Below are 115343 nucleotides of genomic sequence, written 5' to 3'. Positions count from 1 at the left end.
GTCTCTACTCGTACCAGAAGGTCATGAATTTACTGTAGAGGCAGGACGACCTGATTCTGTTAATCCTACAAAGCTACGTTCCATGCTTGCGCTAGGTGTGAATCGTATTAGCATTAACCCGCAAACAATGCAAGATGATATTTTGCGTCGTATTGGACGCGGCCATAGTGTACGGGATATTGATGAACTTTTACAATATGTAAAAAACAATACATCATTAGCCGTAAATATGGATTTTATTGCAGGCTTGCCTAATCAAACGATGTTAAACATGATAGAGAATATGGATTATGTATGTCAAAATCTGCCGGAAAATGTTACAATTCATACGTTAGCATTAAAACGTGGTAGCCCGTTGTACGATTTACATATGGAAGATGATATTCCTGAAGAACATCTTGTGGCGGAAATGGTACAATATGGTAAAGAGCGTCTTGAAGCGGCTGGTTATGTGCCATATTATTTATATCGCCAACAATATATGAGAGGGCAGTTAGAGAATATTGGCTATACCTTGCCTGGCAAAGCGTGTGAATATAATATCCAGATTATGGAAGAACGGCAGAGTATTCTATCTATGGGGCCTGGCAGTTCATCCAAGTGGATGCGCGCCCCTGAATATCGTCAACTTAAACAGCATATGCCAAAAGACGTAGATGTTTATCACGAAACGATAGATGCACTTTTAGAGAAACGACATAGAATTTGTGAAAGATTTTGGGAGGTTGTGTAATGGCTATAAGAAAACCAAGAGGTACACAAGACTTTTTGCCAGAACAGATGATACATTGGCATTATATTGAACAACGTATGCGCGAAATTTGTAAAGTATATGGGTTCAATGAAATTCGCACACCTGCCTTTGAAGAAACTAAATTATTCTTACGTGGTATCGGTGAGACTACAGATGTAGTACAAAAAGAGATGTACACCTTTACCACTGGTGATGACGGTGGTTCTAGCTTTACCTTACGCCCTGAAAATACGGCGTCTGCTGTGCGCGCATACTTAGAAAATAAAGTATATGGTAAAGAAGGTCTCACAAAATGGTATTACATGGGCCCTATGTTCCGTCATGATAAACCGCAAGCGGGTCGTTATCGTCAATTCCACCAGTTTGGTGCAGAGGTACTAGGTTCGCAATCTCCAGTGGTAGATAGTGAAGTTATCTGTATGGTTGTACAGTTATTAAAAGACTTTGGCCTTAAAGACCTCAATGTAGAAGTAAACTCCGTAGGTTGCCCAACATGTCGTCCTGTATACCGAGAAAAATTAATCGCTTTCTTTGAACCTAAAAAGGAACAATTATGTAGCGATTGCCAAGAGCGTTTGTACAAAAATCCTTTGCGTATCTTGGACTGCAAAAATGAAACATGCAAATCCTTGTCCGTAGGTGCTCCTGAAATTCACGAACATTTATGTGAAGAGTGTCATGATCATTTTGAAGAATTGAAAACCTATTTAACTGCAGCTAATGTGCAATATACTTTAAATCCTCGTCTCGTACGTGGCCTTGATTACTATACAAAGACAGCCTTTGAGGTACAATATACTCCTTTAGGTGCTCAAAGTGCTGTAGCTGGTGGTGGTCGTTACGATGGTCTCGTAGAAGAGCTCGATGGACCTCATACTCCAGCTATCGGTTTTGCTATGGGCATGGAGCGTTTACTATTAGCTCTTGAAAAACAAAACTTATTGCCTGAGCCAACTGTAGAACCATCTGTATTCGTAGTCGCTCTTGGTGATGCGGCTAAGGTAGAGACTTTCAAAATTTGCCAAGCCTTACATGATGAATATATTACCGTTGAAATGGACGGGCAGGGCAAGAGTATGAAGGCACAATTAAAATACGCTAACAAAATTAATGCGAAATATGTTATTATATTGGGTGATGATGAATTGGCTCGTAAAGAAGCCATAATTCGATTCATGGATACTAGTGAACAAGAGACTGTATCTCTTGATACAGTGGCTGAACGTATAACTTCTTTGGTGAAAGGATGACAATTAGAATGGAAACAATGCAAGGCTTACACCGTACGCACGGTTGTGGCACCATCTCTGAACAAGAGGTAGGTAAAGAGGTCGTATTATGTGGTTGGGTTGAACGCCGTCGTGACCATGGTGGTTTGATTTTCTTGGATTTACGTGATCGTTCTGGCGTAGTACAAGTGGTGGCATCCCCAGATCATAACGTAGAATCGTTCCACAAAGCAGAGGATGTTCGTAATGAATATGTGCTTTGTGTACGTGGTAAGATTACAAAGCGTGATGAGGCTGCTATTAATCCAAATCTTACTACAGGTGCATACGAAATGTTCTGTGAAGAGTTGCGCGTATTGAACTCTGCTAAAACTCCTCCTTTCTATATCCAAGATGATATCGATGTAGATGAAAATATTCGCTTGAAATATCGTTACCTTGACTTACGTCGTCCAGAAATGCAACGCAACTTGATTTTGCGTCACAAAGTAACGAAAGCAATGCGCGATTTCTTCGATAGCCGCGATTTTTTGGAAATTGAAACTCCAATGCTTACTAAATCTACACCAGAAGGCGCTCGTGACTATCTAGTGCCGTCCCGTGTAAATGCTGGTACATTCTATGCGTTGCCACAATCTCCACAAATTTTCAAACAAATCTTGATGGTTGCTGGTTACGAAAAATATTTCCAAATCGTTCGTTGCTTCCGCGATGAAGATTTGCGCGCAGACCGTCAACCTGAGTTCACTCAGCTCGACTTAGAAATGTCCTTCGTTGATGAAGAAGATATTTATGCATTGCTTGAAGAGATGATTGCTCATGTATTTAAAACTGCATTAGGTAAAGAAATTTCTTTGCCTATGCCTCGTATTACATGGGACGAAGCAATGGATAAATACGGCTCTGATAAGCCGGATCTTCGTTTTGATATGGCCTTTACTGATGTAACTGATCTTGTAAAAGATACAGAATTCAAAGTATTCCGTTCTGTTATCGACAATGGTGGTGTAGTTAAAGGTATCGTTGTACCTGGTGACGCTGGCATTCCTCGCCGTGAACTTGACGACCTTGTTGAATATGTAAATCGTTACGGCGCCAAAGGCCTTGCATGGGCTTGCTTCAACGAAGATGGTTCTATCAAGTCTCAAATCATGAAGTTCTTAGGTGAAGATACAATTCGCAATATCGGTGAAAAAATGGGTGCTAAAGGTGGCGACCTCGTATTGATGATTGCTGATAAACCTGCAACTGTGGCACGTGCATTAGGTGAACTACGCCTTGAAATGGCACGTCGTATGAACATGATTGACCAAGATAAATTGGCATTCACCTGGGTAACTGATTTCCCTATGTTCGAATATAACGAAGATGAAAAACGTTATGTTGCAATGCACCATCCGTTCACAATGCCACGCCATGCGGATCTTGATAAATTGGAATCTGATCCTGGCAGCGTAAAAGCGATTGCTTACGATATGGTATTGAATGGCGTAGAAATTGGTGGCGGTTCCTTGCGTATCTACCAAGCTGACGTACAAGAAAAAGTATTCAAAGCAATTGGTTTGTCCATTGAAGAAGCAAGATCCAAATTCGGCTTCATGCTTGATGCATTCCAATATGGTGCACCTCCTCATGCAGGTTGTGCATTTGGCTTAGATCGTCTTGTTATGTTGATGGCAAAACGTCAATCTATCCGCGACGTAATCGCATTCCCTAAAACTCAATCTGCTTCTGATATCATGAGCCAAGCTCCATCTGAAGTAGAACCAAAGCAATTAAAAGAGTTGCATATTAAACCAGATGTAGAAGAAGAACAAGAGCAATCTTTAGTGTAAAAACATAGGCAAGAATTGATTAAAATCGAAATGTCAAGACTTGTTAATTGCTAATCTTTCTGATACTATTTAAGTATAAGATATCCCTGCCATGTGCGTGTGATATCGCAGTTTTGAGCCAACACATTTACTTTGGGAGTCTGAACTCTCGTCTGAACGTTACGCCCTTACGGGACAACTGCAGGATGAGGAGGACACCCACCTGCCCTTGCAGGATCAAAACGCGGTACATTACGGCATGGTGGGGCTTTTTTGCGTGTAAAAATAGACTGAAATATCATATACTATAAATATATCTTTGGTAAGAATTTAAACTATTTAAAATCTTAAGAGTCCTAAATGTCATAAATGTTATAAATATCTTGCCAATATTATCAGTGTTACCGAGTTACTGATGTTATTAGGCTTTTATGACGGGACAGTAATTTTTTTGGATTGAATAGTTATAGATATGAAAATACGACAGTTAAACTGAGTGCGAATTGAGGTGATAGAATGGATAGTTTGTTTGATATGGCACCTACAAATACATACGAGCCGCTTCCTGTACGAATGCGTCCTACTAAACTAGATCATTTATATGGTCAAGAGAAGGCCGTAGGTAAGGGGACTTTCTTGAGAGCTATGGTAGAGAAGGATACAATACCATCTATGCTTTTTTATGGGCCTTGTGGAACGGGTAAGACTACATTAGCTGGCATTATAGCTAAGGTGAGTAATAGCCATTTTGTAAACCTGAATGCTACTAACGCCGGTATTGGTGAGTTGCGCACCATCATTGAAGACGCGCGCAAACGAGTTCGTTCTTTACAGCAACGCACAATTCTATTCCTCGATGAAATTCATCGTTTTAATAAAAGCCAACAAGATGTGTTGTTACCTTGTGTAGAGGATGGCACTATTATCCTTATTGGTGCTACAACAGAGAATCCATTCTTTGAGGTTAATAGACCGTTATTATCTCGTTTGCGTCTTATTACATTAGAAGCACTTACACCAAAGGCTATTGGTCAAATTTTACGTCGCGCCATTACCGATGAAGAAGTGGGATTAGGCAAACGCCATCTACAGGTAACGGATGAAGTTCTGGAAGATGTGGGAATTTTCGTCAATGGTGATGGCCGCATGGCCCTTAATATTCTTGAACAAGCTGTAGCTATGGTTCCCGATGAGGGGACGATTACTATTGAGGTTCTTGAAAAGGTCGTAGGTCGTCGTATATATACATATGATAAAAAAGGAGACAGTCATTACGATACAATCTCAGCCTTTATAAAAAGTATGCGTGGTTCTGACGTACAGGCAACGGTACATTATTTAGCACGCATGATTGAAGCTGGAGAGGATCCTAATTTCATTGCTCGTCGTATTGTTATTTGTGCAGCAGAGGATGTAGGACTTGCGGACCCACAAGCTCTTATACTTGCCAACGCAGCGGCTCAAGCGGCTCATATGGTAGGTTTTCCTGAGGCGCGCATTATATTATCTGAGGCTGCGTGCTATGTTGCTCTCGCACCTAAAAGTAATTCTGCTTATGTAGCTATTGATGCCGCGATATCTGATGTGCGACATAAGGATTGTGGACAAGTACCTGATCATTTGAAAGATAGTCACTATAGCGGGGCTAGTAAATTAGGCCATGGGAAAGCTTATAAGTATGCTCATAATTATCCTAATGGATATGTAAAACAGCAGTATTTACCAACGCCTCTAGTTGATGCAACCTACTATAAGGGCATAAAGAGAGGGACTGAGGAACAGTTACTTCACGACTGGGAGAAACGTTGTAAAAATTAACTTAATATTACGATATATGCTATAATATAATGATAAGTTAATTTACTGTAATGTTATATAAGTAAGGGGTTTGTATAGATTTATGGCAGAAGAAAATACTTCCACCAAAAGACGCAACACACGCCGTAAGCGAACAAGTACAAAACAGCAATCAAAGTCTCAAAGCTTTTCTTTGCGCAGCGAAGTGAAAGGCCTTATTGTCATTGCCTTTGCTGTGATTTCCTTTCTGGGCTTTTTCGGCTTTGAACTCGGCCTTGTAGGACAGATTTTAACAGGTATATTCCGTTATGGCTTTGGCTTAGGGGGTATTATTCCTTGTTTATGCGTTTTCTGGTTAGGTTGGAGATTATTATATAAGGATACATTTATTTCCATTACAAAACGAGGGATTGTAATGACCTTGTTTTTCCTATTTTTGTTAGCTCTTGTTCCCTTGTGGCGCGTTCCTGAGGGGCAGGAACTCATTACTACACAACTAGCTAATCAAGGTGGTTTCGTAGGTGGTGCAATTGCTACATTCCTTCGTACACTATTAGGCAATCTAGGGGCTATTATTCTTGATGTATTCTTACTCATAGCTTTTGGATTACTGGTGACACGTTTGTCTTTGCGCAGTGGATTACAAAAGGCTGCGGACAAAACACAGGTTGGCCTTGATGTTGCAAAAGAGGTAGCTGCTGAGAAGGTTGCTGTTGCAAAAGAAGTCTTTGAAGATTGGAATGAACAACGTAAAGAAGCGGCAGAACAGCGTAAAGCTTATAACAGGGAAAAAGATACACGCTTTGCTGATGCAGCAGATCAAGCATTAGATGCACTAGAAAAACAAGGCATTGCTACTGGAAGAGACCTCTTTGACTCTACCACAGCTATAGATGTTGATCCTATTGAAGATACAGTTACTACTATGGAGTCACAAAGAACTCCTACATCTTGGAAGGAATTGGCTGAGATAGAAGCACGTAATCGTGCGGCTGAGCAATTGGCTAATATATCTGAAGCATCTGGTGATGCTAAGTCTTATGAAGCTGATAATTTTGAACAATTCTCTGATACGCATAGATCTACGAGTGATGATTATGTATATGTTCCAGATGAGGACTTTTCATATACACCAGATGAAGAGTATTCAGATGAGGTTGGAACTGTAGAAAACTCTGATGATGAAGAACCAGAATTCTCTTATCAAAATACAACAATAGGACCATTGGAAACGAATCACGGTGCTATTGCCTCCGCTGTGCCAGGAACGGGTGCAGCGGCAAGTTCTGTAAGTGCTGGAGCTGGTATGGCAGGTATGGGGTTACAAGTACCGTCCATTATTAGTACTACAGAAGATACGGCGCAAGTAGCTGTATCTAAAGATGGACAGATTCATCGGTCCTATGATAGACCTTACCATTTCCCAAGCCTAGATATTTTGGCGAAAGGGAAGGGGAGTCAAAACAATGGTGAAGAAGTAGCACAAAATGCGATGATGCTTGAACATGTATTGAGTGACTTTGGTATTACGGCAAAGGTTGTTAATGCTACACAAGGCCCAACTGTTACACGTTATGAAATTGAACCTGCACCAGGCGTGAAAGTGAGTCGTATCGTTAATTTAACAGATGATATTGCCCTCAATTTGGCAGCACAACATATTCGTATGGAGGCTCCGATTCCAGGGAAATCTGCCATCGGTATTGAGGTCCCTAATAAAACGACAGAAGCCGTTCATTTACGCGATGTACTTGATTGCAGTGACTTTAAAGATGCTCGTGGAGGTATTCCTGTCGGCCTTGGTAAGGATATTGCAGGAAAGCCTGTTATTACAGACCTTGCGAAGATGCCTCACTTGCTCGTAGCTGGTACAACTGGCTCTGGTAAATCCGTATGTGTAAATACATTAATTTCTAGTATTCTCTTTAGCCGCAAACCGGAAGAGGTTAAGTTATTATTAATCGACCCTAAGATGGTTGAATTGTCTATTTACAATGGGATCCCGCACTTGATGGCTCCAGTTGTAACGGATATGAAAAAAGCAGCAGCTGTATTACGTTGGGCCGTTCGTGAAATGGAGGCTCGTTATAAGGCGTTTGCTGCATCTGGTAAACGTGATATCAAGAGCTATAATGAAGCGCATCCTAAGGCTGCTATGCCGCTAATCGTGTTGATTATCGACGAGTTAGCTGACCTTATGATGACGGCTCCTGATGATATTGAAGAATCTATTAGTCGTTTAGCACAAATGGCTCGTGCTGCAGGTATTCACATGGTTCTTGCTACGCAGCGGCCATCTGTTAACGTTATTACCGGTTCTATCAAGGCCAATGTACCAAGCCGTATTTCCTTTGCTGTAGGCTCTCAAATTGACTCTCGTACCATTCTTGATATGGCAGGAGCAGAGAAACTATTGGGTAAAGGGGATATGTTATTTGCTCCGATTGGTGCTAATAAACCTATTCGTGTACAAGGGGCCTTCATTTCTGATGATGAGGTAGAAAAACTTGTAGAGTTTGTGAAAGCTCAACGAGAACCAGAATATGATAATACGGTAACTCAAGAAGTGGAAAAGGAAGCTGAAAAAGAATCTTCTGATGCTAATGATGTTTACCGCGATGAATTATTAGAGCGAGCTGTCAATCTCGTTATGGAATCTGGTCAAGCTTCCGTATCGATGTTGCAACGTCGTTTCCGTATAGGTTATACCCGTGCGGCACGTCTTGTAGATACAATGGAAGACCTTAAAATCGTTGGTCCTAGCATGGGCAGTAAGGCGCGAGAAATTTTAATGAGCCCTGAACAAGCTAAGGCTAGATATTTCTCCGATTCCAATGATGAGCAATAATTAGCTAATTACTATATGAATATTACGTAGATTTAGAAAGGAACGAAAATGGCTGAATTAGGCGAAGAATTACGACGTGAACGGGTAAGACGTAATCTAACCTTTAAAGATGTGGAGCAAGTGCTGCACATTAAAACAACCTATTTAGAGGCTATCGAAGATGGCAACTATGATATCATTCCTGGTCAAGTCTACGTAAAAGGTTTTATTCGAAACTATGGTAACTACTTAGATCTTGATGGGGATCGCTTGGTAAAAGTATATCAGGGCCAAGTAGGGGACATAGATACCTTTTCTTTACGTTCTGTTACAAGACGGAAGGCTCAAGCAACTCCTAATTTGGTACAAAGTGAGTTTGTTGAATACCAAACATCTAAAAAGCGTATGTCCTTAGAAACGCGTCAACGAAAACGTCAACGCTCTATTGTACAAGAACGCATTATTTTAGGGATTATTTTAGTTTGTATGGCATTATTTTTACTATGGTTATTCCTGTTCTAGTATCTGATTAGGCATGATAGAAAGGCATTTACACAATCAATGGATAGATTTTTAGTAACAGAACCTTCGGATATGAAGGAACGTGGTTGGGCTGAATTAGATTTCGTTCTCATCAGTGGGGACGCTTATGTGGACCATCCATCCTTTGCGCCTGCAGTTATCGGTAGATACTTGGAATCCAAAGGTTATCGTGTAGGCATTATAGATCAACCAGATTGGAATGATGTAGAGGCTTTCAAAAAACTAGGTAAACCACGTCTAGCATCCCTTGTTACGGCAGGGAATTTAGATTCAATGCTTAATAAATTTACGGCAGCAAAGAAAGTTCGCCGTCAAGATGATTATTCTCCAGGTGGTGAGTCAGGTCATCGTCCAGATCGTGCTACCTTGGTATATGCTAACCGTATGAAGGAGGCTTACAGTGATGTACCTCTTATCATTGGTGGTATAGAAGCGTCTTTGCGTCGCTTTGGTCATTATGACTATTGGTCAGATACGGTGCGTCGATCCATCTTAGTAGATTCTAAGGCCGATGTACTCGTCTATGGCATGGGAGAACTTCAAATCGTTGAACTAGCTGATGCCTTAGATCAGGGTCGATTTAAAGAGTCTTTGCCATCTATACGTGGCATTTGCTACATGGCAAAGGAAATTCCAACCATTGACTATGTAGAGTGCCCATCGTATGAAGCTATTAAGGCGGATAAGATGGATTTTGCCGATGCATTCCGCATTCAATACGATGAACAAGATCCGTTCTATGGACGTATTGTAGTCCAAAAGCATGGTGATAGATATCTCATTCAGAACACGCCTGCCTTGCCATTGACACAGGAGGAAATGGACGGTGTCTATAACTTGCCATATACTCGAAAGTGGCATCCTAAATACGATGATAAGGGTGGTGTGCCAGCATTAAGCGAAGTTCAATTTAGCCTTGTGAGCCAACGAGGTTGCTTTGGCAGTTGTTCTTTCTGTGCTATTACTAATCACCAAGGGCGTATCATTCAGAATCGTAGTCATGAGTCTTTGATTGAAGAAGCTCACATGATGATCAAGATGGACAATTTTAAAGGGTATATTCATGATGTAGGGGGCCCTACGGCAAATTTCCGCCATCTAGCTTGCGATAAACAAGCTGTCTATGGTGCGTGTAAAGGTCGTACTTGTGCGGCTCCAGAACCTTGTGAAAACTTGAATACAAATCATGATGACTATATTGCTTTACTGCGTAAATTACGTAAACTAAAAGGTGTAAAAAAGGTATTTGTTCGTTCTGGTTTGCGTTATGACTATGTACTAGCCGATAACAATAAAGATTTTGTGCGGGAACTTTGCGAGTTTCACGTAAGTGGGCAGCTAAAGGTAGCTCCAGAACATGTATCTAAACGGGTTACCAATATGATGGGGAAAGCTGGTAAAGAAGAATTCCTAACCTTTAAGTCTTGGTTTGAAGAGGCAAATAAAAAGCTTGGTAAGAAACAATACTTAGTGCCGTACTTTATGAGCTCTCATCCCGGTTGTGCCCTAGAGGATGCTATTGAATTAGCGGAATTTTTACGAGATTACCATATGTACCCAGAGCAAGTACAGGATTTTATTCCTACGCCGGGTAGCCTTTCTACTTGTATGTATTATACGGGCATTAATCCACTAGATGGAAAACCTGTTTATGTTGCTAAAAAGGGTAGAGATAAAGCAAAACAGCGCGCATTGATGCAGTTTAAAAATATTGAAAACTATGACCTTGTTAAAGAGGCTCTCATAGAAGCCAATCGACGTGATTTAATTGGCTTTGGCCCAGAATGTTTAATTCCACCCCGACCAATTGGTGGAAATTCTAAGCGTATTAGCCAATCTAGTAAATCTCGTAATGGCAAACGAGGTTGCGAATCTAGGAATCGATGCCAGACTGGAAAAAGGCGTAGTAGAGATGTGACTAAAGTTCGTACATCTAATAAAAGTTTTGGTGGTCGTTACATGTAGGGAGTAGCTCTAGCTACTCTCATTTTAAGATACTTTATGTCTTATGGGAGGCATATATGAAACGATGGATTGCTCCGAGCATCTTAGCATTATTTGTGGTAGGAATGTTGATCTATGGCATAAACTTTTACCAACAAGAACAAATAGAACAGGCCAAAGAGCCTATTCGTGGTGAAATTATAGTCTATACGGACTTACCTAATACTTTGACAGCTATGCTTGCTGAGCGTTATGAAGAGGAACAAAAGGTAAAAGTCACTGTAATGCCTCTTACAGAGGAACAAATGTCACAACGGTCGGCTTCTACAGTGGCTGATACTTCTGGTGATTTGGTGCTAACTTCTGAAGATAATCTCGTAATTGGTGCCAATGCAGGTAAATATATGCCCATCGTCAATGAACGTATTGACGAGGTACGTGATAATCTAAAGGATCCAAATGGCTATTGGGTTGGTATTTGGTATGATCCCATCGTATTTGTTCAGAATGATACCTTCCATAATGGCATTGGTAAATATATTACTACATGGGATACATTGGGAAAACAAGGTGATTGGTCTATCGTTATGACCGATTTTGTAGCATCTCAGAATGCGGCCAATTTGCTATATAATATGGTAGAGTATAAAGGGGAACCAGAGGCTCTTGAATACTTATATAGTTTGAAGCCCCATGTGGTTCAACATGCTAAATTTTTGTCTACTCCAATACGCCTAACTGCGCTAGGGGAGACAAATATTGGTATTGGTAACTTGTCTGATGCGGCGCAATATAGTCATCATGGGTATCCAATTAAGATCATTTATCCTAAAGATGGTACGTCTTATTATGTGACTGGTGCTGCCGTTTTAAAAAATTCAAAACATAAAGCAGATAGTGTAGAGTTTATTAATTGGTTACTATCTTCTAAAACGGCAAAATATATGGTAGAAAAGAATTTTACTTATATATTTACTAATCCTGAGATGGATGAGCCAAAAGATTCTATGGGGCATGATTTAGTATTATGGCCTGTGAATGGTGGCTATACTCTAGAAGGTAAAAAGTTACTATTAAATCATTGGGTTAGTCAAGTACGATTCCGTAAGGACTAAGTCAGTTGTATAAATCCAAGAAATAAATAAATAAGAATCTAGTGACGAAAGGATATAGAATGGGGAAAAAATTAGGATATGTTAGCCTAGGTTGTGCTAAAAATTTAGTAGATACAGAGGTAATGTTAGGCTTATTGAGAGATAATGGCTATTCGATTACAGAAGACTTAAGCGAAGCAGATCTTATCGTTGTAAATACCTGTACTTTTATTGAAAAAGCTAAGGCTGAGTCTATAAATACTATCCTTGAGGTTGCCCAATATAAAGAGGATGGTACTTGTAAGGGCCTTATCGTAGCAGGTTGTCTTAGCCAACAATATCAGGATGAATTATTCCAAGAAATTCCTGAAATTGATGCATTAATCGGTACCGGTGCATGGGATCAAGTTATGGTAGCCGTTGATGCTATTGAGCACGGCAATCGCAGTTGTATCATGGAAAATATTACGAATATCTATGATGAGCGCATGCCTCGTATTCAAACAACACCTCGTTATAGTGCATATGTAAAAATTGCAGAAGGCTGTAATAACGGGTGTACATTCTGTATTATTCCTAAGGTACGCGGTGCATTCCGCAGTCGTACTATCGAGTCTATTAAGGCTGAAGTGGAACGATTGGCTGCGACCGGGGTTAAGGAAGTTGTCCTTATCGCTCAAGATACAACGAGCTATGGTATCGACCTTAATGCTGGTAAACCATTATTGACGACATTGTTAAAAGAATTAACAACTGTAGAAGGCATAGAATGGATTCGCATGCTATACCTATATCCGACATTTTTCTCTGATGAATTGTTAGATATTATTGTTAATGAGCCAAAGCTTTGTAAATATGTAGATATTCCATTGCAACATGTTAATAACGATATTTTGAAACAAATGAATCGCCGAGACGATCGCAATGATATTGAGCGCTTGCTTAAGAAGATTAGAAATGCACCGACTCATATTACATTGCGCACCTCTATCATCGTTGGATTTCCTGGTGAAACAGATGAACAATTTGAGGAACTTTGTGACTTTGTAAAAGAAATCAAATTCGATAATATGGGCGTATTTACGTATTCTCAAGAAGATGGTACACCAGCTGGTGCTCGTGAAGACCAAATACCAGAAGAGGTCAAAGAAGAGCGTTATCACGTTCTTATGTCCATCCAAGCTGCTATCTCTGAAGAGAATAATCGCAATTTAGAAGGTACCATTGATTATGCGATGGTAGAGGAAATCGAAGAAGGCGAGAATAACACCTTGCTTGCAAAAGGTCGATTGAAATCTCAAGCACCTGATGTAGATGGTAATATGTACATTGAAGACTGTGGTGAAGACATTCAACCTGGTGATATTCTTAAGGTACAAGTAGAGCAAGGCTTTGCTTATGATGTAGTAGCTACGGTTGTAGAATAATACACAGTTCGATACATTCGATTGTGGAGGTGATCTGATGATTGTAGAACTTATTTCTACAGGTTCAGAATTATTGCTAGGTGATACAGTAAATACGAATGTATCATGGCTAGCACAAGAGTTAAATAAATTAGGATATACCATTGCCCATCAATCGGTGGTAGGTGATAATCCGAAACGGATGGCTGAAGTTTTTCAGCTCGCTAGTACAAGGGCTGATATCGTTATTAGTACTGGTGGGCTAGGACCTACGCAGGGCGACATTACACGTAATGTACTTGCCGATTCAATTGGCAGACCTATTGTGTTTAATCAAGAGGCCATGAATGAGCTTGAAAGGTTTTTTAAAAGTGTAAACCGTACTATACCCGATGCGAGTCGGCGAGAAGCAAAATTACCAGAAGGGGCGAAAGTATTATATAACCCTGTTGGAGTTGCTCCAGGTGTCGTCGTTGAAGATGGCGACACTACGTACATACTTTTACCTGGACCTCCTGGAGAAATGAAGGGCATGTTCCAAGAGAGCGTAGTTCCTTATTTAAATGGCCGATTTGGTTCTCAAGGTGTTGTTACATCCTATCGTTATGGCGTATATGATATTCGTGAAATTGATTTAGAAAGCACCTTGATGGATCTAATTAAGAAGCAATCTAATCCGACCATAGCTTTGCTCATTAAAAAAGGCTACATTGAGGTTCGTATCACTGCTAAGGCTGAAACATTAGAAGCGGCACAAGACCTGCTTAATCCTTGGGATGCAATCATACGAGAACGCTTAGGCTCTCGCATAGGGCGCAACTTAACAATTTCTATGGAGGAAACATTAGGTCGAACCTTGTTAGAGGAACATAGTACTATTAGTACTGCTGAATCATGTACATCAGGATTGGTTGGTAAATTACTGACTAATGTCAGTGGCAGTAGTGAGTACTATATGGGTGGTGTCATTTCGTATAGTAATGATGTGAAACATCGTGTTTTAGGTGTACCACAAGATATGTTAGATGCGTATGGCGCTGTTAGTGAACAAGTGGCTAAGGCTATGGCAGAGGGGGCACGAACTGTTGGCCAAACAACATATGCTGTTTCTACGACAGGCATAGCTGGTCCTGGAGGTGGTACTCGAGAAAAGCCTGTTGGTCTTGTATGGTTTGGTGTTACTGGTCCATATGGCACAGTGGCCCATAAAGCTAATTTAATTGGCAATCGAGAAGATATTAGACAAAGTGCGGCAGAACTAGCACTATACTATGTTTATACTTATATAACAGAAAAGGGGAAATAAAATAATGGCTGTAGATGGCAGACAAGCAGCGTTGGATAACGCGTTAAAACAAATTGAAAAAGATTTTGGTAAAGGTGCTATTATGCGTCTTGGTGAAGCGGCAGATCGCATGAATGTAGAGGTGATTTCCTCTGGTTCTCTTGCTATCGATATTGCTGTTGGTGTAGGTGGATTCCCTCGTGGTCGTGTAATTGAAATCTACGGTCCAGAATCTTCTGGTAAAACAACAGTCGCTCTTCACGCTGTAGCAGAAGCTCAAAAACAAGGTGGTATTGCAGCATTTATTGATGCGGAACATGCGATGGATCCTGTATATGCTCGCAACTTGGGGGTAGACATCAATAATTTGTTGATTTCTCAACCAGATAATGGAGAACAAGCTCTAGAAATTACAGAAGCTCTTGTTCGCAGTGGTGCAGTAGATATTGTTGTAGTTGACTCCGTAGCGGCTTTGGTTCCTAAAGCGGAAATCGATGGCGAAATGGGTGATGCTCACGTAGGCTTACAAGCTCGTTTGATGAGTAAAGCTTTGCGCAAATTGACTGGTATCATCAGTAAATCCAAAACAGTTGTTATCTTCATCAACCAATTGCGTGAAAAAGTAGGTGTTATGTTCGGTAATCCTGAAACAACGACTGGTGGTCGTGCGTTGAAATTCTATTCTTCCGTACGACTTGATGTTCGTAAAGGGGAATTAATTAAAGCAAACAACGAAAATGTTGGCGCTCGAACAAAAGTCAAAGTTGTCAAAAATAAGGTGGCACCTCCATTTAAGACAGCTGAATTTGATTTGATGTATGGCGAAGGTATCTCTAAAACTGGCACACTTATTGATATTGGTACAAATATGGAAATTATTAATAAATCTGGTGCTTGGTACTCCTATAATGGGGAACGTATGGGGCAAGGTAAGGAAGCGGCTAAACAATACTTGTTAGAGAATCCACAAATAGCTGATGAAATCGATCGCATTATTCGTGATACATTGGCTGTTGGCACTGAAGAAATCGATGTAATCGGTGAAGAAGTAACTGAAGAAGTATAATCATGAGTGACGAAACGATGCAAGCTGCTATGGATCAAGCGTATCGCTTCCTAGCTCAGCGCTTCCTTAGTTCTTATGAGCTGACGCAAAAAATGAGACGTAAACAATTCGAGGACCCTATCATTGAGAGGGTCCTTGAGCGCCTTAGAGATTATGATTACATTAATGATGAACGTTTATCTGAGCAAGTATTAACCTATTTGATGAAAGAACAGAAATACGGTGCTTATATGATTAAGCAAAAAATGAAAATTCGAGGACTTGCGATTCCTCAAGAAATTTCTGCTTATGATGAGGTAAAAGCTGCTTATCGGGTGGTAGAGAAAAAATTTGGATCTATTCTCAATGAAGAGAAGACTCCTCGGGTAAAAGTTTTTAGTTTTCTCAAATACAGGGGGTTCTCAACAAGCACAATTCAAGTTGTATGCAATGATTTTTATGAATAAATTCTGCTTTTTGAGAGGCCTTGGTAGGCTTGTAAAATCTTGACAGAAAGGGCTTTGAAGTCTAAAATTAATAATAGCCTTATTTATTTATATGATGATATGGCTAATTGATAATTTAATGCATAAAGGGCATAAAAAGGAGCATGAAAGCTCAATTTTGAGAAATAAAAAGGAGGTGAAAGAAATTTTAGAGTATAGTCTAATTGCAGTGGTAATGGTACTGATTGGACTAGGGGTAGGCTATTTTTTAAGAAAAAATATTGCTGAAGGAAAACTGAATCAAGCTGAACAAGAGGCTGCTCGCATCATTGCAAATGGTGAACGCACAGCTGAGTCTAAAAAGAAAGAAGCTTTATTAGAAGCGAAAGAAGAAATTCATAAGCTCCGTTCTGATGTAGAACGAGAAAATAAAGATCGTCGTTCTGAACTTCAACGTATGGAACGTCGTATTCTTCAAAAAGAAGAATCTTTGGATAAAAAATTAGACAATATTGAGCACAAAGAGGAAGCTTTACATCGCAAAGAAGCTGACTTAGCCCAAAGCCGTGAAAAGGTAGAAGCTTTGTATGAAAAACAAATGGCAGAATTGGAACGTATTTCTGGCATGACGTTCGAAGAAGCAAAAAATATCTTGTTAACGAATGTGGAACAAGAAATCCGTCATGAAACGGCGATTATGGTTAAGGAAATGGAGCAGCAAGCTAAGGATGAAGCGGAGAAAAAAGCGAAAGAAATTATCTCCTCTGCTATCCAACGTTGTGCAGCTGACCATGTAGCGGAAACTACCGTATCCGTAGTGGCATTGCCTAATGATGAAATGAAGGGGCGCATTATCGGTCGTGAGGGCCGTAACATTCGTGCACTCGAAACATTAACAGGTATTGATTTGATTATCGATGACACACCAGAAGCAGTTATTCTTTCCGGCTTCGATCCAATTCGTCGTGAAGTGGCTCGTATTGCGCTGGAAAAATTGATTGTAGATGGTCGTATCCATCCAGCTCGTATTGAAGAAATGGTTGGTAAAGCTCGTAAAGAGGTGGACCAAACTATTAAAGAGGCTGGTGAACAAGCGACATTTGAAGCTGATGTTCATGGCTTACATCCTGAAATTGTTAAGATTTTGGGCCGTTTGAAATATCGTACTAGTTATGGTCAAAACGTATTGAAACATTCCATTGAAGTATCTCATTTAGCAGGTTTAATGGCAGCTGAACTAGGCTGTGATGTAACTTTGGCTAAACGAGGTGGTTTGATTCATGATATTGGTAAAGCATTAGACCGTGAACTTGAAGGTTCTCATGTTCAAATCGGTGTTGATGTGGCTCGTAAATATCGTGAAAGTGCAGCAGTAATTAACTGTATTGGTGCTCATCATGGTGATGAAGAGTTCCAAACCGTAGAAGCTGTATTAGTAGCTGCCGCTGATGCTATCTCCGCTGCCCGTCCAGGAGCACGTCGAGAAACATTAGAAAACTACTTAAAACGTTTATCTAAATTGGAAGAAATCGCTGAATCCTTCGAAGGCGTTGAAAAATGTTTTGCTATTCAAGCCGGTCGTGAGATTCGCGTTGTAGTAAAACCGGATAAGATTGATGAAGCTGAGTCTACATTACTTGTTCGGAATATCGTAAAACGCATCGAGTCAGAACTTGAATATCCAGGCCAAATTAAGGTCGTAATTATTCGTGAAACTCGCGTTGTGGATTACGCAAAATAATATGCTATAAGCGATAAGTATAGGCTGCAATGTTTTCATTGCAGCCTATTGTTATCAAAGTTTCGGTAATTATATATTGCTATATACGGCGTATAGGAATCATCATTTACATTGCGTTGTAGATGATGATTCCTATGATTCGTATCAAGTTATTTATACTTTTTTAATAATTTAATTGATTAAAATGCTTTACAAATAGAGGATTTTTTATTTGTATATAGAATTAATATATATATGGGGAAGGAGGCGTTGGCTATGAGCCGATATTTTGAAAATGAGTTGATTGAACAAATCAAAGATGCTAATGATATCGTGTCAGTTGTATCCGAGCATGTAGCCTTAAAGAAACGCGGCAAGAACTATTGGGGTTGTTGTCCATTTCATAATGAAAAAACGCCATCCTTTAGTGTAGCCCCTGAAAAGGGTTTTTATTATTGCTTTGGGTGCCATGCATCAGGAAATGCTATTAAATTTCTTATGGAATTAGAGCATTTAACTTTTGTAGAAGCCCTAGAGCGGCTAGCTAATCGAGCTAATATTCCATTGCCAGAGGCGAAACTTTCACCTGAACAAAGAGCTAGAGATGAAAGGCGCAAAAAACTGTATGAAGCTTCTGATTTAGCGTCTACCTTTTTCCATAACTGTCTCACTCAAACGTCTATTGGTAAAGTGGGATTAGATTATTTGAAAAAGCGAGGGCTCACACAAGAGACCATAGAAACATTTAAGCTTGGTTTTGCTCCTGATGGTTGGGATAAGTTATATCGTGCCTTTCATGAGCGTGGCATTGATGATTCCATTCTTTTAGAGTTGAATCTTGTCCGAAAGAACCAAAAGGGTCAATTTTATGATTTCTTCAGAAATAGAATTATGTTCCCCATTATGGATGGTAAAGGGCGAGTAGTTGCTTTTGGTGGACGCGTTATGGATGATAGTACACCAAAATATTTAAACTCTCCAGAGTCATCAATCTTTGAAAAAGGTAAACTCTTATTTGCCTTTGATAAGGCTTATAAATCTATTCGTGAGGAAAAACAAGCTATTCTTGTAGAAGGCTATATGGATGTTATATCCGCTCATAATCATGGTGTTACTAATGTAGTCGCATCATTGGGGACTGCTTATACAAGAGATCATGGGCATATCTTGATGAGGCAGGCTGAAGAAATCGTGTTAGCTTATGATATGGATGGTGCTGGTCGTCAGGCGGCTGCTAGAGCTATTGAATTATTGCAAAATACGGATTTTAAGGTGCGTGTCCTTGCTATGCCAGACGGCAAAGATCCAGATGATTATGTGCGTAATCATGGGGGACAGGCATTTAAGGAGTTAGTTGCTAAAGCTGTTAAGCCTCTAGATTATCTATTAAGTGAGTCTTTAATCAAACATGATACAAATGATACAGAAGGGAAGCAGGCTGTTATGGCAGATGTTTTCCCATATATTGCAAATATAGATAGTCAAACACAGAGAGATGATGCTTTAAAAACATTGGCATTGCCATTATGGCTTGATAATAGTACTATTTTTAGATACTTTAGAGATTATGTGAAAAAAGGACAAATTGAATTAGTGGATACTGCATCAACACCTTTGCCAACACAGGATTTACCAAAGGGAGATGCGGAAAAATTATTGTCCTTAGCTTTCACAGATGGCGAAGTATTACAACATATGATGAGCTATTTGCCATTAGAGGACTTTGAAAAAATTGAATATCGAGGTATAATAGAAAAGCTATTCACCTTGTATAAGTCCGAAGGTCGTCTAGATGAAACTGCAATTCAATCTGTTTTATCTTCTCAAGAATACGATATTTACTCTAGGTTGGTCGTCATGAGTGACGATGAATACAAGGTACAAGTGCCTGCATTAATCCGTAAGATAAGGCTCCATTCATTGCGTGAACAGTATAAAGCGCATTCAATTATGGCGGATCAATTAAAACGAGCAGGAGATTCGACGTTTATTAGCGAATTACATAAGTGTCAGGAAATACAGAATTTAATTAGAGAATGGTCTAAGTAAATCATTAATGGTTAAAAAGGAGAGCGCTGTGGCTAAGAAAGTACAAAAAAGTCAAATAGAGGAGATTGTTGAGCAACTTCTTGAAAAAGGCCGTAAGAGCGGTGTGTTGACACAATCCGAGATTTCAGATGCTCTTCATGAGCAGACGGAAATTACTGCGGAACAATTAGATGATATTTATACGACTTTGGGTAAATTGAATGTAGAGATTGTGGCAGATATTGATGCTGATGATACAGATAGTCATACAATTGAAACGGATGAAGATGAAGACGAAGTTTCTAGCGAGAAGAAAATTTCTATCGATTTAAGTGTTGATTCTGGTGTTAATATTGATGACCCTGTACGAATGTACCTAAAAGAGATTGGTCGAGTGCCATTGCTTTCAGCTGATGAAGAAATTGTATTAGCTAAGCAAATCGAAGCTGGTGCACAAGAGGATGCTACATATAAAGATATTCAACTTAGCAAAAAGGCAAAGAAAAAATTGGTAGATGCTAACTTGCGACTAGTTGTAAGTATCGCAAAACGTTATGTAGGTCGCGGTATGTTGTTCTTGGATTTAATCCAAGAAGGTAACTTAGGTCTTATTAAAGCGGTAGATAAATTCGATTATACTAAAGGTTATAAATTTTCTACGTATGCTACATGGTGGATTCGTCAAGCGATTACACGTGCTATTGCAGACCAAGCTCGTACGATTCGTATTCCTGTACATATGGTAGAAACAATTAATAAATTGATTCGTATTTCTAGACAATTGTTGCAAGACAAGGGTCGTGAGCCATTGCCAGAAGAAATTGCTGAAGGTATGGGAATTACTGTAGAGCGGGTACGTGAAATTCAGAAAATCGCCCAAGAGCCAGTATCCTTGGAAACTCCGATTGGTGAAGAGGAAGATTCCCATTTAGGAGACTTCATCGAGGACCAAGATGCAATTGCTCCAGACGATGCAGCTAGTTATATTTTATTGCAAGAGCAGATTGAAGATGTATTTACATGCTTGACTGATCGTGAGCAACAAGTATTGATTTTACGTTTTGGGTTGAAGGATGGTAAGCCTCGCACATTGGAAGAAGTTGGTCAACATTTCAATGTAACAAGAGAACGTATTCGTCAGATTGAAGGTAAAGCGCTTACTAAATTGCGCAACCGCGGTAAACGTGATAAAATCAAAGACTTCTTATAAGATTTTGAATCTCTTAAGGGTTGTAATGCAGTGGTGTATAGCACTGTATTACAACCCTTTTGTGTTATAATAAAAAATGGTAATATCTTACAATAAAAAGTAATTTATGATAAGACTTACGTAATAGACAAGCGTTTCATGTAATAGCGATAAGTTTTATGTAATAGATATAAGTTGAAAGCTTATGTAATAGATAGGAGATATAATGTTTACAGTTACTAAACGGTTAGAGGTGAGTGCATCTCATCAATTAAAACTAGATTATCCGAGTAAATGTCAAAATCTTCATGGGCATAATTGGATTATTACAGTTCATGCACGTTCTGAAGAGTTAGATCATAATGGGATGGTCATCGACTTTACGATTATTAAAGAAAAAATTCATGGTCGATTGGACCATCGCCATATCAATGATGTACTAGGCGATATAAATCCTACTGCGGAGAATATGGCAAAATGGATCGCTGATGAATTGGGTCCAAAATGCTTTAAAGTAGAGGTTCAAGAGTCTGAAGGGAACACAGCTATTTATGAACGTGATTGAGATTTTTGCCTCTATTGATGGGGAAGGTAGTCGGCAAGGCTTGCTGACTACATTTTTACGCCTTCATGATTGCAATATTCGCTGTTCCTATTGCGATACGACTTATAGCTATGGCATTGATAGTGTTTTCACAGAGATGACTGTAGCTGAGGTGGCGGATGTTATTGAATGCTTAGGCAATCATCGCATTACTATTACTGGTGGGGAGCCTCTATTACAAGAAGCTGCTGTTGTAGAGTTAATTGATGAATTAAATCGTCGGAAGGCTTTAAAGATACAAGACAGTCCATCAAGTCAAAGTGATTTAACTCGTATTAATGATGTAGATAAAGATGTAGATAAACGAGAGAGGCCTAATAATAGTCCTTATGATTTCAATATTGAAACAAATGGCACGATTGTACCGAGCTTTCATAGAGATAATGTGTGGTTTACCTACGATTATAAAACGTCGTCCTCTTTAGCCGAAGAGTCTATGAATATAGATATATTCAAGGTGGCTACAGAACATGATTTGATTAAGTTTGTCGTTGGTTCTCCAGAAGATTTGGATTGTATGCGTCGCATAATTAGTAAATATCCTACAGTGGCTCAAATATATGTATCGCCTGTATGGGGACAGATTGAGGCGGCATCGATTATCGATTATATGAAAACATATAATTTGCAGAATGTACGATTCCAACTGCAAATCCATAAATTTGTCTGGGATCCAGATGCAAAGGGTGTATAGTATTGTTAGGCTGTGTAGTATCAGTATCTTTTCTATGGTATGATATGAGGTCTGATGAAATCTTGATATAAAGGGGTAAATATGGATACAAAAAAAATAGAATCGCTTATATATCAGTTGTTAGAAGCATTAGGTGAGGATCCTAATAGGGACGGTTTGTTAGAAACACCGAAACGGGTGGCTCAAATGATGGAAGAGGTATATGAAGGCATTCAGTATACAAATGCTGAGATTGCAGACATGTATGGTAAGACCTTCGCTGTAGATACAAATCAAATGGTAGTAGTAAAGGATATTACTTGCTTCTCTAATTGTGAACATCATATGGCATTGATGTATGATATGAGTATCAGTATTGGGTACATTCCAAAAGGTCGTGTCATAGGTTTATCTAAGATTCCCCGCATAGCTGAAATGTGCTGCAAGCGTTTACAACTACAAGAAAAAATTGGTGAAGATATTGCGGAAGTAATTTCCTTAGCGACAGGGTCTGATGATGTTATTGTGCACATTACATCGTCTCACAGCTGCATGAGTGCACGAGGCATTAAATCTACAGATAGCCAAACGACTACACTAACTACTAAAGGCGTATTTAACGAAGATCATATGATTCACCGTTTTATGCTAATGAAATAGTCTTAGCGTTTGAGTTGCCTTGACTAAATGATAGTCTATTCGGTATAATTAATAAGCTAGAAACTAACTGAGGGCCTATAGCTCAGGGGTAGAGCAACCGGCTCATAACCGGTCGGTCCCTGGTTCGAACCCAGGTGGGCCCACCATTATGTTGACATCTACCGTCCTTGAGAATTCAAGGGCGGTTATTTTTATATGTAAATCATTTATTTGTGTAACTTAACAAAGCTTATTTTTGAATAGTATTATGTTTAGAAATAAATAAACGAGAACAAATATGTAAATAAATAAGCATAAAATAAGCAAAAAATAATCAAGAATAAATAATTAAGAATTAAGAATTAAGAATGAATAGTTAGTAATATATAATTAGTAATAGTAGAGGATGTTATGGAACCTAGACCTATGATGGACCGCCTAGAAGCGGTATTCTCAATCGTACCAAAGGCTCATGCCATTGCTGATATCGGTACCGATCATGGCTATTTAGCGGTAGAGCTCATCAATCGTCAACGCGCTGAATATGTCATTGCCGGTGATGTACATAAAGGTCCGTTAGAGTCTGCAAGATCATATGTTGAGTCTTGTGGACTAGCCGATAAAGTAGATTGTCGTTTAGGCGATGGTCTTAAAGTGACAGAAAAGGGCGAGTTGAACGGCGCCATTTGTTGTGGTATGGGTGGATTTTTAATGCGGGATATTGTAGATGCAGGCCCAGAACCATTAGAGTTCTATGTACTCCAACCACAGAATGGACAAAAAGAATTACGTCAATATATGGTTCAAAAGGGATATGTTATCGTTCTAGAAATCATCGTAGAAGATGCTGGTAAGCTCTATACAGCATTTTTAGCCGTGCGCAATGACTGCGTGGAAGCTTATACAGGTATGACTGAATATGTAGATATTTATCGATCATTACCGGAAGACTCCTTGTTGTGGTCTGTAGGGGCTTTATTGGAACAAGATAGACCACCACTTTGGATGAAATATATAGAGTATTTAATATATCAACGACAATGTGCATTAGATGATATGACAGAGAAATTAAATCATACTGATAAATATCAGGATTTAGAGCGGGAAGTTAATTTTCTTCGTAATCTTTTAGAGAATAAATAGAAAGAAGTGAGTTGTATGATAACGGTTCAACATGTTATTACCTTGATGGAGCAATTAGCACCGCATTCGTATGCAGAGTCTTGGGATAATGTAGGTTTAATGGTGGGCGATCGGAATGTAGTTGTTACAGGTGTAGTGACTACGTTAGATGTAACAGAAGAAACCGTAGAATATGCTATTGAACAAAATTGTAATTTAATTGTTAGTCACCACCCATTAATCTTTAAAGGGTTGAAACAGATATCATGTGATACTGCTCAAGGGCGTACGATTAATAAGCTGATTCAACATAAGATTGCCGTATATAGTGCTCATACAAATCTTGATATTGCACCAGGCGGTCTCAATGATATGTTGGCGAAGCAATTGGGACTTATTGATATTAAGGGCTTCATTAAAACTGGTGAAGAGGCGCTTTATAAGGTGACCACCTTTGTACCTGAAAGCTCAGCTGATGCGGTTCGTTTGGCGATGGGTGATGCAGGGGCAGGCCAAATTGGCAATTACGAGCATTGTAGTTTCAGTATCCATGGGGAAGGACGCTTTGTTGGTAATGAAGATTCTCATCCTGTCATTGGCGCAGCTGGCGCTTTGACAGTGGTTCCTGAGGTACAAGTGAATGCTATCGTTGATGGTACGCATTTAAGCAAAGTCGTGGCGGCTATGAAAGTAGCTCATCCATATGAAGAAGTTGCTTATGAGGTTTTGAATATAGTCGAGCCTACTAGTTCAACTCAATATCTAGGACGGGTAGGTCGCTTGCCTAATGCATTAAACTTAGATTCTTTCCGTGAATGGGTACAAGAAGCGTTGCCTGATGCTAACATTCGTTTTGCTGGTATTGTGCCGAAAGCGATTCAATCCATTGCTCTATGCTCTGGTGCAGGTGCAGAATTTATTAAGGATGCTGCCAGGTTACATGTAGATGCATATATTACAGGTGATGTGAAGTATCATGAGGCGCAAATGGCTAAGGAATTAGGCTTACTCGTAGTTGATGCGGGGCATTTTGGAACTGAGTCTATAGTGGCACATGGTTTACGTGACTATTTAATCTCTGCAGGGCTTACTGTTCCTGTGAAAGCTTTCACAGAACAAAATGATTTCTTCTTTGTGTAATGATGCATTTTCTTGCAACAAATTGTTAGCTATGATAAACTGAATTGAAGCAAGTATGAAAGACGGTTGCGAGTCTATAAGACTCGAGGAAAGTCCGAGCTCCATAGGGCAGGATGCCAGATAACGTCTGGCGAGGGTAACCTTAGGGAAAGTGCCATAGAAAAGGAAACCGCCACGTAAGTGGTAAGGGTGGAAAGGTGAGGTAAGAGCTCACCAGCAGTCTGGTAACAGGCTGGCTCGGTAAACCCCATCCGGAGCAAGACCGAATAGGGAAGGGTTAAGGGTGGTCCCGCCTACCTTCCGGGTTGTGTCGCTCGAGCGTGCAGGCGACTGTACGCCTAGAAAGATAATCGTCACCGCGCAAGCGGAACAGAACTCGGCTTATTGATTGCTTGCTTCTATATTTAACATATAATTGATAGTATATAAGATTGTAGATCTTTGTTAGGAGAACTTCATGGCAATTACAGCAATTACTAGTGTACAAGAATTTGATGAGAAAGTGCTTGGCGCTAAAGGTTTAGCTATTGTTGATTTTTGGGCTGGTTGGTGCGAACCATGCACTGTTATGCGCCCAGAGATTGAAGACGTAGCAGAGCGTTTAAAAGGTCAAGTAGAATTCTTTAGTGTTAATGCAGAAGATAAAAATCTTCGCGGTATTTTGTTAAAAGAAGATGTCGATGGTATTCCATCCTTAGTATTCTTCCGCGATGGCAAAATGCTTGATTCCCTTGTGGGCTATAAAAAAGCAGATATGCTTGAGTCTCTAATAAAGGAAGTTATCTGATTAATTAATAACTAGGAATTCTTAGGAAATGAATAACATGAGGCTGTATATAAGGAAAGTTAATTTCTTATATACAGCTTTTTTGTTAAATTTCATAGTTTTCAAAAATGTTAAGTGATATAATAAAATAGTAAAAATATGATTGTCATCATGTTGGTTGAACTTCTTCAAAGTGATAGAGGACGCTAATAAAATGATTTCCGTCATAAACGTTGTAGTTTATTAAGTAATATAATTATATTGCGCAAAGTTGTTGTAAGGAGGCTATATTCCATGAAGAATCGTATAAATAGTTTGTGGACACTCTTCCAAGAACGCCGTTTGAGTCGACGCACATTTATGAAATCCTGTGTAGCACTCACTGCTATTTTAGGACTACCTCCAACGATGTTAGACACCGTTGTTAAGGCTGCCGAAACAACTGAATTACCTACAGTGATTTGGTTGCATGGTCATGAATGTACTGGTTGTAGTGAATCTTTTATCCGTTCATCCTCTCCCTTTACTTCTGATGTTATTTTGAACATGATCTCTTTAGAATATGATGATACTTTGGCGGCAGCGTCTGGTGCACCATTAGAGGAACATTTAGAAAAAATCATCAAAGAAAAAGCCGGTAAATATATCTTGGCTGTTGAAGGTGGCGTACCACTTGATGAAGATGGTGTTTATTGCACAGTAGGTGGACGTACATTTAAAGAATCCCTATTAGAAGCAGCTAAAGGAGCTGCAGCAATCATAGAATATGGTTCTTGTGCTTCTTGGGGCGGTATACAGGCGGCAAAACCAAATCCAACAAATACAGTTTCTGTATCTTCCGTTGTATCTGGCAAGCCAATTATTAAGGTCCCTGGTTGTCCTCCAATTCCAGAGGTTATGACTGGCGTAATCATGCACTATGCATTATTCGGTCAAATTCCACCTCTTGATTCTCAAGGCCGTCCTAAACAATTTTATGGCAATCGCATTCACGACACATGCTACCGTCGTGCCTTCTTTGACTCTGGACTTTTTGTTGAAAAATTCGACGATGATGCATCCAAATCTGGTTGGTGTTTGTATAAAGTAGGTTGTCGTGGACCTCAAACATATAATTCTTGTGGTAACTTACGTTGGTGGAATGGTTTATCCTATCCAATTCAATCCGGTCACGGTTGTATTGGTTGCTCTGAAAAGGGCTTCTGGGATAATGACGTATTCTACAAACGTTTACCAGATATTCCATTGGCTAATACCATCACGACTGCTGATACAATCGGTACAGTAGCTGCTGTTGGTGCTACTGCAGCAGTTATCGTTCATGGTGCTGCAACTCTTACGCGTAATAAAATTCTTGATATGAAAGAAGAAAAACGCTTAAAAGAACAAGGCTTATGGGATGAAAAGAAACATAATAATGGAGGAGGTCACTAATGAAACGCGTAGTAGTAGATCCGATTTCCCGTATTGAAGGTCATTTACGGGTTGAAATAAAAGTTGATGAAGCGAGTGGTAAAGTAGAGGATGCATTGTCGTCTGGTACTGCTTGGCGCGGTATCGAACTTGTTGCTAAAGACCGCGATCCTCGTGACCTTTGGGCGTTCGTACAACGTATTTGTGGTGTATGTACTACAACACATGCCTTGGCTTCGTTAAGAGCTGTTGAAGATGCGCTTGGTATTACAATTCCTAAAAATGCAAACTATATACGTAATATTATGCATAGTAGTCTAGATGTGCATGATCATATTGTGCATTTCTATCATTTACATGCCCTTGACTGGGTTAGCCCGGTAGCAGCTCTTAGTGCCGACCCTGCTAAAACTGCACAATTACAAAATGATGTATTGGCTATATATAATGTAAGCGGTTTAGCACCTGCTGAAACAGCATCCAAAGACTCTGCTTATCCTAAAGAGTTTCCTAAGGCTACTACAGCCTACTTTACGGCTGTACAACAAAAGGTTAAGAAAATAGTTGAATCTGGTCAATTAGGTATTTTCTCTGCACAATGGTGGGATCATCCTGATTATAATTTGTTGCCACCAGAGGTTCATTTGATGGCTGTATCCCATTACTTGAATATTCTTGACCGTCAACGGGATATTGTAATTCCTCACGTTGTATTTGGTGGTAAAAACCCTCATCCTCATTACATTGTAGGTGGTATGCCATGTTCTATATCGATGAATGATATGAATGCACCTATCAATACACAACGCCTTGGAGCTGTTGAACAATCTATTGCATTAGCTAAAGACTTAGTAGATAATTTTTATTTACCAGATTTACTAGCTATTGGCAAAATCTATGTAGAAAAAGGTATGATCGATGGTGGTGGCCTTGCGAAGAAACGCGTTATGTCTTATGGTGATTATCCAGATGATACTTACACAGGCACTTCTAATGGTGACTATCATAAGAAATGTATTGTTCGTTCCAATGGCGTTGTTGAAAACTTTGCGTTAGGTGTAGATAAAGCAACATTTATCCCATTAGAAGGTAAGGATTTTATGGATCCTCAATACCTTAGTGAAGAGGTTGATCATTCCTGGTTTACATACCCAGATGGAACAAAAACACTTCATCCTATTGAAGGTGTTACTGATCCTAAATTTACGGGTCCTAAATCTGGTACAAAAGAAAAATGGGAATTCCTTGATGAAGATAAAAAATACTCTTGGATTAAATCTCCAACTTTCAAAGGGAAAACCGCAGAGGTTGGTCCATTAGCAAAATATATTGTTGTGTATACAAAGGTAAAACAAGGCATAATCAAAGACCCAACTTGGGCTGAATCTATGATTGTTCGTCAAATTGATACAGTATCACAAGTATTGGGTGTACCAGCTCATGTATGGATGACTACTATGGTAGGACGTACAGCATGTCGTGGTCTTGATGCACAAGTAGCGGCAAATATTAGCCAATACTTCTTTAACAAACTTGTATCTAATATCAAAAATGGTGATACTACAGTAGCAGATATGACTAAATTTGAGCCAAATACATGGGATAAAGATGCTAAAGGTGTTGGCCTTGTAGATGCGCCTCGTGGTGGTTTGGGTCACTGGATACATATTAAAGATGGACGCTCTGCAAACTATCAATGTATCGTACCATCTACATGGAATGCGTGCCCTAAAACTGCAGCTAATGAACATGGTGCCTATGAAGATTCTATGATTGATACACATGTAAAAATTGCGGATAAACCACTTGAAATTTTGAAGGTAATTCACTCCTTTGATCCATGCTTAGCATGTGCAACCCATTTATACAATAAAAAAGGCGAAAAAATTGTTTCCGTCAATACAGATGCATTGTGTAAATAAAGGGTGGTGGACTTATGTTAATACATACTGACAAAAAGGCGTATGTCGTATTTAGTCTATGGTTGCGCATATTCCACTGGACTATGGTACTCAGTGTAACTGCATTGTTCTGGACTGGTCTATATATCGGTGATCCAGGCTTTGCTGCGATTACGGGTAACCCTGAACCAACCTTTGCTATTGATGGCTGGTTCTCTATGGAAACTATGCGTCGTATCCATTTCACTGCAGGGGTTATCTTAACATTCTCCTTTATTTTCCGATTTGCAGGAGCTCTTTGGAATCGAGGAGATAGATTATTACCTAAATTCCGCCAAAAACGGTATTGGTACGGTCTTAAAGAAACAACATTGCACTATTTAATGATTCCTCAAAAACATGAACATCATTGGCTTCGTAATTCTTTAGCTAGAACTGCGTATATGATGGTATACATTATGTTTTTCTTTGAAATCTTAACGGGTTTTGCAATGTATTCTATGATTGACCCTAATGGTGTTTTAGGAACTTTATTTGCACCAGTAGTCACATTATTTGGTGGTGAATATAAAGTTCATGTTATCCATCACTACATTGCGTGGGGATTCTTGTTCTTTACTATTGTTCACGTGTATATGGCATTCCGAGAAGATGTTATGGAGGAATCGGGCGAAGTATCGGCTATGGTTTCCGGTATGAAATATTACGCTCATGATCCAATTGATATTGAAGACCTCAATGGTAAACGTCGTCGTGGGGAACGTATTGATAAACCATCTGGTACTACATATCGTCCAAGTGATCCTAATGATCCTAGAGAAAGAGAATTACAAGAAAATGACTAAAACAAGTACTGATATTATTAGTGGCTTGGAACAATACGCGGACTCAAAGGGTCCGCGTATTGATTTAAACAGCCTTTATGATGATGGAGACAATGAAATTATCCTACTTGGAGTCGGCAATATTTTGCTTACCGATGAGGGATTAGGTGTTCATGTAGTAAAAGAATTGAAAGAGTCTTTCACATTTACGCCTGCGATTTCCATTATTGATGGTGGCACTATGGGAATGGAATTACTTACGTATATGCGTGGTATGAAGAAAATCCTTCTTGTAGACGCTATTAATGGCGGAGATGCTCCAGGAACTATATATGAATTTCCTCATAAGGAATTAGAACAATATTTTACGGAACATATTTCTGTACATGAAGTAGGAATGCAAGATATTTTGCGCATCCGTGCTATTCAAGAGGATCCATTAGAAGATGCAGTGGTTATCGGTGTAGAACCGGAATCATTGGAGATTGGTTTTGAACCTAGCGAGCCGGTACAATGTGCCTTGCCTGAGGTTAAAAAACGTGTTTTGAATGTACTACGAGAATGGGGCGTAACAGCTGAGCCTAAAGCACAAAGTGAAAATTTCATATAGTATATAGATAGCTTATAGAGTGTAAAGATAGTCTCTGTATAGGAGTATTTATGATTGAAAATTATGGTAATGTTCGCGCCGTTTTAAATGAGCTGCGTTTGGCTCTAAAGAATTTGCGTGAAACTGGTGAGACATATTCGATTTATATTGAAAAAACGGGTTTAACAGAGGAAGAACAAGTTGAAGTATTAGAAACACTTGGACGCGGTCATATTACGATTAACTTTAATGAAACTGATCAACCTGTAGAATGGTATGAATCACAATTTTCTGGAATCTGGATTGGGACTTATAAAAATGGTCGTGATGACTCAATTTTACATACCGTAGAGGTCGCTAAGTATCCAGTTGTAGCTGGTGCTTATATAGAGGATATGGAACTGGCGGAGGAAGATTTACAATCTTGGATTGATGCTGCTGGATTATAGTAAAGGAGACCCTTAACGGGTCTCCTTTTTATGAAAAATAGATGAAAATAGATATTTCCGGTAAATTTGTGATAAAAATACATATAAATTTTTGATTAATATTTAATAAAGTCAGAAATAATCATATTTATTTCCATATCATTAAAATAAATATTTTTTATAAATCGCTTTATTAATTAGATTTACAAATAAATAGATATTATATTGATTTACTGTATTTATATAAAAGATAAATGAAGTGTTTTGTTGGTGTTTTATAGATAAATGGCTTATTTACTGGCTTTATAAACATTATTAGGCTTATTGTTAACCTTTAGCATTTGCCTTAATTTACTAATTAACATAAAATATGTGAGTAAAATACTTTGGAGGATTTATGTTACTTTCTATTGTAGTGCCTGTATATAACGAAGAGGAAAATATAGCGAACTTTTATAAAGCTGTAACTGATGTTATGTCAGGTCTCACATATGATTATGAACTAATCTTCGTGGATGATGGATCTAGTGATTCGTCAGCTATGATACTGCGTGAAATTGCATTCAATGATAAACATGTTAAAGTGTTATTGCTGGCTCGTAACTTTGGGCATCAAACGGCACTTACATGTGGGCTTGATTATGCTCATGGCGATGCAGTCATTACAATGGACGGTGATATGCAGCATCCACCAGCATTGATTCCTGAACTAGTTCGATTGTGGGAATCAGGGTATGATGTGGTGCGTACCATACGCGATTCAACTGATGACGCTAGTTGGGCTAAATCTTTCACGTCTAAGTATTATTACAAACTGATGAACAAAATGGCCGATGTTCCTATTGTTGAAGGCGGGTCCGATTTCCGCCTCATGAATAGTAAAGCATTGGGCACGTTGAAACGATTCAGAGAACATGGTCGATTTTTACGCGGTATTGTCGGCGCCTTAGGGTACAGACAAGCAGAGTTGCACTTTGTGGCACCACCTCGATTTGCAGGTGTCTCAAAGTTTAGTGTGCGTAAAATGATTCGATTTGCTCTGGATGGTGTAACCGCTTTTTCAAGGGTGCCTTTACGGGCCGCCTTGTATGTAGGTGTACTTTGTGGTGGAATGAGCTTTTTGCTCATTTTACATCTTTTGTATGTATATCTTACAGGACAAGCTTTGAATGGGTGGACAACCTTGGGCGTATCAATCTTGTTTATTGGTGGAATTCAACTCGTCGGACTGGGAATTATTGGCGAGTATGTAGGTCGTATTTTTGAAGAGGTGAAGCAACGGCCTTTGTATTGGGTTAAGTCAGCTATAAATTTTGAAGAGTATGAAGAGGCTCCGTTACTCGGACCAAGTAGTGCAGATGTTTTTATGGCACCAGAGGTTTATACCAACAAGAGCAAAGAAGACTAGCTGTATTTGTGAATGCAAATAAATAGACGGTTAGTATATTTTGAATAAATAACTTACTTTAAAAGTTTTTTGGAAAGGAAGCATATGAAGTCAAAATATAGTAAGGTTAAAATAACGGCATTAACATTAACTTTTGTGTGTGCCACAACAGCCATGGTTGGCGCAACAACATTACAATATGGTGATAAGGGCAAAAGTGTTACAGCGGTTCAACAACAACTAATTAAACACGGCTATAATGCTACAGATAAAAATGGTGTATATGGTAAGGAAACGAAGTGGGCAGTTCGTTTGTTCCAACAAGATCGTGGCCTTCCAGTGGATGGTATCGTAGGTCCTGCTACGTATAACGCATTGATGGGTGCTCCTCGTTCTACGAAGGCAGTATTGACTCAAAATGCAGCGACTAAAGCAGTAGCAACGAAATCCGCTTTTACAAACAGCAACGCGACATCCCGTCGTATCGCTGGTCAATCCATTAATGGCAAGAACGTTAAATTAAACAATATTACGAAAAATGAAACACCTAGCAGTATTCACGCAATCTTGGCAGAAGCTGACAAATACCGCGGTGTACCATATGTATTTGGCGGTACTACTCCAAGTGGCTTTGACTGCTCTGGTTATGTTAAATATGTATTTGAAAAACAAGGTATTTCCTTACCACGTTTGGCAGATGAACAGTATAACGTAGGTGTTGAAGTTTCTCGTGCGAACTTGAAAGCAGGGGATTTGGTATTCTTCGAAACATATGAACCAGGTCCATCTCACTCTGGCATTTATATTGGCGATGGCAAGTTCATTAGCGCCACTTCCAGTCGTGGTGTTGCAGTAGCAGATCTTGATACTGGCTATTGGGGTGAACGTTACATCGGCGCAAAACGCGTTGTACGCTAATTTAATAACTAGCTATAAAAGAGGCTATACGAATCAATTTTGTTTTGTTGATTTGTATAACCTCTTTTTATGTTTATTATTTACGATTTAACTAGCATTGACTAAATTTGACCTTTTCTTTTATTGTAAAAATATGGATTAAAATTTATATCTTTCACGGTCTGATTGGATTGGTGTGAAAGTGCGGGAATTCCGCATAATCTCAATGTTTTTGATAGATTTTATATCGTTTTTGAGTTATAATGAAGAGTAAATAATTTTAGGAGGAATATACACATGAAGGGTAATGAACTGCGTCAAGCATACTTGCAGTTTTTTGAAAGTAAAGGACATTTAAAATTAGATAGTTTTTCTCTTATACCAGAAAATGATCCGTCTTTGTTATTGATCGGGGCAGGTATGGCGCCATTGAAGCCTTTCTTTACAGGCAAATTGGTACCTCCTTGTCGTCGTATTACAACATGCCAAAAAAGTATGCGTACCGGTGACCTTGAAAACGTAGGGCGCACAGCACGGCATCATACATTCTTTGAAATGTTGGGGAATTTCTCTTTCGGGGACTACTTTAAAAAAGAAGCTATTCATTGGGCGTGGGAGTTTTTAACTGAGGTTATTAAACTCGATAAAAATAGATTATATGTTACTGTATATCCAGATGACCAAGAGGCATATGATACATGGCATAATGATTGTGGTGTAGAAGAGAGCCATATCACGCGTCTCGAAGATAACTTCTGGGAAATTGGCGAAGGCCCATGTGGTCCAGATAGCGAAATCTTTTTTGATCAAGGTCCTGAACATGGTTGTGATGACCCTAATTGTGCGCCAGGCTGTGATTGCGATCGCTATCTTGAAATTTGGAACTTAGTGTTTACTCAATTCAATAAAATGCCAGATGGATCTTATGAACCATTACAACATAAAAACATCGATACAGGCGCCGGTCTTGAACGATTGGCTTCCGTATTACAAGGCTGTAAAACAAACTTTGAAACCGATTTGATTTTCCCAATCATCGAAGCCACTGCAAAACGCGCTGGTGTTACATATAACGAAGATCCAAATACAGATGTTTCTTTAAAAGTTATCGCTGACCACGCTCGTGCTGTCACTGCATTGATCTCCGATGGCGTATTGCCATCCAACGAAGGTCGCGGCTACGTATTGCGTCGTATTTTACGCCGTGCTGTACGTCATGGCCGTTTACTTGGTATTGAAGGTATCTTCTTAACACCACTTATTGATGTAGTCGTAGACATTCTTGGCCCTGGTATTACATCTATTGCTGAGAAACAAGACTTCGTTAAACGCGTGGTTCAAAACGAAGAAGAACGCTTTAACCAAACCTTGGAGCAAGGTCTTGAGCTATTAAACTCCTTGATCGATACATTAGCTGCTGAAAAGGCAACTGTAGTTCCTGGTTCTGAAGTATTCAAACTATATGATACCTATGGATTCCCTTGGGAATTAACAGAGGAAATTGCTTCTGAACGTGGTTTTACAATCGACCATGAAGGCTTTGAAGCTGCTATGAAAGAGCAACGTGAACGCGCTCGTGAAGCCCGTGTTAAAGAAGATGCAAAGGTAGCAACACCGGATATTACATTCTTGAAAGACGAAGAACTTCTTGAGGACGAGGCTGTAGAAGCATCTTCTGTATTGATGATAGGTAAAGGTGCTGAACGTTTACAAACAGCTGCTGACGGTGATGAAATTACTATCATCGTACGTACGACTCCATTCCATGCAGAAGGGGGCGGTCAATTAGGCGATACAGGTTTTATTGTGGGCCCAATGGGTAAGGTAGAGGTTCATAACACTAAACGTTTACCAGAAGGCACTGTATACCATATCGGTACTGTTATAGAAGGCTCCATCTCTGAAGGCGATGATGTCACTCTTGAAGTGGATACAAATCGCCGTGCAGCAATGGCTCGCAATCATACAGCGACCCATTTGTTACATGCAGCTTTGAAACAAATCTTAGGTGAGCATGTAAACCAAGCAGGTTCTTTAGTAACTCCAGATTACTTGCGTTTCGACTTCACCCATTTCTCTCCTGTAACGCAAGAGGAACTTGATCAAATCGAAGCTCTTGTAAACGAAGAAATTTTAAAAGCTACGGACCTAGCTATTGCTGAAATGTCCATGGATGAAGCAAAAGCAAAAGGTGCTATGGCACTCTTCGGAGATAAATATGGCGATGTAGTTCGCGTTGTTGAGGTCCCAGGATTCTCCGTTGAATTGTGTGGTGGGTCCCACGTAGGAAATACCGCATTCATTGGCTCTTTCCACTTAACTTCAGAAGCTGGTATCGGTTCTGGTGTACGTCGTATCGAAGCGATTACTGGTCGCGCAGCTCTTGATGCAGCCAAACAAGATCGTTTGACTATTGAACGCATGGCAAGCGAGCTTAAAACTAAAGCTCCTCAAATAGAAGAACGCTTACACCAAGTATTAGCAGAAGCTAAAGAAACTGCTAAAGAACTAGAACAAATTCGTAAAGAGGTTTCTGCTGCAGGTGCAGCTGATATCATTGCGGGTAAAGTCATGATAGGTGATGTAGAGTTTGTTGGCGCAGCTGTAAAAGCATCCTCTATTGATGAATTACGCGACTTAGCTGATATGGGACTTGATAAATTGAATGGATCTGGTGTGGTTCTTGTAGGCGCTGCTATGGGCGATGATAAGGTAAACTTTGTATGTAAAGTATCTAAAGATGTCGTTGCTAAAGGTGCAAAAGCAGGTAATATTGTTAAAGCAGCAGCTCAAGTAGCTGGAGGTAATGGCGGTGGCCGTCCGGATATGGCACAAGCAGGTGGCAAAGAGCCAGCTAAATTAATGGAAGCCTTAAAAGCTGGTGGTGAAGCCTTAAAATCTATGTTACAATAGGCATATAATTTTATAATTATACTTGTATCTGTTATAGAAATTTTTCATAATGCATAAAAAGTTACTGACTTTGTAGCTTTAATTCAAGTATAATAGTAGGTGAGATTTCACTTTTATGGTGAAATCTACCGATGTAATAAAAAGGAGGGATACGATGAACGTTTCAGATGAAACCATGTTATTCCGTAAAGTAGACGATGAACCGATGACCGCTGAAGAGGTGCTTACGCGTGTTTATCAATCTATTCAAGAAAAAGGTTACAATCCAATTAATCAAATCTTAGGGTATCTAATCTCTGGAGACCCTGCGTACATAACAAGTTATAATAATGCGCGTTCCGATATCCGTCGTTTAGAGCGTGATGACTTGATTGAAGAATTGTTGAAAGAATACGCAAAGGCTAAACAACTATAATGAGAATTATGTCATTAGATGTAGGCAGCCGTACTATTGGTATTGCCTGTAGCGATGCACTGCTCATGACAGCACAAGGTATTGAAACCATTCGTAGAACATCTCTAGAAAAAGACTTTAATCGCTTACAAGAACTCATTTCTGAATATGAAGTACATGAACTTGTGGTAGGTATGCCGAAAAATATGAATGGTACAAAAGGTGAACGGGCTGAAAAGACTGAAGAATTCGTTGCAAAGATGAAGGAAGTCATCGATTTACCTGTTACATATTGGGATGAGCGGTTATCTACTGTTATGGCTGAACGTCAACTCATTGCGGCTGACGTGAGCCGTAAAAAGCGTAAATCCGTTATCGATAAAATGGCAGCGGTTGTAATTTTGCAAGGATATTTAGATCGCTTGCAGTTTAATAAATAAGTATTTTCTTTAAGGAGGGTTTCCAATGGTTGACCAAAATTTTGAGGGTGAAGTGTATTATTTGGAATTCGAAGACGAACATGGTAATAAACAATACTTCACAGAAGATGTTATCTTGAGTCATGAAGGTCAAGAGTATGCCGTTCTTGTGCATGTACAAGATGAAGATGCTGATCATGAAGGTCAAGATGACACATACATGATCTTGGCTCGCATCGAAACAAACGAAGAAGGCGTAGAAGAATACGTACCTTTGGATGAAGAAGATGAAAACTTTGAAACTCTAGTAAAATTGTATGAAGACATGGATGAAGACGAATAATCGTTTTTAGCATAAATTTAGCGTATTGTCAGTGGACAATGCGCTATTTTTATTTTGTTATACATTATCATTGTTGTACAAAGAAGGGACTTCATTTATGCTAAAGGCATAACAAATTTACAAAATTAATATATTGCATAAAATGTAATAAGTGTAATCATTGCCCTTTTATATAGGGGAAATATAGAGTTTATGGTATAATGAATTGATATACTGTTATGTTACAGAAAGGAACTCAACAACGTGAGAAAAGCCTTAAGATATATTTTGATCCTAGTTATTGTAGGTATATTAATTATTGGTGGAGGCCTTGGTGCATTGTACTTTGTACCGAATACCTTTGCTCAAGATGATGGAACACAAGTAGTCGTTATAGAAAAAGGTCAAACGGGTACTGAAATTGCAGATATGCTTTTTGAAAGGGGGCTTATTCGCTCAACTCAAGGCTTTAAGCTTTGGTTATACTTGAGTGGTACCAATGATAAGCTTCAAACTGGCCATTATCAAATACCTAATAAGGTAACTGTGCACGAACTCATTTCTTTGTTACAAGAAGGTCATGTAGAATCTATTCGTGTTACAATTCCTGAAGGCTATACAGTTGGGGATATCGCTATCGTTCTTGAAAAGAATCAAATCATGAAGGCGAAGGACTTCTTGGCTGAAGCTAAAACTTATGTACCATACCCATACATGAAAGGTACAAAACCTGCTACATATCCTGTAGAAGGCTTCTTGTTCCCAAGTACGTATGAAATCCCCGTAGGGGCTACACCTCGTGATGTTATTCAAATGATGGCTGATGAAATGAATCGTTATCTCACACCAGCTGTGAAGAAACAAATTCAAGCTCAACATATGAGTATTCATGACTTTGTAACTTTGGCGTCTATCGTTGAACGAGAGTCGTTATTTGATGCAGACCGTCCAACCATTGCAGGGGTGTTTAAAAAGCGTCTAGCTCATGGTATTCCATTGCAATCTGATGCGACTATTTCCTATGTACTTGGTTATGCAAAGGAAAATGTAACGATTGGTGATACACAATTACAAAGCCCATATAATACATATGTATCTAAAGGTTTACCACCAGGACCAATTGCAAACCCTGGTAAAAAAGCTTTAGATGCAGTATTACACTCTGAAAATACAGATTATTTATACTTCGTAGCAGATAAAGAGGGGCATAATCACTTCTCTAAATCATACGAAGAACATTTAGCAGAGGTTAATAAAATTTATGGCGCTGATACGGTAAAAAATTCTTCTGCTAATACTGAAGTAGCTGCACAAGCTGGTCCTAACTATGACGTAGCAGTAGCGACTACAGAGCCTAATTATAATTATAGTTCTGCAGAAGCAGTGGAAGCAGATTCTCAATATGTTGATGTAGAACCTAGTTATAAATACACACCAACTACAGTTCCAGCGGCTGAGGTCCCAGATCCTGTACCAGGTTCAACACAAAATCAATCATCGACGCAAGTTACGCCAACTGCTCCATCCTATGGAAATAATACAAATACCAATACGTATGTACCAACGACGACACCTGTACCTGAATCGATGCAGAACGTTATTCCTAATGCACAACAAGTACCACAAATTCAGGTAGAATCTGCAAATCCGGCTGAACGCTCTACGTTGGTAGTTCCTAGTGGTACTAACAATAGATAATGTAGGAGATTTAATCTACTTTCATGATATTAAATGATATTTTAAATGAACAGCGTATTTACGCGATGATTAATGATGTGCCGATTTTACGAGAATCTGAGGTTCATCTATTTGAAGAATTAATAGGTTTATACCGGCCCACCTCTGTGTTAGAGGTGGGCACAGCCATTGGTTACTCCGCTTTGTTGATGGCACCATTACTCGACGAAGAGGACGGGCATATTACCTCCATTGAATTGGATGATGTGCGCTATGAAATGGCGAAATACTATATTAACCAATCCGATTATACCGATAAAATTACATTGCTGAAAGGCGATGCGTCTCAAGTCTTAACGGAACTCACAGGCGAATACGATCTAGTGTTTTTAGATGGACCAAAGGGGCAATATTTAAAACAACTTGAACTTATTCTGCCACATGTGAAAGAAGGGGGCGTCATTCTTGCAGATAATGTACTCTTTAGAGGCTATGTAAGGGGCGATAAGGAACCGCCAAAACGGTTCAAAACTATCGTAAAACGGTTACAAGAATACTTAACATATGTTGAAAATAAAGAATTGTTTAACACCACCATTTATCCCATGGGTGATGGTATGAGTGTGAGTGTGTGGAAAGGGCACAACAAATAATGGCAGAACATTTTATGGAATTGCTTTGTCCTGCAGGTAATATGGACAAGCTTAAAATGGCTATTCGCTATGGTGCGGATGCCGTATATTGCGCAGGTAAACGTTTTGGCTTGCGCGCAGGTAACTCTAATTTCTCCGATGAGGAATTAAAGGAAGCTGTAGAATTCGTACATGCTCATGGTAAAAAACTCCATGTTACATGCAATATTATTCCTCACAACGAGGACTTCGAAGGCTTAGAGGACTATTTGAAATTCCTTGAAAGCATCGGTATTGATGCTATCATCGTTGCCGATATGGGTATCTTTAGCCTTGCTAAGCGCGTGGCTCCAGGTTTAGAGCTTCACGTAAGTACACAAGCTTCTACTACAAACTGGCATACAGTTCAAATGTGGAAAGAACTTGGTGCCACACGTGTTGTAGCGGCTCGCGAAGTATCCTTAGCAGACCTTAAAGAAATGAAGGATCATGTAGATATTGAAATTGAGTCCTTCGTACATGGTTCTATGTGTATTTCTTACTCTGGTCGCTGCTTATTGTCTAACTATATGACAGGTAATCGCGATGCTAACCGTGGTCAATGTTCTCAATCTTGCCGGTGGAAATATTCTCTTGTAGAATCAAATCGACCTGGTGAATATTACCCAATCGAAGAAGATGAACATGGCACATATATCTTTAACTCTAAAGACTTGTGCTTGATTCACCGCATTCCAGATCTTTATGAAGCTGGTATTGATAGCCTTAAAATCGAAGGGCGTATGAAATCAGTTCACTATTGTGCCACAGTGGCAAAAGTATATCGCACAGCGATTGATACATATCTTAAAGAAGGTAAAGATTGGTACGTTCGTCCAGAATGGATTGCAGAATTAGAGAAGATTTCCCATCGTCCTTATACAGATGGCTTTGCAGAAGGTCGTCCTGATGAAACGGCTCAAAACTATGGTAAATCTACGAATACGCAGAGCCATGACTTCATCGGTTTAGTTATGGGCTACAACGAAGAAGAAAAATACGTTGATCTTGAACAACGTAATAACTTTAAGGTGGGCGATAAGGTAGAATTCTGCCAACCGAAAGGGGAACTCGTTGAAACTGTTATCGAAAAAATGACAGATGAAGATGGCAATCCTATCGATGTAGCACCTCACGCACAAATGAAAGTACGTATCTATATGGATACACCACTTGAACCGTACTCCATGATGCGCCGTGAGTGCAAACCTAAAGAGGGTGAATAGTTTATGAGCGGTACAGCCTTAGAGCCGAGTAAATCTATCGGCGCATTTCCAGATGTACCTGACTTAACCACCTCTGGAGAAGAAGCGTATGTGTACTTTCACATTGATCCTAAGCATACGAATTTCATCAATCGCATCATTGAAGGCTATGAATATTTAGGTGTTATGACCTCTGTAGATACGAGTGGGCGGTGCATGTTGCGCTGCACACCATCTACAAGGCCTTTGGCGCTTGAAGTATTAAGTAGTTTATCCGACTATGTCACTATAGAAGATAAAGTATAATCATGATTGTAAATTGTATGAGGGAATTTTGTGACTATACTAGATTTACAATTATATTAAATGTATACGAATTGTAGAGAAATGAGAGTATATCTATGAAACAATCTATTTTGAAACGCACATTATTAACAGCTTGCCTTGGAGCATCTATGGCAGGTGTAGCTATGGCGGGTCCTGTAGGCCCTGTAATCATTCCTCAAGCCGGGGATGTGGTTGTTATCAACCATGGTCCTGATATGACTTTCACAGGGAATATCAATTTTGATGTGGAAAGCCAAACTAACAACAATTTACAAATTAGTTCTACTGTGATTCCTAATGTGGTATACGGTGCGGCTTTCAATAAGTCTGGCGCACCAGATACTATCATCCCAGCTCAAACGTATGTATATGTAGGCACAAAAGACGGGGCGAATGCTTTCACAGAAGCTAGCGATGCAGACAAAAAAGGTGCAAGTTGGAACGTGGAAACATTGAAGAAAACTAAATCTGGCGATGTACAATTGGCGAGCCGTGGCGTTCCTGAAAAACCATTGGCTAATCAAGTGGCGACCATTAAAGATTCTATTATGCTTAGCGCTGTAGACCTCAGTACTACAGAGGTGGGACGCAATAGCAAGGGCGTTTTATATATGACCGTGCCTAAGGAATTGAAATTGACTGCTGACACAGGCATTCCTGATGATGTGCGCGAAACGATGCCAGCCATGTTCCGGGGCAAAATGGGAGACTCCCTCATGGTAAACCTCATGCCTCTAAATGAGGAAGAGAAGCAACAATTAGCGGCAAATCCACATAATGCAAATACTATCGTATTCAACCGTGGTATGAACATGGCAAAAATGATTGGTTCCTCTGCGCGTACAAGTAAGGTGTATACATACATGAAGGACCATTATTTGAACCTTGTTATTGTAGCGAAAGATTACGATGATAACGGTGCTCGTGGTAGCGGTGTTATGATGGTATCAAAACAAGATAACTCTAATGACGTGCTCTTAACACTCTACAAAGGGCCAGACCTTTCTACTAGCAAATTGGAAAAAGTAATTGGTGCTATGTTGTCTACAAACTTCAAACGTTAATATACAAATAAAGTATATAAAATGGCTCGAGATTCTGATATGTTCCGCCTTTACTGGTTGTCTAGTAAAGGGGGCCATATCATTCTGGGGCCGTTTTCTTTTAAAAATAAATGTATATAGGTAAAAATAAAGGTGAAGTTTATAGTATATTGCTCTAACAACAATTACAATTTATAGTTCTTATTATATTTCCATTTAAACTGTATTGAATTTTTTAACTCTCTATGATACTATAATCTAGTAAAAGTGATGCAAAGGACATGATTCTTTTATCCCTGTGTACCAGAGAGAGGCAGATGCTGGAAATGCCTTACACATATATTAGAGTTACCCCCTTTAAACTGATTTGTCGAACCTAAGTAGGCAAGTACGGCCGCCACCGTTATCGGGCTTAATGAAGTGAATTAACTATACACATATATTCGTATAGGTAGTTAACTAGGGTGGAACCGCGAATGATCTTCGTCCCTTGTTTGTAGGGATAGAAGGTCTTTTTTTATTACCCAATTTCTACAAGCTATTTACACAATGCTTATGTATTGTGTGGTAAGTAGGTCTATTGGTGAAAGTATAAAATCAAAGCTATCCTAGTTTATAAATTGGAGGAAAGAAAAATGGCAGATGTAAAAATCATTTTACCTGATGGTAGTGCGAAGGAATATGCTGCTGGCACTACTCTTGGGGAAGCAGTAAAACAACTATCTAACAGCTTGGCTAAAAAAGTACTAGCTGCTAACGTAAATGGCGAATTAACAGACCTTCGCGAAGAACTTGTAGATGGTTCTGAAGTAGCGTTCTTAACATTCGAAGAAGATGGTGGTAAACATACATTGCGCCACACAGCTTCTCATATCTTGGCTCAAGCTGTTAAACGGTTATGGCCTGAAGCTAAATTGGCTATTGGACCCGCTATCGACAAAGGTTTCTACTATGATATCGATATGGAACATACTTTGACTCCTGAAGATTTGGGTAAAATCGAAAAGGAAATGAGCCGTATTGTAAAAGAAAATTTACCGATTACTAAATCCGTTATGCCTCGTCAAGAAGCTATCGAATTTTTCAAAGCTAAAAACGAAGATTACAAGGTAGAATTGATTCAAGACCTTCCTGAAGATGCTGTAATCTCCTGCTACTCTCAAGGCGATTTCATCGATCTTTGCGCAGGACCTCACGTGGCATCCACTGGTAAGGTAAAAGCTTTCAAATTACAAAGCATTGCAGGTGCATACTGGCGCGGCGATGAAAAGAACAAAATGTTGCAACGTATTTACGGTACTGCATTTGAAAAGAAAGAAGAACTTGATGCATACCTTCACTTGCTTGAAGAAGCGGCTAAACGTGACCACCGTAAACTTGGTAAAGAACTTGGCTTGTTTGTTATCAAAGAAGAAGGTCCTGGTTTCCCATTCTTCTTACCAAAAGGTATGGCTCTTCGCAACGAATTAGAAAACTTCTGGCGTGAAGTTCACCATGATTTTGACTATGAAGAAATTCGTACACCTATCATCTTGAGTAAACATTTGTGGGAAACTTCTGGTCACTGGGATCATTACCGCGAAAATATGTACACTACAATCATCGACGATGAAGAATATGCAATTAAACCTATGAACTGCCCAGGTGGTATCTTGGTTTACCAAAACGAAATGCATTCCTATCGTGACTTCCCATTGCGTTACGCTGAACTCGGTCTAGTTCACCGTCATGAATTGTCCGGTGCATTACACGGCTTATTCCGTGTACGTGCGTTCACACAAGACGATGCTCATGTATTCATGTTGCCAGATCAAATGCAAACTGAGTTGATGAAAGTTATCGAATTGTTCGACCGTATCTATAGCCAATTCGGCTTGAAATATCATGTAGAATTGTCCACTAAACCTGATAATGCAATGGGTGATGACGCAATTTGGGAAGCAGCGACAGAAGCATTGCGTAATGCTATCGAAGCGAAAGGTATTCCATACGTAATCAACCCTGGTGACGGCGCATTCTACGGACCTAAACTTGACTACCATATCGAAGACTCCTTAGGTCGTACATGGCAATGTGGTACTATCCAATTGGATATGAACTTGCCTGAACGTTTCCAAATTGAATACATTGGTGAAGATGGTCAAAAACATCGTCCTATCATGATTCACCGTGCATGCTTTGGCTCTATGGAACGTTTCATCGGTATCTTAACTGAACATTATGCAGGCGCATTCCCAACATGGATGGCTCCTGTACAAGTTAAAATCTTGCCTATCTCTGAAAAACACGTTGAATATGCTAAAGAATTGGCAAAACAAATGCACCGCGACTATGTACGCGTAGAAGTAGACGATCGCAGTGAAAAAATCGGCTATAAAATCCGCCAAGCGCAAATGGCAAAAGTTCCTTACATGCTTGTTGTGGGTGATAAAGAGGTTGAAGAAGGCACAGTTAACGTTCGTAAACACGGCGGTGATGAATTAGGTTCTGTACCATTCGAAGAATTCTTTAATTCTATTAAGATTGAAATTAAAGAACGTAATTAATTAAATATCTATTGTTTATATTGATAAAAATCCCCCTCACATCTTGCACAATTATAATTAGTCTGTATAATTTATTAGTGGTGAGATTATATGAGGGGGATTTTATTATTATATTCTCTTTAATTGTTACCTGTGAGTAGCGAAAGGAAATGACTATGAAAGAAGTAAATTCATACGGTTGGAAAGCTGTTATTGGTTCATCTATAGGTTATGCCATGGATGGGTTTGATCTCTTGATTCTTGGCTTTATGCTAACCTTGATTTCAGGGGACTTAGGCTTGACTACTGGTCAAGCAGGTTCACTTGTGACGTGGACATTGGTAGGTGCCGTAATCGGTGGTTTTATCTTTGGTACTTTGTCAGATAAGTTTGGTCGTGTTCGTGTGTTGACATGGACTATTGTGTTATTTGCTGTATTCACTGGTCTATGTGCTTTTGCACAAGGGTATTGGGATCTTCTCATATATCGTACAATTGCCGGCATCGGCTTAGGCGGTGAATTTGGTATTGGTATGGCCTTAGCAGCTGAAGCATGGCCTGCACAACACCGTGCAAAAGCGACGAGCTATGTTGCCATCGGCTGGCAGTTAGGCGTATTGGCCGCAGCACTGTTAACCCCCGTATTACTTCCTTATATTGGATGGCGAGGAATGTTTATGGTTGGCATTATCCCTGCCTTTGTAGCCTGGTTCTTCCGTGCGAAATTACATGAACCAGAAATCTTTGTTCAAAGTAAAGAAACTAAGGAACATTCCCATACAAATTCATTCAAGTTATTAGTAAAAGATGTAAGAACTACAAAGACCTCTATAGGTGTTGCTATTTTAACATCTGTTCAAAATTTTGGTTACTACGGTATTATGATTTGGTTGCCTAACTTCTTGAGTAAGCAATTAGGGTTTTCCCTTACAAAATCGGGTCTGTGGACTGCCGTAACTGTATGTGGCATGATGCTTGGCATTTGGTTATTCGGACGATTGGCTGATAAAATTGGTCGTAAACCAACATTTATCTTGTTCCAAGTATGTGCTGTAGCATCTATCTTGATTTACTCTCAACTATCTGATCCAACAGCTATGCTATTTGCCGGTGCTATTCTAGGAGCCTCTGTAAATGGCATGATGGGTGGCTACGGTGCCTTAATGGCAGAAGCTTATCCAACAAGTGCTCGCGCAACGGCTCAAAATGTATTATTTAACATCGGTCGCGCCGTAGGTGGCTTTAGCCCAATGGTAGTAGGTATGATTATCTCAATGTATTCGTACCAAGTGGCAATTGCATTCTTGGCGATTATCTATGTAATCGATATATTGGCAACCGTATTCTTAATTCCTGAACTAAAAGGTAAGGAACTAGAATAGATAATTGTTTGTAAAAGCTTTACATTGAAAAGAATATAGACGTTTTATATTGAAACTTATATAAAAATCAAGAGGCTCTGTCATAAGACAGAGCCTTTTATAGTATGTTTAATTTAAAATATTAGAATTATTTAGAGTGTTTGGTCTATTTAGAATATTTAGACTTACGCAATTCCAATCCAATGCCAGTATGTCAGTGCAAATACGAGCATCATGACATAGCCGATGATGGTTAATGGAATGCCTGTAGTCATAAATGTTTTTACGTCGAATGTATCTGTTCCGTAAGCTACCATGCCTTGTGGTGAGTTTACTGGTAATACTAAACCGAAGCAGATTGCATATTGCATGAGCATTGTTACGCCAAGTGGATTAAGTCCTTCTGCGGAATGTCCCATAACGATGGATATTACGATAGGAATCATGGCAGACGAGAGAGCTGTAGCTGATGCAAATCCAAGATGGATTAAAATCAGAAAGGCAGCCATAATAGCAATCAAAAGGAACACACTTGCCGTTTCAAGGGAGAAGGCATTTACAAATACCTGTGCGAGCCAAGTAGCAGCTTTTGTTTTAAGTAATACGGAACCAAGTCCTATACCAGCTCCAAACATAACAATCGATCCCCAGTCGATATTTGGCTGTGCAAACTTCCAGTCCATAATACCAATTTTAGGGAAGAAGAATAAGGCAATTGCTATAATCGTAGTTGTTGTAGTATCGATAGAGTGTAGTTTACCTCCTGTGGCCCACAATGCTAATAAACCAATGGAGATGCATAATAGTTTCTTTTCATCAAATGTCATTGGACCGATTTCTTTACGCATTTTAGCGAGTTGTACATCACCGCCAACGAGCTCTTTAAACTCTGGTTTGATAAAAGCTTGCGTTACAAAGTAGGTAATGATAGCCATAATTATGGAGAACGGTGCAGCTGCTGTGAGCCAATCAATCCAACTTACAGATGTATTCATCTGTGTTTGCATAAACCCAACAGCTACAAGGTTTTGAGCGGCAGCTGTTTGAATCATAATATTCCAAAATGTATCTGCTTGTACGGCACCTACCATGAGCAGGGCTGCTACACGGCTTTTACGTTCAATACCTAAGTTTTCGACGATACCGATAATAATTGGAGCCAAACAAGCGATACGAGCCGTTGCACTTGGTACAAAGAAGGCGAGAATAAGACCTGTAATAATAACACCTAAATAGATACGGCTTACCTTTGTACCTACACTAGATAATACGAGCATAGCAATGCGACGATCGAGTCCTGTTTTGCGCATGGCTACGGAAATAAACATAGCGGCACCCACGAGAATCATCGCAGGAGAAGAATAACCTGAAATAATTAGTTTCAAGGCATTGGCTGTGCCCATAGTTTTCGCTGGCGCTTCTGGATTTGGAGAGAAGCCTAGTAATAAGGCAGTGAGTGCCGTAATCATGGTCGCACTTACCGGATAGGATACAGCCGATGTCATCCACAAGATGATAGCAAAGGCGAGGACACCAATCATGCGATGACCACCGGTAGATAATGTTTCTGGCGTAGGCAATAATAAAATACTACCTAGAACAATAAAGGCGAGAATAAGGCCAATATTTTGAACTGTTGTACGAGCCTTTTGCGGAGGCGAACTAGTTGTTACACTCATGATAAAACCCCTTTCAGTTTGTGTAATACCTATTACTGTATAATACCTAGTTAGATAATGTTTAGTTAGATAATGTTTAGTTAAATAATATCTAGTTAGATAATACCTATTTAGATAATACCTATTTAGGTAGAATATATTATATATATTATTGTATCGTATTTTTTCTATAGAATTAATAATTATATTATAGAAATATTGTATACATAAAGGGGGATAGGTGTCAGTAAGTATACCTATATACAGAACTTATAATCTCTGTTATACTGTAAGAGTTGTAATAATAAATTGCTGAGAGCAACTTAAGATTGTTGTTGACTTTCATTATCTAATTTGTTATTATAATTAAGTGATTTATGAAGCAGAGGCCATCCGCCACTCACCTAATACCAAGAAGTATGAGGTTAATATAGAGAATTCTATTCGGATGGTGTTTGCCGTCCGTTTTTTTTTATTCTCTTGGAGGTGAACGCTATTAGCAAGGATACACCACGCATTAATGAAGAGATTCGTGCTCGTGAACTTCGTGTCGTAGGTCCTGAAAACGAACAAATCGGTATTATGTCTGGCCGTGAGGCTTTGGCATTGGCTGAAGAACAGCATCTTGATCTTGTGGAGATTGCGCCTAACGCTAAACCACCAGTAGCTCGCATTATGAACTACGGTAAATATCGTTATGAACAACAAAAACGGGAGAAAGAAGCGAAAAAGAAACAAAAAATCGTAACTTTGAAAGAAGTCAAATTACGTCCACATATTGAAGACCATGACTTTTACGTAAAAATGAAAAACGCATCCAAATTCTTGGGTGAAGGTAACAAAGTAAAAGTAACCATTATGTTCCGCGGTCGTGAACTTTCACATCCAGAACTAGGCATGGCAGTGTTGACACGTTTTGCTGAAGAACTCAAAGAAACGGCGTCTATTGAAAAAGCAGCTAAATTAGAAGGTCGTAACATGACCATGATTTTAGTAAGTAAATAAGGTATTGGGAGGATTATATTATGCCAAAAATTAAAACTCGTCGCGCAGCGGCTAAACGTTTCGCAGTAACTGGTACTGGTGAATTCAAGCGTGCGAAAGCTTTCAAAAGCCACATTCTTGAGAAAAAATCTCCAGCTCGTAAACGTAATTTACGTAAAGCTACATTGGTTGCAAAAGCTGACCACAAACGCGTAGCTAAATGCTTACCATACGCTTAATCGTTAACTATTAGATCGATACATCGTAATTTAGGAGGAATATACAATGGCAAGAGTGAAAAAGGGCGTTACAGCTCATGCACGTCATAAAAAGATTTTAAAATTAGCTAAAGGTTACCGCGGTACACGTTCCCGTTTGTTCAAAAAAGCTAACGAAACAGTAATGAAAGCGTTGTACTACGCTCGTCGTGACCGTCGTGCGAAAAAACGCGAATTCCGTCAATTGTGGATTGCTCGTATCAACGCAGCGGCTCGCATCAACGGTACAACTTACAGCCGTTTCATCGCTGGCTTAGCTAAAGCAGGCGTTGAAGTGAACCGTAAAATGTTGGCTGACTTGGCAGTTAACGATGCAGCAGCATTCGCTAAACTTGTTGAAGTAGCTAAAAACGCTTAATAGTATAACCATATACATTGAGGACTCTCTTTGGAGGGTCCTTTTTTATGTGGTGAAAGTAATAGATTATCAATATTTTTATAATATGATATCCTATACATATAATGTGTGTGATAAATATTGAAAGAGGGGAATTAAAATAATGAAAAAGTTATTTTCTATGTTATTGTTAGTATGTATAGTAATACCATTACAGATCCAAGCTATATCGATGGAAGCAATTAAAAATGATAAGAACAATGTTCCTATTCTTACAGGAAAAAATGCTATTACGTATTTTGTAGATAAAAGTTCCATTAAAAGAGTAGAAGAGAATGAGTTTATTTATAAAGCACAGGCCGTTGTATATGAGGTTGAAAATAATAATAGTCGTAGAACTAACTCATATATTCACAAGGTTTTAGTTACTTATCGTTATGATATAAACCATTCTGTAGCCAGCGTATTACGTACTCCACAGTATGCACAAGACTATTCACTTCTTATATATGCTAAACAAGCTAGCTCTGGTATGAAATTAACAATAAATAGTGTGGAAGATTTTAATTATGAAGGTGTGGCTTTAGGTAATTTCGGCAATATTCCAGAACAATACGTTGATGTAGCTTTGCATGATCCTAAATATGTTGTAGGTAACTATATCTTTAAAGAAGCTTATGGTACAACTTTTGAAAATATGACTCTTCATAAGAAATAAGATAAATGAGTTTATGGAAGTAGCTAAAAACGCTTAATAGCATAATAATACAGATTAAGGACTCTCTTTGGAGGGTCCTTTTTGTATGGTAAAAGTATGATATAGCTACATTTATATTTTAGTGTAAAATACTAAATCGTTTTGGCTGTTTTATAAAGTGAAATAAACTATCAAAAAAGTAAAATATAAAAGAGGAGTTTTATTATAGCTTGTAGAACTAACATAGTAATAAACCTATTTAAGGTGCTTGTAAAAGGAGGCATTATTATGGGAATCTTTAAAAAGCTATGTATGACCTCTATGTTAGGTGTTATGTTAACTGTACCAACGTATGCAACTGTTGTTACAGGCAGTCAATCAGATGTAAATTTAGATTTAAAGTATCCTTTAGTTTATACAGAACATGCTTATGCTCAAAGAGTTATTAATACAGATATTGCAAATTATGTACTCGAAGCAAAGGATATGTATTACAACCAACATATTTATCAAGTTTCTCAAAACTATAAGGTTACCTATGAGGATAGTCAAGTTGTTTCAATCCTACTAACTACCTATTATTACTACGCCGGAGCTGCTCATGGTATGTATAATACAAGAGGTCTTGTATATAATAAAGTAACAGGTCAACGCATTCCATTATATAACTATATAAAAATTGCGAATGCAGCACAATTGGATAACGGTTTACGATCCCATGTATTAAGTTATTATACAGGTAATCATATAAAGAGCTATATTCCAAGTGGATGGAGTGTAAAATATGTAACCGATAACTATTGCTTACGTGGTAAGGGGAACATTGATCTAGTTTACCAACCATATGAACTAGGACCGTACGCAGCTGGTAATACCTATATTGGTTTTACACCAAAAGCCATTGAATACTTTAACAGAATGAACTCCTGATAAAAGTATGTTGCTATATTGATCCTAACTGTATTTTGATGAATTAAATAGTATTCTTGTAATATACGACAAAAGCCTATAGTACATTTTTAGTACTATAGGCCTTTATCGTATTTACCATATTATCTTCTAAATCCGCCGCATCCTCTAGTATTAGAGTTTGGACCGCAATAATTTTGGTTGTTATTGGTGCCTGGTGCATAGTTAGTATTGTTCGTATTGTTATCGGAGTTGTATTGTGTGTTAGTGTTGCAATTGTACTGAGAGTTATTGCATACATAATCGTAAGCAAATCCAGTAGATACAACAGCGGTTACGGCTAAAGCAGTCATGATGAGTATACGTTTTGTAAATTTCATAGTAATTACCTCCTTGTTCCTATATTTATATTATACTACTATGAGTCAAATAAAATATGATATTCTATATATATAATATTGGGGAGACATTATGTGAAAGGATGAGAGTTTATGATGAAACGTGCGTTAATGGCTGCACTATGTTTTAGTTTTGTGACATTAGGTAGCCAAGCAATTGATATTAATATACCAGGTGCGGATCCTACAATATCGAAGGATGCATATCAGAATTATCGTAAGACTGGTAATGAAGTCCAAAAGACTGAAAATATTATAGCTAATCAGATACGAGATGAATATGCTAATAATATGTCTAAAAAATGGACACTAGATGAGTTGCTATACTTTACAAAAGAATTGTATCATTCTACAAAACAGTCTTCTTCTGTTTTTATTCTTAAGGATAATGGGGCAAATATCAAATTTACTTTGCCAGAGAGTAGCCAGTTCGGTAAAACTATAAAAGGGGATCCATTAACTACAGATATTAAAAAAGGGAATTTTCGTTTAATTGAGGGCAACCTACATTATACTATTCGTAAGAGTGGTGAAAGCCAAGCTAAGGAAAATTCGTTCTCGTATCCTACTGTTAGAAATGCTACATGGGAGATTGGGCAGACTAAAAGTGGAGCTTTAGAAGGGGCTATTAACTTTGGTGTGAAATCTGATTCTTCGCTGTCTTATTATATTAGTTATGATTTGATTAAGAAAAAGGAACTAGAACTATTAAAGACACATGATCAGGAGTACGTGTATAAAGAGCTAATGTCACCATTAGTTAATTATGTACTACCTTCAATTGAACCAGCAAAACAAATACTTTCAAAAACAAAACCAATAACTATTAATGGATTCACGTTCCAAACGTTAAAATCAAGTGATTTAGTGTATCATGGCCCTGATAATGATGCAATTTATATCTATGATGGTAAAAAATATCGTGAAGGTATCATGGTGAGAGAATTAAAACCGGAAGAGTTGGCTAATCATCATCAAATTAATTATAAATTGATACGATTCTTCATTATGTATAAGCCATATTCTGATTTTAAGCCAATTCAATACGCAACAGTTTGGAATGATGCTACTCCTGCTATGTATATGGAAGTTGAACGATCTGCATCTAGAATGTACATTCAATCACTATATGATGATAAATATTTATATACTCACTTTATAATGGCCGATTTAGAGTATAAAACACCATCAAAAGACTTACGCGATATAGTTCAATATGTAGACAATGCAAATGACAAAGATAAATACGCTAAAAGCCAAGCTGGAATGGGAGCTATGCCTAAAGGTATATATGAAAACTCATCTGTAAAATAAGGGGAAAATAGTAAACCTCACATATAATCTTGACTTGATTCTAAATTTAATTTATGAAAATATATATGTAAGTTTTACCACATATAAATACTATTACTCTAGTAAAGTGTTTATATGTGGCATTTTTTGTAGTAGAATAAAATTAATTACTATGAATAAATCATGAAAAGTTAGGAGATATTATGGGTGCCGAATTAAATCAAAAATTATTTAGTGCTGCTGATAGTTTACGCGGTAAGATGAGTGCTGATCAATATAAGGATTATCTCTTGGGATTAATATTCTATAAATATTTATCCGATAAATTATTGGAATCGACAGTTGTTAAAGCTTATAAATCTCTTGATGATATTGATACACATGTAATAGATAAAGATAGTAATTTATTGAAAATTAAACGAGAATACTTTACTAAGGCATATGATTCTATTGTTGAAGACTTTGCTTCAATGTGGTGTGTTGATGTAGATGAACTCATGGTATCTGTAAATCAATCTACAGCTGGTGAGGATATATATAACAAAAATCGTATAGTAGGTAGTGCTGACTATCCCGTATATGTACAACAACACCCTGATTCCGATCCATTTTCATACCCTCAACATATGATAGAAGCATGGAAAGTGTGTTTGTTTGAAGAAGTTATTCCATTGAGAGATGAGTTGAAATAATAGAGTTTAATTAACATTGGTTAAATAATAAAATATTAGTAGTTTTGTCCATATATGGTCAGGAAAGTTAAAAAATAGTATTAGACACCATATTGTGTCTAATACTATTTTTTATAAATATTATAAATGTAAAGGTATTAAGATGACATTAAAACATAATTATTCAAAAGAGATTAGTGAATTTATTAAAGCTAATAATAAAAGATTAAATTTGAATTGGGGCACAATCACTGACTTGAATCAATTAGGACAAGGTGGAAGTGGATTAGTTTATTCTGGTAAATATAAAGATTTTGATGTAGTAATTAAATTTTTTAATAAGGAGCTAGAAAGTAGAGATGAAATTAGATTTAAAAATGAATATTTTAAGATACAGTATTTAGAAAATCATGAAAAGATGGGTATTGCTACCTATATTAATTTTGAATGTATTGAGTTTAATGAGCATAAATTTTACTTTTATATTATGAAACATTATAAAGAAACTCTTAAATCTTATATGGACCATTATACTGGTGATAGGGAAAATCTTTTTGAGCAAATCTTAGGTTTCTTTATGAATGCATTAAGACCACTTTATAGATATCAAATTACTCATCGAGATTTAAAACCTGAAAATATATTAATAGATGAAAAAGAGCGTTTTTATTTAGCTGATTTTGGTATTGCTAAATTTATAGATAGTGAGCTAACTAGAGACCATGATCGAATGGCAAATTATAGGTTTTCTGCTCCTGAACAAAAAGAACCTGAGGCATCAAGTAGTATAGCCTCGGATATGTATGCTATTGGACAAATTTTATTTTGGATTTTAGAGAAACATACATATGAAGGAACGATTACAATAAAGGATTACAAAAATCACAGAATTAAACCATTATTACATGCTTTCTTAGCATATGATCCACAAGAGAGACCTAATTCTATTGAGGAGTTAGAAGCTTTAATAAATACAATAGATCAAGATTATAAAGAATATAAATTAAATGAAGAACGTATAAAGTTTGCTGAAAAAGCGATTGATTTAAATCAAGAATATACTGTATTAATACGTAGATGTTATCCACATGCTGACAATAAGATAGTTTATGTTGATAGCTCTGATTATATTGATAGAATTATTCAAATGATAGATATATTTATTAAAGATCAATATAAAAAGCAGAATAACATTTGGTTTAGTACAGGTTATTGGGATCAAGAGCTGATAGGGATTAGATATAAGAAATCAGATAATATCATTCAAATTCAAGTATCACAAAGTAATATTATTGAATTTAGGCTAAAGGGGATATGGTTATTTGCTTCTCCATCAGACTATAACTCTATTATTTGGTTAGATGCTGAACAACTTCCATTTTATTTAATAAATGGTGATGAAAGTTCTTCTATGTCAATAGTCAATGGTAAGTATCATGTAAAAACAGAAGAAACCTATAGTGGATTTTTAGAACTAGGTCCTGGTAGTATTCCGGTTCCAATTATTGATGTGCTTACATACGAACGGTTATTACCATGTGGAAAGAATATTGTTATTGCCCCTAGATTGTCAGCAGCATTATTCAATGATAACATCGATTGTTTAGATAAACTTCAAAACTGTAAAATTGATATTGGTATTCTTGACACTTATTTACGTGAAATAAATAAATATAAGCCAAAAGATTTTTATCATTATCTATAAAAAATGTACTACTTTTATAAAAGCGTTTTAGGAATATTTTAATAAGATAGTTTTTTTATTTGGTATTATAGAACTGATAATTTTTATATGTTAGGAGGGGCCATGGAAGCTGTTGGTGTTATTTCAGATATATCATATAACGCATCTATTTTATTTTCTATATGTACAATAATTTTTACTATCTATAAATTTAAAAAACAAAAGAAGTGGAATTCTGAACTTGAAAAATTAAAATACTCTTTTGAACATAATTTAACTAGTTATCGTATTTATATAGAACTAAAACATAAGCGAATCATAAAAGTTAATCAATGTATGGTACAAGCTTATAGTTTTGTGAGTAATATTGCTTCACCGATTTAAGAACATCCTGATTTTTCTAGATACACTAAACAGGAAATTTCTGACTATTTAGATAAAATCTCATTAGATGAAAATGATAAAATTTATATAATAAATCAATGGGAACTAAATAAGACTAGAACATTAAAAGAGGTAGTGTATTGGTATAATCGCAGCAAATGTTTAAGTGCTTATAATTCAATTAATAAATTGAAAAAACACTTGCTATATGTTCGACTATATATAAAGGAAGAAGATTTCAAAGCTTTATTTGAGTTTACCCTTAAATTAAATAGTATATTAATTTATAAAGAAACACTATTGGATGAAATTAGAGGATTAAGTTATGATAATCATAATTTAATCCAAGATATTCAAAGTAATTTGGATGAAGCTACAGTATTATATGAAGAATTAGTATCTTTACTAAGAAAAGCATTAGAGATTGACTTGTTATAAGTTCAATTGAGTGGTAGTTATTTAAGGGGAGATTTATGAATATAGGGAAACTGGAAGCTGTTCCTGTGCGGGATTTATGGGCTCATGAGCAATATGATTTTTCATCATGGCTTGCAAAAGAAGAAAATCTATCAATTTTAGGAGAAGATTTGGGGATAGCCTTTACTGGTATAGAAACTGAACAGTTTGTAGGCTCATATAGATGTGATATTGTAGCTAAGGATGATAATAATGAAGGTAAAATTGTTATTATTGAAAATCAACTAGAAAGTTCTAACCATGATCATTTAGGAAAAATTATAACTTATGCATCAGGATTAGATGCTTCAAAAATTATTTGGATTGTTACAAATGCACGTTCAGAACATAAGAGTGCTATTGAATGGTTAAATAATAATACTGAGAATGATATTAATTTCTTTTTAATTGAATTAAAGGCTTATCGAATCGGGGACTCTTTGCCAGCTCCTAAATTTGAAATTGTACAAATGCCAAATGATTTTATTAAAAATGGAAATATGAAATCTAGAAATAAAACATTAAATCGTTCACAAGCTGCTCGATATGACTTTTGGTCTCGTTTTATAGAATATAGTTCTACTCAATCTTTAATATTAAAAAATAGAAAAGCAAATACTAAGGATAGAATGTCTATATCTCTTGGTGTAAGTAATGTTCGTATGGAGATAAAACTTACTGATAAAGCACATTGTATTAGAATAGCCCTATGTATTCGTGATAATAAAAATCTATATCAGTTACTTGAAAAATTTAAGGATGATATTGAAAAAGATGTAATGTATCCCTTAATATGGAAAAACATTGATAGTTTAAAACAATCAGAAGTTATTTTAGAGATACCGGGATTAAATTTTGATGATGATAGTAATTATGACGATTTGATGCACGATACTTTAGAGAATATAGTTCGCTTAAAGGATATTTATATTAAATATTTAAAAAAAATAGGGAATATGTAGATTTCAAAATAGTTTCAATATTATTTAACTCTATTTTGGCTATTCTTATTAAATAGGTTACATGATTGTAGTTTAGTTGGTGAATTTAAATTAGATAAAAGAAAAATAATAGTGCATTTAGAACCATAGCAACTAAATAATATAGTACCTTTAAAAATTTATGAGAAACATTAAGTATTATTAATGTTGTAACATCTTTAAGAAACAGTCTGGCTTTACGGGTGGACTGTTTTTATTTTATTTTCATGAAATCTCTTTATTTTACTTATATAATAGTTTCATTAGTCTAATGAGAGGGTAGGTATAGATGAGAGATACTGCAAAGCAAATTATAAAGTATTGGTATTCACTTGAGTGTTTACAACCGAAAGAAGTTCCAAAGTATAAAGCAATTCCTAAGAAGTATATTAAAGAACTCATATTTAAAAGTAAAAATGATACAATTACTATTTATCAACAGTCTGTAATAAAACCTTATTGGAAAAGAACAAATTCGCGTGTTTCTACGTATGTAGTACCGTTACCAAATGATCATTATAATTACTCTATTATTGATGAGATTAAATATTTTAAGGATGAAAAAAACTATGTTTTAGATGATGAACATGCTGTTCTGTTATGTGTAGTTAAAGGGACTGAAATATTAGAGGCTTTCATTGATAAATTAGAAATTGAATATCCTGAAAAACCATATTTAGGAAATGTGTATAGTGCATCATTTATCGTTGATGCGGAGGGATACTATAAAGAGGGCAGTCTACAAATTGCTCCTTTTATTTGGGTAATTTATCAAATGATGTTTCAGCCTGATGTGGAGTTTAAAGATATTAAGTTAGATGGCTGGGATGAAGTTGTTAAAGAAATTGAGGATGGTTTTAATCTTCCTGAAGAAAAGATATCCCTTGATGAGGCTGCACATGTGATCAATGTGTATATACAAAAGCATATCTTGGAGCCTATGGGCGTTACCATGTTCCGTGCTGGCGATGTTTATGGCTATTGTGGCTTTACGGTCGAGGAGATTCAGCTTGTTAAAGCTGATACAATGCCTGTAAATGTTTTAAAATCTAGCTTTTTCCTTGATGATTTACAGTTGGTCTTACAGCGCATCGATACATTAAAGGATAATAATAAGGTATTGTCTTATATCAATAGTCTTAATCAGGATATTGAGCATTATGATTTGTTGAAAGATACTAAGCAGATGCGTAAATGGTATAATCCGAAGGTATTACCATATGGTAGATGGCCTTCAAAGTTTAACTTATCCTTTATGCAGCAAATTGCTGTTAATATTGCTAAGGAGAATCCTAAAGACGTCTTTTCTGTTAATGGGCCTCCTGGTACAGGAAAAACTACGTTATTGAAGGATATCATTGCTAGTAATATTGTTGAACGTGCTGCTAAGTTTTGTGAAAGTAATCATGTAAATGATATCTTCAAAAAGGTTGTGGGCCGAGATGGGATCTCTTTTTACTATGATATACCTAGTGATATTGCATTATATGGCATGCTGGTGCTTTCATCAAATAATAAGGCCGTTGAAAATATTACATTAGAATTGCCAAATATTTCCTCTGTGGAAGAGGGGACTGATGGGTCTACATTATTTCATCCAGATTCCTCCAATCAACAGGTTGATTTATCTTATTTTGCTAAGGATAAGAAGTATCAATTTGTTAAATCTAATGAGGTATATTTTACCTTTTTAGCAGATCGTTTAGCAGAGAGTAATGAACAATGGGGCTTAATTTCTGCGAGACTTGGTAAGAAGTCTAATATAAACACATTTATGCCAGTATTAGATGTATTATCCTCAGATATGTCCTCTATTATGCGTATGCCTAGTGCTCAAGATGCTTTTGAAAGTGCCAAGAAACAGTTTCAGGCTCAACATAATCTTGTAAAAGCATTATTTACTTATGTAACAGCCTATGAAGAGAATATTCATTTGATTCAAGAATTAAAGGGTAAAATCGATAAATTAAAAGAGGAAGTTCTTGTAATCAATGAACAATTAAGTAAGTATTATGATTTAGATGATAATTTGTTGAAGTTGATAGAGCGTAAAAATAGTATTGAGTCTAAATTAATAGAGTTGAACAGCAAACGTTCTATTATTGATAAGATTTGGAGTGCTACTAGCTGGTCTATTTTAGAAGCCATGAGTAATGCTGCATTGTTATCAGTTATTGAAGACGAGACTACAAAACTTCAAAATGTTAAAAGTGAATTAGATGCATTACACAAATTGGTTAATGAGCGTGAATTTATAATCAATACGAAAGATGGTCTATTATCTGATATTAAAGAACTTGATGGTACTGTCCAAAATGCAGAACATACACAGCAAGATATTTTAGGTATATTAAAAACTGATAATAAAGACACGATACATTGTTTTGATGATATAGCATCAAAGTTAATGTCACCTGATGAGGACCGAGCAGAGGCCCATACAGCGTTCTTATATGTGTGTAACTACTTAAATGAATGTAGAGAACGTTTGTTATACAATGCCTTACAAGTACAAAAGACTGTTGTTATGAGTGATGCTTTCAGAAAAAATATGCAATTACTTAGTCAGTATTGGGGCTCATTAAATGATAGGAAAAATTTACAGAAAAATTTTGACCTTGATGCCATATTCCCTGCATTACTTAATTCCTTGATGATTGCAGTACCAGTTATTTCCTCCACCTTTGCTGCTGTGGAGAGATTTTTGATTAATTGTAAATCTGAAAGCTCGTTAGGTACCATTATTATTGATGAGGCAGGGCAGGCGTCACCTCATATGCTTGTAGGGGCATTGTTCCGTGCGCAGAAGGCCGTAGTAGTTGGTGATCCTAAACAGATTGAACCTGTACAAACTGTACAGGATTTGTTTGTAGAAAAAATTGGTGGCGAAGGTATTGGTAAATATCGGAGTAAAGAGCTATCTGTACAAAGCTTAGCTGATGCACAAAATCCATTTGCAGGCATTATCAAAAATCTTGATGGTTCCGAATCTTGGGTCGGTTGCCCGCTCGTTATTCATAGACGCTGTAAGAATCCTATGTTTACAGTAGCTAATGAGTTATCTTATGGTGGCTTTATGATTAATAAGACCATGGAGCCTAAAGAGTCTATTGAGCCATGCAAAGAGAGCTGTTGGATAACATATGATACAAGTAATATTGAATCTACTATGGGTAAAGATCGATATATACAAGTACAAGGCCAAATTGCTTTTGAACTGATTCAAAAGTTACGAGCAAGAAATGTGGAGTTTAAAGATATTTTTATCATTACACCATTTACTAGTGTTGCATATGGGTTTAAAAAGTATATGGGATCCCTTAGTAATGATATTGTGAATTGGACCAAGGAGGATAATAAGAAAGATTGGTTAGATGATAATATAGGGACTGTACATACCTTCCAAGGTAAAGAGGCTAAAGTCGTTATTTATATGTTAGGCTGTCAAAGCGATGGCACGGCTAATGGGGCTATTAAATGGGTTAACGCTAACAATGTAAATGTAGCCTTTACAAGAGCAAGGGAGTATATCTATGTTATTGGTGATGCTCCGAAATGGGCTGAACTCAATAAAAATCTTGCATTTGCCCAAAGGTACTTGCCTATATATACTTTAGAGGATTTTTAAGCGAATAAATTGCAATGACTATAGTAGATTACTAGATTATAAGGCATAGGTTACTATAGATGTTTCTATAAAGAATTTATATGTACAATAAAGGTTTATAAAAGAAAACAAGGAAAGAAATCCTTAGACTCCTTTCCTTGTCCAGATATGATATAGTTTATATCCAAGTGAGGCATAAATGGTTTGGTCGCCAGACTTCGCTTCTAGTATTTATAATTGAAAAAACGGTCTGACATCATGTCAGGCCGTTTCTCCATGCTTAAATGGAGTTATTAGTTGTGTAATTCTCGTTTTCCGTATATTTTTAGGACTATAGCAATAATTGTATTTAACACAAATAGAGCGGCAAAACATTCTAAAGCAGTAGTATAGCCATATCCTGCTTCGTGAAAGTATGATACGAGCATAGGGCCTGTGATGCCCGCTAATCCCCAAGCAGTTAGAATACGACCATGAATGGTAGAAAGTTGGCGTATACCGTAGAGATCTGCAAGATATGCTGGCATACAGGAGAACCCGCCACCATAGCAGGTGATAATGAGAAGAATTAAAATTTGGAATGTTAGGGCGCTATTGGTTTGGGCGAGTAAATAGAATGCGACGATTTCTATAATAAAGAAAAGTATGTAAGTTTTTGCTCGTCCAAGGTAATCGGAGATCGTAGACCATGCAATGCGACCCCCGCCATTGAAGATACCGATGATACCAACCAGTGATGCAGCTGCTGTAGGTGTCATACCAATGGCTTCTTGCGCCATAGGTGATGCTAAGGATAGTAGACCTATACCACAGGTAATATTAATAAAGAATACCCACCAAAGGGCACCGAATTGCCAAGTTTTCATGGCATCATTGGCTAGCATGCCATGGGTATGAACGTACATGGTAGATTTATCTTTCGTAGTTCGAGTTGAGTGTTTTTGTTGAGGTGCTTTCAAATAGAGCGAAGAGGCACCCATAATCACTAGATAGATTACACCGAGGATAATGAAGTTATTTACCAATCCAAATTGAGCTACGAGGAATTGCATAAGAGGCCCTGCAATGAGAGAAGCAAATCCAAAACCCATAATAGCTAAACCAGTAGCAAATCCTGGGCGATTTGGAAAGTATTTCACGAGCGTAGAAACTGGTGTTATATAACCAATGCCTAGTCCAATGCCACCGATGATGCCGTAGAAGAGATAGAGTAAGGTAAGATTGTGTATGCTAAGTGCATAGGCCGTACCCAATAATCCGGTTACCCAGAATAACATAGCGAGAAGTCCACTTTTCTTAGGGCCAATTTTTTCTGCAAAGGAGCCAAGAAAGCCCGCAGATAGTCCGAGCATTAAAATGGCTAACGAGAATGTCCATGTTGTTTGCGATAAAGTAAAACCCATATCTGCCATAATAGGACGTGTGAGTACACTCCATGCATATACGCTACCAATGGATATGTGCAAACCAATGGCTGCTAATGCAATAAACCAACGATTTCTCATAAGAAAACTCCTTTCATATAGGTGAGATACTCAGATATAGATAAAGAAGCATTTGTTACGAGAAGGCAATAAAAAAGACCATCTGAACAAAAGCTTGCCCAGACGGTCGGCTATCACACGATGTGTGCTACTGTGCATGTAGTCAATTCTACGTATCCGTCAGCCCAGTAGGAATATATTACAAATATAGCAATTGAAAGGACATCTTGTCGGTGATCTAAGTCACTATCGTATGCATTATGATGATTTATAATTGAAAACAAGGAAAGAAATCTTTGGATTTCTTTCCTTGTTTAGATATGATATAATTTATATCAAAGTGAGGCATAAATGGTTTGGTCGCCAGACTTCGCTTCTAGAATTTAATGTTGAAGAAACGGTCTGACTTCACAGTCGGGCCTTTTTTCATAGCCTAATTCTGTGAAAAGCTAACTTTTGCTAGATGTCAATTCATTTAGCTGCCATGATAATGGTCGCCACAAGTATGCCAAAGGAAATCATTAATGATAACACTTTGAATGTACTCATATTGATCACCGCCAATCTCTAGAAGATTAGCAAAGGCTGGACCCATTTAGAGGCCTCAAGTTCAATATAGTGTTGTGGATAATAAAAGTAAATAGATTAGAGGTTCCTAATAGTCACCTAGGTGACCAATAGGAACCTTTTTCGCTTTGTAATTATTATTATAGGATAGATAAATTATGTTACAATACAAATAAGATAATAGTTTTTAGGGAGAGGGAAACTCATATGAAACGTTATATTATGCTATTGACTTTAGGTTTATGTTTTGTAGCACCAATGCTTTCACAAGCAGTGGATATAAGACCTATCATACATGTTACGAATGTACATAATGGCCAATATGATGAAGAATTAGATGCTATTACAGCAACCAAGTTTTATGGACCGTATCAGTTCCGTGTATTGAAGGATGCTGTAGAGACTAAAGGGGAAACTAAAGATATAGATGGCAGAGCCTTTAGAACCTCTGATGGTGTTTTTATGCATGTGAAGGCTAGATCTATCGATAATACAAGTATCTCTTTAGATAAAGAGATTGAAAAAATTGTTAAAGATAGAACGGTTCCTGAACCTACTGCAAAGATGGTATTGCCTGTTAAGCATGATGTAACAGAGGTCGATAATGATGGTGTGCGCAGTTTACTAGCTGAATTTATGTATGGCTGGCCATTACATAATAGGACGGACATGGTATTAGTTACTGATTATGAAGATACTCGTTACTATTATAAGTTGCAGTTTTATAGAGACCAGCTACCAAATGGTGTTCGCATTGAGCAGTTGCGCAAAATGATTATGGATGCGCAGTTTAGTTATAAATAAGGTGTTTTTGATCAGACTTCCATATTTGTGTATCCTAATGTATTTAGTCAGTCTGTAATATTTAGCTGAACGGGTATAGTAAAAGTAAATTAAAAAGAGGTTCCTATGAGTCAACTTGTGACCATTAGGAACCTCTTTTGTTGTGCAAGAGTTTATATAGTTTTCAAACTATTATAATATGCTTTTACCTAAAGGAAATTATTATTTATTTAAGCTTTCAACAATGCTTACAATATCGTCTGCTTTTCGGGCAATATGTGTGACGCCTAGTTCTTGATGGAGAGATTCCTCTCTAAAGCCCCATGTAACACCGATGCAAAGTAGGCCGGAGTTTTCTGCAGTAGCTACGTCAACTTCAGAGTCACCTACATAAATAGATTCGTTCGGTGTAGAGTTTAGTTCTTTTAAGGCTTGTAGTACCATATCTGGTGCTGGTTTACGTTGTAATCCTGGTCTTTCACCAATGGCAACAGGTAAACGATCACCAAAGTACTCTTTATTGAGTGGCGTTACACCTTCTTGGATTTTGTTGGATACGATGGCTAATTTATAACCTTGTTTACGCAGTATATCAAGCATATCTAGGATGCCTGGGTAAGGAGCTGTTGTGTCTTTTAAATGCTCACCATAGTAAGCTTTGAACTCCTCAATGTATGGATCTAATTCATGATCAGCTACTGTACTTGGTAAACATTGACGCATCAAATAGGTTACTGCATTACCCAGAGCTACTTTTACCTCTGTTAGCGATTTTTCAGGGAAGTTATGTGTACGTAGTACATGATTTACGGCGTTGGCTAAATCTGTAGCTGTATTGAGCAATGTGCCGTCGCAATCAAAAACGATAGTAGTATATTTCATAGGGGCCTCCGATTTTAAATCAATATGTACTTTTTAAGTATATGATAAATATGTAGAAAATCAAGAGAATAGACCTATTAGTTATTATAATTGTGTTACAATAATAGAAGTAATAAGTACAGTGTATAGGAGGCGTAGTATGACTGAAATACAAGCTCTTTTATTGATAAAATCTATTCTTGAATCCGCAGATATTCACGGTATTGAACATATGTTAAGTGAAGATTGTGAGTATCTGTCTACAGGCCGTGGCATCATTGGACGAAACCGCAATGAAACTGTTGAGTTTTTGTCCTCTATGACTGAGTCCATCAAGGCTGATAATGTACCTGTTACTTGCAAGGTCATGCATATTACTGATGTGTATGAGGAGGATGCGTTATTTCACGAGGGGCGTCATGGTTTAACCATTTCCTATGAAAGTAACGATAATTACGTGTACATGATTTTTGTAGACGTAAATGATGAAGGACTTGTAGATCGTATCGTTTCAAGCCAAGAAAATTATAGTATCGAGTATGATGATCTTCGTTTTGGCACTGATGAAAGCGAATATGCCTTTATTTCTGCGCCTACTACTGTGAAAGACTGGACTACAGCCCTTAGTATATGGCTTGAAACCGCGAATGTTGATGTAGACGATTTCTATCAATATATCGATGAAGACACACGCGTTGTATTCCAAAAAGGCGATGCTGAATCTATAACCCTTGAAAGCGGCCTAGATGTAGAGGATTACTTTGATCAATTAATGAACCAACACTTTGATGCGGTGCCTCATATCATTCGCGATGAAGAAGATGGTCTTATTTTAACCTATGGGCCTATGAGTACCATTGCAACCCTCAATGAAGAAGGCGCATTAGCCCTTATTAGTATCTATATCGATACACGTGACGAAGACGAAGCTACCGATGAAGTTGGTTATATCGAAGAGGACTTAACGAAGGACACTATTATAGAAGAGAATCTATATTAGTCGATACGACTCTTTTGATAGAGCTAATTTAATTACGATTAATAGATAAAATAAAAACTACCAGTTAAACATATATCTTTTAAACAGACCTTCTACTATGAAAGGATAAGTCACTAGATATTGTGAATAACTGGTAGTTTTTTGTATTATTTACATTTCGTCATGGTCTTTAATGAGACCAGCTTTTTTCTTTTTCCAGTAGGAGTAGTAGAATGGCAAGATTACGATACAGCCGCCTAGACCCCATAATAATTGGTTAGTTTGAGCTTGGGCAAGCATCCATAGGGATGTGCCGATAGCGATGACTGGGATTAAGTAGCCACCAGGGATTGTGTAGGAACGAGCTTTGTCTGCCCATTTGCGACGGAAGATAATAACAGCCAAACACGTTGGTAGATATTGTGTAAAGCGAGATACTGCACTGATGGCTGCTAGTGTAGTAAAGGAGCCGGACCAGGCAAGTAAAACACTGGCAATGGCAGTAACGATGGCTGCTACATATGGTGCGTTGTAACGATTGCGTTTTGCCAACGCACTTGGTAGCATACCATCTTCCGCCATGGATGTAGCTACACGAGGCGCATAGTAAGCTTCAGCAAAGTTGATACCACCCATAGAGATTAAGGTGCCTATTAATACGATATACATGCCAATAGGTCCAACAATCACATTGAATGCATCTTGTACTGGAGCCTTAGTATTTGCTAAATCTGTACCAAGTACACCAATAGATACGGCGAGGATCGCCATATATAGAACCGATACAAGAAGCATACACATGATAATAGCACGTGGTAAGTTCTTTTTAGGATTTTTCATATCTTCTGCAGCAATGGCAATGACTTCAAACCCTGTATAGGCAAAGAATAGAAGAACCGCAGCTTGAGCAAATGATCCATCTACATAGATGTCTTGAGGGAAGACTGGCGTAAAGTTAGCTCCATTTATAAAGAAAATACCAATTGCAATAAATAGGGCAAGAGGAACTAGCTTAGATATAGTGATTAAGTTGTTAACAAATTTGGATACGTTAACACCAAATATATTTACAATCGTAAGGCCTACAATTAAGATAAATGAAATGACATCCTTTGCAAAATCACCACTTAAAGCTGGTACTGCAGCACCTAATGCTGTAGCAAAACCAACGGCCATAGCCGCCCAAGCAATGACGGTAACAATCCATTTAAGAACACCCACTTCAAATGCCCAGAAGTCACCTAAAGCATGTTTTGCATATAGATAAGGACCACCATTGCGTGTAAATAAACTGGCTGCTTCTGCAAAGCAAAGGGCGATGCAGCCAGCGATAACGGCGTCAAATAAGAGTACACCTAAACTAGCGGAACCAATTATGGAATATGCTTTATTAGGTAGTAGGAAAATACCTGTTCCTACAATACCATTGATGCCAAGGAGTACAATACTCCAAAAGCCAAATTTTCCTGTTTCTTTCATGATACAATCTTCCTACTATTTAGTTATATTTTCTTGAGTTGCTTTTACGAATGCAGTAAATAAACGTTTTGCATTTTCATCATTTGTAGACATCATTTCTGGGTGGAACTGACAGGCTACTAACCAAGGATAGGCTGGATCCTCTAAACCTTCTACAGTACCATCCTTAGCTCTTGCTACAACTTGTAATCCTTTACCGACATTTTTAACTGTTTGGTGATGATGGGAGTTCGTAATCCAAGTATTGCAACCTATAGCACCAGCTAGTTTTGATTTGGAATCAATTTCTACAGTATGGGTGCCAAGAGAAGGTGTTTGATTCTGAGAGTGTTTTATTGTACAGTTTTGATCATATTTTAAATCTTGGAATAAAGAGCCGCCACGATATACATTTAAGATTTGTAAGCCACGACAGATACAAAAGATAGGAATTTGTTTTTCTTCTGCTGCTTTGATTAAAGCAAAGTCGAATCGATCGCGCTCCGGAAATACATCGCCAAGACCTTGCAAAGGTTCTTCTCCATAGTGAAGAGGATATACATCATGACCGCCGGATAATAACAAGCCGTCAAGCTTTGCTACCGTTTCGCGAGCTACATCAAGATTTTCGGTAAATGGAATTATAACAGGAATGCCACCAGTTTCCTCAATAGAACGAGGATAGTCTTGGTTTACGTAAGAACGCAATAAATCTACGTAAGGACCACCATTATCTCGTAAGATATTGCCAGATATGCCAATAAATGGTTTCGTCATAATATCACCTCATATGTGTAAAAATCTGTACAACCTGATGTTAGTGTATCAGATTTTTATGGATAAAAACACTACTAATAGATATAATTATAAGACTTATAATAGAGAAAATATGTTAAAGTTGATACATTTTACTATATTTTCTTTCAAGATATAGTTGTATAAGTTTATTGCGAAACATGATATGATAAACTACGAATGAACTGTACGGGAGGTTTACTATGGTTTTTCTAACATCTTTGCAAAGTATCATACCTATTGTGCTACTTATTTTGTTAGGATATATATTAAAAGGACAGGGCATGTTTAACCCTACCTTTAGTGGTAATTTATCGCGATTTATCATGTCGGTTGCATTACCAGCGGGAGTATTTATATCCGTATTACATCACCTACATACTTCAGATATATGGAATTTACGATATGGCATGTTAGTGGTTGTCCTAACATATGTTATTGCATATATTGTAGCGTTCATTATGATGAAAATGCTGAAAGTTCCTAAAGGACGACGTGGTATTTTTATCAATATGGTAGTAAATGATAACTGCTTGTTTATTGGGTTACCAGTGCAAATTGCACTCTTTGGGCAAGATGCGCTACCGTATTTCCTGTTATATTACATCGGTAACACTATTTCCGTATGGATGGTAGGGGTATTTCTTATAGAACTAGATCCACTGCCAAATCCTAAAGTAGATTTTAATAATGGATCCCATAAGATTGATAGTATACATAATAGTTCAGTATCTATTGAAGGTAAAAGCAAGAAGCATAAATTTGATTGGAAGAAGTTATTACCACCACCTTTGATAGGTTTTTTTGTGGCATTAATTTTCTTGTTCTTTGAAATTCCTTTACTTCCAATTTTGCATACTACCTTAAATTATTTAGGTGATATGGTAACCCCATTATCCTTGATTTATATTGGTATTGTACTTCATGATACGGGTTTAAAGAGCATGCGTTTAAATAAAGACTCCATCGGTGGGATTGTAGGACGATTTGTTATTTCCCCGATTATCATGTTCTGTTTGATTATGGTTTTACAATATGGAGCAGGTATAGTTCAAGAACCAATTGCAATCATCACCTTTGTTGTACAATCAGCAGGACCTGTTATTGCAGTATTGCCGATTGTAGCTAATGAATCAAAAGCTGATTTGCCATTTGCTACAGGTTTAGTCATGATTAGTACCATACTATTTGTTGTAGTAATTCCAATTATAATGGAAATTTTAACAATGATAGGTATACAGGCTTAAAATAAGAAGAAGATTAAAATAAGTAAATAAAAAATAGGTTCCTAATGGTCATATAGGTGACTATTAGGAACCTATTTTTATGTAAGTATATATAGCTTATCTAAAGAATCTACCAACGAGTGGCATGCTAGCACCATCGTTTTTATTGAGGCCTTTTAAAAGGACCATGATAATAACGTAGAGCAATAAGCCTTCGATACCAGTGAGTATAAAGTTAGCCCACATTGGTAAGATATCTGTTAAATAGTGGTAACTCAAGAAGATGAGTATACCCATAACACCAGCACTGACCACGTTTTTCCAAAGAAGGGAAATATCAAGGAAGTAGCCTGTGTATTTTTTGATATAAATCAAGTTAAGTAATGCCGCAAAGCCAATATCAGCAACGGTTGCCCAAGCGGCACCGCCGATGCCCAGCCAAGGAATAGCGGTCAGTGTCCAGTTAAGGATGACCTTGATTATGAGAGAAATCCCCATATTTATGACTGGAATACGTGGCCTGTTGAGACCTTGTAGGATACCTGTTGTTACTTGATGTACACCTAGGAAGAATATAGAGAACGCCGTGATTTGCGTTGCTAGTTCTGCCTTAGGCGCATTGTAAATCAGTGTAACGGTTGGGGCAGCAAGTACATATAATAGCACTGTAAATGGTACGGTTGCCATAAATGTTAGTCGCATAGAGCCTGCAGTGCGATCATAGATACCTTGATGATCGCGTTTTGCAAAGGCATGAGAGATAGCAGGTACAATGCTTGTCGCAAGGGCTGCGGTAATGATGGTAGCCAAGTTAATGAGTGGCACCGCCATCCCAGTAAGGTAACCGAATAGTTCTGTTACTTCGTTCATCGGGAACCCAGCATCTAATAAGCGACGTGGTACGATAAGTAAGTCGAGATTCGCCGTCAACGGTAACATGATACTTGCTAAGGAAATTGGTATAGACAATGTTAAGAGTCGTGACAAAATTTCTTTAGCTGATTCACGAGGACCATCGTAGCTTTCACCAGTACTACTAGCCTTAGGTAATTTGTAGTAGTAATACAACAGCACCAGGAAGGCCCCAAAAGCACCTACACCAGCACCCAAACTAGCACCACCTGCTGCGGCTGGTAAGCCATAAGGCAATAAAATAGCAGCAGCACCAAGCATAACGATAACCCGTAGTAATTGTTCTACAATTTGGCTAATCGCCGTGGGCGTCATCATTTCATAGCCTTGAATATACCCGCGGAAACAGGAAATCCATGTTACAAAGAATACTGCCGGAGCGAGCGCGATGATAGAGTAGTAGGCACGGCTTTCAGCAATGAGACCACTAGAGATTAACCAATCTGCACCAAAGTACATGGCAAGACTGGCGATAAAACCTGTTATAGTCAACATTGTAAAAGAAATATTGAATACTCTCTTAGCACCACCAAAGTCGTGTAAGGCTAATCGTTCTGCCGTCAAAATAGAGATGGCAATCGGCACACCTGCGCTCGAAATTTGTAATAGTAACAAATAGATAGGAAAGGCCATCTGATAGATACCGATGCCTTCACCACCTAAGATGCGAGATAGAAGAATCCAGTTGATACTACCGATGGCTTTCACTACGAAACCGGCAATTGTTAAAATTAAGGTTCCTTTTAAAAATCCACTAGCCATTGATTATAGTTTGTTAGAAGAACCTAATACATTTTTGATTTTGTGAGCTACCATGCCTTTAATAGCATCACGAGCAGGTCCTAAATATTTACGTGGGTCAAACTCAGATGGGTTTTGAGCCAAGTATTCGCGTACAGATGCAGTCATAGCGAGGCGAAGGTCTGTATCGATGTTGATTTTGCAAACCGCCATTTGAGCTGCTTTGCGAAGCATTTCTTCAGGTACGCCTTGTGCACCAGGAATGTTGCCACCAAATTCATTACATTTTGCTACGAATTCAGGCAATACGGAGGATGCCCCATGCAATACGATTGGGAAGTTAGGCAATAATTCGCCCACTTTTTTCAAACGATCGAAATCCAGGTAAGGGTTGCCTTTGAATTTGTATGCACCGTGGCTAGTACCAATAGCGATTGCTAAGGAGTCTACACCTGTGAGATGGACAAATTCAGCAGCTTGTTCAGGATCAGTGAAGCGAGCATCTGCATCAGATACATTTACATCATCTTCAACGCCTGCTAAACGGCCCAATTCTGCTTCTACTACAACGCCGTGAGCGTGAGCATATTCAACAACTTGTTTTGTGATTTTTACGTTTTCATCGAAATCATGATGAGATGCATCAATCATAACAGATGTAAAACCACCATCTACACAGTCTTTACAAATTTCGAAGGAATCGCCGTGGTCAAGGTGAAGAGCGATTGGTAGATTGCTGTCTTCAAGAGCGGCTTCCACAAGTTTTACAAGGTAAATATGTTTAGCATATTTACGTGCGCCTGCAGATACTTGCAAGATAAGAGGAGATTGTTCCTCTTTTGCTGCATCTACAATACCTTGTACGATTTCCATGTTGTTTACATTGAAAGCGCCAACAGCATAGCCGCCTTCATAGGCTTTTTTGAACATTTCTGTAGTAGTAACTAATGGCATGTTGTCCTCCTTGGCCATAGGGCCTGTTATATCATGTTATTAATACCGTGACTGCTAATATTTCTAGTTTGTAAGAACTAGATGCATTTCTGTTATTGCAATCATATATCAATTCAAGTTAAGTATATCAAGAAACACTATAAAGGGCCAATATTTTTTGTATAACTTATGCATAAATTTCGTCTTATTTTGTGACCCATGTGGGTTATTTCTGTGTGTTAGCATTTATTTAGTGGTGTTATATCAGCTCAATCGTTCAGCAATACATTCATATCCTCTGGCATCTCTGCATGCAGTTCGATCCATTCATTTGTTATGGGATGGTAAAAGCTTACGTGCGATGCATGCAGTGCTTGGCGTTGAATAAATTCTAGATGACCACCGTATAAGTCATCACCAGCTAGTGGATACCCTAGTTGAGATAAATGAACTCGAATCTGATGAGTGCGCCCTGTGTGTAATAAGCATTGCACATGAGTAAAGTGATTATGATCTATTAGAGAGTTGTCAGTTGGACATATATTACTATTATTAATCAAATTATCAGAGTTGTTTTTACTATAGTTAATTTTGCTTGTATTTTTACTAATCACTGTTATATCTGTGCGAGCCGGCTTTCCTTGGTCTGTACAACAACGCTCAATGATACTGCCTGGTTTACGACCTATAGGCCAGTTAATGCTTATAGGCACAGACGGGAGATGTCCTTCTACAATGGCGTCGTAGCTTTTGTAAAAATAGGTGTGTTTTTTATCAAAAGCATGTTGGACCACTGATGTTTTAGCAATGATGACAATACCTGAGGTATCCTTATCTAATCGGTGTACGGGATGGAAATCATAATGCTGATTTGTTTCTTGGTAGTAATGAAGTACACCATTTGCTAGCGTATGATCTCGTACGGTAGAAGTAGGGTGCATAAGAATACCAGCCGCCTTATTAATGACTAAAATATATTCGTCCTCATATATGATATCTAGTTCCATAGGGCTTAAACTAAACTCTTGCTCTGGTGTTAACTTCATAATGAGATGATCGCCACCGTGAATGAGCGTATTCCAGGTAGCAGGTTTACCATTAATTGTTATGATGCCATCACTTCGTAAACGTCGTCTCATGCGCTGGGAGATATGCTGTTGTTTTATAATATGATTTATAGATTGTGTGTGTACATCAGAATCTACAATTAAGTCGATTATTGTTGCTGTTTTCATACGTATTATTATAACAAATAAAATAAAAATGAAGAATTTTTCATAATTCGTTGTTTTTATGAAGGTCCATATAGTATAATTTGAATTATTAAATTTTATACATTATTTATGTGTGAACTTTTTTTACTGTAAAACCGTGTGTTTAGTTATAACAGTATATTTTATGAACTATATATGTATGTTAATGACTGTATGGTTATAGCTTATTCTATAAAAGGAGAGGTTTATGAATATTAACAAGAAATCTGTATTAGTCGCATGTGTGTTAGCGGCTATGTCTACAACAACTTTTGCGGCATCTACTACAACATCTACTAGTAGCACAACGGTAACAAATCACGATACACCAACATCTACTAGTACACGTGTAACTCGTGAGCAACATACAACGACTACATCAACTTCTACTGTGCGTACAGAGAGCTCTAGCTCCACTAAAAGCACAAAAGCTAGTGTAGGTGTTATGACTCCTCAAAAAATTGAAGAGCGTAGTGCACTTTCTGGCTATATAGCAGCTGATGTGGCGAGTGCATTAAATCCTTATCGCAATGCACCTAAATCTTTAAAATCTGGTAAAGGCACTACTTTCAAAAATGACGAAGTCCTTGAACATGGTGTATTAGCAGCTATGAAACAAGGTGGTAAATGGGGTGTTATCCGTCCAGACGGTACCGTTGCCATTGAGCCTAAGTATAAAGAAATTAAAGATGTTGATTATAAAACGGGCAATGTGTTAGCTCAAGTAGATAAGAAAACAGACACTTGGGTTACGCCTAAGGGTGTAGAAATCTCTGAAGAGGAAGCTTTAAAAGAACGTGTAAAACAAGAAGCAACTCAAGAGTATGCAAGTGATTCTTATGTAGAGTTTAAAGAAAAAGGTAAATATGGCTTTAAAACTACTGATGATAAAGTAGTGATTGCTCCACAATTCCGTCAAATCGTGACTGGATTTAGCGAAGACCGTGCTTTTGTTAAAAATGCTAAAGGTAAAATCGTAGCGATTGATGGTACTGGTAAAGAATTATTTAATGCTCCATCTAAAGAGGTATATAGATACCGTAATGGTCTGGCTGAATACCGCCGCTCTGTGAGTGGCTTTAATTTAGGTGGTCTTGTAGGTGGCTTCATCGTGGGCGGTATCCTTGGAGGTGCGCTTTTAGGTGGTCAACATTATCACGTAGGTGGTTTTGCCTATGATGGTGCAAAACGTGGCTATATCGATCGTTCTGGTAATATTGTAATTGACAGCAAAAAAGATAAAGTATGGCCTATCACAGCTTATGGTACGGTAATTAAAGATGCTGGTAACTTATACTTTGTGAACCGTAAAGGTGAAGTTGTTATTCAACCAGGCGATTACGATGCAGGTGAAATGGATAAATTAAATGGTCTATTAGCGTTAAGAGACAATAAGACTGAGAAATGGGGCATTTTCGATGTATCAACAGGTAAGCAAGTAGTAACCTTCAAATATGATTCTATTTCCTTTGCAGGGACTGATCGTTTAGTGGTTGTGAAAGATCATGTTAAAAACCTTATCGATATGAATAGTGGTAAATCCTTGTATTCTGCTCAAACAGAAGCAACTATTGAACCGTTCAACAACGATACTGTAACATGGGTTCATACTGGTAAAGAGGGCTATACAATCATAGATAATAATGGTCATATTTTATTTAAAGATACAAACAAAATTATTGAAGACGCTAAGTCCTTTAACCATGGTTTCAGTTCTGTTAAGTCTAAAGGCAAATGGGGAATTATGAACTCCAAAGGCGAATGGCTTGTACAACCTACATATGATGCGGTAAACGTTTTATAATATAATGGGTTGTAGAATTCCTTTGAATTTGTATTGCCTTTATTTATGCTTAATTAGTATTGTTTAGTTATAGTTCTTAGCTATAAACTAAATACAACGTAATAGCGTTATATAGAAACTAGCGATGTACATGTATTATGTATGTTGATAGTTTTTTTATATTATTTGTCTTGTGTATTGCATAACCGTATTAGAGAACATTCACTATACTTATAAAAGCTTCATTAATACATAGCTAACAATCATAATTAAGAAAATCGATTTACCTAGAAAATAAGCGTATTTTAAGGTATAATTATAGAGATGTATTCCGATTTGGTGTAGTTTTACATTTTCACTTGGAATATGAGGATGATGAAAGTAATGCTATGAACCTTATGCCTAATAGGTTCAGGTGTAGGAGGTATAAAATGGCTAAAGATTGTTCCTTTGACGTTGTGTCCGAAGTGGATATGCAGGAAGTGGATAATGCGGTAAACCAAGCGAAAAAAGAGATTGGTACGCGCTATGATTTCCGTGGTTCTAAAGCGGAAATTAGTCTTGAAGGTGACACTATCAAAATCATCGGTGATGATGAATACAAATTGAATGCCATTATCGATGTATTAAAAGGCAAGATGGTTAAACGTAATGTAGCGATTAAAAATCTTGACTACGGCAAAGTTGAACCAGCAGCAGGTGCAACAGTTCGCCAAATCATTACTATTAAAAAAGGCATTACTAAAGAAAATGCTAAAGAAGTAGTAAAAGCAATTAAAAACATGAAAATTAAGGTACAAGCATCTATCCAAGAGGATCAAGTGCGCGTATCTGGTAAGGATAAAGATGATTTGCAAGCAGTAATCCAAATGTTAAAACAATTGGATATCCCTGTAGAACTGCAATTTGTTAACTTCCGTTCTTAATACTATATGTCCATAGGATAGGGTTAGTTAGACTCGTTTGAGTCGCTAATACTATTAGTGTAGGAGGCCTTATGAGAGTGGAGGACATGAAGGGTGGATATACCACAGGTTCATGTGCTACGGCAGGTATGAAAGCTGGTTTATTGGCCCTCTTAGATAAGAACATTGTGGACCAAGTGGTTATTGAAAATCCTCAAGGGCAGTATATTGAGGTGCCTATTAAAGCGATAGAGGTTATATCCGATACAGAGGCGAAGGTGACCGTTATGAAAGACGGGGGCGATGATCCTGATGTAACTCATGGCAATGATGTGGAAACGACAGTGACCCTTGATAATACTGGTGAACTGCGATTCCGAGCAGGCTTTGGTGTAGGTACTGTAACGAAACCAGGCCTTGCTATGCCGCCAGGAGAACCGGCTATCAATCCAGGGCCCCGGGCAATGATGAAAATAGTTTTTGAAGAACATTGTGTCCATGGTCAAGGTGTGACGGTAACCGTTAGTGTTCCTAATGGTAAGATATTAGCTAAGAAAACATTAAATCATACACTTGGTATCGAAGGTGGCATTTCCATTATTGGTACTACCGGTATTGTTAAGCCTATGAGTGAAGAAGGGTTTAAGAACTCGTTAGTGCCACAGTTGAAAGTTATGAAGGCTAACGGATGTGAAACAGCTGTTCTCGTACCGGGGCGTATTGGTCAAGATCTTGCAGAGCAAGTATTGGGTATCCATAAGAACCAAATGGCAGAAACAAGTAACTTTATCGGATTTATGCTAGAAAAGGCTGTACAGATTGGATTTAAGCGAATCCTAATCATCGGTCATATCGGTAAGTTAATCAAACTAGCTAGTGGTAGCTTCCATACTCATAATCGCATGAGTGATGGCCGTATGGAAAGCATCGTGGCCTATGCTGCCTTAGAAGGGGCATCGCAAGCAGTTTGTGAAGAGTTATTTAATTGCCAAACTACTGAGTCTACCTTCCCTATCTTGGCGCGAGAAGGTTTTACTGGTGTGTACCAACGTGTTGTAGATCGTGCATCTCTACGTAGTGAGCGCTATATTGCGAACGAAGCAGAGGTAGGTATCATCATTACGACCTTAAAAGGCGAGATTTTGGCAATGGATAAACATGCAAAAGAGATAGGAGAACTTGAACATTGGCACATACCTTGTATATCGTAGGCATTGGTCCGGGTAATCCTGATTATGTGGTGCCTAGAGGTCTTAATTTAATTAAACATGCTACAGTACTGGTAGGCAGTGAACGGTCCTTAGAGGACTTTCAAGAGCCTGGACAAATTACATATCCTGTAACGGGTAAACTTAGTTTACTAGCCGAACAAATTGAGCATGAGCTCAAGAGCCATGACGTGGTGGTCATGGTTAGTGGTGATACAGGCTATTATAGCTTGTTGCCCTATTTAAAGAAGAAATTTACTGCTAATCCTATTGAGGTGGTACCAGGTATTAGTTCTATGACCTTTGCCTTTGCTCGACTCAATGAGGTGTGGCATGATGCGGACTTGATGAGTTTTCATGGGCGCCAACCGGCACCAGAGAAACTCGTGTATGAAGCAGGTAAAAAGATGGGGTTCTTAACTGACCCAGAATATAATCCAGCGCATATTGCGCGTATTTTAATAGATGCAGGTTGGCCAAAAGAAACGAGAGCGGCAGCCCTTGAGCGCTTGAGTTATGATGATGAAAAAATCGTAGACTCTACGCTAGAGGTGTTAACTGAGCTCGAAGGCTTTGGTCATTCTGTAATGGTGGTACTAGGATGAGACATTTTTTCGGAATTCCTGATGAGGAGTTTATACGCGGCGATGTGCCGATGACGAAATGCGAAATTCGTAAAGCCGTTATGAACGAGGCACGCATCGAGGAGGATAGCATCGTCCTTGACGTAGGTGCTGGTACGGGCTCTATTTCTATTGAAGCAGCCTTGGCAGCTCCTAAAGGGCATGTATATGCCATTGAGCGCTTTGATAAAGGCATCGACCTTATCAATGAGAATATAAAGAAATTCAATGTAAATAATATGACTGTAATCAAATCCAAAGCTCCTGAAGGCATGGAAGAATTGCCAGAGCTTGATGCGGTTATCATCGGTGGTAGCGCTGGTGGCATGACAGGCATCATGGACGAAGCGCAACGTCTTTTAAAAGTAGGCGGCCGTTTAGTAGTGACGGCTGTAACGATGGAGACTGGCTATACCATTCTGAAAGAGTTGAAAGGTCGTCCTTTCACGTATGAAGGTTACCAAATGTCTATCAGTCGTTACCGCAAGGCTGGTCCTTATCATTTGTTAGACCCATTGAGTCCAATTTTCATTGTATCTGCAACGCGTATCGCAGAAGGAGAGTAATATGGTTGACGTACATATCGTAGGTGCAGGCCCTGGGGATCCTGAGTTAATTACTCGCAAAGGGTATCGTTTAGTTCAAGAGGCAGATGTTGTAATTTATGCGGGTTCCTTGGTAAACCCTGCCATTTTAGAGGCTTGTAAACCAGGCTGTGAAATTCATAACAGTGCTACGATGAACCTTGATGAGGTTTTAGCTGTTATGAAAGCGGCCGTTGAGGCTGGTAAACGTGTAGTTCGCCTTCACACAGGTGACCCTGCTATTTACGGTGCTATTCAAGAGCAAATGGATGCATTGGCGGGCATGGGCATTTCTTATGAAGTCGTGCCGGGTGTAAGCTCTTTCCTTGCTACAGCAGCGGCATTGAAACAAGAGTATACATTACCAAATGTATCTCAAACAGTTATTATTACGCGTATGGAAGGCCGTACGCCGATGCCTCCAAAGGAAAAATTGCGCATGTTAGCATCTCATGAAGCGACAATGTGTATTTTCCTTAGCGTTCAAATGTTAGACAAGGTTGTAGCTGAACTCATCGAGGGTGGCTATGACAAAACGACTCCAGTGGCTATCGTGGTAAAAGCTTCTTGGCCAGACCAACGCATTATTCGTGGCACATTGGAAACTATTGCGGATATCGTAGCGAAAGAAGGCGTATTGCGCCAAGCTATGATTGTAGTAAGCCATGTATTAGATAGTGAATACGAATTGTCTAAACTCTATGACAAAGGCTTCGCTCACATGTACCGCAGTGCTAAGGACTAGTATGATGAAAGAGCTAGAAACTGTTGTGCCTATGACAGAAGCTAAGAAGAATAGAACGGCTATTCTTTCTGTATCTGAACGAGGGGCAAAGCTGGGTCAACGCATCAAGTCTTTGGTGGCACCTCATGCGGATTGCTTTGAAAAAGAAAACCGTCCCTCTGGTGGTGAGGCTATTTATTTTGATTCCCTCAAAAATCATATTGGACAGATTTTTAAGGATTACGATCAAGTATTATGCATCATGGCACTCGGTATTGTAGTGCGCATGATTGCACCGTATATTGAGCATAAATCTAAGGATCCTGCGGTAGTCGTAATGGATGAAGTAGGGCACCATGTAATCAGTTTATTATCTGGTCACCTTGGGGGTGCCAACGAATGGACACAGTCCATTTCATTGGCCATCGATGCGGACCCTGTTATTACAACTGCAACGGATGTAAACGGATTGCCAGCGCCTGATGTGTTAGCGCGCCACGAGCATCTGTTGGTAGATGATTTTCAAACCTTAATCAATGTGAACTCTGCCATCGTTGGGGGAGAGCGTGTTGATTATTATATCGATGAAAGCTTGCCGAATGCAGCGCATTTTGAGCAAGCTGCGAAATCTCATCTTGGTGAACATGGCATGGCGCATCTTGTTTCTCTGGAGCAACTCGAGTCTATCCCATGTAAAAATGATAGTGCTGAAGAGGGCTTATCTCGGGTTGTAATTACCGATAAGGTGATTGCCGAGCATGGTTATCAATTGATTTTACGCCCTCGTACGTATACGATGGGGATTGGTTGTCGTAGAGATACGCCAAAGGAATTGATCCTTGACGCCATACAACAATCGCTAGCAGCACATAAGCTTTCACCAAAGAGTATTGTCACGGCGGCATCGGTCATCGTTAAACAAAATGAAGTAGGCCTGTTAGAGGCTATGCAAATTATGGGGTGGCCTATCGTGTTCTATACACAGGACGAGATGGCACCACTCATTGAAGAAGAAAAATTAAAAGAATCTAATTTTGTAAAAGGAACTATAGGAGTAGGAAACGTATGCGAGACAACGGCATTACTAGCGGCCAAGAGCCGAACACTAATACAGCACAAAACAATTTATCCCAAAACAACGGTAGCCATTGCACAGGTAACATCAAAGTAATTGGCATCGGCCCTGGCGATGAAGAGTTTATGACGCCTCAAGCGCGCGAAGCCATCTTAGCGGCTGACCGTGTTGTAGGTTATTTGACTTATCTTGACTTGATTAAAGACCTTATCGAAGGTAAAGAAACTGTAGGCACTGCCATGATGCAAGAGGTAGATCGTTGCCAACAAGCTGTTGATTTAGCGGTAGAAGGCCATCAAGTCGTAGTTGTATCATCTGGTGACTCTGGCGTATACGGCATGGCAGGTCTTGTGTTGGAACTTGCTAATAAAGTACCAGCAGAAAAACGTCCTTCCGTAGATATCGTACCTGGCCTTAGTGCTGTAAACGTAGCGGCTTCTGTTTTAGGCGCTCCGTTGATGCATGACTTTGCAGTTATTTCTCTTAGTGACTTGATGACTCCATGGGATTTAATTAAAAAACGTGCTGACCTTTGCGCACAAGGTGACATGGTTATCTCTTTGTACAACCCGCGCAGTAAAAAACGCGTTACTCATTTAGATGAAGTTCGTGAAATCGTTCTTAAATACCGCGATCCTAAAACACCTGTTGGTATCGTGCAAAAAGCAGGTCGTCCAGGTCAACAAATGGTAATTTCTGACCTTGAAAACTTCACAAAAGAAGAAGTAGATATGCAAACACTTGTTATTATCGGTAATAGCCAAACCTATGTTGAAAACGGTCGTATGATTACACCTCGAGGCTACAAGTTATGATTTGGGTCATCGCTGGTACCTTGGATGGTCGTACCTTAGCGGTAGATATTCAAGAACGGACAGGTGAAGAGGTTCTCGTTACTGTTGTGAGTCAGTATGGGGCAGAGCTTGCTGCCCATAAGGGCATTACTGTTCATACGGGCCGTCTTGACCAAAAGGCTATGCAAAATTTGATTAAGGAACACAACGTACGTTTATTAATCGATGCAAGCCATCCGTATGCTGCTATTGTTACAGCTACGGCCCAAGATGCAGCAAAAGCTGAAGGTATTTCTTTTGTTCGCTTTGAACGTAAAGAGGTGCCATTGCCAGACTATGATAAATTGCATATTGTAGTTGATGAGGTAGAAGCCGCTAATTTAGCTGGCAAATTGGCAAAGGAAAACAATAAACATGTGTATTTGACCACAGGTAGTAAGACAATGCACATCTTTGCTAAATCTGATGCTTTACAAGATTGTGAAGTATGGACACGTATTTTGCCGACTGCAGAGGTGTTACAAATGATGGAAGACCTCAACGTGAGTCCTAAGCGTATCGTTGCTGTTCAAGGTCCATTCTCTTATGATATGAATCGTATCATGTTCCACGATACAAAGGCTAGTGTTGTAGTTATGAAGAACTCTGGACTTGTAGGTGGTGCTGATACAAAATTACAAGCTGCTATGGATCTTGGTATCCATGTTATAGTTATCGATCGACCCCGTGTTAAACTTGAAAGTCACGTGGTATCGTCAAATGATGAATTTTTTAAATTATGGGAGGACACTAATGGATTACGTTAAAAATCCTAAAGCTATTGAAGATAAAAGCATGGAAATCATTTACGATTATGTAAAGGATTTAGGTTTAACAGATGATGAAGTGCGCGTTGTATCTCGTACAGTACATGCGTCTGGTGATGTCGAATATGCTCAACTTGTAAAAATGAGCCCTGATGCTGTTCAAAAAGGTATTGAAGCATTGGATAATGGTGCAGATATTTATACAGATGTAGAAATGGTTCGCACAGGTATTTCTAAGCCAGCTCTTAAAATTCGCGGTAATGAAGTGCACTGCTTAATTAAAGACGAAAATGTAGCTAAAATGGCTAAAGAATTAGGTGTAACTCGCTCCATCGCAGCTATGCGTACCTTTGGCAAACAATTAGAAGGACAAATCGTTGCTATCGGTAATGCACCCACTGCATTGTATGAAGTATTGCGCCTTGCTCTTGAAGAAGGCATTAAACCAGCTCTTATCATTGGTATCCCTGTAGGCTTCGTAGGTGCTGCAGAATCCAAAGACTATCTGATGGAAGTATCTCCGGTTCCTTACATCACTGTAAAAGGCAACAAAGGTGGTAGCCCAATCGCTGCCTCCGTATGTAATGCATTACTTTACACAGACGTAAAACGCAATGACATGCTCTTCGTAGAAGGCAAAGAATCTAAATAGTACAAAACCCGAATCGTGTTTTAGTAGTTTTGCGATTCGGGTTTTACTGTATATATTTTTCACAATAATTGCTAAACATAAATTAGATAAACACAGTAATTATGCTATATTAAATTTCTTATAATGTAGTATCTGTAAAATAGAGTTCATTTTATAAGAGACTTATATTACATTAGGTAGGTTTTGAGAGGGGGTTCATATGGCATCTAGTAATGAACGAAAATTATTTCGTATATCAGTGATTTGTATCTTAATCATCGCCGTTATTATGAGCATGATTATATCTCTTATTTGGGGATCAACACCCGTATCATTAGCTGAGATTTGGCATACATTATGGGCTAGTGAGCTAACTGATACATCTTCACAAATTATTTGGAATATTCGATTGCCTCGCAATATTGTAGCTGCGTTAGTGGGGGCTTGTCTAGCTGTATCTGGTGCAATTTTGCAAGCAGTTATGAAAAACCCCCTAGCGGATCCACAAATTGTAGGGGTATCCTCTGGTGCAGGACTAGCTGGTGTTATCATATTTATTTTATTTCCTGGGTATGATCATATAGTTCCTTTAGTGGCCTTTTTAGGTGCTATGGCTGCAGCCCTCATGGTCTATGCACTAGCCTGGAAAAATGGAGTGCGACCTAGTCGTATTATCTTAGCTGGTGTTGCGGTCGCAGCCTTTTTAGGCTCAGGTATTTCAGCACTACTTGTATTCTTCGGTGATCGTGTACAAGGGGCATTGCTTTGGATGGTAGGGGGACTCGCTGCACGCAGTTGGCCTCAAGTAGAAGTGCTGTTTCCATATGCTATAGTTGGCCTTATTTTTGCCTGTTTAGGAGCTAAACGACTTACCATTTTAAGTTTAGGTGATGAAACTGCAAAGGGATTAGGCCTTAAGGTAGAACAAACACGGTTTATTATGACTGCAGTGGCTGCTCTTTTAGCGGCTGGTGCTGTAAGTATAGCTGGACTTATCGGATTTGTAGGTTTGGTTATTCCCCATATGTTACGTCTTATAATCGGTAATGACTATGCATATTTATTGCCTGGATCCGCATTATTAGGCGCCCTAGTTCTTGTTGTCAGTGATACAATAGGACGAGTTATGTGGAGCCCTATAGAGGTACCAGTGGGCATTATTATGGCATTTTTTGGAGCGCCGTTCTTCTTGTATCTATTGAGGAGGGATAACTAATGAATACCGCTATTGATGTAAAACAGTTATCCGTAACTCTTGGGAATCGTCATATTCTATATGACATTAATGTATCGGTTCCTATCGGTAAAATTACGACATTAATAGGGCCTAATGGTTGTGGTAAAAGTACGCTTTTACGATCTATGATCGGATATATCCATAGTCCTCATGAATGTATTACCATATTTGATAAACCGTTACAATCATATTCTCAAAACAATCTGGCAAGGCAAATGGCATTTTTGCCACAAGTACCGAATATGCCAAAGGATATGACTGTAGAAGAATTGGTATATTGTGGACGGTATCCATACCAAACGTGGTGGAAAAACACGGCTAAAGAAGATCGTGAGATTGTTGACTATGCGTTACATATCACGAAAACGAATCATTTGCGAGAACAATTAATCCCATCCCTATCTGGTGGTGAACGGCAACGCGTTTGGATTGCTATGGCGCTAGCACAGCAACCAAAATTATTAGTCTTAGACGAACCTACAACATATTTAGATATTAATCACCAATTAGAAATTATGGAGTTATTGAAACGATTAAATAAGGAACAAGATTTAACCGTTCTCATGGTACTTCATGAACTAACACAGGCGGTTCAATATTCACATTATATGGCTGTTATAAAAGAAGGCCATTTAGTAACGTCAGGAGAAACAAATAAAATAATATCGGATGAGTTGTTTAGAGATGTATTCTCTGTAGATGTACAACTTGATACATTTGATAATAAAAAATATGTACGCGTAAAAGGATTAGTTGAGTAGCTTGATATTAATAAAAAAGAGGGCATTCCCTATTTGGGGGATGCCCTCTTTCGCATGATGCAATATGTTAGAATGTAACATTAATACCGTATGCTTCTTTAACTAAACGCGCCATAGCTTCAGGTGTTTGTAGTCCTGGGTTTAATAGGAATAGTTTAGATGGTAAGTATATTACGCGGTTATTTTGTACAGCTTTTAAATTAGCCCATGCAGGATTATCTGTCATAGCTTGTTTCATAGCTTTTGTAATTTCTTCTTCTTTACCCATTGTAACAACAAAGATAATATCAGGATTATCTGCAGTCAATGTTTCAAGAGAGTAAGGGACAGTTTTGTCCTTGGTTGTACCCTCTAGGTGGGAGGCAACAACATTTGTCATGCCTAGCTCTTTTACCATGGATGCAGTAACTGCTTCATCAGTTTCGGCAGTTACACCCTTTCCTGTGGCACGTAATACGGCAACACGTGCAGGCTGTTGATTCTTAACTGCATCTTTTACCTTGGTAATATTGCTTTCATAGGTAGTAATAACAGATTTAGCCTTATCTTGATGATTAGTTAACTCGCCAAGGAATGTTAACATTGGTACATTATCTTTAATACCATCGTAATCAAAAAGTACGGTTGGAATATTATTAGCTTGTAATTGGGATTCATATTTTTTATGTTGATTTACTAAACCCAATACTACATCTGGCTTCAAGCCTAATAATTGTTCCATGTTGATATTTGCAGTTTGACCAAGAGCCGGTAGAGCTTCTAACTCTGGTGCTAGTTTATCCGTTGTATTGGCACGGCTAATGGCTTTACCATCGACAGCATAAAGCATAGATAAAACAGAATTAGATAATACAGCAATTTTTTGTGGATCCTTTGGTACAGTATAGGTTTGACCATTAAAGGTCAATTCCTTCGTAGTAGCAGAAGAGCTGGATGTGGTTTTACCACACCCAGCTAGTGCTAGTACAATCATAACCAAAGCGATACTAACGAGTAGTAGTTTTTTCATGATGTACTCCTATGAATGTTATATATGCAATAACGATCTTAGTTATATTGTTATATTGATTATTTTTCTAATGCATCCCAGGCTTCGTTAGCACGTTCAACGAATAAGTTACGGATGTTTTGGTTTTCACCTAAACCATGGATATAAGTGTCAACTTTGAAACCTTCTTTTTCAAGAACGGATTTGTGGGAATCTGGTTCGTTACCAGCCATGTCGTTGTTTGCATGGTCACCAGCAACCATCATGAAAGGCATCAATGTAACATGTTTAATACCATGTAATTTCAATTGAGGGATAACTTGTTCAAGATTTGGTGTACCTTCTACTGTGTAGATGAATACATTTTTCATACCAAGAGTATGGATGCGGTCTTGAATTACAGAATAGTATGCATTGGAAGGATCTGGAGTACCATGAGCCATGATAAGAAGAGCATCTTCTTTACCTAATTTAGGGAATTGGGATTGAACAGCTTTTAATGTTTCAATAACTTGGTCAGTTTGGTTTTCTTGACCCATCCAGTACATAAGAGATGTACCGAGTGTCATTTTTTTGAAATCATTTTTGTATAAATTATATACTGCTGCATCGTAATTATATTCCATACCAGGAATTACATCTAGAGATGCCAATGCAACGCGAGTGTAACCATCTTTTTTAAGTTCAGCTAAAGCTTCTTCAGGTGTAGGGTATGTTATACCTTCTTTTTGTTGGATACGATCACGAATGATATGGCTTGTGAAAGCAGTTATCACTTTAGTATTTGGGTGAGCCGCCTTAATAGCATCTACAGTAGCATCGATTGTTTTTACGCGAGTATCTTTATAAGTTGTACCAAAGCTCATAACAACCATAGCATCCTTGTTTGGCAAGTTTTGTAAAGCTTCTGTATTATGTGTACGAACACCAATTGCAGCGGCTTCTTTCAATGCTGGTGTAGGATCTTTTACTTCTTCATTTAATTGATATGCAGCATTAGACACAACTGGTGCACCAAAGGATACTGCAAGACCTAGAATAGCGGATGCTAAAGCTAATTGTTTTTTCATTTCTATACTCCTATCTATAACTATAACTACACTAATATGCAATCATTTACATAGTTCTATTATATGAAAACTATGGATTCATCGCATATATATAACCTTATTTCAATCGTAACAAAGCGGAAAACAGGTGTCAATAAACCCTATACCCCTAGAAGTATAAGGAGTTTGAGAGATTATTAATAAATTAATGTGATGAATAAAGTATGATAGTACATTTTATAATTATATTCTTGTTGGTTATAAGGATATGAATATGTGAATACATGAGTAATTTTATTTTACTAATTTTTTATATCCATATTTTTTTTGACATATACTAAATTAAAACGTGAAAAGTGTTGTCTATACTTTCTTCGCTCCAAAGGGAGCTAAGTCAATCATCTAGTATATGTAATGATTTTATAATGTAAGTAGGAACTAAAAGAATAAATTATGTCGATATAATACTAAGATTTAGTTCTAGTTAATAAAATGTCATAAAATTATAATGAAAAATATAGAGAACATATCTTTTTATTTAATTATATTTATATTGACTTTGTTAAATAAAACAAAATATAATAAATTATAATTTTTGAATATTTTGGTGTGAAAGAGAGGATATATGAAAAAGAGAGAATTATTATTCTGTCTAAGTTTAGTGTGTATGGTACCAATACATATTTTGGGTGCTAAACCTATTGATACTCAAGAACAACTAGATAGAGCGAGAGAACAACAACTAGCGAGAGAGGCGCGGCTTGGAGAGGAACGAATTACAGTACAAACAGGTGGAATAGATTTTTCATCTGGTTCTTTAACACCACAAGATGGTTATACAGTACCGGCACAACAGCCAGCACATGTAGAGCCATCTTTTTTTGTATCTCATATCCGTGTTGTTGAAGAACCTATTAGTCAGTCTGTAGAATTAACATATAGTAATATGATAAATACTACTATGGATCAGACGACATTTGTGGATAATAGTTCTGCAGCAAGTGTACGATTAATTAAAGGTCCATTATATTATGAAGCACAAAAAAAGAAGATACAATTAGATGTGCCTAACGAGTTTACGTTTCTACGTAAAACAATTAAACCATTTGTAAATCGCAAACTTACAGTTGAAGATGTAAATAGATTATCTACTAGCTTAAATACTGCACTTATAGAACATGGATACGTCACGTCTCGGATTGGTATTCCATCCCAATCATTAGCTTCAGGTAATCTACAATTTAATTTACAACTCGGTCGCGTAGAGTCTGTCTTATATAAAACGTATGCACAACCATTGCCATGGCAAAATGCATTTCCTATTCGTGAAGGGGATATCCTTAATATTCGAAATATAGAACAGGGGATAGAGCAAATGAAGCGAATTGGTTCTCAAAATGTGTCTGTTGAGCTTGAGCCAGGAACAAAACCGTTAGCTACGAATATTGTACTTGAAACTACTAAAAAACCACCAATTCATGGAATGATATCCATAGATGATTCTGGACTAAAAGATACTGGTAAACTGCAGTGGACGGCTGCAATTGGAGTTGATAGGATATTTAATGCTAATGATTCATTAAACTTAAGTATTAATCGAGATGCTGCTCAAGATGGTGAACGAAAAGGTAGTCGAAACCATACTATTTCTTATTCAATACCTAGAGGGAAGGATACCTTTAGTATTTCCTATAGTGATATGAAATATCATCAAACGATTAATTCTATGTCTACTCCATTTATTAGTTCTAGTCATGCCAAGACTGTAAGAGGTTCGTGGAATCATGTATTTCATCGAGATCGAACGACTAAGCGTAGTTGGGAGATTATTATCAGCAAGCGTAATGCTAAAAATTATATTAATGATGTAGAAATTGCTGTACAACGTGCTAATACAGCTTCTTTAGAAGTAGGTATATCAGAACGAAGATACATAAAGAAAAATACATTATACTCTAGAGCAGCTATTAAACAAGGGGTTGGTTGGTTTGGTTCGCAACCAGAATATGGTAATGGCGCGCCTAGTACTCGATATACTCAACTATTGTTAGATGTCGATTATCAAATTCCACGTATATGGGGACATAGACCAGCAAGTATTACTACATCTTTCTATGGACAATGGACATTAGGGGATAAACGTTTATTCTCTAGAGATATGATTAGCCTTGGGAATCGATATACTGTACAAGGATTTGATGGTGAAAATACACTAATGGCTGAAAGTGGCTGGTATATGCGTAATGAGGTTGCTAGTTACATCCCTAAATGGAAATCAAGTGTTTATGCTAATATTGATTTTGGCGCCGTATATGGTCCAAGTACAGAGGTATTAACAGGAAAATTTATTGCTGGTACTAGTCTTGGGATAAGAGGGCAATTTAAATCTGGATTATTCTATGATGTATTTGTTGGGGCTCCTTTATATAAACCAAGTGGTTACAAAACTGATTCTGTAACCGCAGGTTTCCAAGCAGGTGTGCGGTTCTAATATAGTATACGTATTAATTGAGAGAGTAAATATGAAACAAAAACGATTACAATATAAAATTGCAGTATGGCTTACTATGGGGTTAATAATCGTTGATCCTTTAGTCGTACCGTTTGTATATGCAGAAAATCCTATAGAGGTAGATCGAAATGCGCCACATGAAAGACAAGCCATGATTGGACAAGCTGCTAACGGTGTCACATTAGTAAATGTCGTAGGTCCTAGCGCTGGTGGAGTATCTAGAAATGATTATACTAACTTTAACGTACCACAAAATGGTGTAATTCTTAATAACTCTTACCAAATGTCTAATACCAAGCTTGGTGGATATGTTCCTGGTAATACTAATATGATGCGTGGTTCTGCCAGTGTCATTGTTAACGAGGTTACTTCACACAATCCAACCAATATGAACGGGTTTATTGAGGTAGCAGGTCGTAAAGCTTCAGTAGTTATAGCAAATCCTAATGGTATTACTGTAGATGGTGGTGGATTTATCAATACAGATCGAGCAGTATTAACTACAGGTAAACCTGAATATGATTCATCAGGAAATCTAAACTCATATCGGGTGGAGCGAGGAACTGTTGCTATTAATAGAAATGGTCTTAATGCCAAAGAGGCTAACTCGTTACAAATTTTAACAGAAGCAGCGAGTGTAAATGCTGGAGTCTGGGCAAATTCGATTGAAGCTCGCACTGGTAAGAATAAAATAGTTGCTAATACATTAGACACACAAAAGATTAGTAATTCTAATAATATTGGCTTAGATGTCTCTGCTATTGGTGGTATGTATGCAAACTCTATTACTCTGAAAGGTACCAACACTGGTCTTGGTGTAAATGTTAAAGGTGTAGTAAGTTCTACACAAGCCTCTAGTATTACTAGTGATGGTCAAATTATAGTTGATGGTGGTGTTACAAGTAATGGCAATACTATTTTAGATGGACAAAGTATAGCAATTCATTCAAATGGCGTGGTTCAAGGTGATTCCTCTACAACTGTACATAGTCAAGAAAAGGTAAACAATAATGGTCTTATCAACTCTGGAAATACTACAACTATAAATGCTAAATCTATAGATAATCATGAAGGTGGACGTATTTATGGTGATACAGTAGATATTAAAGCTAATATAGTTACAAATCATACTAATAGTGAAATAGAAGAACGCTATCATAAAGCTGGTAAAGAGCTAGAAAAGGCAAAAAATGAACTTGATGCTGAATGGAATGCTGATATATCTAAATATAAGACCAAGCCTGAGTTAGACGCACATCGTCAACGGATTAATGATTTAACAAAAGCGTATGATGATGTACAAGAGAAAGTTACTGCTCTTAAGGCAGAACTAGATTCTCATAAGTCTGGTGTAATTGCGGGTCGTAATCACGTTAATATAACTTCAAATACAATAGATAATACTGGTAAAGGTCTCATTTATAGTGGTGGAACTATGGACTTTATTGCTAAAGATGGTATACATAATAAAGGGGCGACTATTAAAGCTACAAAGTCTATTAAACTTGATACTCCTACAGTAGAAAATAATAATGTTGCGTTAGGAACCAAGCGTGTTTCAGATGGGATTACTAAAAATCCAGATAAAATAAAAGTTACTCATCCAAATCATAAATTAGAAGGTCAGGTATTTGATAAGTCTGAGTTCCCATATGCTGATGATTCAAGTGGTTATGGTACACCGCATGTAAAACCAGTTAAAACGCCTGAAGATGAAGCTTATAATAAGGAAATGAATAAGAATGAGAACCGAATAAATCAGTTTACAATCATTAGAAGTGAAGCCGAACAAACTCACAAAAAGATTACCAATGATGATCCAGGTATCATTAGTAGTGGTGGTGATTTAGTAACTACTGGTATACTTTATAATGATAATAGCAGCGTGATTTCAGGAGGAACTTTTAAAACAAAGGGCTCTATACAAAACATATCAGATATGATTAGTGATAAAACCTTTATTACTGGAACTACTCAAGAGAGTAGAACCGAAAAGAAAAGGAAACGTCATGGTTATAGAAGTAAACGTATACGTGTTTGGGGCCCTGAAGTCTTTATGACACCGTCGATTACTGAAGAAAATGTAAAACCAATTGGTACTCTAAAAGAGCACGCTGAAGATAAAGTATCCAAAGCTACTATTGCAAAGGTCAATGATAGTTTAGATCCATATGGTCTGGGTGGGGGCAAAGGTAAAGCAAGTCAAACCATAGATGGTTTATCGTTACCAACAGAGGCACTATATGATATTCATCCTGCTATTACGGCTAATGCTTTGATAGAGACTGACCCTGCTTTTACTAATCGAAAGAATTTTTTATCCTCTCAATTTATGATTGATGCGTTGACAAATAATCCTGAAAGAAGATTCAAACGTTTAGGTGATGGATTCTATGAACAGCAACTTATTAATGAGCAAATAGTATCAGCTACAGGTAAACAGTATTTAGAAGGTTATACAGATAATGAAGCTGAATATAAAGCATTATTAGAGGCTGGTGTAGCTTTTGGTAAAGCTTTTAAATTAACACCTGGAATTGCCTTATCTAAAGAACAAATGAAAGCTATAACGACTGATATGGTGTGGTTAGAAACTAAAACAGTTGTAGTAGATGGAAAAGCTCAACAAGTTCTATATCCTAAAGTATATTTAGCGAAACAACCTGCAAAATCTGTTGATGCAATGGGTGGAATCATAAGTGGTAAAGCTATTGTTAGCAACACTAATGCAGATATTCTAAATCAAGGCATTATGACTGCAGATACAATTGTATTAGGGGCTAATGATGTAGAAAATACAGGTCGTATAGATGGACGTAAAGTGACTATTAAGGCATCACAAGATGTAATGAATACAGGCAATATTCATGGTGATAAACAGGTTACTATTAATGCTGGTCGTGATATTAATGTAGGTGCTCATGTAGATAGACTAGAACATCACGATATTGTTAGTCGTCAAGGTACTATTGGTGTAGCAAAAGATGGTGATTTAGTTTTATCTGCTAAACGAGATGTTAACCTTAAAGGTGCTATTGTTCATACTGGAGATCATTCTAAAGCAACCATTGATGCTGGGCACAATATTAATGTAACAACAGAGGCATTGTCTTCTAAAAAGGATATGACTGTTAATAGTGATAATTATAATCGCACTGATCGTCGTACTGAATTAGGTACAGCTATTTTAAGTGATAGTCATGTTAATTTACATGCAGGAAATGATGTAAATATCCGCAATGGTATTGTTAATAGTGAACATGGTGTCACATCTGTTGAAGCCGGAAATGATGTTACTATCACTAATGGGAACAGTTATAGTCGTGATGAATATGGTCTAAAATACAAAGAAAAAAGTTTACTATCACGTACAACTAATATCATACGTACAGATCATGAACATACAGGTGTTTTATCTTCAACAATTGGTGGAGATACAATTAATGTAAAAGCTAATCGCAATGTTTCGGTAACAGGTTCTAATATTTTAGGAACAAAAGATGTATCCGTATCTGCAGGTAATGACGTGCGTACGGATTCAGGTGAAGAATCACAACGTGATGATGTATATCAATATAGTAAAAAATCTGGGTTAATGGGCGCTGGTATAGGATTTACTATTGGTAGTAAGAAAGTGACTGATACAACAGATGGAAGGTATAAAAATCAAGTTGCTACTAATATTTCTTCCTCTAAGGGCGAGATAAATGTTAATGCTGGTAATTCAATCCACAGTACAACAACAAACTATTTTAGTAATAAACCGATAGACTTATCTGCTCGAAATGTAACGGTTGATGGAAAACATAATACTGCACATGTAGTGCAAAGTCACGAGGAGAAGCGTTCCGGTCTTACTGTAAGTGTTGGTGGTCAGATTGTTAATGAATTAAATAATATTCAGCAACTGGGTAAACGTGCTAACTCTAGAAAAAATAGCAACTTATCAACATTAGAGTATCTTGAGGCTGCAAATACTTTAAAACATGCTTATAATGATGGGTCTTCTTATAAAAATGCTAAGATAGAAAAACTTGTAGAAAAAGAAATAGATATACTTGCTAAGGCTGATGAACTTAATAAAGCATATCAGGCTGAACATCCTGAAGAGAGCAATGCTATGCATCCAGATGTAAAATCAGCGATTAATAATGTAAATAATAGAGCTAAAAAAGATCGTTTACTCAATATACAAGTAGGTATTGGTTCAAGCAAATTTAAACAAGTTAGTGAACTTAATCAAGAGAACTATATAGGTAGTTCTATAGGGAGCAAAAATAAAGTAAATATTACTGCAGATAGTGATAATAGTGACAAAGGTAATATTCAGATTACAGGTAGTGTTGTAGAGGCTCCACAGGTTAATTTAAATGCATCAAATAACCTACGTATAGATGCAGGAACAAACTCTTTAGTACAACTCGACACATATACAAGCTCAGGATGGTCTGTTGGTGCTACAGTTAGTCCTCATGGTAATGGTGTTATTGGTTTAGATGCTAATGTGTATAAAGGTAAAGAAAATGCATTAGAGACAACTAAGACACATACGGGAGCAATTATTCGTGGTAAACAAGTCAATACTGTCTCTGGAAATGATACAGATATTATTGGTTCTAAGGTCATCGGGGAAAGTGTAACTACAAAAGTTGGACATGATTTGAATATTGAAAGTTTACAAGATACGAATGACTACCATAAAATAAGTAAAAATAAAGGTATATCTGTATCCTATGGAATGAGTGGACCTGCGAGAGTTGGATTTGATAATTCGAGAGGCACTACAGACAGTCATTATGCTAGTGTTACAAACCAGGCTGGTATATACGCAGGTGATGGTGGATATAATGTACAGGTAAATAATGCAACTACACTTACAGGTGGTATAATTAAAGGTAGTCCTGATAAATCTAAGAATAAATTATCTTCTAACTCTTTGAAAATGAATGATATTCAAAATGAAGCATCTTATTCAGCAAAGACATCTGGATATAGTTTATCTACCACTAAACGCTCTAAAAATAATCCAATAGGTATTACTGGCAGCCCTAAAATGGGAATTCCTGTAAAAGGTAGTTCTAAGTCAACCACACATTCAGCTATTAGTGAAGGTATCATTGAAATTGCGGAGAAAGAATCCTTAGAAAAGATTAATCATGATACGGAACAAGCACTTAATAAACTAGCACCGATTTTTGATAAGAAAACAGTAGAAGAAAAACAAATTCTTTTATCTAAAATTTCTGATCATGGATATAAGCTAATTGGTGATGTAGCTTTAAAAAAATCTCGCGAACTAACAATTAAAGCAATTTTAGCTAGTCAAGAAGGTAAAGAAGATTTAGCGCAAAAATATATTAAAGAATCTAAAAAATGGAATGAAAATGGGGTATATAGAATTGCTTTACATGCTGGTTTTGCTGGGGCAATATCATCAGTGTCAGGGGACAATATTTTAAATGGTATAAAAGGTGCTACAGTTAATAGTACAATTAATAATACGTTGAAAAATATTAAGGACCCTGGAATTAGAAAGATAGCTAGTATTACCTTATTAAAAGCTTTTTCTATAAATGATACTGGACAAAGTGTTTCATTGTCTGCAACCAATAATAACTGGTTGACACATGAAGAACAGCAACAAATGTTATCAGAATTACAAGGCGCATTTACTTATGAAGAGGGGTATGCAAGAAACCATAGAATATCTGAGATTATTGGTAAGTGGGCTGGATTAAGTAATTATAGAACGGTACATCGTTTAGGAGATAAGAATGATCAAAAGGAAATTATAGATGGTAGTGTCGCATATGCTTTATCGTCATGGCTACCTGATGAGAGTATATTAGATGGTGGGATGAATTATACATTAATGTATTTGGCAGGATTAAACAGTACTTCTGCAAATGCTGCCTATGCTACACGTTCAAATTTAGAACGTGGTAATTCTAATTGGGAACCTAATGCATGGATATCTTCAATTTATTCGTCTGATGATACGTATTATGCAAATAATAGTCCTTATGCTAGAGTCTATGATAATTATGGTGATAAATTAGTTGATAACGGTCATAAAGCTATTACTTTATCAGATGGTACTAATGCAGTATATGATGTTAATACAGGAGCATTCGAGTATACTAATAAACCAGCAGTATATTCTTTTTCTGAATTTGGAGATTATATGGCTGATAATGGATATGAGGTACATCCTGCTAATGGAATTATGACAATGAATTATATCATTTTTGAAGGAAAAGCCTTTGCAGCTAACAGAGAATCATCAATTGAAATAGCAAATCCGATGTATAAACAAGCTACGAGTACAGTAGGAAAAGTACGAGAAGAACTGCCTGATGATAAAAGAATAGGCTTGACATATAAAATAGGACAGGCATCTATTCAAAAAGCCTCTGATAATGGATTGATTTTAACAACTCAAGCTGATGTTGGTTTTTCTGATCTTATTTACAGTAAAAATACTGATAAGAATGATGATTTTACGAAAAAAAATGAGTTAAAACTTACAGATTTTCGACCAATCTATGGTGCTAGTACAGATGTAGATACATCGCATGCTCATCTTACCTTATATACTAAAGATATTAATTTTAATGATGGAAAATTTAATTTTAATGAAACAACATTAGTAGATGCTTCTTTAGGCGCACAAGGTGATAACAATGTTAAATTTAGTTATCCTGAGGATAGTGGCCTACATTATGATTTGCGTGTAAAAGCAAAAAAAGATTGGGAGCTTAAAGGTGTAATCCCACCTGAGTTAGAAGAAGTAATAAAGGAGCGATATGGGTATTTAAATTGGAAAAATAGAATGGCAATTGCATACAAATTATTAAATCCTGAAACAGGAAATTTGTACTATTCAAAATATAGCCCTGATTATCTCTTTTTTGTAAGAGATAATGATAATGAACAAAAATCTATTTTAGTGGATTATAATAAGTTTGTACCTTTACGACAAGATGCATTTGATGATTTAAAACCTGCTTCGAGGAGCTATTAATGTATATAAAGAATGAACTGTCACTATTCAAAGTTAATTTGAAATCCTTATTAGTTAATCAACGTATTGGTAGAATACCATATATATTTGGGTGTTTATTTATCTCCATACAAAAAATATTTATGTATATAATAATTAGCATATTGTTTTCGAATAATTTAGAGTATCAATATATTAGTTCGATTATTTCGCAAATTATGGCTCTTATATGCTATATTATACTAATTATATTTAGATTACATGATATAGGGAAAAGTATTATAAATATTCTTTATATAGTGGGAATTTATATTATTATTCATTTATTGTGGGGAATGGAATTATCACTCTCGTCCATTACTAACTCCTTTTTGTATAGTGCTTTTTATCCAATAAATGGCACAATAATATATATTCTACCTATACTCTTCCTGGGACTTTGTCCTGGCATAGAAACCAACAATGAATTTGGGTTAGCAAATAGCGATGATATTGTAGGCAATACGATTATTACCTATGGACACAATACATCCAATTTTAAATTAAATAAAGAAATTATAGAAAGAATATTTGAATTTACTTGGATTGTATTATTTTATAGATTAATTGATATTCGAGGTCGATCGACCAGAGAAGAGTTTATATTAGGCATTTTGGGTGGTAGATTTTTTATATCTATCATTATGTACTTTTTGGTTGGTATAGTTATTTTAATTTATCAACATTACTCAATGATTTACATTCCTGAATGGGGGTTGATGATTCTATATATATGGCCTTTTATTGCATTTGCGACGTTATCTATTCGTAGATTACATGATAGTATGTTAAGTGGTATATGGCTAATTGGGTTAATTATTCCTTATGTAAATGTTTATGTGTTATATCATCTTTTATTAAAAGCGTCTTGGCGTGTGAAATAATACACTGTTAATTCTAAGGAGGTATTTTTTTAAATCTTAATATGATTCTTAGTTAATAAAATGGTGTTGGTCTCCTTTGAGTTCAACACCATTTTGTTTATTTTGAAGTAATAGTGTAATGTATATATTAAATAGATTAGAGTACTATGATTTTAAATTAGTAGGGTAGATATGTTTGAGAAGATTGTAATTGGTCTCTTTGGCTTATTAATGGTGAATTATCTCGTCATTATAGCTAGGCAACGAATAGTCAAAATTGTAATTGGTATCTTAGGGAATTGCTTATTTGGACTTTCATTGTTTAGCGATTATATTGCTTTACCAAGTTATATGATTGATTTGAAGTATATTTTAATTATTATTCTTTGTGTTGCTTGTGTTTTTGATCTATGGCGCCATAATCGCTCTGGCAAAATCACAGCTGGCGACAAGAGAATGTATGATACCTTTACAGGTCGAATTAAGTTTATTGTTATATTATTCCTTCTTTTATGTGGTGTTGCATCGGTTATACATTATTTTGGTTGATTTTGATATTTTTTTTTCATTGACTTCTATAGATTAATCTTGTACTATTATTACATAGTAGTTGATAACAATTTTCAATTGTGAAAGTTGTTTCATGTATGAGTAATATGGAGGTCACATATGAAAGGCATAATTATTGCATCCTTTGGATCAATTTACCAAGATGCTGTGGAGAAATCCATTGGCAGTATAGAGAAAAAAGTACGTTCCATGTATAGTGATATGGAGGTACGCCGCGTATTCTTATCTGATGCATTAGTAGAGAAGTGGAATGAGAAGTACGAAGATAAGATTTCTTCTTTCACAGAGGCTATGCAAGATTTCGCTCGTATGGGTATCGATGAGGTGTACATTCAACCTATTACATTGGTGGCAGATCAGTGCTACCAACAAATGCGCAAACAAGCATTAAAATTTTTACATAGCAATGAATATGGTTTTAGCCAGGTAAATATTGGTAAACCATTGCTTACCTCTTTAGGTGTAAAAAATTATGCCGATGATTATGAAGCAACATTAGAAAGCATTGTTCGTCACGTTAATACAAAAGCACTTAATAAATCTGTTGTGCTCATGGCAAATGGTCAAAATCAATTAGAGTTCAGTACATTGCAATTAAAAGCTATGTATGGAGCAGCGCCAAACGTAGTAGTATTTACTACAAATGGTTTCCCTACATTCAAACAAGCTCTTACTTTCTTGGATCGTATGGGGCATAAAGATTTATTAGTTGTACCATTGGCTCTCATAGGTTCTACACATTTAATGGATTATCTTGGCGGTGAACGCTCCGATTCCATTTATGCTTTACTCGCTGAGGAAGGCTACAATGTTGACATCTGGAATGAAGGGCTTGGGGAAAACCCACATGTACAAGATTTATTCTTGAAACATTTAGGTCAAGCTATCCGCATGTCTGATCGGAAACGGCCCATGCCTAGAGAATCCGTAAAACCTGTCATGACAAATTCTCGCTTGGAAGCGCAAGGTTTGATTTCTTGATATTTGTTATTACATAATTAGACATACAACACTCCACTCTTTCACATTAATAAAAATCCTCCTTGTTGGACATCCAATGAGGAGGATTTTTACTTTTGCCATGAAAGATAAGAATAATTTCTATTTTATACGTACCACGGTATGCCCCTATAGAATGGTCTATGGTATGATTAAGATACATTATTAGTTAATATAAGGAGACATTCATGAAACAAGCTATCTTAGTTGTTGCCTTTGGATCCACTGTGGACAGTGCTCGTGAACATAATATCGATTCCGTAGTAGAACATATTCGTAAATCGTATCCGGATTATACTGTAGAATTAGCTTTTTCCTCTCGTATCATCGTTAAGCGCTTACGTGAGCGTGGTATTGAGATTCCTACTGAACAAGGGGCGTTAGAAAAACTAATTCGAGAAGGTTATACACATGTATATGTGCAGCCACTTCATTTCACCGGTGGTGAAGAGTTCGATAAATTGAAAAATAATATCCTTGCTCATGAAGGGGAAGGACAACTCGAAGTATTGCGTGTAGGTAGACCTCTCGTATACTATATGGGACAAGAAGAGCACCCAGATGATTACCAAATCTTGATTGACCGTTTCATTAAATCTCTTAATATTTCCAAAGATGATGGTTTGTTATTGGTCGGTCATGGAGGTCTTGGTTCTGGCAATTCTTCATATGGTAATTTACAGTTTAAGCTAATCCGTAATGGACTTACGAATGTGCGTATCGCTGTACTTGAAAACGCACCATATGTGTCAGATGTAGCAATGCCTTGGGAATGGCTTGATGGTAAACGTCCAAAAACAATTTATGTACATCCTTTATTATTGGTACTCGGGGATCATGCACAAAATGATTTATTTGGTGACGAAGAGGATAGTGTTGTCAATGAACTTTCTGGAGCAGGATATGCGGTTAAACCAATTCATAGTGCTCTAGGTGAATATGAAGCGATTCATGATATTTTCCGTCAACATGTGCAAGATTGTATCGATGATTTGTATGGCAAACGTAGCCCACATCGTCCTGCAATTCCAAATATTAAATAGTATCTTTGTATATATTGCATAAATTGGTTATAATAAAAGATATTACAATTATAAATAGCGTGTGACTATAAGAATAGGAGATACCCATGAAAGGTAAATTATATGGTATTGGCGTAGGCCCTGGCGATTCTGAATTAATGACTGTGAAAGCTGCTCGCATCGTAGGTGAAGCAGATATTATCATCACACCTAAAACAGAAAAGAAAGATGGTTCCGTAGCTCTTGATATCGCATCCCCATATATACAAGAACATACAGAAATCGTTCCCGTAGTATTCCCAATGGTGTTGGATGATTCTACGCAAGAGGAAGGCTGGCAAGAGGCTAAACGCGTTATCTTGTCTTACTTGGATGAAGGTAAAAGTGTTGTATTCTTAACATTAGGTGATCCTATGTTCTACAGCACATATATGTATGTATACCGTTTGATTGAAAATACAGGGCATGAAATTGAAACAATTCCTGGTGTTACTGCATTCTGTGCTATCGGATCTCACCTTGGCTATCCAATCGTAGAGAAGGAAGAGGTATTGGCCATCGTTCCAGCTACAGCGCCTAAAGAAAAAATCGATGCTGTATTGGCTGTTGCAGATGATGCAGTTATTATGAAGGTATATAAAAACTTTGATGAAGTACAAGAAACCTTGATTAAACATAATATGGCAGATGATGCGGTTATGATTAGCCGTGTAGGTTTGCCTGATGAGCAAGTATTCGTAGGTTTAGATAATATGCCAAAAGATACTAAACTCAACTACTTATCTACAATTCTTGCAAAACGCAAGGATCGTTAACAAACACATCGTATTACGAGGTAATATCTATGAACACAGTACAGATTCCACGTGTTGTCATTGCTGGTACCAACTCTGGTGTTGGTAAAACAACTATCGTAGCGGGTTTATTGGCCGCTTATGCAAATGGTGGACGTACGGTGCAATCTTTTAAAGTGGGCCCGGATTATATTGATCCGGGCTTTCATAAAATTGCATCCGGCCGTGACAGCTATAATTTAGATACGTGGCTCGTGCCACCTCACAAGTTGACTCCTTTCTTTGCTACAATGGCACATGATGTAGACCTTGCCATTATTGAAGGTGTTATGGGCCTTTACGATGGTGGTCGAGAGGGCGTTAGTTCTACGGCTCAAATTGCTAAACAGTTAAATGCACCGGTGGTGCTTGTTATTGATTGTAAAGCTATGGGTGAAAGTGCAGCCGCTATTGCTAAAGGGTTCCGTGACTATGACCCAGAGGTAAACTTTGGTGGTGTCATCTTGAACCGCTTAGGCTCAGCCAATCATGAGCGTATGGTTCGTGAAGGGATGAATAAAATCGGGGTACCTGTTATTGGTGCCATTTATCGTGATGATCGTATGCATTCTCCAGAACGTCATTTAGGACTTACACCGGTTACTGAAATTGATCCAACAGAGGCGATTAATACGATTCGAGAAGCTGTTGAGAAGATGGTAAATCTCGATGCACTATTGAAAATTGCTACTAATGCATCAACTATCGAACTACCAGATGCTATAGATGTTAAAACCATTGAAAAACGTGTGAAAATCGGTGTAGCTTATGATGAGGCGTTCTCTTTTTACTATCCAGCTAGTCTTGCTGCGTTAGAGGGAAAAGGGGCTGAGCTTGTTTACTTTAGTCCGCTTAATGACTCGGTAATCCCTGATGTAGACGGACTTGTATTCGGTGGTGGCTTCCCAGAAATGTTTTTATTTCAGTTATCTAGCAATGAGTCTATGAAGGAATCTATCCGCCAAGCTAATGCACAAGGTATGCCTATTTATGCCGAATGTGGTGGCCTCATGTATCTTTGTGAAAGTATTAATGACTTTGGAGGTTCTGTATATAAAACTGTAGGTATTGTACCTGCCAATTGTGTGATGCAACAAAAGCTTCAAAAGGTGGGCTATGTTACAGCAACTGCAAAGAGAGATACTTTATTAGGCGCTATGAATACAGCTATTCGTGGTCATGAGTTCCATTTCTCTACAATGGAGCCAACTATAGATGACTTTCCATGGGCTTTTCATTTAGAAGGAGGCCGTAAACCTCAATCGTATGACGGCGGCTATGCAACAAAAAATGTATTAGCTTCTTACTTACATTTGAACTTTGCTGGCTCTGATGAAGGGGCACAACATTTTGTTGATACATGTGCTGCTTATAAAGCCCAAAAGTAATAGATGTATAAATGTATTTAATAGGTTTATATTACTATGTATTATCACAATTACATACATAAGTATTGTAATGTGCTATTGCAATTATATTCATATGTATTGTTGCAATCCTATTAGTAAATATGAGGAGAATGTAATTAATCAGGAATAGTTAGTTCTTAAAGTTATTGCGGGACAGTTCGTATTAAAGGAGCTATTATGGAAGAACGTGGATTAATTCTAGTTAATACAGGGAATGGTAAAGGTAAAACAACAGCGGCATTAGGCGTTGTTTTACGTGCTGTCGGACAAGGTTTCAAGGTTCTTATATTACAATTTATTAAGAGCGGTAATGGTTATGGTGAATTGGCAGGTCTTGCTAAACTAGGTGATCAAGTTGAAATTCGCTCTATGGGAAAGGGTTTTATTTACTATAAACGTGATGAAGTAGGAGAAGCTGAACTTGCTCGACATAAAGAAGCAGCTCAAGCCGCTTGGCGGACATTGTTGGAGGAAGTAAACTCCGATAAATGGGATCTAATTGTTATGGATGAAATAAATAATGCTATTAATTATGAGCTTATCAATGTGCATTCTGTAGTGGAAATGCTTAAAAATAAGCCAGAAAGACTTCATGTTGTTATGACGGGTCGCTATGCTAAACCTGAAATCATTGATATGGCAGATACTGTAACGGAGATGAATGTAGTAAAGCATGCTTATGAAAAGGGCATTAAGGCTGCTAAAGGAATTGAATTCTAACTAAATTCAAAAAAATCGAAAAATATCGAAAAAGAACTTGCTAAAACTATATCGAAAATGTATAATATAGTCATAAGCACAGAGGTGCTCAATATTCTTGACATTAAGTATGTATATAAGACTAACCAGGAGGTTAACTATGGCTGTACATGATTACATTAAATCTGGCGATTTCGCTACTGAAAAACACGTTCCTGTTATCGAAACAGTTGACACTGTAAAAGCAGGTGAAACATTCCACGTTACTTTATCCGTAGGTAAAGACATTGCACATCCAAACACTGTAGAACATCACATTGATTGGATTAAATTGTACTTCGTAGCTGAAGGCACTCAATTACCATTCGAAGTTGGCGCTATCGAGTTCAACGTTCATGGTGACGGTGCAACTGCAAACGAAGGTCCTGTAGCAGCAGTTTCTGAAGGTACTTTAGCAGTAGCTTTGAAAAAATCTGGTAAATTGATCGCTGTTTCCTACTGCAATATCCACGGTTTGTGGGAATCCGAAAAAGATATCGTAGTTGCTTAATTAACTATTACAACTAATAAAGACCAGTCCTAGGGCTGGTCTTTTTGTATATCTATGTGTTCACATAGTTTAATAATGAGGCAAAGTTAAACTTTTAATAGTAGATATTTAATGGCATTATGGCTAATACATGTTAGGATTGTTTAATGCATATTCATAATATTATAGACATATTATTTGATTTTTAATGTCCGCATAAAAAGGAGTTTTGTATCACTCCAGTGGATTAATTGCTGTACATCCCTTTACAGTGCTATTTGTTTGTGGTAAAGTATATGCATATTGATATTTAGTAAACATAGTTAAATGAGGGATTATTGTGGCCTTAATCGTTAAAAAATTTGGTGGTAGTTCCGTAGCTACACCAGAAAAAATATTTAATATTGTTGATCGCGTTCTTCGTGAGAAGCAAGCTGACGATAAAATCGTTCTTGTTGTATCTGCTATGGGTGATACAACTGATGACTTGGTGGCCTTAGCTAAACAAGTTACATCCAAGCCGTATGGTCGCGAAATGGACCGCTTGTTGTCTACCGGTGAACAAGTAACAATTGCATTGATGGCAATGGCTTTTAACGAACGTGGTCAGGAATCTGTATCCTTAACAGGTGATCAAGCAGGTATTACAAGTAGTGATACGTTTAATAAAGGTCGCATTTTGGGCGTTGATCCTAATCGTGTGTTTGAAGCTTTGGATGAAGGTAAAATTGTAGTAGTTGCTGGTTTCCAAGGTATAACTGAATATGGTGATATGGTGACATTAGGCCGTGGTGGCTCTGATACAACAGCTGTTGCATTGGCAGGTGCTATGAAAGCGGATGTATGTGAGATTTTTACGGATGTAGAAGGCGTATATTCTACAGATCCTCGCGTGGCGAAGGAAGCTTTCAAATTAGAAGAAGTAACGTATGGCGAAATGCTTGAAATGGCACGCCTTGGTGCAGGTGTAATGCAGCCGCGTGCCGTAGAAATGGGTTTCCGTTATGGTGTACCTATTCATGTACGTTCTACATTTAATGATAAACCAGGTACTATTATTCGGGAGGATTATACTGTGGAAGCAAATAAACACGTAATTACTGGCGTAGCTGATGATACAAATACAGCAAAAGTAGCCCTTGTAGGCGTTGAAAATAAACCAGGCGTTGCAGCGACTGTATTCAAAGCATTAGCTGCTAGAAACGTTGACGTAGATATGATTGTTCAATCTATCCGTTCCGTAGGAGAACCAAAAACTGATCTTATCTTTACAGTAGCTATGGATGATGTGGTATTAGCTCGAGAAGTATTAGAAGAATTACAAAAAGCAGTAGATATTGAAGCTGTTAATATTGACGAAAAAATGGCGAAAGTTTCCATTATTGGTGCAGGTATGTTAGGACAGCCTGGTGTAGCTGCGCAAATGTTTGATATTTTGAGCCAAGAAGGTATCAATATTGAAATCATTTCTACTTCTGAAATTAGTATTTCTTGCCTTGTTGCTGAAGATCGTGTAAAAGATGCTGTTCGTGTAATTCATAATGGCTTATTGTTAGATCAACGAGGTTAATCATTGCATGGATAGTCTACGTAGTTTTATGGATGAAATGCTCAATGACCAAGGTCGTAAGGAAGGTTTCATTAGCGATCTACTAGGAAATCTAAAAAATCAGCCTATTCCAACATTGGAACAAGCTCAAACTGGTTACACAACAATGAGTAATTTACATGGTATCTTCTATGATTATGATAAGTCTGAGGTTACTATTACTTACAAGGTTGTACCAGATATGTATCAACCATATACATTGAGTTTTATACAATTCGAAGCCGTGTTAGAAGGCTTATTAACCTTGCGTCGCAATCAAAAGTGGCAGATGCAACATAATAAATAATATGAACCCCATGGGAATACTTGCCTATGGGGTTTTATAATTCGATAATTATTCTTAACATCTATATATAGAGTCATCGATATGATATAATAAATTATTCAGAGAGAAATCATTATATTAGTATAGAAAGAAGGGACAGCATGGAAATAAATAAGGTTTATTCTGGCTTTCGCCTTGACCGCATTGAGCGCATTGATGAGATCAATGGTACCGCTTATGAAATGAAACATGAAAAGTCTGGTGCTCGTTTAATTTATATTGATTCACCAGATTCTAATAAAGTATTCAATATCGCTTTTAGAACAACACCACATAATAGTACTGGTGTTGCACATATTATGGAACATTCCGTTTTATGTGGTTCTCGTAAGTTTCCTTTAAAAGAGCCATTTGTTGAGCTTGTTAAGGGATCTTTAAACACGTTCTTAAACGCTATGACTTACCCTGATAAAACAATGTATCCTGTAGCAAGCAAGAATGATAAAGACTTCCACAACTTGATGGACGTATATCTTGATGCTGTATTGTATCCACGCGTTCGTGAAGATGCGGAAATCGTGATGCAAGAAGGTTGGCATTATGAATTAGATCGTGCGGACGATGAACTTACCTATAAAGGTGTTGTATTCAATGAGATGAAGGGGGTTTATTCCTCTCCAGATTCCGTTCTAGAACGCCAAATGATGCGTGAACTTTTCCCAGATACCACTTATGGTGTTGATTCTGGTGGAGATCCTGACCATATTACAGACTTAACTTATGAAGAGTTCCAAGAGTTCTATCGAGTTCATTATCATCCGTCCAATAGTTATATCTTCCTTTATGGTGATATGAATATTGAAGAGCAATTGGCATTCTTGAATGATGAGTACTTAAGTCATTTTGATGCTATTGAGGTTAATACAGAGGTTGGTATACAAACGCCATTTACGGAAGGTAAAGTGGTAAGTTATCCATATAGCGTAGGTTCTGAAGAGCCAACCGACAATCGAACTTTACATTCCTTTGCCTATGTGTTACCTGATGTAACACCTGAGCATAGCTTGGCTTTTGAGGTATTAACACATGCATTGTTGACATCTCCTGCGGCGCCTCTTAAACAGGCTTTGGTGAAAGCCGGTATCGGCTCTGATGTGAGTGGTTATTATCTTGATAGTATTCGTCAACCTTTGTGGACCGTGCAAGCAACTGGCTCTAATCTCGATAAACAAGCTGACTTGCAGCGTATTGTGGAATCTACATTGCAAGAACTTTGTGATAACGGTTTAGATAAAGAATTATTAGAAGCTTCCTTGAATAGCATTGAGTTTGCTCTTCGTGAAAGCGACTTTGGTGGTCGTCCAATTGGTCTTGCTTATGTTATCCGTATGATGGATAATTGGCTATATGACAATGACCCACTTGAACTATTACACTACGAAGAAGCATTAGTGAATATTCGCAAGGGCTTATCTGGTACGTACTTTGAAGATTTAATTCGTCAATCTATCTTAAATAACAATCATAAAGTGCTTGTTTCTATTTATCCTGAACGTGGTCTTCAAGAGCGCAAGGATGCAGAGGTTAAAGAATATTTAGCTTCTGTAAAAGCTAAGATGACTCCAGAAGAAATCGAAGCGATTGTAGAGCAAACAAAACGACTTAAACTTCGTCAAGAAGCTCCAGATAGCGACGAAGCATTAGCGTCGATTCCATTGCTTGAATTATCAGATTTAAATCCTAATATTGAAGAAGTAGAACGTCGTGAAAGTAAAATTGGCAATACTACAGTACATTTTGTACCTACTTTCACAAAAGGCATCAACTATGTAGGTCTTTACTTTAATTTAAGTTGTCTTACAGAAGATGAGTTGTTCTATGCCGATATTCTAAGTGATATTATCGGTCGTATCAACACATCTGAACGTGGCTATGAAGCATTGGCGAAAGATATCAATATGAATCTTGGTGGTTTAAGCTCAGATATTACGGCTATTAGCAAAGATGGTAAGCGTGATGAATTTACGCCTCTCATGATTGTTCGAGCTAAAGCCTTGCATTCTAAATTACCTGACTTATGCCGTTTGATTAACGAAGTAGTACAAAAAGCAGATTATAGTGACCATAGACGCTTGACCGAACTTGTTCAAGAAAGCAAAGCTATTTGGGATAATGAAGCGTTTCGTCGTGGCAACTCCATTGTAAGTCAACGTGTTATGGCACAAGTATCTGCAGTTGGTAAATTTAGAGATAATGGTAACTTTGGTTACTATCAAAAGATTAGCGAATTGGCTTCTAATCCTGCGGCATTACCATTATTGCCGAAAAAATTAGCTGATGTGGCTCGTAAGATTTTCCGTGCTAATAATGTGGATATCATGTTCGTTGGTGAAGAAGGCGAATTAGAAGCCTTTGAACATCTCATGAAACCATTGATTGAAACTTGGGATACTACTGACTTAAGTAATGATACATTAAAAATTACACGTTTGTCTGGTAATGATGGTATCGTTACAGCTGGTAAGGTTCAATACGTAGCTCAAGGTGGTAACTTTATAGACCATGGGTATAAACACGTAGGCCCAATGAGTGTATTGGAAACGATTTTACGTTATGAGTATCTTTGGATTCGTATTCGTGTACAAGGCGGTGCTTACGGTGCCTTCGCAAACTTCTATGACGATGGTAATATGATTTTCTGTAGCTATCGCGATCCAAACTTGGTAGAAACATTAAATGTATATAAAGAATTACCTCAATACCTTCGTGAGTTTACGTTGACTGATCGTGAGATGCGTAAATATATTATCGGTACTATGAGCTCCTTGGACTTGCCTATGACTCCTGCGTTGCGTGGTCCACGTGCGATGGGGATGTATTTTAGCGGTGCTAAACTAGAGGATAAGGTAGAGTTTCGTAAACAAGTTATCGCTTGTAAGCCAGAGGATATCGTTGCTTTAGCAGATGTGGTTGAATCAGTATTGAAGGACAATCATATTTGTACAATGGGAAACGAACAAAAAATTAAAGACGCTGGTAAGGTATTCGATAACATTATTTCTCTAGGATAATCGTTTTATATTATTTATAGTGGCATATTCTGTGTAAGTTTACGGGATATGCCACTTGTTTTGTACTGTAGGAGGGTCCATTATGAAAGGCCGATTTGCTCCAAGCCCCACAGGATATATCCATCTTGGCAATGTGTGGATAGCCCTCTTATCCTATGTTTCTACGAGGCAACAAAAAGGGCAGTATGTTGTGCGAATGGAGGATATAGACATCCAACGTTCTAAACGGGATTTAGGGGAAGCTCTATTAGATGATTTAGAGTGGCTAGGCTTTGAATGGGATGAAGGACCTCGTGTTGGTGGTCCAGAATCAACATATTGGCAAAGTGAACGGCAAACATATTATGGAGAAATATTAGAACATCTTGCATCAGAAAAACTAATTTATCCTTGCTTTTGTAATCGTACAAGGCTCCAGTCTATTGCTTCGGCACCCCATGTCGGCGATGTAATTCATCGTTACGATGGCCATTGCCGTCATCTAGAGGATAAATTGATAAAAGAATTTATGATGTCTAAGGAGCCATCTTTGCGTTTAGCCGTTAATTCTTGTGATTTAGATTTCGTGGATCGTTGGCAAGGCTTTCAACATATTCATTTAGAAGGTGAATTAGATGATTATGTATTGCGTCGTGGTGATGGTATGTATGCCTATAATTTAGCTGTCGTACTGGATGATATTGTTATGGGGATAACGGAGGTCATTCGTGGAGATGATTTACTAGAGACTACGGGGCAGCAAATATATTTATATAAAACATTACAAACCAGTTTCAATTCTAAAAATATACAAATACCTTCTTATGGGCATGCTCCATTATTAATTGATTCTGAAGGACATAGATTGTCTAAGCGACAAAAGAGTATTACTATTCGAGAATTGCGTGAAAATCAGTGGTCTCCTAATAGAATTTTAGGTGAGCTGGCTATTGTAGGGGGCTTAGTTGAAGCTCATACATTAAGTCGTAGAGAAATCAGTTTATCTGAATTAATTGAGATTGATTTAAATTTACCTAGTCTTAGTCAGAAAACGATTGAGATACAAATCAAAGAATAACGTAAGAAAATAGTATTGCTTTATGTTATAGAATGTTTGCTAAAAGAGAATAATTCTTTAACTATATAATTCGATATAATATATTGACAATGTTCGATATTCATTTATAATAGTATATAAGAGGTGGTCGAAATGACAATTCAACAAGCTTTAGATCAAAAAGTATGGGCCGTTATTGGAGCTACCCATAAAACCGAAAAGTTCGGTTATAAGATTTATAAATGTCTTAAAGATCACGGATATGAAGTATATCCAGTCAATCCTAATATTGCAGAAATAGATGGAGACACTTGTTACTCTAGTCTTTCTGCACTTCCCGTTGTGCCTGCTGTGGTAGATTTTGTTGTACCAGAAGCAGTAGGGTTAGCTGCACTTGATGAATGCAAAGAACTTGGCATTCCTGTTGTGTGGTTGCAACCGGGGGCGGATAAACCATCTGTTGTTGAAAAAGCACATGCTTTAGATCTGCATGTCATTCAAGATTGTGTATTAGTTCAATTACCGTAGGAGGGTACAATGAGCGAATTAAAAGATTTAAAAACTGCTGAATATCAAGATTTAGTAAACCAAGGTGGTGTTACTGTTGTTGACTTCTGGGCTCCGTGGTGCGGTTATTGCGTACGTATGATGCCAATCATTGAAGAAATTGCAGGTGAGCTTGAAGGTAAAGCTAACTTTGTAAAAGTAAACGCTGATGAAGAACCAGAATTAGCACGTAACTTACAAGTTGAAGTATTGCCTACATTCGTTATTCTAAAAGATGGTGAAGTAGTAGACCGTAAAATTGGATTCTTGCCTAAAGGCGATCTTCAAGCGGCTATCGAATCTAAATTTTAATACTATAATTAAAATTATATAAATAGAGGAAAACCTCATCAATGTATGTGTTGTACATTGATGAGGTTTTTTTGCTTTTTTAATATAGACCTAAATATATTTAACGTTTATGCGTTGCTAAACATAATACATTGAGTTCCTAAACATAATACATCTAAAAGTGGGGTTTATGTCCATCTAAGGAGTGGTATTTCACCATTGTGGTGGAGAGTGGTTTAAATTGATTAGTTTTAAATATTTAATCGAACATATGTATTGTAGAAAAGCGGAGAAAAATAGAGATTAAACAAGAAAAATATAAAAAAGTGGGATAAAAATGGATTTTTTGTTGTGAAAGGTGGGGAATTGTGGTAGAATTTACCATATAGTGGTGGATAAGAAATAGTGAAAGGCGGTGATACGTATGTTCATGGGCGAATATAATCATACTATTGATACAAAAGGGCGGATGATTATACCTGCGAAAATACGTGAACAACTAGGCGATTTGTGCATCGTAACAAAAGGCTTAGATAACTGCTTGGCTATTTACACCGAAGAGGCGTGGAAAAAAATTTCTACTGCTTTACAATCACAATCCTCCACTAAAGCTAGCGTGCGTGCCTTAAAACGTTTTGTTTTTGGTAGTGCCGCTGAGCTTGAATATGATAAACAAGGTCGTGTTCTCATTCCTGTACCACTACGTGAATATGCTAGCCTTGATAAACAGGCTGTTATTGTAGGGGCTGGGGATCATGTCGAAATCTGGAGCCGCGAAAAATATGATTACTATGATGATCAAGTGGCTGAAAGCATGGAAGAATTAGTTGAAGGGCTTGAAGGGATTATGTTATAGGAGGCTATGATGGAATTTAATCATACTAGCGTACTCTTACGTGAAACGGTGGACTCCGTCGTAACTAATCCAAAAGGCATTTATGTGGACTGTACCCTTGGTGGGGCAGGACATGCTCACGCAGTGGGCGAGATGCTAGACCCAGAAGGCATGATTATAGGTTTAGATCAAGATGAAGATGCTTTGAGTATAGCTCGACAGCGTTTATCTGATTTGAAATGTCAGGTGTTAACAATACCTACAAACTTTTCTAACTTAAAAGAAGCCCTCCGAAATGCGGGCATCTATGAAGTAGATGGTTTTATATTTGATCTTGGTGTATCAAGCTATCAACTAGATACCCCTGAACGAGGTTTTTCATATATGAATGATGGACCTCTTGATATGCGAATGGATAAAGATGCACCTCTTACGGCAGAGGAAATTGTTAATGAATATGACAGTGAACAATTACTGCAAATTATCCGCGACTATGGGGAAGAACGATGGGCTAAACGGATTGTTGAGTTTATTGTTGAAGCACGCCAAGAAAAAAGAATCATTACTACTGGTGAGTTAGTTAGAATTATTAAGAATGCAATACCTGCAAAGGCACGACAAGATGGACCTCATCCGGCAAAACGGACGTTTCAGGCTATACGTATTGAAGTAAATAGAGAATTAGCAATTTTGCATGATAGTTTTGTAGATGCTGTATCGATGTTAAAACCAAAGGGAAAGATTGGAGTTATTACATTCCACTCCTTGGAAGATCGAATTACAAAGCAAACTTTTAAAGAGTTAAGTACCGCATGTATATGTCCTCCACAATTGCCTATGTGTGTTTGTAATCACAAGGCAGTTGTAAAGGCAAAAAATAAGGCTATAGAGCCAAGTATAGGGGAGATTGAAGTTAATCCGAGGGCTAGAAGCGCTAAATTGCGCGTAGCAGTAAAGTTGTAGAATTGGAAGGGGTTAAGTGTTATGTTAGCAAGAAAGGCTGTTGTGGGCCAAGTAAAAGGTGATATGTTGGTCATTGCACAAGGGAGAAGACGTAGTGCAAACGTAGCTTTAGATTTAAGCCCTATGATGTGGCAAGTTGTATATGGTATTGCTGCATTAGTTGCATGCTTGCTTATCATGATGGTTATGAATGCATACAGTACAAAGTTGGGCTATGAGGTAGTTAAAACACAGCAAGCTGTAGTACAATTAACAAAAGATAACGATGCATTAGACGTTGAAGTGGCTTCCTTGAAGTCTCCTGTACGTATCCAACAAATCGCAGAAGAACAACTAGGAATGGTTTTGCCTGATTCTTTTGTTTATAGCACAAAAAGCGCTGTTACTGAACGTAATGTACAAGAGAAACAGCAAATTATAGACTAGCAGGCGAAGCAGCTCGTATTGGGCTGCTTTCCTTTGCGTGTAAAGGAGATTGTATATGAAACACTTACAAGATATAGTAAAAACCTTACATGCACCGCATGTAGAAGGTAATACAGCTGTTGAAATTTTAGATGTAACCGCTGATTCTCGTGCTGTAAAAGCAGGTAGTTTATTTATTGCTTTAGATGGTGCTACTGTCGATGGACATGACTATGTTAATAAAGCTGTTGAGGCTGGGGCAGTAGCCGTATTAGTATCTAAACCTGTTGAGGTAAATAGTGATGTTTGTGTTATCACTGTTGAAGATACACGTGCGGCTATGATGGCCTGTGTGCCATACTTTTTTGATTATCCAGCCAATTCCATGCGCATGATTGGTGTCACTGGTACTAATGGTAAAACGACTACAACTCATATGATTCGTCATATTTTGAAAGCTCAAGGTCATAAGGTCGGTGTGATTGGTACTGTTCATATCATGATTGGTGATACATCATATCCGATTCATAACACGACCCCTGACGTAGTAGATTTACAACATATTTTGCATCAAATGGTAGAAGAGGGGGTTACACATTGTGTAATGGAAGTATCTTCTCATGCGTTGGCTTTAGGACGCGTATCTGGTGTTGAGTATGATACGGCTGTATTCACAAATCTTACACAAGATCATTTAGACTTTCACAAAACATTTGAGAATTACTTGGCAGCTAAATGTAAACTATTTGAACAAGTTAGCAAATCAAACCAAATAAAATCTGGTAAGGGTGCTGTCATCAATATTGATGATGTCTATGGACATCGAGTTGTTGAAAAAACTACAGCCCCTATCATTACCTATAGTATTGATGGTAGCGGCACATTGAATGCTCATGACGTTGATATGACGCCAAAGTCTAGCCGTTATACTGTATCTTATGATGGTCATGATTATACAGTTGCAATGAATACAACTGGCTTGTTTAATGTGTATAATACATTAGCAGCTATTGGTGCCTGCTTATTAGAAGGTATTTCCATGGAAGACATCGATAAAGCGTTGAAAACATTTAGTGCTGTACCTGGTCGTTTTGAATTGATTGAAGAAGGTCAACCATTTGCTGTTGTTGTAGACTATGCACATACACCAGATGGGTTAGAAAATATTTTACAAACAGCAAAGGCTATTCAAGAAAATCGTATTATTGTAGTCTTTGGCTGTGGCGGTGACCGAGATGCAACCAAACGTCCTATTATGGGACGCATTGCGGCACAATACGGTGATGTTGTGTATGTTACATCTGATAATCCGCGTACAGAGGATCCTGTACAAATTGTTAAAGATGTGGAAGTCGGCGTTAAAGACGGCCTTCGAGAAGGAACTCACTATGAAGTTATCGTTGATCGTCGAGAAGCGATTCAACATGCTATACAACATGCAAAACCTGGGGATATTGTACTCATTGCAGGTAAGGGGCATGAGGATTACCAAATCTTAAAGGATAAAACGATTCATTTTGATGATCGTGAAGAGGCGCGAGCAGCCCTCAAGGAGATCTAATATGGCAGAATTTACATTGTCTCAAGTACTGGAAGCCACACAGGGGACGAGTGCACATACCGACAATATTAAGTTTTTAGATGTGTCTACTGATACAAGAACTATTGAATCAGGCTTTTTATTTGTAGCCTTAAAAGGTGATACCTTTGATGGCCATGATTTTATCAATGCGGCTATCGAAAAAGGTGCTACAGGGGCTATCGTTGAAAAAGGACGTTCTGTAGAAGGTATTGCTTGCATCGAGGTAGACAATACTTTGGTAGCATATCAAAACTTAGCACGATATCATCGTCGCCGCTTTGATATTCCTGTAGTTGCTATTACTGGTTCCTCTGGTAAGACAACGACAAAAGAAATGGTGGCAGCCGTACTTGGCACAGAATTTAATGTATTAAAAACTGAGAAAAATTTTAATAATGAAATTGGCTTGCCAAAAACCTTGTTACGTTTGACCGCTGAGCATGAAGCCTGTGTTGTTGAAATGGGTATGCGTGGGCTCGGACAAATTGAAGAACTGGCGTTGATTGCAGAACCAACGATGGGGATTATTACTAATGTTGGTACTAGTCACATCGAGCTTTTAGGTTCTCGAGAAGCCATTGCCGAAGCGAAAGGTGAATTGATTCGTTGCTTGCCTGAAAACAGCGTGGCTATCCTTAATGAAGATGATCCATATGTAAAAGCTATGGATCGTTTAGCTAAGGGTAAAACAATTACCTATGGTATTGAACGGAATGCTACTTGTATTGGTAGCCATTTGCGCTATAAAAAAGACGGTATTAAGTTCACTTGTAAGTGTTATGATGAAGTTTTTGATATCTTCTTGCCTATGATTGGTGAACACAATGTATATGATGCATTGGCGGCTATTGTTGCAGGCCGAGTGCTAGGCATTAAATCTAACACAATTCGCAAAGGTTTGAGTGAGTTTAGTGGAACTCCAATGCGTCAAGAAATCGTTCCATTTGAAGATATTGTTATCTTAAATGATGCTTATAATGCAAACCCTTCATCCATGGCAGAAGCTATTAAAGCACTTGGCCAATTAGAAGGTAAGCGTAAAATTGCGATGCTAGGCGATATGCTCGAGCTCGGCGACTTCTCTGAAGAAGCACATCGTGAAATCGGCCATTTGCTTGCTGAAGAGGGTTATAGTGTTGTATTCACCTTTGGTGATGCTGCTGCCTTCATTGCAAAGGAAGCAAAAAAAGCGGGTTTAACTACATTCCGTTGTAACAGCCATTTAGAAATGGCCAACGCATATAGTGATATTCGTGAAAAAGGGGATGTTATCCTTGTGAAAGGTTCCCGTGGTTTACGAATGGAGCGCGTTGTTGAAGAATTAAAGGATCGAGAATAATAGGTAACGGCTAGTTATATCTAGCCGTCCTATTTATTAATAAGTAGAGGATTCATATGATAAATAACATTCTATTAGCCTTCGTAGCGACTTTCATCATTACGGTAGTGCTAGGTAAAATTGCTATTCCTATGTTGCGTTCTTTGCACGCACAACAAAGTATTCGTGAAGAAGGCCCTGAAAGTCATCAAGCAAAAGCCGGTACGCCAACAATGGGTGGTGCTTTCATGATGGTGGCTCTTATTATTGGCGTGGCATTGTTTGCACCATGGAATGTGGGCACAGGAATGTTATTATTCTTAACACTGGGTCATTGTTTATTAGGTTTTTTTGATGATTTTGTAAAAGCTGTAAAAAAACGCAATCTTGGTTTAACAGCGAAGCAAAAATTACTTGGACAATTTATATTGGCTGCCGTATTCTGTTATTGCATTACTGAGATTATGGTTGTTCCTACCACATTATGGATTCCTGTTGTAGATACACAATTACAATTGGGATGGGGTTATTATGTATTGGCATTTTTGATTATTGTAGGAGCTACAAATGCAGTAAATTTAACAGATGGTCTTGATGGTCTTGCTGGTGGTACATCAGCAGTGGCGGCGATAGCATTCTCTGTTATTGGTTTGATGGCTGCATCGATGACAAATTCTATTGGTGCTGAAAGTGTTGCGTACTTCGGCGCTATAATAGCAGCTGTATGTCTTGGCTTTTTGGTATATAATGTGAACCCTGCAAAAGTATTCATGGGGGATACAGGCTCTTTGGCATTAGGTGGTGCCTTTGCAGCAATGGCTATTTTAACTAAAACAGAATTGCTACTTGTGGTGATTGGTGGCATTTTTGTTATGGAAGCATTATCTGTTATTATTCAAGTTATTTCTTTCAAAACACGTGGTGTGCGTGTTTTTAAGATGAGTCCTATTCATCACCATTTTGAACTTTCCGGATGGGCAGAACAAACAGTTGTTAATCGTTTCTGGTTTGGTGGAGCCGTTTTAGCCATTATTGGTGTGCTTTTAGCGACTATAACTTTATAAGATAATACTTAACGGAAGTTGTA

At 37.7% G+C, this 115343-nt stretch carries 100 protein-coding genes, 1 tRNA gene, 2 other RNA genes, 1 riboswitch and 1 other annotated feature (1 of these 105 only partly in view); of the genes, 91 read left to right on the top strand and 12 right to left on the bottom strand.

From position 1 onward, the window contains the following. The 42 genes from hemZ to ACGHIY_RS05845 form a co-directional block, all read left to right on the top strand. Positions 1–733, top strand: partial view of a coproporphyrinogen dehydrogenase HemZ gene (hemZ, locus tag ACGHIY_RS06050; RefSeq protein WP_390525365.1) — the 3' portion only. Its footprint begins 695 nt before the window's first position; the window shows 733 of its 1428 coding nt (coding positions 696–1428); its start codon lies beyond the left edge, outside the window; its stop codon occupies positions 731–733. After that, a complete protein-coding gene (hisS, locus tag ACGHIY_RS06045) occupies positions 733–2004 on the top strand; it encodes a histidine--tRNA ligase (protein ID WP_205112501.1) in 1272 nt (423 codons plus the stop codon). The genes hemZ and hisS overlap by 1 nt, the downstream gene beginning before the upstream one ends. Before the next feature lie 8 nt (positions 2005–2012). Then, positions 2013–3818, top strand: coding sequence for an aspartate--tRNA ligase (gene aspS / locus ACGHIY_RS06040; protein WP_390525364.1), 1806 nt, complete (start codon positions 2013–2015; stop codon positions 3816–3818). Positions 3819–3898: 80 nt separating this feature from the next. Beyond that, positions 3899–4070, top strand: a non-coding RNA gene (gene ssrS, locus ACGHIY_RS06035) — 6S RNA. Between the two features lie 243 nt (positions 4071–4313). After that, positions 4314–5615: a replication-associated recombination protein A gene (locus tag ACGHIY_RS06030; protein ID WP_390525363.1), complete on the top strand. Its 1302-nt coding sequence runs from the start codon at positions 4314–4316 to the stop codon at positions 5613–5615. Positions 5616–5697: 82 nt separating this feature from the next. Next, the gene (locus tag ACGHIY_RS06025; protein WP_278471773.1) at positions 5698–8442 is read left to right on the top strand and encodes a DNA translocase FtsK; all 2745 of its coding nucleotides are present in this window, start codon (positions 5698–5700) and stop codon (positions 8440–8442) included. Positions 8443–8490: 48 nt separating this feature from the next. Next, on the top strand, positions 8491–8943 hold the full coding sequence (locus ACGHIY_RS06020) for a helix-turn-helix transcriptional regulator (RefSeq protein WP_004698676.1): 453 nt from the start codon (positions 8491–8493) through the stop codon (positions 8941–8943). A 39-nt stretch (positions 8944–8982) separates the two neighbouring features. Beyond that, positions 8983–10929, top strand: a complete 1947-nt coding sequence (locus tag ACGHIY_RS06015) for a YgiQ family radical SAM protein (protein WP_195213115.1) — start codon at positions 8983–8985, stop codon at positions 10927–10929. 56 nt (positions 10930–10985) lie between these two features. After that, complete coding sequence (locus ACGHIY_RS06010) at positions 10986–12023, top strand: ABC transporter substrate-binding protein (protein WP_008601367.1); 1038 nt, start codon at positions 10986–10988, stop codon at positions 12021–12023. 59 nt (positions 12024–12082) lie between these two features. Further along, positions 12083–13429: a 30S ribosomal protein S12 methylthiotransferase RimO gene (rimO, locus tag ACGHIY_RS06005; protein ID WP_004696407.1), complete on the top strand. Its 1347-nt coding sequence runs from the start codon at positions 12083–12085 to the stop codon at positions 13427–13429. Positions 13430–13466: 37 nt separating this feature from the next. Continuing rightward, positions 13467–14714, top strand: a complete 1248-nt coding sequence (locus ACGHIY_RS06000; RefSeq protein WP_195213117.1) for a competence/damage-inducible protein A — start codon at positions 13467–13469, stop codon at positions 14712–14714. 4 nt (positions 14715–14718) lie between these two features. Then, complete coding sequence (recA, locus tag ACGHIY_RS05995; protein ID WP_004696404.1) at positions 14719–15759, top strand: recombinase RecA; 1041 nt, start codon at positions 14719–14721, stop codon at positions 15757–15759. A 2-nt stretch (positions 15760–15761) separates the two neighbouring features. After that, positions 15762–16205 carry a regulatory protein RecX gene (locus ACGHIY_RS05990; RefSeq protein ID WP_316691953.1) on the top strand — a complete coding sequence of 148 codons (444 nt, stop codon included), beginning with the start codon at positions 15762–15764 and terminating at the stop codon, positions 16203–16205. 118 nt (positions 16206–16323) lie between these two features. Beyond that, positions 16324–17925, top strand: coding sequence for a ribonuclease Y (gene rny / locus ACGHIY_RS05985; protein WP_004696400.1), 1602 nt, complete (start codon positions 16324–16326; stop codon positions 17923–17925). A gap of 255 nt (positions 17926–18180) precedes the next feature. Then, positions 18181–19953 (top strand): DNA primase, encoded by a 1773-nt coding sequence (gene dnaG, locus ACGHIY_RS05980; RefSeq protein ID WP_004696399.1) that lies wholly within the window; start codon positions 18181–18183, stop codon positions 19951–19953. Positions 19954–19981: 28 nt separating this feature from the next. Further along, positions 19982–21142, top strand: a complete 1161-nt coding sequence (gene rpoD / locus ACGHIY_RS05975; protein WP_004696398.1) for an RNA polymerase sigma factor RpoD — start codon at positions 19982–19984, stop codon at positions 21140–21142. A 205-nt stretch (positions 21143–21347) separates the two neighbouring features. Continuing rightward, a complete protein-coding gene (gene queD / locus ACGHIY_RS05970) occupies positions 21348–21686 on the top strand; it encodes a 6-carboxytetrahydropterin synthase QueD (RefSeq protein WP_004696395.1) in 339 nt (112 codons plus the stop codon). Continuing rightward, entirely contained in the window at positions 21673–22419 is a 747-nt protein-coding gene (locus ACGHIY_RS05965) for a 4Fe-4S cluster-binding domain-containing protein (RefSeq protein WP_227065639.1), read from the top strand. Before queD ends, ACGHIY_RS05965 begins: the two co-directional genes overlap by 14 nt. Before the next feature lie 81 nt (positions 22420–22500). Then, positions 22501–23058, top strand: a complete 558-nt coding sequence (gene folE, locus ACGHIY_RS05960; RefSeq protein WP_227065638.1) for a GTP cyclohydrolase I FolE — start codon at positions 22501–22503, stop codon at positions 23056–23058. A gap of 71 nt (positions 23059–23129) precedes the next feature. Continuing rightward, positions 23130–23204, top strand: a tRNA-Ile gene (locus ACGHIY_RS05955). Between the two features lie 244 nt (positions 23205–23448). Next, positions 23449–24180, top strand: coding sequence for a class I SAM-dependent methyltransferase (locus tag ACGHIY_RS05950; RefSeq protein WP_278471763.1), 732 nt, complete (start codon positions 23449–23451; stop codon positions 24178–24180). 15 nt (positions 24181–24195) lie between these two features. Continuing rightward, positions 24196–25299, top strand: coding sequence for a Nif3-like dinuclear metal center hexameric protein (locus ACGHIY_RS05945; protein ID WP_390525362.1), 1104 nt, complete (start codon positions 24196–24198; stop codon positions 25297–25299). A 49-nt stretch (positions 25300–25348) separates the two neighbouring features. Then, positions 25349–25699: RNase P RNA component class A (gene rnpB, locus ACGHIY_RS05940), an RNA gene on the top strand. A gap of 57 nt (positions 25700–25756) precedes the next feature. Further along, the gene (locus tag ACGHIY_RS05935) at positions 25757–26086 is read left to right on the top strand and encodes a co-chaperone YbbN (protein WP_004698670.1); all 330 of its coding nucleotides are present in this window, start codon (positions 25757–25759) and stop codon (positions 26084–26086) included. Between the two features lie 273 nt (positions 26087–26359). After that, positions 26360–27499, top strand: coding sequence for a hydrogenase small subunit (locus tag ACGHIY_RS05930; protein ID WP_004696383.1), 1140 nt, complete (start codon positions 26360–26362; stop codon positions 27497–27499). Then, positions 27499–29400 carry a nickel-dependent hydrogenase large subunit gene (locus ACGHIY_RS05925; protein WP_227065636.1) on the top strand — a complete coding sequence of 634 codons (1902 nt, stop codon included), beginning with the start codon at positions 27499–27501 and terminating at the stop codon, positions 29398–29400. Before ACGHIY_RS05930 ends, ACGHIY_RS05925 begins: the two co-directional genes overlap by 1 nt. Positions 29401–29414: 14 nt before the next feature. Beyond that, positions 29415–30224, top strand: a complete 810-nt coding sequence (gene cybH, locus ACGHIY_RS05920; protein WP_038125462.1) for a Ni/Fe-hydrogenase, b-type cytochrome subunit — start codon at positions 29415–29417, stop codon at positions 30222–30224. Further along, positions 30217–30813 (top strand): HyaD/HybD family hydrogenase maturation endopeptidase, encoded by a 597-nt coding sequence (locus ACGHIY_RS05915; protein ID WP_390525361.1) that lies wholly within the window; start codon positions 30217–30219, stop codon positions 30811–30813. Before cybH ends, ACGHIY_RS05915 begins: the two co-directional genes overlap by 8 nt. A 50-nt stretch (positions 30814–30863) precedes the next feature. Next, positions 30864–31241 carry a hydrogenase expression/formation C-terminal domain-containing protein gene (locus ACGHIY_RS05910; protein WP_008714244.1) on the top strand — a complete coding sequence of 126 codons (378 nt, stop codon included), beginning with the start codon at positions 30864–30866 and terminating at the stop codon, positions 31239–31241. 376 nt (positions 31242–31617) lie between these two features. After that, entirely contained in the window at positions 31618–32628 is a 1011-nt protein-coding gene (locus ACGHIY_RS05905) for a glycosyltransferase family 2 protein (protein WP_390525360.1), read from the top strand. A gap of 84 nt (positions 32629–32712) precedes the next feature. Next, complete coding sequence (locus ACGHIY_RS05900; protein ID WP_008714242.1) at positions 32713–33525, top strand: C40 family peptidase; 813 nt, start codon at positions 32713–32715, stop codon at positions 33523–33525. Between the two features lie 276 nt (positions 33526–33801). Beyond that, on the top strand, positions 33802–36417 hold the full coding sequence (gene alaS, locus ACGHIY_RS05895) for an alanine--tRNA ligase (protein ID WP_156697627.1): 2616 nt from the start codon (positions 33802–33804) through the stop codon (positions 36415–36417). Between the two features lie 154 nt (positions 36418–36571). Beyond that, positions 36572–36832 (top strand): IreB family regulatory phosphoprotein, encoded by a 261-nt coding sequence (locus ACGHIY_RS05890; RefSeq protein WP_004696366.1) that lies wholly within the window; start codon positions 36572–36574, stop codon positions 36830–36832. Continuing rightward, positions 36832–37251 (top strand): Holliday junction resolvase RuvX, encoded by a 420-nt coding sequence (gene ruvX / locus ACGHIY_RS05885; RefSeq protein ID WP_004696363.1) that lies wholly within the window; start codon positions 36832–36834, stop codon positions 37249–37251. Before ACGHIY_RS05890 ends, ruvX begins: the two co-directional genes overlap by 1 nt. 25 nt (positions 37252–37276) lie before the next feature. After that, positions 37277–37573 (top strand): DUF1292 domain-containing protein, encoded by a 297-nt coding sequence (locus ACGHIY_RS05880; RefSeq protein ID WP_008601328.1) that lies wholly within the window; start codon positions 37277–37279, stop codon positions 37571–37573. 243 nt (positions 37574–37816) lie between these two features. Beyond that, a complete protein-coding gene (mltG, locus tag ACGHIY_RS05875; protein ID WP_021148317.1) occupies positions 37817–39250 on the top strand; it encodes an endolytic transglycosylase MltG in 1434 nt (477 codons plus the stop codon). A gap of 23 nt (positions 39251–39273) precedes the next feature. Beyond that, a complete protein-coding gene (locus ACGHIY_RS05870; protein WP_119563189.1) occupies positions 39274–39882 on the top strand; it encodes an O-methyltransferase in 609 nt (202 codons plus the stop codon). Then, the gene (locus ACGHIY_RS05865; protein WP_390525358.1) at positions 39882–41126 is read left to right on the top strand and encodes a U32 family peptidase; all 1245 of its coding nucleotides are present in this window, start codon (positions 39882–39884) and stop codon (positions 41124–41126) included. The genes ACGHIY_RS05870 and ACGHIY_RS05865 overlap by 1 nt, the downstream gene beginning before the upstream one ends. Positions 41127–41129: 3 nt before the next feature. Beyond that, a complete protein-coding gene (locus tag ACGHIY_RS05860) occupies positions 41130–41411 on the top strand; it encodes a DUF4911 domain-containing protein (RefSeq protein ID WP_101928396.1) in 282 nt (93 codons plus the stop codon). Between the two features lie 95 nt (positions 41412–41506). Next, positions 41507–42496 carry a hypothetical protein gene (locus tag ACGHIY_RS05855; RefSeq protein ID WP_390525357.1) on the top strand — a complete coding sequence of 330 codons (990 nt, stop codon included), beginning with the start codon at positions 41507–41509 and terminating at the stop codon, positions 42494–42496. A gap of 240 nt (positions 42497–42736) precedes the next feature. Continuing rightward, positions 42737–42969, top strand: a binding site (T-box leader). A 141-nt stretch (positions 42970–43110) separates the two neighbouring features. After that, positions 43111–45021 carry a threonine--tRNA ligase gene (gene thrS, locus ACGHIY_RS05850; protein WP_039965021.1) on the top strand — a complete coding sequence of 637 codons (1911 nt, stop codon included), beginning with the start codon at positions 43111–43113 and terminating at the stop codon, positions 45019–45021. 155 nt (positions 45022–45176) lie between these two features. After that, on the top strand, positions 45177–46382 hold the full coding sequence (locus ACGHIY_RS05845) for an MFS transporter (RefSeq protein WP_101928395.1): 1206 nt from the start codon (positions 45177–45179) through the stop codon (positions 46380–46382). A 164-nt stretch (positions 46383–46546) separates the two neighbouring features. On the opposite strand, the gene ACGHIY_RS05840 is transcribed toward ACGHIY_RS05845, so the two are convergent. Further along, complete coding sequence (locus tag ACGHIY_RS05840; protein WP_316058596.1) at positions 46547–48040, bottom strand: DASS family sodium-coupled anion symporter; 1494 nt, start codon at positions 48038–48040, stop codon at positions 46547–46549. 465 nt (positions 48041–48505) lie between these two features. On the opposite strand from ACGHIY_RS05840, the gene infC reads away from it, so the two are divergent. The 5 genes from infC (at position 48506) to ACGHIY_RS05815 (ending at position 51245) form a co-directional block, all read left to right on the top strand. Continuing rightward, positions 48506–49024 carry a translation initiation factor IF-3 gene (infC, locus tag ACGHIY_RS05835; protein WP_038150291.1) on the top strand — a complete coding sequence of 173 codons (519 nt, stop codon included), beginning with the start codon at positions 48506–48508 and terminating at the stop codon, positions 49022–49024. Between the two features lie 20 nt (positions 49025–49044). Next, positions 49045–49242 (top strand): 50S ribosomal protein L35, encoded by a 198-nt coding sequence (gene rpmI, locus ACGHIY_RS05830; protein WP_004696338.1) that lies wholly within the window; start codon positions 49045–49047, stop codon positions 49240–49242. Between the two features lie 46 nt (positions 49243–49288). Beyond that, the gene (gene rplT / locus ACGHIY_RS05825; protein ID WP_004696335.1) at positions 49289–49639 is read left to right on the top strand and encodes a 50S ribosomal protein L20; all 351 of its coding nucleotides are present in this window, start codon (positions 49289–49291) and stop codon (positions 49637–49639) included. Between the two features lie 142 nt (positions 49640–49781). Further along, positions 49782–50336 carry a hypothetical protein gene (locus tag ACGHIY_RS05820; protein ID WP_004697253.1) on the top strand — a complete coding sequence of 185 codons (555 nt, stop codon included), beginning with the start codon at positions 49782–49784 and terminating at the stop codon, positions 50334–50336. 267 nt (positions 50337–50603) lie between these two features. After that, the gene (locus tag ACGHIY_RS05815) at positions 50604–51245 is read left to right on the top strand and encodes a PdaC/SigV domain-containing protein (protein ID WP_038125449.1); all 642 of its coding nucleotides are present in this window, start codon (positions 50604–50606) and stop codon (positions 51243–51245) included. Between the two features lie 122 nt (positions 51246–51367). Here the strand turns inward: ACGHIY_RS05815 and ACGHIY_RS05810 are convergent, their stop codons facing one another. Further along, the gene (locus ACGHIY_RS05810; protein WP_038125447.1) at positions 51368–51604 is read right to left on the bottom strand and encodes a hypothetical protein; all 237 of its coding nucleotides are present in this window, start codon (positions 51602–51604) and stop codon (positions 51368–51370) included. A gap of 111 nt (positions 51605–51715) precedes the next feature. On the opposite strand from ACGHIY_RS05810, the gene ACGHIY_RS05805 reads away from it, so the two are divergent. The 7 genes from ACGHIY_RS05805 (at position 51716) to ACGHIY_RS05775 (ending at position 60718) form a co-directional block, all read left to right on the top strand. Continuing rightward, entirely contained in the window at positions 51716–52936 is a 1221-nt protein-coding gene (locus ACGHIY_RS05805; RefSeq protein ID WP_008601304.1) for a hypothetical protein, read from the top strand. 182 nt (positions 52937–53118) lie between these two features. Beyond that, entirely contained in the window at positions 53119–53607 is a 489-nt protein-coding gene (locus ACGHIY_RS05800) for a type I restriction-modification system subunit M N-terminal domain-containing protein (RefSeq protein WP_101928392.1), read from the top strand. A gap of 142 nt (positions 53608–53749) precedes the next feature. Then, entirely contained in the window at positions 53750–55291 is a 1542-nt protein-coding gene (locus tag ACGHIY_RS05795; protein WP_278471748.1) for a protein kinase, read from the top strand. Between the two features lie 102 nt (positions 55292–55393). Further along, on the top strand, positions 55394–55654 hold the full coding sequence (locus tag ACGHIY_RS05790; protein WP_390525356.1) for a hypothetical protein: 261 nt from the start codon (positions 55394–55396) through the stop codon (positions 55652–55654). 135 nt (positions 55655–55789) lie between these two features. Then, positions 55790–56092 (top strand): hypothetical protein, encoded by a 303-nt coding sequence (locus ACGHIY_RS05785; protein ID WP_390525355.1) that lies wholly within the window; start codon positions 55790–55792, stop codon positions 56090–56092. A gap of 35 nt (positions 56093–56127) precedes the next feature. Beyond that, positions 56128–57072, top strand: a complete 945-nt coding sequence (locus ACGHIY_RS05780; protein WP_008601297.1) for a DUF4268 domain-containing protein — start codon at positions 56128–56130, stop codon at positions 57070–57072. Positions 57073–57379: 307 nt separating this feature from the next. Beyond that, on the top strand, positions 57380–60718 hold the full coding sequence (locus ACGHIY_RS05775) for a DEAD/DEAH box helicase (protein WP_390525354.1): 3339 nt from the start codon (positions 57380–57382) through the stop codon (positions 60716–60718). A 272-nt stretch (positions 60719–60990) separates the two neighbouring features. Here the strand turns inward: ACGHIY_RS05775 and ACGHIY_RS05770 are convergent, their stop codons facing one another. Further along, complete coding sequence (locus ACGHIY_RS05770; RefSeq protein WP_008601292.1) at positions 60991–62202, bottom strand: OFA family MFS transporter; 1212 nt, start codon at positions 62200–62202, stop codon at positions 60991–60993. Positions 62203–62291: 89 nt separating this feature from the next. Beyond that, a riboswitch (ZMP/ZTP riboswitch) is annotated at positions 62292–62379 on the bottom strand. 273 nt (positions 62380–62652) lie between these two features. Further along, positions 62653–62703 carry a hypothetical protein gene (locus ACGHIY_RS05765; protein WP_353511575.1) on the bottom strand — a complete coding sequence of 17 codons (51 nt, stop codon included), beginning with the start codon at positions 62701–62703 and terminating at the stop codon, positions 62653–62655. A gap of 252 nt (positions 62704–62955) precedes the next feature. Here ACGHIY_RS05765 and ACGHIY_RS05760 point away from each other — a divergent pair, with 252 nt between their 5' ends. Then, complete coding sequence (locus tag ACGHIY_RS05760; protein ID WP_008601290.1) at positions 62956–63552, top strand: hypothetical protein; 597 nt, start codon at positions 62956–62958, stop codon at positions 63550–63552. A 201-nt stretch (positions 63553–63753) separates the two neighbouring features. On the opposite strand, the gene ACGHIY_RS05755 is transcribed toward ACGHIY_RS05760, so the two are convergent. After that, the gene (locus ACGHIY_RS05755) at positions 63754–64413 is read right to left on the bottom strand and encodes an HAD family hydrolase (protein WP_008601288.1); all 660 of its coding nucleotides are present in this window, start codon (positions 64411–64413) and stop codon (positions 63754–63756) included. A gap of 139 nt (positions 64414–64552) precedes the next feature. Here ACGHIY_RS05755 and ACGHIY_RS05750 point away from each other — a divergent pair, with 139 nt between their 5' ends. Then, entirely contained in the window at positions 64553–65392 is an 840-nt protein-coding gene (locus ACGHIY_RS05750) for a hypothetical protein (protein ID WP_024061928.1), read from the top strand. A 150-nt stretch (positions 65393–65542) separates the two neighbouring features. Here the strand turns inward: ACGHIY_RS05750 and ACGHIY_RS05745 are convergent, their stop codons facing one another. Continuing rightward, the gene (locus ACGHIY_RS05745) at positions 65543–66850 is read right to left on the bottom strand and encodes an APC family permease (RefSeq protein WP_008601283.1); all 1308 of its coding nucleotides are present in this window, start codon (positions 66848–66850) and stop codon (positions 65543–65545) included. Between the two features lie 15 nt (positions 66851–66865). Further along, the gene (locus tag ACGHIY_RS05740) at positions 66866–67606 is read right to left on the bottom strand and encodes a gamma-glutamyl-gamma-aminobutyrate hydrolase family protein (protein WP_008601281.1); all 741 of its coding nucleotides are present in this window, start codon (positions 67604–67606) and stop codon (positions 66866–66868) included. A 221-nt stretch (positions 67607–67827) separates the two neighbouring features. Between ACGHIY_RS05740 and ACGHIY_RS05735 the strand changes: the two genes are divergently transcribed. Next, positions 67828–68871, top strand: coding sequence for an AEC family transporter (locus tag ACGHIY_RS05735; protein ID WP_008601280.1), 1044 nt, complete (start codon positions 67828–67830; stop codon positions 68869–68871). 96 nt (positions 68872–68967) lie between these two features. On the opposite strand, the gene ACGHIY_RS05730 is transcribed toward ACGHIY_RS05735, so the two are convergent. From ACGHIY_RS05730 to ACGHIY_RS05720, 3 genes are all read right to left on the bottom strand, one after another. Next, complete coding sequence (locus ACGHIY_RS05730; RefSeq protein WP_008601278.1) at positions 68968–70524, bottom strand: polysaccharide biosynthesis protein; 1557 nt, start codon at positions 70522–70524, stop codon at positions 68968–68970. Between the two features lie 3 nt (positions 70525–70527). After that, on the bottom strand, positions 70528–71457 hold the full coding sequence (fba, locus tag ACGHIY_RS05725) for a class II fructose-1,6-bisphosphate aldolase (RefSeq protein WP_004696283.1): 930 nt from the start codon (positions 71455–71457) through the stop codon (positions 70528–70530). Between the two features lie 248 nt (positions 71458–71705). Continuing rightward, positions 71706–72671 carry an RluA family pseudouridine synthase gene (locus tag ACGHIY_RS05720; protein ID WP_008601276.1) on the bottom strand — a complete coding sequence of 322 codons (966 nt, stop codon included), beginning with the start codon at positions 72669–72671 and terminating at the stop codon, positions 71706–71708. 226 nt (positions 72672–72897) lie between these two features. Here ACGHIY_RS05720 and ACGHIY_RS05715 point away from each other — a divergent pair, with 226 nt between their 5' ends. From ACGHIY_RS05715 to ACGHIY_RS05660, 12 genes are all read left to right on the top strand, one after another. Then, positions 72898–74493 carry a WG repeat-containing protein gene (locus tag ACGHIY_RS05715; protein WP_287532931.1) on the top strand — a complete coding sequence of 532 codons (1596 nt, stop codon included), beginning with the start codon at positions 72898–72900 and terminating at the stop codon, positions 74491–74493. A gap of 410 nt (positions 74494–74903) precedes the next feature. After that, on the top strand, positions 74904–75398 hold the full coding sequence (locus ACGHIY_RS05710; RefSeq protein ID WP_004696277.1) for a YajQ family cyclic di-GMP-binding protein: 495 nt from the start codon (positions 74904–74906) through the stop codon (positions 75396–75398). 71 nt (positions 75399–75469) lie between these two features. Beyond that, on the top strand, positions 75470–76588 hold the full coding sequence (gene cbiD / locus ACGHIY_RS05705) for a cobalt-precorrin-5B (C(1))-methyltransferase CbiD (protein WP_390525353.1): 1119 nt from the start codon (positions 75470–75472) through the stop codon (positions 76586–76588). Continuing rightward, entirely contained in the window at positions 76564–77190 is a 627-nt protein-coding gene (gene cbiE / locus ACGHIY_RS05700) for a precorrin-6y C5,15-methyltransferase (decarboxylating) subunit CbiE (protein ID WP_155086149.1), read from the top strand. Before cbiD ends, cbiE begins: the two co-directional genes overlap by 25 nt. Then, positions 77187–77774, top strand: coding sequence for a precorrin-6Y C5,15-methyltransferase (decarboxylating) subunit CbiT (gene cbiT, locus ACGHIY_RS05695; RefSeq protein ID WP_004697307.1), 588 nt, complete (start codon positions 77187–77189; stop codon positions 77772–77774). The genes cbiE and cbiT overlap by 4 nt, the downstream gene beginning before the upstream one ends. A gap of 1 nt (position 77775) precedes the next feature. Beyond that, complete coding sequence (gene cobM / locus ACGHIY_RS05690; RefSeq protein ID WP_004696269.1) at positions 77776–78537, top strand: precorrin-4 C(11)-methyltransferase; 762 nt, start codon at positions 77776–77778, stop codon at positions 78535–78537. 4 nt (positions 78538–78541) lie between these two features. Beyond that, on the top strand, positions 78542–79687 hold the full coding sequence (locus ACGHIY_RS05685) for a cobalt-precorrin 5A hydrolase (RefSeq protein ID WP_390525769.1): 1146 nt from the start codon (positions 78542–78544) through the stop codon (positions 79685–79687). A gap of 29 nt (positions 79688–79716) precedes the next feature. Next, positions 79717–80406, top strand: coding sequence for a precorrin-3B C(17)-methyltransferase (cobJ, locus tag ACGHIY_RS05680; protein ID WP_009351748.1), 690 nt, complete (start codon positions 79717–79719; stop codon positions 80404–80406). Then, positions 80403–81191, top strand: coding sequence for a precorrin-6A reductase (gene cobK / locus ACGHIY_RS05675; protein ID WP_314983793.1), 789 nt, complete (start codon positions 80403–80405; stop codon positions 81189–81191). Before cobJ ends, cobK begins: the two co-directional genes overlap by 4 nt. Further along, positions 81178–81843 carry a precorrin-8X methylmutase gene (locus tag ACGHIY_RS05670; RefSeq protein ID WP_004696261.1) on the top strand — a complete coding sequence of 222 codons (666 nt, stop codon included), beginning with the start codon at positions 81178–81180 and terminating at the stop codon, positions 81841–81843. Before cobK ends, ACGHIY_RS05670 begins: the two co-directional genes overlap by 14 nt. Before the next feature lie 199 nt (positions 81844–82042). After that, positions 82043–83038, top strand: a complete 996-nt coding sequence (locus ACGHIY_RS05665) for a FecCD family ABC transporter permease (protein ID WP_390525352.1) — start codon at positions 82043–82045, stop codon at positions 83036–83038. Further along, a complete protein-coding gene (locus tag ACGHIY_RS05660; protein ID WP_295815744.1) occupies positions 83038–83820 on the top strand; it encodes an ABC transporter ATP-binding protein in 783 nt (260 codons plus the stop codon). The genes ACGHIY_RS05665 and ACGHIY_RS05660 overlap by 1 nt, the downstream gene beginning before the upstream one ends. Before the next feature lie 67 nt (positions 83821–83887). On the opposite strand, the gene ACGHIY_RS05655 is transcribed toward ACGHIY_RS05660, so the two are convergent. After that, a complete protein-coding gene (locus ACGHIY_RS05655; RefSeq protein ID WP_287512047.1) occupies positions 83888–84829 on the bottom strand; it encodes an ABC transporter substrate-binding protein in 942 nt (313 codons plus the stop codon). 59 nt (positions 84830–84888) lie between these two features. Continuing rightward, a complete protein-coding gene (locus ACGHIY_RS05650) occupies positions 84889–85878 on the bottom strand; it encodes a sirohydrochlorin cobaltochelatase (RefSeq protein ID WP_187002540.1) in 990 nt (329 codons plus the stop codon). A 604-nt stretch (positions 85879–86482) separates the two neighbouring features. Between ACGHIY_RS05650 and ACGHIY_RS05645 the strand changes: the two genes are divergently transcribed. From ACGHIY_RS05645 to mraY, 22 genes are all read left to right on the top strand, one after another. Next, a complete protein-coding gene (locus ACGHIY_RS05645; RefSeq protein ID WP_390525351.1) occupies positions 86483–88348 on the top strand; it encodes a ShlB/FhaC/HecB family hemolysin secretion/activation protein in 1866 nt (621 codons plus the stop codon). A 31-nt stretch (positions 88349–88379) separates the two neighbouring features. Beyond that, positions 88380–95393 (top strand): hemagglutinin repeat-containing protein, encoded by a 7014-nt coding sequence (locus ACGHIY_RS05640; protein WP_390525350.1) that lies wholly within the window; start codon positions 88380–88382, stop codon positions 95391–95393. A gap of 314 nt (positions 95394–95707) precedes the next feature. Beyond that, positions 95708–96295 (top strand): DUF805 domain-containing protein, encoded by a 588-nt coding sequence (locus ACGHIY_RS05635; RefSeq protein WP_373821240.1) that lies wholly within the window; start codon positions 95708–95710, stop codon positions 96293–96295. A 171-nt stretch (positions 96296–96466) separates the two neighbouring features. Next, the gene (locus ACGHIY_RS05630) at positions 96467–96823 is read left to right on the top strand and encodes a hypothetical protein (RefSeq protein ID WP_302146366.1); all 357 of its coding nucleotides are present in this window, start codon (positions 96467–96469) and stop codon (positions 96821–96823) included. 120 nt (positions 96824–96943) lie between these two features. Continuing rightward, complete coding sequence (locus ACGHIY_RS05625) at positions 96944–97825, top strand: sirohydrochlorin cobaltochelatase (protein WP_004696252.1); 882 nt, start codon at positions 96944–96946, stop codon at positions 97823–97825. Positions 97826–98031: 206 nt separating this feature from the next. Next, positions 98032–98886 carry a sirohydrochlorin cobaltochelatase gene (locus ACGHIY_RS05620; protein WP_024061918.1) on the top strand — a complete coding sequence of 285 codons (855 nt, stop codon included), beginning with the start codon at positions 98032–98034 and terminating at the stop codon, positions 98884–98886. Between the two features lie 86 nt (positions 98887–98972). Then, entirely contained in the window at positions 98973–99680 is a 708-nt protein-coding gene (cobI, locus tag ACGHIY_RS05615; protein WP_012864519.1) for a precorrin-2 C(20)-methyltransferase, read from the top strand. A gap of 29 nt (positions 99681–99709) precedes the next feature. After that, entirely contained in the window at positions 99710–101086 is a 1377-nt protein-coding gene (locus tag ACGHIY_RS05610) for a cobyrinate a,c-diamide synthase (RefSeq protein ID WP_390525349.1), read from the top strand. 198 nt (positions 101087–101284) lie between these two features. After that, positions 101285–101827 carry a cob(I)yrinic acid a,c-diamide adenosyltransferase gene (gene cobO, locus ACGHIY_RS05605; RefSeq protein WP_390525348.1) on the top strand — a complete coding sequence of 181 codons (543 nt, stop codon included), beginning with the start codon at positions 101285–101287 and terminating at the stop codon, positions 101825–101827. Between the two features lie 139 nt (positions 101828–101966). Further along, positions 101967–102356 (top strand): class II SORL domain-containing protein, encoded by a 390-nt coding sequence (locus ACGHIY_RS05600; RefSeq protein WP_004696242.1) that lies wholly within the window; start codon positions 101967–101969, stop codon positions 102354–102356. A 319-nt stretch (positions 102357–102675) separates the two neighbouring features. Continuing rightward, a complete protein-coding gene (locus ACGHIY_RS05595; protein WP_390525347.1) occupies positions 102676–103905 on the top strand; it encodes an aspartate kinase in 1230 nt (409 codons plus the stop codon). 7 nt (positions 103906–103912) lie between these two features. Then, complete coding sequence (locus ACGHIY_RS05590) at positions 103913–104230, top strand: hypothetical protein (protein WP_004696238.1); 318 nt, start codon at positions 103913–103915, stop codon at positions 104228–104230. Between the two features lie 140 nt (positions 104231–104370). Beyond that, entirely contained in the window at positions 104371–107280 is a 2910-nt protein-coding gene (locus ACGHIY_RS05585; protein ID WP_329843749.1) for an insulinase family protein, read from the top strand. An 82-nt stretch (positions 107281–107362) separates the two neighbouring features. After that, the gene (gene gluQRS, locus ACGHIY_RS05580; protein WP_024061914.1) at positions 107363–108337 is read left to right on the top strand and encodes a tRNA glutamyl-Q(34) synthetase GluQRS; all 975 of its coding nucleotides are present in this window, start codon (positions 107363–107365) and stop codon (positions 108335–108337) included. A gap of 132 nt (positions 108338–108469) precedes the next feature. Further along, positions 108470–108844, top strand: coding sequence for a CoA-binding protein (locus tag ACGHIY_RS05575; RefSeq protein WP_004697233.1), 375 nt, complete (start codon positions 108470–108472; stop codon positions 108842–108844). Between the two features lie 9 nt (positions 108845–108853). Further along, a complete protein-coding gene (gene trxA, locus ACGHIY_RS05570; RefSeq protein WP_004696229.1) occupies positions 108854–109174 on the top strand; it encodes a thioredoxin in 321 nt (106 codons plus the stop codon). Positions 109175–109577: 403 nt separating this feature from the next. Beyond that, positions 109578–110009, top strand: coding sequence for a division/cell wall cluster transcriptional repressor MraZ (mraZ, locus tag ACGHIY_RS05565; protein WP_227037048.1), 432 nt, complete (start codon positions 109578–109580; stop codon positions 110007–110009). A 9-nt stretch (positions 110010–110018) separates the two neighbouring features. Beyond that, positions 110019–110951 (top strand): 16S rRNA (cytosine(1402)-N(4))-methyltransferase RsmH, encoded by a 933-nt coding sequence (gene rsmH, locus ACGHIY_RS05560; protein ID WP_316066464.1) that lies wholly within the window; start codon positions 110019–110021, stop codon positions 110949–110951. Between the two features lie 21 nt (positions 110952–110972). Next, a complete protein-coding gene (gene ftsL, locus ACGHIY_RS05555; RefSeq protein ID WP_004697156.1) occupies positions 110973–111377 on the top strand; it encodes a cell division protein FtsL in 405 nt (134 codons plus the stop codon). A gap of 55 nt (positions 111378–111432) precedes the next feature. After that, positions 111433–112917, top strand: coding sequence for a UDP-N-acetylmuramoyl-L-alanyl-D-glutamate--2,6-diaminopimelate ligase (locus ACGHIY_RS05550; RefSeq protein ID WP_390525346.1), 1485 nt, complete (start codon positions 111433–111435; stop codon positions 112915–112917). Position 112918: 1 nt separating this feature from the next. After that, positions 112919–114277, top strand: coding sequence for a UDP-N-acetylmuramoyl-tripeptide--D-alanyl-D-alanine ligase (gene murF / locus ACGHIY_RS05545; protein ID WP_156697597.1), 1359 nt, complete (start codon positions 112919–112921; stop codon positions 114275–114277). 56 nt (positions 114278–114333) lie between these two features. Beyond that, complete coding sequence (mraY, locus tag ACGHIY_RS05540) at positions 114334–115320, top strand: phospho-N-acetylmuramoyl-pentapeptide-transferase (protein ID WP_287501624.1); 987 nt, start codon at positions 114334–114336, stop codon at positions 115318–115320. Positions 115321–115343 lie beyond the last annotated feature (23 nt).

The sequence above is a fragment of the Veillonella parvula genome (genome assembly GCF_042850485.1).
Lineage (GTDB): Bacteria > Bacillota > Negativicutes > Veillonellales > Veillonellaceae > Veillonella > Veillonella parvula_Q.
The sequence above is the reverse complement of the archived record's forward strand: the minus strand, read 5'-3'. Positions and strand labels throughout refer to the sequence as shown.

What these genes read in the sequence shown, in the direction of transcription:
- hisS (WP_205112501.1), top strand. Translation starts at nt 733, where the DNA reads ATGGCTATAAGAAAACCAAGAGGTACACAAGACTTTTTGCCAGAACAG.
- aspS (WP_390525364.1), top strand. Translation starts at nt 2,013, where the DNA reads ATGGAAACAATGCAAGGCTTACACCGTACGCACGGTTGTGGCACCATC.
- ACGHIY_RS06030 (WP_390525363.1), top strand. Translation starts at nt 4,314, where the DNA reads ATGGATAGTTTGTTTGATATGGCACCTACAAATACATACGAGCCGCTT.
- ACGHIY_RS06025 (WP_278471773.1), top strand. Translation starts at nt 5,698, where the DNA reads ATGGCAGAAGAAAATACTTCCACCAAAAGACGCAACACACGCCGTAAG.
- ACGHIY_RS06020 (WP_004698676.1), top strand. Translation starts at nt 8,491, where the DNA reads ATGGCTGAATTAGGCGAAGAATTACGACGTGAACGGGTAAGACGTAAT.
- ACGHIY_RS06015 (WP_195213115.1), top strand. Translation starts at nt 8,983, where the DNA reads ATGGATAGATTTTTAGTAACAGAACCTTCGGATATGAAGGAACGTGGT.
- ACGHIY_RS06010 (WP_008601367.1), top strand. Translation starts at nt 10,986, where the DNA reads ATGAAACGATGGATTGCTCCGAGCATCTTAGCATTATTTGTGGTAGGA.
- rimO (WP_004696407.1), top strand. Translation starts at nt 12,083, where the DNA reads ATGGGGAAAAAATTAGGATATGTTAGCCTAGGTTGTGCTAAAAATTTA.
- ACGHIY_RS06000 (WP_195213117.1), top strand. Translation starts at nt 13,467, where the DNA reads ATGATTGTAGAACTTATTTCTACAGGTTCAGAATTATTGCTAGGTGAT.
- recA (WP_004696404.1), top strand. Translation starts at nt 14,719, where the DNA reads ATGGCTGTAGATGGCAGACAAGCAGCGTTGGATAACGCGTTAAAACAA.
- ACGHIY_RS05990 (WP_316691953.1), top strand. Translation starts at nt 15,762, where the DNA reads ATGAGTGACGAAACGATGCAAGCTGCTATGGATCAAGCGTATCGCTTC.
- rny (WP_004696400.1), top strand. Translation starts at nt 16,324, where the DNA reads ATGCATAAAGGGCATAAAAAGGAGCATGAAAGCTCAATTTTGAGAAAT.
- dnaG (WP_004696399.1), top strand. Translation starts at nt 18,181, where the DNA reads ATGAGCCGATATTTTGAAAATGAGTTGATTGAACAAATCAAAGATGCT.
- queD (WP_004696395.1), top strand. Translation starts at nt 21,348, where the DNA reads ATGTTTACAGTTACTAAACGGTTAGAGGTGAGTGCATCTCATCAATTA.
- ACGHIY_RS05965 (WP_227065639.1), top strand. Translation starts at nt 21,673, where the DNA reads ATGAACGTGATTGAGATTTTTGCCTCTATTGATGGGGAAGGTAGTCGG.
- folE (WP_227065638.1), top strand. Translation starts at nt 22,501, where the DNA reads ATGGATACAAAAAAAATAGAATCGCTTATATATCAGTTGTTAGAAGCA.
- ACGHIY_RS05950 (WP_278471763.1), top strand. Translation starts at nt 23,449, where the DNA reads ATGGAACCTAGACCTATGATGGACCGCCTAGAAGCGGTATTCTCAATC.
- ACGHIY_RS05945 (WP_390525362.1), top strand. Translation starts at nt 24,196, where the DNA reads ATGATAACGGTTCAACATGTTATTACCTTGATGGAGCAATTAGCACCG.
- ACGHIY_RS05935 (WP_004698670.1), top strand. Translation starts at nt 25,757, where the DNA reads ATGGCAATTACAGCAATTACTAGTGTACAAGAATTTGATGAGAAAGTG.
- ACGHIY_RS05930 (WP_004696383.1), top strand. Translation starts at nt 26,360, where the DNA reads ATGAAGAATCGTATAAATAGTTTGTGGACACTCTTCCAAGAACGCCGT.
- ACGHIY_RS05925 (WP_227065636.1), top strand. Translation starts at nt 27,499, where the DNA reads ATGAAACGCGTAGTAGTAGATCCGATTTCCCGTATTGAAGGTCATTTA.
- cybH (WP_038125462.1), top strand. Translation starts at nt 29,415, where the DNA reads ATGTTAATACATACTGACAAAAAGGCGTATGTCGTATTTAGTCTATGG.
- ACGHIY_RS05915 (WP_390525361.1), top strand. Translation starts at nt 30,217, where the DNA reads ATGACTAAAACAAGTACTGATATTATTAGTGGCTTGGAACAATACGCG.
- ACGHIY_RS05910 (WP_008714244.1), top strand. Translation starts at nt 30,864, where the DNA reads ATGATTGAAAATTATGGTAATGTTCGCGCCGTTTTAAATGAGCTGCGT.
- ACGHIY_RS05905 (WP_390525360.1), top strand. Translation starts at nt 31,618, where the DNA reads ATGTTACTTTCTATTGTAGTGCCTGTATATAACGAAGAGGAAAATATA.
- ACGHIY_RS05900 (WP_008714242.1), top strand. Translation starts at nt 32,713, where the DNA reads ATGAAGTCAAAATATAGTAAGGTTAAAATAACGGCATTAACATTAACT.
- alaS (WP_156697627.1), top strand. Translation starts at nt 33,802, where the DNA reads ATGAAGGGTAATGAACTGCGTCAAGCATACTTGCAGTTTTTTGAAAGT.
- ACGHIY_RS05890 (WP_004696366.1), top strand. Translation starts at nt 36,572, where the DNA reads ATGAACGTTTCAGATGAAACCATGTTATTCCGTAAAGTAGACGATGAA.
- ruvX (WP_004696363.1), top strand. Translation starts at nt 36,832, where the DNA reads ATGAGAATTATGTCATTAGATGTAGGCAGCCGTACTATTGGTATTGCC.
- ACGHIY_RS05880 (WP_008601328.1), top strand. Translation starts at nt 37,277, where the DNA reads ATGGTTGACCAAAATTTTGAGGGTGAAGTGTATTATTTGGAATTCGAA.
- ACGHIY_RS05870 (WP_119563189.1), top strand. Translation starts at nt 39,274, where the DNA reads ATGATATTAAATGATATTTTAAATGAACAGCGTATTTACGCGATGATT.
- ACGHIY_RS05865 (WP_390525358.1), top strand. Translation starts at nt 39,882, where the DNA reads ATGGCAGAACATTTTATGGAATTGCTTTGTCCTGCAGGTAATATGGAC.
- ACGHIY_RS05860 (WP_101928396.1), top strand. Translation starts at nt 41,130, where the DNA reads ATGAGCGGTACAGCCTTAGAGCCGAGTAAATCTATCGGCGCATTTCCA.
- ACGHIY_RS05855 (WP_390525357.1), top strand. Translation starts at nt 41,507, where the DNA reads ATGAAACAATCTATTTTGAAACGCACATTATTAACAGCTTGCCTTGGA.
- thrS (WP_039965021.1), top strand. Translation starts at nt 43,111, where the DNA reads ATGGCAGATGTAAAAATCATTTTACCTGATGGTAGTGCGAAGGAATAT.
- ACGHIY_RS05845 (WP_101928395.1), top strand. Translation starts at nt 45,177, where the DNA reads ATGAAAGAAGTAAATTCATACGGTTGGAAAGCTGTTATTGGTTCATCT.
- ACGHIY_RS05840 (WP_316058596.1), bottom strand. Translation starts at nt 48,040, where the DNA reads ATGAGTGTAACAACTAGTTCGCCTCCGCAAAAGGCTCGTACAACAGTT.
- rpmI (WP_004696338.1), top strand. Translation starts at nt 49,045, where the DNA reads ATGCCAAAAATTAAAACTCGTCGCGCAGCGGCTAAACGTTTCGCAGTA.
- rplT (WP_004696335.1), top strand. Translation starts at nt 49,289, where the DNA reads ATGGCAAGAGTGAAAAAGGGCGTTACAGCTCATGCACGTCATAAAAAG.
- ACGHIY_RS05820 (WP_004697253.1), top strand. Translation starts at nt 49,782, where the DNA reads ATGAAAAAGTTATTTTCTATGTTATTGTTAGTATGTATAGTAATACCA.
- ACGHIY_RS05815 (WP_038125449.1), top strand. Translation starts at nt 50,604, where the DNA reads ATGGGAATCTTTAAAAAGCTATGTATGACCTCTATGTTAGGTGTTATG.
- ACGHIY_RS05810 (WP_038125447.1), bottom strand. Translation starts at nt 51,604, where the DNA reads ATGAAATTTACAAAACGTATACTCATCATGACTGCTTTAGCCGTAACC.
- ACGHIY_RS05805 (WP_008601304.1), top strand. Translation starts at nt 51,716, where the DNA reads ATGATGAAACGTGCGTTAATGGCTGCACTATGTTTTAGTTTTGTGACA.
- ACGHIY_RS05800 (WP_101928392.1), top strand. Translation starts at nt 53,119, where the DNA reads ATGGGTGCCGAATTAAATCAAAAATTATTTAGTGCTGCTGATAGTTTA.
- ACGHIY_RS05795 (WP_278471748.1), top strand. Translation starts at nt 53,750, where the DNA reads ATGACATTAAAACATAATTATTCAAAAGAGATTAGTGAATTTATTAAA.
- ACGHIY_RS05790 (WP_390525356.1), top strand. Translation starts at nt 55,394, where the DNA reads ATGGAAGCTGTTGGTGTTATTTCAGATATATCATATAACGCATCTATT.
- ACGHIY_RS05780 (WP_008601297.1), top strand. Translation starts at nt 56,128, where the DNA reads ATGAATATAGGGAAACTGGAAGCTGTTCCTGTGCGGGATTTATGGGCT.
- ACGHIY_RS05775 (WP_390525354.1), top strand. Translation starts at nt 57,380, where the DNA reads ATGAGAGATACTGCAAAGCAAATTATAAAGTATTGGTATTCACTTGAG.
- ACGHIY_RS05770 (WP_008601292.1), bottom strand. Translation starts at nt 62,202, where the DNA reads ATGAGAAATCGTTGGTTTATTGCATTAGCAGCCATTGGTTTGCACATA.
- ACGHIY_RS05760 (WP_008601290.1), top strand. Translation starts at nt 62,956, where the DNA reads ATGAAACGTTATATTATGCTATTGACTTTAGGTTTATGTTTTGTAGCA.
- ACGHIY_RS05755 (WP_008601288.1), bottom strand. Translation starts at nt 64,413, where the DNA reads ATGAAATATACTACTATCGTTTTTGATTGCGACGGCACATTGCTCAAT.
- ACGHIY_RS05750 (WP_024061928.1), top strand. Translation starts at nt 64,553, where the DNA reads ATGACTGAAATACAAGCTCTTTTATTGATAAAATCTATTCTTGAATCC.
- ACGHIY_RS05745 (WP_008601283.1), bottom strand. Translation starts at nt 66,850, where the DNA reads ATGAAAGAAACAGGAAAATTTGGCTTTTGGAGTATTGTACTCCTTGGC.
- ACGHIY_RS05740 (WP_008601281.1), bottom strand. Translation starts at nt 67,606, where the DNA reads ATGACGAAACCATTTATTGGCATATCTGGCAATATCTTACGAGATAAT.
- ACGHIY_RS05735 (WP_008601280.1), top strand. Translation starts at nt 67,828, where the DNA reads ATGGTTTTTCTAACATCTTTGCAAAGTATCATACCTATTGTGCTACTT.
- ACGHIY_RS05730 (WP_008601278.1), bottom strand. Translation starts at nt 70,524, where the DNA reads ATGGCTAGTGGATTTTTAAAAGGAACCTTAATTTTAACAATTGCCGGT.
- fba (WP_004696283.1), bottom strand. Translation starts at nt 71,457, where the DNA reads ATGCCATTAGTTACTACTACAGAAATGTTCAAAAAAGCCTATGAAGGC.
- ACGHIY_RS05720 (WP_008601276.1), bottom strand. Translation starts at nt 72,671, where the DNA reads ATGAAAACAGCAACAATAATCGACTTAATTGTAGATTCTGATGTACAC.
- ACGHIY_RS05715 (WP_287532931.1), top strand. Translation starts at nt 72,898, where the DNA reads ATGAATATTAACAAGAAATCTGTATTAGTCGCATGTGTGTTAGCGGCT.
- ACGHIY_RS05710 (WP_004696277.1), top strand. Translation starts at nt 74,904, where the DNA reads ATGGCTAAAGATTGTTCCTTTGACGTTGTGTCCGAAGTGGATATGCAG.
- cbiD (WP_390525353.1), top strand. Translation starts at nt 75,470, where the DNA reads ATGAGAGTGGAGGACATGAAGGGTGGATATACCACAGGTTCATGTGCT.
- cbiT (WP_004697307.1), top strand. Translation starts at nt 77,187, where the DNA reads ATGAGACATTTTTTCGGAATTCCTGATGAGGAGTTTATACGCGGCGAT.
- cobM (WP_004696269.1), top strand. Translation starts at nt 77,776, where the DNA reads ATGGTTGACGTACATATCGTAGGTGCAGGCCCTGGGGATCCTGAGTTA.
- ACGHIY_RS05685 (WP_390525769.1), top strand. Translation starts at nt 78,542, where the DNA reads ATGAAAGAGCTAGAAACTGTTGTGCCTATGACAGAAGCTAAGAAGAAT.
- cobJ (WP_009351748.1), top strand. Translation starts at nt 79,717, where the DNA reads ATGACGCCTCAAGCGCGCGAAGCCATCTTAGCGGCTGACCGTGTTGTA.
- cobK (WP_314983793.1), top strand. Translation starts at nt 80,403, where the DNA reads ATGATTTGGGTCATCGCTGGTACCTTGGATGGTCGTACCTTAGCGGTA.
- ACGHIY_RS05670 (WP_004696261.1), top strand. Translation starts at nt 81,178, where the DNA reads ATGGATTACGTTAAAAATCCTAAAGCTATTGAAGATAAAAGCATGGAA.
- ACGHIY_RS05665 (WP_390525352.1), top strand. Translation starts at nt 82,043, where the DNA reads ATGGCATCTAGTAATGAACGAAAATTATTTCGTATATCAGTGATTTGT.
- ACGHIY_RS05660 (WP_295815744.1), top strand. Translation starts at nt 83,038, where the DNA reads ATGAATACCGCTATTGATGTAAAACAGTTATCCGTAACTCTTGGGAAT.
- ACGHIY_RS05655 (WP_287512047.1), bottom strand. Translation starts at nt 84,829, where the DNA reads ATGAAAAAACTACTACTCGTTAGTATCGCTTTGGTTATGATTGTACTA.
- ACGHIY_RS05650 (WP_187002540.1), bottom strand. Translation starts at nt 85,878, where the DNA reads ATGAAAAAACAATTAGCTTTAGCATCCGCTATTCTAGGTCTTGCAGTA.
- ACGHIY_RS05645 (WP_390525351.1), top strand. Translation starts at nt 86,483, where the DNA reads ATGAAAAAGAGAGAATTATTATTCTGTCTAAGTTTAGTGTGTATGGTA.
- ACGHIY_RS05640 (WP_390525350.1), top strand. Translation starts at nt 88,380, where the DNA reads ATGAAACAAAAACGATTACAATATAAAATTGCAGTATGGCTTACTATG.
- ACGHIY_RS05635 (WP_373821240.1), top strand. Translation starts at nt 95,708, where the DNA reads ATGGAATTATCACTCTCGTCCATTACTAACTCCTTTTTGTATAGTGCT.
- ACGHIY_RS05630 (WP_302146366.1), top strand. Translation starts at nt 96,467, where the DNA reads ATGTTTGAGAAGATTGTAATTGGTCTCTTTGGCTTATTAATGGTGAAT.
- ACGHIY_RS05625 (WP_004696252.1), top strand. Translation starts at nt 96,944, where the DNA reads ATGAAAGGCATAATTATTGCATCCTTTGGATCAATTTACCAAGATGCT.
- ACGHIY_RS05620 (WP_024061918.1), top strand. Translation starts at nt 98,032, where the DNA reads ATGAAACAAGCTATCTTAGTTGTTGCCTTTGGATCCACTGTGGACAGT.
- cobI (WP_012864519.1), top strand. Translation starts at nt 98,973, where the DNA reads ATGAAAGGTAAATTATATGGTATTGGCGTAGGCCCTGGCGATTCTGAA.
- ACGHIY_RS05610 (WP_390525349.1), top strand. Translation starts at nt 99,710, where the DNA reads ATGAACACAGTACAGATTCCACGTGTTGTCATTGCTGGTACCAACTCT.
- cobO (WP_390525348.1), top strand. Translation starts at nt 101,285, where the DNA reads ATGGAAGAACGTGGATTAATTCTAGTTAATACAGGGAATGGTAAAGGT.
- ACGHIY_RS05600 (WP_004696242.1), top strand. Translation starts at nt 101,967, where the DNA reads ATGGCTGTACATGATTACATTAAATCTGGCGATTTCGCTACTGAAAAA.
- ACGHIY_RS05590 (WP_004696238.1), top strand. Translation starts at nt 103,913, where the DNA reads ATGGATAGTCTACGTAGTTTTATGGATGAAATGCTCAATGACCAAGGT.
- ACGHIY_RS05585 (WP_329843749.1), top strand. Translation starts at nt 104,371, where the DNA reads ATGGAAATAAATAAGGTTTATTCTGGCTTTCGCCTTGACCGCATTGAG.
- gluQRS (WP_024061914.1), top strand. Translation starts at nt 107,363, where the DNA reads ATGAAAGGCCGATTTGCTCCAAGCCCCACAGGATATATCCATCTTGGC.
- ACGHIY_RS05575 (WP_004697233.1), top strand. Translation starts at nt 108,470, where the DNA reads ATGACAATTCAACAAGCTTTAGATCAAAAAGTATGGGCCGTTATTGGA.
- trxA (WP_004696229.1), top strand. Translation starts at nt 108,854, where the DNA reads ATGAGCGAATTAAAAGATTTAAAAACTGCTGAATATCAAGATTTAGTA.
- mraZ (WP_227037048.1), top strand. Translation starts at nt 109,578, where the DNA reads ATGTTCATGGGCGAATATAATCATACTATTGATACAAAAGGGCGGATG.
- rsmH (WP_316066464.1), top strand. Translation starts at nt 110,019, where the DNA reads ATGGAATTTAATCATACTAGCGTACTCTTACGTGAAACGGTGGACTCC.
- ftsL (WP_004697156.1), top strand. Translation starts at nt 110,973, where the DNA reads ATGTTAGCAAGAAAGGCTGTTGTGGGCCAAGTAAAAGGTGATATGTTG.
- ACGHIY_RS05550 (WP_390525346.1), top strand. Translation starts at nt 111,433, where the DNA reads ATGAAACACTTACAAGATATAGTAAAAACCTTACATGCACCGCATGTA.
- murF (WP_156697597.1), top strand. Translation starts at nt 112,919, where the DNA reads ATGGCAGAATTTACATTGTCTCAAGTACTGGAAGCCACACAGGGGACG.
- mraY (WP_287501624.1), top strand. Translation starts at nt 114,334, where the DNA reads ATGATAAATAACATTCTATTAGCCTTCGTAGCGACTTTCATCATTACG.